The sequence below is a fragment of the Parabacteroides sp. merdae-related_45_40 genome, assembly GCF_001915675.1.
Genome location: NZ_MNQY01000114.1, coordinates 1 through 104,656 on the forward strand (window position 1 = coordinate 1; position 104,656 = coordinate 104,656).

The following is a 104,656-nucleotide window of genomic DNA, read 5'->3' on the forward strand; positions in this document are numbered from 1 at the left end:
CGCCCGCCGCTTCGGGACGCCACGAGTCACAGGCGCCGCCGTTGGGAAAAGTTAGGGCACTGAATATAAAACAAACAAAATACAAATGATGGATTTTCATAAGGGCAGATGGCGATTGGCCTTAGGCCGTCTGGTGAATTTGCGGTATATCAACCGTTGGATCATTTTTAGTGCGGACCTTTTCGTTTCGCTCTCCGTGTCGTTGCTGGGCGTACTAGGAATGTTCTCCATTCTGCATATACGTATAGGAGAGTCTGATGTGCTGAAAGTAGGCCTCTCCTCATTTGTGGGCAGTATCGTTTCGTTCTTGCTGTTCAAAGCATATCATGGGGTTATTCGCCATTCCACGCTGCGTGGCTTGTGGCGGATCGGTGGTGCTGCGATCGGCAAGTCGCTCTTAATGTTCCTGCTGCTTTGGCTGTTGAAAGCCCGTTTCAGCCCTTCTATCTATTGGTTGGGTGGAATCATGGACAGTACGTTGACGATCGTGATGTTGGTCACGTTGCGTGTCTTCGTGATCAATGTCTATAACAGCGTCCTCCTGCAACTCGGCAAGAAACGCAAGCGGGTACTGGTCTTTGGCACGGAGGAGGAGAGCGTGATGATCGCTACCTCGGCGAACCGTCAGGTATTCATGCAGAATTATAGCATCATGGGCTTCCTTTCCTTTGGCAATTCCAAGAAAAGCATCCGGATCGCGGAGTTACCGGTCTACCAGATCGAGAACGTGGAGGATCTGTATCGCTTGATCCCTCGCAACAGCTTGGATGGCGTTCTCTTCCCCAATATAAAGGTTGCCCATCAGGAGCGTGACCGTTTGATCCGTTATTGCGAGCAGGCCTCCTTGAAGACATTGGTAGTCCCGGAGATGGAGGAGCTACGTGGAGGTGAGGCGAAGCGTTCTGTTCGAGAGATCCGTATCGAGGATTTGCTAGGTCGTGAGGAGATCCATATCAATCTGGATGAGATCGGCAATCTGTTGGAAGGGAAGACCGTGCTTGTCACGGGAGCCGCCGGCAGTATCGGTAGCGAGATCTGTCGCCAGCTGGCTCATTTTCCGATTAAGAAGTTGGTTTGCTTCGACTCCGCTGAGACCCCGATGCATAATCTTCGTTTGGAATTGGAAGAGAAATACAAGGAACTGAACTTTGTTCCGGTGATCGGCGATGTTCGCAGCCCGGACCGTGTGGATTATGTGTTCCGCAACTGGCACCCCCAAGTGGTGTTCCATGCGGCGGCCTACAAGCATGTCCCCTTGATGGAAGAGAACCCCTGCGAGGCGATCCGAACAAACGTGTTCGGTACTCGTGTGATGGCAGATGCCGCTGTAAGCTATGGCGTGGAGAAATTTGTGATGATCAGTACGGATAAGGCGGTGAACCCCACGAACATCATGGGATGTAGCAAACGCTTGGCCGAGATCTACGTACAGAGTCTGAGCCTTGCGATTGAGCGAGGAGAGGTGAAAGGCGAGACACGTTTCATTACGACCCGCTTTGGCAATGTTCTAGGTAGCAATGGGTCGGTTATCCCCCGTTTCCGTGAACAAATCGCTCAAGGAGGTCCCGTGACGGTCACCCATCCCGATATCATCCGTTACTTCATGACCATCCCGGAGGCTTGTCGTCTGGTATTAGAGGCCGGTACAATGGGTAAGGGCGGTGAGATCTTTATCTTCGATATGGGTGAGCCGGTGAAGATAGCGGATTTGGCGAAGCGCATGATTGAACTGTCCGGGTTGCAGGTAGACAAGGATATCGAGATCAAGTATACTGGTCTTCGCCCCGGCGAGAAATTGTATGAAGAGCTACTGAACAACAAGGAGAACACGAAAGAGACCCCTCACGAGAAGATTCGAGTAGCGGCGGTTCGTGAGTATATCTATAAGGATGTAGTAGAACATATTAATGTATTAACCGAATTGTCTCTCCGTGTCCAAATCCTTTTGATGGTGAAGGAGATGAAAGCCTTCGTCCCTGAGTTCAAGAGCCAGAACTCCCAGTTTGAGGAGTTGGATTGAATTGATTCGCCATCTCATCCTGTCGATTAATTATCCATATAGGATAACGTTTGCCAAACTCGAGTATCTCGGTTTTGGTAATGCACTTACTGAGCCTGCCCAATATGACAAGCATAAGTATGTCTTCAAGTTTATGCTTGAAATTGCCTTTCCCGGTTCTACGGTATTCAGGTACTGAAGTTACGAACTCTCTTAGATGTTTCATGATGCTGCCACTCGGACAGTCGAAGTGCTTTTTTAGTATTATTACACCTAAAAACTTCTATATCAATTGAATGAATCGTATTTTTTTCGATAGCAAAAATACAGGCGGAAGACAAAACCGACATCACGTCGCTCTTGAAATCCGCCTATAAAAAATCTTTTATATGATTAAAAAGAAACACCGAAGACGGTGCTTCGGCATCCCCGTTTCAGCGGCCTGTATCAGTTGGATATCCCGAACAAGGAGGTTCGGATCGGCTTGATGCGCAGCTTGTTGCCTAACTATGTGCAACGCCCCGCCGAGTTGAATACGTTGGTGGCGGAGAAGATTTATAATGGCGATATGGACGACGCTTTAGTTTTGATGCGCACGGTTCTCTCCACGATCCCCTATTGCGAGAATACGCATTACGAGGGACATTACCAACAATTGCTTTATGTGATTTTTACGTTGATAGGCAATTATGTGGACGTAGAGGTCCGTACCCCCAAAGGCCGTGTGGATATGGTGATGCGCACCCCGACCACCCTCTATGTCGTGGAATTAAAGTTGAATAAAACCGCGGATACAGCCCTTGAGCAAATCCATTTGCGCAATTACCCGGAGCGCTTCGCCCTTTGCGGATTACCCATCGTAAAGGTTGGGATCAATTTCGATACGGAGAAGCGAACGTTGGGGGATTGGGTGATTGAATAAAGAAGGTAAACGCAATATTTTTTACTGAACTCGGTTAAGACACTTTTGAAGTGTCTTAATGAGGAGTATGTCCTAAATTGAATACTTACTACCTGTTACTTTTGGTATAAAACAAACAACTTAACTGTGAATCATCTTTTTGAAAATCAGAAAGATGAAAAGTACTTTAGGGCTAAAAAAAAAATAATCAATATGAATAAAGAAATCAAGATCGCCGTGGCCGGAACCGGTTACGTGGGATTGAGTATCGCTACCTTGCTGGCACAACATCATCCGGTGACAGCGGTGGACGTGATACCGGAGAAGGTGGATCTTATCAACCGTAAGAAATCACCGATTCAAGATGAGTATATCAAGCGATATCTCGCTGAGAAAGATTTGAACCTGCGAGCTACGCTTGATGGCGAGGCGGCTTATCGTGATGCCGATTTCATAGTCATTGCGGCTCCCACCAATTATGATCCGCTGCGGAATTACTTCGATACACATCATATAGAGGATGTGATCGATTTGGTATTGAACGTCAATCCGGATGCCGTGATGGTCATTAAATCAACCATTCCTGTTGGGTATTGCCGTTCGCTTTATGTGAAGTATGCTCTCAAGTTTATGACAGATCCATCTCTTAAGGGACATTATTTCAATCTTCTATTCTCTCCAGAGTTTCTTCGTGAAAGCAAGGCCTTACTTGATAATTTGGAACCTTCGAGAATTATCGTGGGCTATCCTAAAGTACTCCCCTCTGATCAAGATAGAAACTGGGATGAGGAGAATGCGGCAATTGCAGCTATTGGCAATCCAAATGCGGAAGATTACGCCAAGATCTTTGCGAATCTTCTTCAAGAGGGTGCAATCAAGGAGAACGTTCCGACTCTATTCATGGGTATGAAGGAAGCAGAGGCTGTCAAACTCTTTGCCAACACCTATCTCGCTCTTCGAGTTTCTTATTTCAATGAGCTTGATACCTATGCGGAAGTAAAGGGGCTCGATTCACAGGCAATTATTAATGGCATTGGTCTCGATCCACGTATTGGCACTCACTACAATAACCCGTCATTTGGTTATGGTGGTTATTGTCTCCCAAAGGATACCAAGCAACTTCTTGCCAATTATGAAAACGTGCCACAGGCTATGATGTCTGCGATTGTGGAGTCTAATCGTACCCGAAAGGATTATATTGCCGATGCCGTACTTCGCAAGGCTGGCTATTACAATGAAAATGCTGTATGGGATGCCGCTAAAGAGCATGAATGTGTTATCGGTGTGTACCGCTTGACTATGAAGTCTAACTCTGACAACTTCCGCCAGTCTGCAATCCAGGGTATCATGAAGCGTATCAAGGCCAAAGGCGCAGAGGTCATAATCTATGAGCCAACTCTTGAAAATGGTACTTCATTCTTCGGCTCTCTGGTAATCAACAATCTTGAGGAGTTCAAACAGAAGTCAAAGGCCATCATCGCCAACCGCTATGACTCATGCCTCGATGATGTGATTGAGAAGGTTTATACTCGTGACATATTTAAGCGTGATTAACTCATGGTACAGTATAATGTAAATCTTGAGGGCAAGACCGTTCTCGTTACTGGAGCAGCAGGCTTTATCGGATCTAATCTCGTTAAGCGTTTGTTTAAGGATATAAAGAATATCAAGGTAATCGGTATTGACAGCATCACAGACTACTACGATGTCAACATCAAGTACGAGCGTCTCAAAGAAATAGAGGCTCTTAACCGAGATTGGGAGTTTGTTCATGCAAGCATCTCAGATAAGGTTGCTGTCGAGAAGATATTTACTGACAACAAGATAGCTGTTGTCGTAAATCTCGCAGCTCAGGCAGGAGTTCGTTACTCTATCACCAATCCTGATGCCTACATAGAGAGCAATCTTATCGGTTTCTACAACCTTCTTGAAGCTTGCCGTCATCATGAAGTTGAACATTTGGTATATGCATCATCATCATCAGTCTATGGTTCTAATAAGAAGGTTCCATATTCAACAGATGACAAGGTGGATAATCCAGTCAGCCTGTATGCTGCCACCAAGAAGAGTAACGAACTTATGGCACACGCTTATTCGAAGCTTTACAATATCCCATCAACAGGTCTTCGTTTCTTCACTGTATATGGACCTGCAGGCCGTCCTGATATGGCCTACTTCGGATTCACCAACAAGCTTCGTGATGGCAAGACCATCCAGATCTTTAACTATGGAAACTGCAAGCGTGACTTTACCTATGTCGATGATATCGTCGAGGGTGTAGTTCGCATCATGCAGCACGCTCCCGAGAAGCAGAATGGAGAAGATGGACTTCCAATCCCAGCGTACAAAGTATATAATATCGGTAACAATTCACCTGAAAACCTTCTTGACTTCGTCTCTATCCTACAGGAGGAGCTCATCCGTGCCAAGGTGCTACCGCAGAACTACGATTTTGAGGCTCACAAGGAACTTGTCCCAATGCGGCCTGGTGACGTATCTGTAACATATGCAGATACTACACCTCTTGAACAAGATTTTGGATTTAAGCCATCAACTTCTTTGCGTGATGGTCTTAGAGCATTTGCAGAATGGTATTCAACATATTATATATGCGTTGATAAATGACCATTTGTGCATTCCTTAAAGAGTAATTGATATATTATTTTATTTGAATCTGCATTATAGTATGTGGATCTGTGGGTTCAATGATTATTCCGCACAATAAAAATAATTCAGAGTGAAACACGCTTTTTTATTTTCAAATTAATCATATGTTAGATAAATCAAGCAAAATATATGTTGCAGGCCATAGGGGCCTCGTAGGTTCCGCAATTTGGAACAACCTCTTGCGGAGAGGCTACACCAATCTCGTAGGTCGCACTCACAAGGATCTTGATCTCACAGATCAGTATGCTGTAAAAAAGTTTTTCGATGAGGAGCAGCCTGATGCTGTAGTACTAGCAGCTGCCTTTGTAGGTGGCATCATGGCCAACAGTCTTTATCGTGCTGACTTTCTGATGATGAATATGAAGATCCAGTGCAACGTTATTTCCGAGGCATATGCTCATGATGTGAAGAAACTCCTCTTCCTTGGCTCTACCTGTATCTATCCTAAGAATGCGCTTCAGCCCATGAAGGAGGACTGCCTCCTCACTAGTGAATTGGAATACACCAACGAGGAATACGCCATTGCCAAGATTGCTGGTCTCAAGATGTGCGAGTCGTACAATCTCCAGTACGGTACCAACTATATTGCCGTAATGCCTACCAACCTCTATGGTCCTAATGACAATTTTCATCTGGAGAATTCGCACGTTATGCCAGCCATGATGCGTAAGGTTTATCTCGCAAAGCTCATCAACGATGGTAATTGGGAAGCTATTCGCAAAGACCTCAATATTCGTCCTGTAGGAGCAAATATCAAGGAAAATCGTTATGTCATTGATGGCAACAGTTCAGAAGCTGAGATTCTCAAAGTCCTTTCCTTCTATGGTATAGAGCACAACAAGGTGAACCTCTGGGGCACAGGTAAGCCTCTTCGTGAGTTCCTCTGGAGTGAGGATATGGCAGACGCATCAGTTCACGTTCTTCTCAACGTTAACTTCTCCGACATCATTGGTATCGAGAAATACTCATCAGTCCATTACGGCAACAAAGCGGATGGTGTAGTTGATCGCAACCACTCAACTGGTCGTGGTGGCGCAATCCCAAGCCTTGGCGAGATCCGCAACTGTCACATCAATGTGGGTACAGGGAAGGAAATCACCATTTGCGAGCTTTCAGAACTTGTAGTCAAGGCAGTAGGTTTCACCGGAACAGTTGAGTTTGATACCGCTAAACCTGATGGTACTATGCGTAAGCTCATAGATGTCAGCAAGCTTCATTTTCTTGGATGGACACATAAGGTTGATATTGAAGATGGTGTTCAGAAGCTTTTCGAATGGTACGAGGAGAGCATAAGTTGAAAACAATTCAATAACGCAAAAAATACAATTATGTCAAAGAATATTGCACTTATCACAGGTGTTACTGGACAGGACGGTAGCTACCTCTCTGAATTTCTTTTGGCCAAGGGCTATGAGGTCCATGGTATCATCCGCCGCTCATCAGTAGATTTCCGTGAGCGTATCGCGCACCTCGAAGGAACTCCAAATTTCCACCTGCATTATGCTGACCTCACCGACTCTATGTCGCTTGTGAAGCTTGTGGACAAGGTGCAGCCGACAGAGATTTATAACTTGGCTGCTCAGTCTCACGTTCAAGTGTCTTTCGATGCTCCTGAGTTTACTGCAGAGGTAGATGCAACAGGTGTTCTTCGCATACTGGAGGCTGTCCGTACCAATCACCTTGAGAAGAGCTGTAAGATTTATCAGGCATCAACTTCTGAGCTCTATGGTAAGGTAGAGGAGGTTCCCCAGAACGAGAATACCCCATTTCACCCATATTCACCATATGCTGTCGCTAAACTCTATGGCTTCTGGATTGTGAAGGAGTATCGTGAGGCATATGATATGTTCTGTTGCTCAGGCATACTCTTCAACCACGAGTCTGAGCGTAGAGGCGAGACATTCGTAACCCGCAAGATAACTCTCGCTGCTGCACACATTACCCAGGGTAAGCAGGATTGCCTCTACCTTGGCAATCTAGACTCCCTTCGCGACTGGGGGTATGCCAAGGATTATGTTGAGTGTATGTGGCTTATCCTCCAGCACGATAAGCCAGAAGATTTCGTTATTGCTACAGGTGTACAGCATACTGTTCGTGAGTTTGCTACTCTCGCTTTCCATCACGCTGGTATAGAACTTAGTTGGGAAGGTGAAGGCATTAATGAGAAAGGTATTGTAATATCTGGCCCTGAATTTCTTGTAGGCAAGGTCGTTGTAGCCGTATCTGAAGATTTCTATCGTCCTACCGATGTGGTGAATCTCTGGGGCGATCCAACCAAGGCTAAGAATGAACTTGGTTGGAATCCTATGACCACCACCTTCGAGCAACTCGTCGAGCTCATGGTTAAGCATGATATGGCTAAAGTCGCTGCTGATCATGCTGCTGAAGGTGTTCGCAAGATGAACCTTGCTGAGTATCTTGAAAAAGGTATCGTAAAGTAATATTCCAATTTGGAAAGTCGTTGTATAGGTAGTACATTTGTATGTGGTTCATACCACCAACGGCTTCAAATAGCTCCTTAAAAGGAGGGTTGTTCTGTCATAGAAGGCAAGGATATGACGTGTTTGCGTGGAAAATGCATGGTTTCGGTGGAGGTAGATACTAGGCACTTGTGGTGTTAGACAGTAAGATATTTTGCCATAATCATCGAGAAGCCATAGAACTTCATGTTCGAAGACAATAATATCAATCAGAACTTTGCCATTCCTAGATATGATGAAGTTATATCATAAGCGATAGAATTTATTTACAGAAAAAGAAGAATTCCAAAGATTTTTTTCATGCGTAATGAATAAAAGGGAGACTCTTGAAAGTACTCCTCAATATTGGATCTTTATGATATGCATGTTACTGTTTAGTATCGGAACATTTCTTTCAAAGTAAAATTTCATTGTTTCTGTCGGATTTAGGAATTTGTAATACGATGTTCTGAAGGTTGACATATGTAAATGTATGAAAAAAACATTCGTTATTAGTCTTATTTTTATTGTTTGTGGTATATTAGGCTTTGTTTGCCAATTGTTGTATGCCTATTTCTTTGGCTCAGGGAAAGAGATGGATATTTATTTTTCGTTGCTCTCCATTCCTGCGATTATAACAGGTGCGTCTGGTGCTGTTTTTTCATCTTTGTTTTTCCCTATTTTTGCTCGAATAGATTCAGTTGAGTTAGATTCTTATATTTGGACTATAAAAGAGTGTGTATCAAAAATAGCATTGCTTATAGCTGTTGTTGGCTTTGTAATTACATATTTTAATATGGATTACATTGTTGGTCCCATAGAAAAAACATATTATAATCTTTCTTTATTGTTGGCTTTTTTATTGTGGATTAATGCATACATGTCAATCGTTAATGGTTTTCTTTCTTCTGTTCAAAATTATTTCAAAAATTTTTTAATTGTATCTTTATCTCAGTTACTAGTATACATTTTTATCATATTATTTGTGCTTATTCTTCATCAGGTTATAGGAGTAAATTCTATTGCTTTTGGTATGCTATTTTCAGCCTTTATTTCTTATATAGTAAATCGATATTATGGTAATTTATTCAAGAAATCCCAATCGTATACCAAAATGGACTCTTTTGTAGTTGTCCAAAATATTATACTAATAATTATATCTTTTTTTCCATTCCATTCGTTTGCTTCAATTGCATATTTGTGGGCCGGACAACTAGATTATGAAGGTGGCGTTTCGCTTTTAGGTTATTCTCATAGTTTTTGCGGTTTTCTTTCTGTTGCTGCAAGTATGGGGTTGTCAACCGTTTCTTTCCCTGATCTTGCTAGGTCTCTTTCTTCAAAGAATAAGGAAATAGTTAACCAAGGATTTATTAATTTTTGGAAACAAATAGAAGCCGTCGTTGTTTTTTCAACATTTGTTGCTGTTTTTGCATCCGTATTTGCTTGCCCAATAATAAGTGTTCTTTTTTTAAGAGGGGAATTTGATAATGAAGCTGTTATTGGATTATCTTCAGTTCTTCCTATATATCTTGTGAATGGAGTGCTGATTGCAATAATGAATTTGACGAGGAATGTTTTTTATTCATTAAATAAGCAAAAAATATTTGCGGTTTTTAGTGGGTTAGTAACATTTATTTTCTTTTTTTCTTCGATTATATTTTCAACACAAGTAAATTATATCTTTGTTGGATTTGTTGAGACTATATCTATGGGATTGTTTGCTTTGATTTCTCTATTTTATATAAATTCATTAGCAAAAGTGTTTTGGTTTAAAGATATAGTAAAGTTGCTTAGTCAAATTGTTTTATTAATTTTAATTGCAATATTCTTGTATCTCTTTTATAAAAATATTCTCAATTATTATTTGAATAATATAGTTTGTTTACTGATAAGTGGAGTCTTGTATACAGTTTTAGCAGATTTGCTTTTATGCAAGATTTTAGTTAATGAAATGATTTTGTCTGTCAATGAAAAAATTGCACATGTGATAAAAAGTAAACTTTTTTGAAAGTTTTTTGATGATATTTTATTGGTGTTTGGCTATGATTATCTAATTGTAATTGTTAGTGATGAATGGCTTGTGTTGATGATAATGTACAATGTTTTTGCTTAGTTAATTATATATATTGGAATTCGATTAATTGCTAAACTTTTAATCCTATGGATGATATTAATATGGATATAATATTGTTGTGTTTTCAAGTTTTTGTATGGGTATCATGTATATTGAAGTTATGGAATAGGAATAGATTTTATGCCATTTTTTGTATGGTTCTTTATTTGTATTTATTACCGACAGAAATTACTTATAGATTTTTTCCATATCTATATGATGCATACTGGGAAAAGATGTTTGGTGTGAATTGTATTGGTTTGTTAACTTTTCATTGATTACGTTATTTATAGTCCTAAATCATACATCCAAAATTCATAAGGTCTATAATGTTGTATATTATAGGAGGAGAAATTCAAAATCAATAGTTTATTTTTTTGTTCTTGTGTTTAGTTTTTTAAGTTCATATTTATTAGTTACCAATATGGTGAAAATTTCTTACCAATCCTTAGTGGAAAATGGATCGATGGGAAACGAGAATATTTTGATGACTATAATTGACCAAATGTTTAAGTGGTTGCCTGCTTTCGTGATATTCCCAATGGTTGCTATGGAACAGAAAAAATGGTATATGCAAGTTTTTACTGCATATAATATTCTACTTTATACTATCTATAATATTCTATCAGGATCTCGTTCTGATATCCTTGCAGTTGTATTGGGACTTGTACTTTTATGGATATATGGACGTAAGATAAGGATTAAACAAGTTTTTGTTTTGTCTTTTATCGCTATTACGTTTCTATATTTAGCGAGTTTTACTTATTCGTTAAGAGGAGGTGTTAATGAGGGGACATTGGAAGAAATTTTACTTAAACAAGATTATACAGCGCCAGCGTATAATTTGGTTGGTGTTATTGGCAAAAATATTATTGATCCATTAATGGTTATTAATTCTCAGATTATAAAAACATTTCCATTATTGGGAGGTGATTGGTTATATTTTTTGATTGCAGATTCTCTTTTTCCTAGTTCTCAAGTAAGCGCCTCTCAGGGATGGGCTTTTCATCCTTTTGCTGAAGGTTATATCTTTTGTGGCTTTTTAGGGTTTGTATATAATGGATTGGTGATAGGTTTAGGATTGTCAATATGGAATCGTTTTATTTTAACTAATAATGAAAGATTTAATCGATTTATGTTCGCAATTATGGGATGCATTTTTTTCTCATTGGTGAGATCACAGTCTGTGAATTTCTTTAGGTATATGTATTATATGTTTATTCCATCAGCCTACATATATTCTCGATTATCTAATATAAAGATCAATTATCGGGGGTTCTTGCGATAACCCCCTAATAAGCAGAACTAAACATCACGTTTATGATATTTACAAGAAAAGATCTGCAAGAATATTTAAAGCGAGATAATCTAGGGTTTGGTTCCCAGACTTTTTATAAGCGTATGATAAAAAGATTGGGAGGATATGAAAATTATTATATATATGAATTTTTTCGTGTATTGAGGCATTATGAATTTTACCTAAATTTAGAAAAACGTACTCTATTGGAGAGGGTATTTCTGTTGTATTGGAAATATAGATACAATCACAGCAGAATAAAATCAAATATGTTTGTTGCTCCTAATACTTTTGGGCCAGGTGTCATGATTGTACATCTAGGTTTTCTTCGTTGTGATAGTTGGATTCATATTGGAGAAAATTGCACAGTTCTTCCTAATGTTTTATTTGGAAAACGTAATGCTATGAATTTTGGCTCTAAATGTAGTATCAATGTAGGAAACAATGTTTATATTTCTGTCGGAGCAATAATCTTGGGACCTATAACAATTGGCGACAATGTTGTTATTGGGGCTGGATCTGTTGTAAATAAGGATATCCCTAATAATGTAATAGTAGCAGGTGTTCCTGCAAAGCAAATTGGATTTACTTTGTCAACAAATTAAGGTGGAAAAAAGTATGAATAGATTAACTTTTATAGGAAGTATTCAATTAAATAGCCCAAGTACAGGTGGTGGTGTGCAAACAAAGAATCAGCATTTTTTGAGATATATACTCTCTAAAAATGTTGACTGTAGAGTCTTTGATACTTGGAAAAAAAAATCCGTATTGTCGTTAATTATGTCTCTAATATATATTGTAAGAACTAAAAGAAGTGAGCCAATCATTCTGTCAATATCAACTAGAGGTGCTTATTATATAGCAAAAATACTAAATTTAACTCATCTAAAACGGAGAATTTTCTATTGGGTTGCAGGAGGAGATTTGGCAATAGATCTCAAAAACGTATCTCTTAAAAACCGAAGAGTATATGATGTGTTTACTAAAGTAGTAGTTCAATGTAATTATTTGAAACGTGACCTAGAGGAATTATCAATTACTAACTGTGCAATGGTTCCGAATTTTAAACCAGTAATATTTAAACCAACAATTGATAAAGCTATTTTTGAGAAAATACGTTTTGTGTATTTTTCAAGAGTATTAATACAAAAAGGAATCGAAGAAATAATCCAAGCATTTAAGTCTTTAGGTAATAAAAACATTTGTTTAGATATTTACGGAACTTTAGTGCCTCCATATGATGAAGGCTATTTTAAGGATTTTTATTACCTAAATATTAATTATAAAGGCTTTCTTGATGTGAGTGTAGAAGATGGTTATAAACAACTATCCGAGTATGATGTTTTACTATTCCCTACATATTTCAAGGGTGAAGGTTTTCCTGGAACATTGTTAGATGCATTCATAGCTGGTGTGCCAGTTATTGCGTCAGACTTCCATGCTAATGGTGAAGTCCTTGTTGATGGTTATAATGGATTGCTTATTCCCCCTAAGGATGCAGTAGCATTATCTACCGCAATGAATAGACTTATTTCAGATATTGATTTGCGCAAAAAATTAAGGAAAAATGCAATTCTTACAGCAAGGGAATATGATGTAGAAATGATACTAGATGAAGCCTTTGCAAGATTAAAAATTTTTGAAGATTAGTATATGAAAATCGTAAATATCATAGGAGGTCTAGGTAACCAGATGTTTCAGTATGCTTTTGCTGTAGCGTTGAAGGCGAAATATCCCAATGAGGAGGTTTTTATTGATACTCAACATTATAAAAATGCTTTCATTAAGGTTTATCATGGCAATAACTTTTATCATAATGGTTATGAGATAGACAAGGTATTCCCGAATGCGACTTTAGAACCTGCCAGACCGAAGGATTTGATGAAGGTTTCGTTCTATATTCCTAATCAAGTTCTTGCTCGAGCTGTTCGTCGCATATTTCCAAAGCGAAAGACAGAGTTTGTGACAGATCAGCAGCCGTATGTGTTTATACCAGAGGCTTTGTCTGTAATAGATGACTGCTATTTTGATGGTTACTGGATGACTCCACTCTACTTTGATAAATATCGTGATAGGATTCTTAAAGAGTTTACTTTTCGTCCATTCGATACAAAGGAGAATTTGGAATTGGAACCTCTTCTCAAACAAGATAACTCTGTGACTGTACACATTCGTCGTGGTGATTATGTCGGATCTTCCTCTTTTGGAGGTATATGCACACTTGATTATTATCGTAATGCAATACGTGAGGCCTATAACTTGATTACTAGCCCAGAGTTCTTTATTTTCTCAAATGACCAGAAATGGTGTATGGAAAATATGAGGAATGAGTTTGGTGATGCAAAGGTTCATTTTATTGCACACAACCGAGGTGCCGATAGTTATCGCGATATGCAACTCCTGTCCATCGCTAGATGCAACATATTGGCAAACAGTTCATTCTCTTGGTGGGGTGCATACTTGAACCAGCGTAAAAATTGTTTTATTATATGCCCACATAAATGGCATAATACGTTGGAATATTCTGATTTGTATTTGCCTACATGGATTAAAATTTAATATTGTGAAGTATAGAACATTTGAATTTGCAGATCGTATTCATGAATTCTTAGGACCCAGAAAACATGATTTAGAGACTGATATCAGAGAAATATCTCGGCTGCTCGAATCTGAGAATCCAAGCATGATATCAAGAATAGGAAGTGTTGAGTTTCAAGCATTATTTTTAATCCGATATTTTCCTTTGAGTTTTCCATTATTGTCAAGATCAAAGAGAAATATGAGAATGAATGCCGGTTTTTTCCCAGTTTCAATGAGAACACTTAAACAGTTTTATCTTCTTTATAAAGAAGATTGCAAAGATATAGACTTGTTCGTAAGGTGGCGAATCGAAGAACTATTTTTTAGTAATTGGTTTAATCATAAAAAATATGTCCATAAGTCAACTTTGGATTCGTTTTTTTCCCAGCAACATCCTTGGACCTATTCTCTAAAAGGGAAAAAGATTCTTGTAGTGCATCCTTTTTCTGAGACCATCGAGAGTCAGTACAAAAACAAAAAGAAGAAACTATTCAAGAACAGCGAGGTGTTGCCTGAGTTTACTTCATTGCAGACCATTAAGGCTGTGCAGTCAATTGCAGGCAATCCTGTTGGCTTTGACACTTGGTTCGATGCACTTGACTGGATGAAAAGCGAAATTGACAAGAAGGATTTTGATATTGCTCTGCTAGGATGTGGCGCATACGCCCTTCCGCTGGCTGCTCATATCAAACGTATGGGCAAAAAGGCTGTTCACATGGGAGGTGTGCTTCAGTTTCTATTTGGAATAACTTGCAAGCGATATGAAGAGAATGATGAATTTAAGCCTTATATCAATGAGTATTTCGTTTATCCTGATGCCAAAGATAGACCTAAGAATGCTTTTGCGGTAGAGGGTGGTTGTTATTGGTAAAATATTTTGATATATGGCAAATATTCGATTTAGATTAGCTAAGCCAAGTGATGCAAAGCAAATTGCTTATGTTCACTTGCACATCAGAGATAAATATGACCAAGGTTTTTTTGCGCAGGTAAATTATTCTTTCCTTAAGCAATATTATAAGGTAATGCTTAATGATCCAAACGAAGTTATAGTTTGTGCAGAAGATGAGAACGGACTGATAGTAGGTTTTAGCAGCGGTTCACTAGATGTAAGTAAGCAGATGAAATCAATGCGTGATAACAAATTTTCATTTCTGTGGCCATTATTTACCTCTGCAATATCAAACCCGAAATTAATTAAGGCAGCAATTGATAGATTCAAATCAACTAAAGGTGAATCAAATAATCATTATGTCTCTTCTAAAGGTGCCCGAGGTGAATATTGGGGATGGTTGCCAAATAGAAAAGATCCTGAAGCCGCAATTTCTATGAATGACATGTTCATGTCGATTATGAAAACATTGGGAGTGAAAGATTTATTTATTGAAGTAGATACAATTAATAAGCAGATCTTTAAATTTCATAAGATTAATGGAGCTAAGGTTGTTTCTACATTTACACTCCCTGACGGCAGAGAAAGAACAGAGATGGTATATGATTTAACAAAGATAAAATTCAGATTTATATAATAAAATTACGATTAACATTTAAAAATTGCATCAATGAAAGATTTTATTGTGAATTTTGCAGATCAGTTTGACGATCTTGATGCTTCAACAATTAGTGCTGAAACAAACTTCCGAGAATTAGACGGATGGTCATCCATGGTTGCTCTTAGCGTGATGGCAATGGTGGATGATGAGTATGAGGTACAGCTTAGGGCTGACGAAATGCGCAAGACCAACACTATCCAGGAACTCTTTGAACTAATATCTTCAAAGAAGTGAACTGTATGTATAATCCTTTTTCACTTGAGGGTAAAACTATTTTGGTGACAGGAGCCTCCTCTGGTATAGGAAAAGCTACAGCCATTGAGTGTTCTAAGATGGGTGCCAAGGTTGTATTGACTGGTCGTAATGAGACCAAATTACAGCAGACCTATGATTTATTGATGGGAAATGGTCATTTAATGATTGTGGCTGATTTATCATGTGATGTTGATATTTCAACAATTGTTGAGAAATGCCCATCAATTGATGGACTTGTCAATAATGCGGGACTTTCCATCATACTACCGACTCATTTTATCACTCGTGATAAAATGGAGCAGGTAATGTCTGTCAATACTTTGGCACCAATTCTTTTGATGCAGCAATTATTGAAAAAGAAAAAACTAGGAAAGAATGGATCTGTTGTATTTACTTCGTCTATTTCTGGACCTGTTATTGCAGGAGTTGGCAACGTTATGTATTCTACATCTAAGGCTGCCGTGTGTGGTTTTGTTAAGAATGCTGCATTGGATCTTGCAAGTAAAAATATTAGAGTAAATGCGGTATGTCCAGGTATAATAAATACACATATTTGGGATGCAGGAACTATTTCAGAGGAGCAACTTTCTGAAGAAATGAAGAAATACCCTTTAAAGCGATTTGGCAAACCAGAAGAGGTAGCACATGCCATTATCTATTTTCTAAGTGACGCTTCTTCGTTCACTACAGGCACAAATCTTGTGATAGATGGTGGTTTTACCCTTCAATAATCATGAATAATTATGAAAGTAATTCTTAACAATGTTCAGGTTAAGGCCGTGGCTTCATGGTTGCCAAAGAATATTCTAGAAATGGTTTCTCTTGGTGCAGAGTATGGTGATACGGAGGTAGCCAACATAATGAAGGCAACAGGTGTAGAACGTGCTCGCATTGCTGACAAAGACATGTGTTCTTCTGACATGTGCCAGAAGGCAGCTGAAGCGTTAATGGAAAAGGATGGAATCAATAAGGATGAGATTGACGGACTTGTGTTCGTTAGCCAGACGTGTGATTGGATTCTGCCTTCAACGTCTATTGCACTTCAAGACCGTTTAGGTTTGTCAAAGGACACTGTTTGTATTGACATTCATTATGGTTGCTCTGGCTTTATTTATGGTTTATTTCAGGCTGCTTCTTGGATAACTATCGGTGCTTGCAAGAATGTACTCGTATTGGCTGGTGATACGACATCACGCATGATGAATCCTAATGATAAATCACTTCGTATGGTGTTCGGTGATTGCGGTACCGCGAGCCTTGTAACTGTAGGAAATACTTCTATGGGCTTCCATATTCAAAGTGATGGAAGTGGAGCTGATCGTTTGATAGTTCCTGCTGGAGGTTTCCGTTTGCCAGTTTCTGAGGAAACAAGCGTTCTAAAGTGGGATGAGGACAAGAATGGCCGTACTATGAATGACCTTTTCATGGATGGTATGGCCATTTTTAATTTTGCAATAACCGAGGTACATAAAAATGTGAACTCACTAATTGAGTACATGGATTGGGCAAAGGAAGATGTAGGATTCTATGCCCTTCATCAGGCAAATGAATTTATGGTAAACTATGTTCGTAAAAAACTAAAAGTTGCTGTTGAAGTGGCCCCTGCCAACTGCAAGGACTATGGCAATACTGGACCTGCTACCATACCATTTCTGCTGAGTGATGTTTGCAGTCAGAAACAATATGACCTCAAGAAGACCATTATGTGTGGTTTTGGTGTGGGGCTGTCTTGGGGTAGTGTCGCTGCTGACCTTTCTGAAACAAAATTCTATGAACCAATTAATAAATAAAACATTATGCAGACTAAAGTATTAGAAGTTATTAATGATATTCGTGCTTCTAAGAATATGGAAGCTGTTGTAACCCTCAACGAGGGTGATAAGCTCCGTGACGATCTAGGCCTTACTTCATTCGATCTTGCAGAACTTACCGTTCGCATCGAGGATGAGTTCGATATTGACATCTTCGAGGATGGTCTCGTTAATACTGTTGGTGAGATTTATGCAAAACTTAGCTAAATGCAATGGCAGTATTTCTTGTAGATAACGATAAGACTTATACATACGAGGACTTGTTCTGCTCGCTTAATCATGCGATAGAATATTGTCCTTTGCTCAAGACTAGGGATGTATACGTCTATTTCGTTAACCTAATCCGTGCTCTGACTGCAAATAGACCTCTGGTTCTATTGGATTCGGACTTGAATCCTTCGGAGATTGATGGTGTGGACGAGAATGAGGTGAACCAGACAAAAGTTATCGAGCAGAAATCATTTGCTTCGATGGACGATGTGGTGGCTTCGCTTCAGCAGTCTTCATCAGAGATCACCATCTTCACCTCAGGAACTACTGGTCAGCCTAAGAAGGTGGTGCATACCGTTGACACCTTGACTCGTAGCGTTCGTCTTGGCGATAAGTACAAGGGCCAGGTGTGGGCGTATGCCTACAACCCTACTCACATGGCAGGTCTACAGGTGTTCTTTCAAGCATTCGAGAACCAGAATACCCTCATCAACGTGTTCAACAAGCAGAGGGCTGATGTTTACGAGCTGATTGGCAAGTATCAGATTACTCATGTGTCAGCTACTCCTACATTCTATCGTTTGCTCCTCCCTTTCGAGCATGCATACGAGAGCGTGATTCGTGTCACTTTGGGTGGCGAGAAGTCTGAGCAGCATCTGTATGACTCCATTATGAAGATCTTCCCAACGGCAAAGATTAATAACGTGTATGCCTCAACCGAGGCAGGATCGTTGTTCGCAGCCAAGGGCGATTGCTTCCAGATACCAGAGAAGATTCGCGATAAGTTTACAGTTGTTGATGACGAGCTGCTTATCCATAAGTCACTTCTTGGACGTTCCGACAGTTTTAAGTTCGAGGGTAATTACTATCACTCTGGTGATCTCATCGAGTGGGTAGACAAGGAGCAAGGACTGTTCCGCTTCAAGAGTCGCAAGAACGAGCTCATCAATGTGGGAGGCTACAAGGTCAATCCAGGAGAAGTGGAGAATGTCCTTCGAGCAATCGATGGCGTGAAGCAAGTGCTTGTCTATGGTAGGGCAAATTCAGTCCTCGGTAGCGTGCTTTGTGCTGACATCCAATTGGAAGATAGTTCTGAACTCACCAATGTTGATATTAAGAAGGCGCTTACCTCACAGCTGCAGGATTTCAAGATTCCACGCAGAATTAAGTTTGTAGAACAATTCGAATTAACAAGAACCGGTAAACTCAAACGATCATGAGTAAAAATATTATTGTTACAGGTTGCTCTCGTGGCGTAGGTCTCGAAATTTGTCGTGTCCTACTCGAACAAGGCAACAACGTATATGGTATTGCTCGTAGCTATACCGATGAATTCAAGGCTCTGGAAGCAGAGTGCCCTGATCACGTCTTCTTCAAGAGTGTTGACCTTGCTGATTGTGAAAACGTACGCCATAATGTCTTCAAAGACTTTTGTAGCAACAAGGTACAGATTGACGGTTATGTAAATAATGCAGCTGTTGCATACGATGACATTGTGACCAACCTCAATTTGGAGCGACTTCAGGCTATGTACAACGTGAATGTCTTCACTCCAATGATGATGACCAAGAATGTTATTCGCAACATGATTCTTCACAAGGTGAAGGGATCTATTGTACATATCTCTTCTATCTCTGTTCACACAGGCTACAAGGGATTGGCAATGTATGCCTCTTCTAAGGGTGCACTCGAAGCATTCTCAAAGGATACTGCTCGCGAGTGGGGATCCCTCGGCATCCGCTCAAATGTCGTAGTTCCTGGCTTCATGGCAACCGCTATGAGCTCTACTCTTACAGAGGAACAAAGAGGCAAGATTTATGCCCGTACGTCACTCAAGGCAGCTACTAGTATCCGTTCAGTTGCAGAAACTGTTGCTTTCCTTGTAAGCGAGAAGGCAGAGAGTATCACTGGTCAGAATATTCACGTTGATAACGGTACGATATAAGTGATACAAGTTGACAAAATAGTCAATAGTGTATTCAACTCCAATACTTACATTCATTGAGTACATTCATAGTTAGGAGTAAGTGGACGCTTGATAATGAAGCTATAGTCACAATGACAGGTTCTCTTCCAACTGTTGTATATTAGAACTGGATAGCGTTTACTTTGTACAATGATGACCTTAATATTAACCGAAAAGCATCTCTTTTTTTTGAATAATCAAACGTATATATGAAACGGCTATTTGATGTTTTTGCCAGTGGCTGCGGTTTACTGGTATTAAGTCCCATATTCCTCATTATGGCAATCTGGATTAAGTTGGATTCCGAGGGATCTGTGTTCTATCGTCAGGTTCGTGTAGGACGAAATAATAATGATTTCCGTATTTTTAAGTTTCGTTCGATGCGTGTAGGTTCAGATAAGGGCTCTTTGGTAACTATTGGAGGTCGAGACCCTCGAATTACTCGTTCTGGATATTTTATACGAAAATATAAGTTGGACGAGTTCCCTCAATTGATTAATGTGTTTCTTGGTGAGATGAGTCTTGTCGGTCCTCGTCCAGAGGTTCGTCACTATGTAAACTACTGGACAGAGGAACAGATGCATGTTTTGGATGTTCGTCCTGGTATCACCGACCCTGCCTCAATTAAATTCCGCAATGAGAATGAGTTGATGGAAAAAGCAAAAGATCCTGAGGACTATTATATCAACGTGATTATGCAGGAGAAGATAAAGCTGTATTTGGAATATGTGCAGAATGCGTCATTCTGGTATGATATCAAACTTATTTTCCAAACATTTAAAGAGATTATTACTGAGAGATAAATACGAGATTAATTTTTAAAAACAAGTATAATGAGTACTGATTTGAAAAGAAGGAAAATTCCCTTTTCACCCCCAGATATGACGGAGGCTGAAGCCCACGAGGTTCGTGACGTAATCCTTAGTGGTTGGATAACTACTGGCCCTCGTACAAAGAAGTTGGAGAAGATAATTTCGGAATATGTTCATACGGAGAAAACTGTATGTTTGAACTCGGCTACGGCTGCCATGGAGATGGTGCTCCATGTGATGGGCGTTGGTCCTGGTGACGAGGTGATTATGCCTGCATATACCTATACAGCATCTGCTTCGGTGGTTGATCATGTGGGTGCTACCATAAAGATGGTGGATATCCGTCCGGCGGCTTATGCAGAGAATGATGGTAACGATCATCAGGATTTTGAGATGGACTACGAGAAGCTGGCTGCAGCAATCACTGAGCGTACGAAGGTAATTGTACCTGTTGACTTGGCTGGTATATGCGCTAATGTAGAGAAGATTTTTGAAGTGGTGAACCGCCTAGAGATCAAGGCGCTCTATCGTCCTGCTAATGACATTCAGGCTAAGATGGGACGTATCGTGGTTTCTAACGACTGTGCCCACTCATTTGGTGCCTCTCGCCATGGTAAGATGGCTGGTGAGATTGCGGACTTCTCTTCATTCTCTTTCCATGCTGTTAAGAACTTCACTACTGCAGAGGGTGGCGCAATGACATGGAACCTGCCTTTCGGAAACGAGAAGGTGGAACGCCAGCAAGTGTATTGCGGAAGTCCTGTACCTTTCATAGAGGGTGAGACTTGGAATGAATTCATCTATCGTCTATCACAGCTCTTCTCGCTCCATGGTCAGAATAAGGATGCGTTGGCTAAGACAAAGTTGGGTGCCTGGGAGTATGATATCATTGGCCCTTGGTACAAGTGCAACATGACTGACATTATGGCTGCTCTGGGGCTTATCCAGTTCGAGCGTTATCCTGAGATGTTGGCTAAGCGTAAGAAGTACATTGAGCGTTATGACGAAGCTCTGGCTCCATATGGCATTGTAGGCTTGAAGCATTATGGTGCAGATTGGGCTGGTAGTGGTCATCTTTACATCACTCGTCTTCCTGGTAAAACACGTGAGCAATGCAACAGCATCATTGAGCAGATGGCAGAGCGTGGTATCGCAACCAACGTACACTATAAGCCACTCCCGATGATGACCGCATATAAAGCAAAGGGCCTTGATATCAAGGATTATCCTAATGCATACAAATTCTTTGAGAACGAGATTACACTTCCTCTGAACACAAAGATGACTGAGGAAGACGTTGAGTACATTATCGAGAACCTTCTATGTTGCCTTCCTAAATAATTGAAACAGTTTAACGTAGATTTAATTATGTAAGCAGTCAAAAATGGCTATTAATTGAAAGATATATCTTCGCTGCGAACAAAATTTATAGAATTGGGAATAAGATGATTACGACCAGTGGTGATGGTGCGTTGATTTGTCCGGATGAGGAGGCTAAGCGGGAGATCATGTTCTACGCTACGCAGGCTCGGGAGGCTTATCCGTATTACCAGCATGAGCGGATCGGGTATAATTACCGGATGTCGAATATTTGTGCGGGTATCGGGCGTGGTCAGATGACGGTGGCTGATGCTCATGTAGCTCATCATAAGCATACGTGTGATTTATACCGGGAACTGTTGAAGGATGTGAGAGGGATCACCTTGCATGAGAATCCTTCCGGTCGTTTTGATAGTAACTATTGGTTGAATACGATTGTCTTGGATCCTTTATTGAGGGTGAAAGGGCAGGAGAATGCTTATCAAGCAACGGTACAAGGTGCTGTTGGTGGTGCGGGCGGTGTGACTCATGCGGCGGTTAACGCACATACGGATTGCGAGCCGAATGCCAATGTCGAGGCGATGCGTGTGGGACTTGACGCGATGGGTATAGAATCCCGTCCTTTGTGGAAACCGATGCATAAGCAACCTGTTTATAAGGATTGCCCGGCTTATGTGAATGGGGTGAGCGAATCTTTGTTTAAGGTTGGGTTGTGCCTGCCTTCCGGCCCGTATGTGACGGATCGGGATATTGAGTATATCGTTGGAGGTATAAGGGGCTTGATTGAGCGTTGATTTTAACAGCTTTCATGAGCTAAATTCGTTTCAATGCGTAGGCCTAAGTAAAGGCTAATCATAAAGATTTTATTTTTGTTACGAGGAGGGTGTGTCATTTTGATGCACCTTTTTTTGTGTTCTTTAGCTGAACTTTTCCTTCGCCCCAAAGTCTTACTCTATTCGAGAGCGGAGTTTATGACCATGTGTGAGAGAGCTAGGATCGTGTTCCTACGCATTGGGTATTGGGAAAATATTGCAAATCGGCTCAAATATTGCGGTAAAGATACGACTATCGGCTCAATTTGAGCCGATAGTTGAAGGAAAATTAGTACTTTTGAGCCGATTTAGTGAAAGGAATGTTATGACTATCGAAACAGAAATCCTACAGGTATTGCACTATCATCCGCTATCAAATAGAGGAGCGATAGCTTCCATGCTGGTAAATGCACCAAGCGACAGCACCATGAAAAGACTCTTGGCTGATGCTGTCAGCAAAGGTCTTATAGAAGTGTATGGAAAAGGACCTGCTACCAAATACTCGCTTACTCCACAAGCTCAGGTAACGATGCCTTTGGATATTGATACCTATTTCAAGAATGAAATGGATGATCGTACTGTGCAGGAAAATTTCAATTTCGAACTCATAAAACAGATTCTGCCAAAGGTTTCACTTTTCACAGAAGAGGAATGTAAACGTTTGGATAAAGCTCAGTCCACTTTCAGAACCCACCTTGAAGAACTTTCTGAAACAGATTACAAAAAGGAGATGGAAAGACTGGGAGTTGACCTGTCGTGGAAATCTTCACAAATCGAGGGCAATACTTATTCCCTGCTAGAAACGGAGCGCCTGCTGAAAGAAAGACAGGAAGCTACTGGTAAGACAAGGGAAGAAGCTATCATGCTGCTCAATCACAAAGATGCGCTTGATTTTGTTCTCAATGTGCCCGACTATCTTAAGGAAATATCCGTCCACCGCATAGAGGACATCCATTCTTTACTGACCAAGGACTTAGGTGTGGAAAGAAACATACGATGCCGACGTGTGGGTATCACAGGTACGAACTATCGTCCCCTTGATAACGAGTTCCAGATTCGTGAGGCATTGGAAGATTCCTGTAAACTTATCAATGGCAAAGACAATATCTTTGAGAAGTCATTACTTGCACTGGTTCTCCTTTCTTATATTCAGGCATTTTCGGATGGAAACAAACGTACTGCCCGTATCACAAGCAATGCCATACTGATAGCCAATGGCTATTGCCCAATCTCATTCAGAACGGTTGATTCCATAGACTACAAAAAAGCCATGCTGATATTCTATGAACAGAATAACATTGCCGCTTTCAAGAAGATATTCATAGAACAATTTGAATTTGCTGTCAAAACTTATTTTTGATTTCTTTTGTGAAAACTAACGGACTATTGTATTTACGAAACAACTTCTACTACTGAACAATTATAATTATGCCCCCGTCTTTCTTTCCCTTAGGGTGGATGAGAGAGACGGGGGCTTTTTTATGCTTCTAAACATGGAATGATAATTGGTTGGGATTTGGATAATCGCTAACTTGTCGGCGCTGAATCCGTGAAATTCCTTGCAGATTGTAAGCACCTACTAAATCATTCACGTTATGGAAATACATCTTGATAACTATTTGCCGGAATATCCTTCCTTCGTTTCCGGTATTCGCCGTGCTCCCGATCGCGGCTATTCGCTTACGCCCGCTCAAACAGAAACGGCATTGATGAACGCGCTTCGTTACATCCCTGTTGAATTACATGAGAAGCTAGCTCCTGAGTTCATGGAGGAATTATTGACCCGGGGACGGATCTATGGTTATCGCTACCGTCCGCAGGGAGACCTGAAAGCGAAGCCTATCTCTGAATATAAAGGTAAATGTATCGAGGGAAAGGCCTTTCAAGTAATGATCGATAATAACCTCTGCTTTGATATCGCTTTGTACCCTTACGAGTTGGTTACGTATGGCGAGACTGGGCAGGTCTGCCAGAATTGGATGCAATATCGTTTGATTAAGAAGTATTTGGAGGAGCTGACCGAGGAGCAGACCTTGGTGATTGAATCTGGGCATCCTCTGGGATTGTTTCATTCTAAGCCGGATGCCCCACGGGTGATTATCACGAACTCCATGATGGTGGGAATGTTCGATAACCAAAAGGATTGGCATATCGCCGCCCAGATGGGAGTCGCTAATTATGGACAGATGACGGCCGGAGGTTGGATGTATATCGGCCCGCAAGGTATCGTACACGGTACGTTTAATACATTGTTGAATGCTGGACGTAAGAAATTAGGGATTCCACAAGATAAGGATTTGCGAGGCTATCTGTTTGTATCTTCCGGTTTAGGAGGAATGAGTGGCGCTCAACCTAAAGCCGCCGTGATTGCCGGTGCTGCCAGTATAATCGCCGAGGTAGACGCTTCCCGTATCGAGACACGCCGATGCCAAGGATGGGTCCAGTATGTGACGGATGATATGGGGAAAGCTTTCTCCTTAGCCGACGAGGCGATTCGTAAGAAAGAACCGATCTCTATCGCTTTTCATGGCAATATCGTGGATTTATTGGAATATGCCGATAAACAGGGGCTTTCCATCGACCTTTTGAGTGATCAGACCTCGTGTCATGCGGTCTATGAAGGTGGTTATTGCCCGGTAGGCGTGACGTTTGAGGAACGTACGGAATTATTGGCTCATCACCGGGAAGACTTTTGTGCTTTGGTCGATAAAACGTTGAAGCGACATTTCGAGGTGATCAAGCGTCTGGTTGCCCGGGGTACCTATTTCTTTGACTATGGGAACTCCTTCATGAAAGCGATCTATGATGCCGGTATACATGAGATTTCCCGTAACGGTGTGGACGAGAAAGATGGTTTTATATGGCCTTCTTATGTGGAAGATATCATGGGGCCGGAATTATTTGATTATGGGTATGGCCCTTTCCGCTGGGTATGTTTAAGCGGTAAGCCGGAAGATTTGATTCGCACGGATCATGCGGCTATGGCGTGTATCGATCCGACTCGAAGAGGGCAGGATATGGATAATTATAATTGGATACGTGACGCGGAGAAGAACCGTTTGGTGGTGGGTACGCAAGCCCGGATCTTATATCAAGACGCTGAGGGGCGCTTGAAGATCGCCCTTGAGTTTAACCGAATGGTACGTGATGGGGAGGTAGGCCCGATTATGTTGGGACGAGACCATCATGACGTGAGCGGTACGGATTCTCCATTCCGTGAGACCTCTAATATACGGGACGGAAGCAATGTGATGGCTGATATGGCGGTGCAGTGCTTCGCTGGAAATGCCGCCCGGGGTATGAGCTTGGTCGCTCTTCATAATGGTGGAGGAGTTGGTATCGGTAAGGCGATAAACGGAGGTTTCGGTATGGTTCTCGATGGTAGTGAGCGGGTGGACGAGATACTTCGCTCTGCTATGATATGGGACGTGATGGGGGGTGTCGCTCGTCGCTCATGGGCCCGTAACCCGAATGCGATGCGTACGAGCGCTACTTTCAATGAGAACCGTGGCGAACAGTATCATATTACCCTTCCGTATATCCCGGAGAGGGCGTTTATTCATGAAATCGTACAAACATCATTAAATAAAAAGGTATGAGTACTTGGAATAAGATTATGGAATGTGTCCCTAACTTCAGTGAAGGACGGGATCTGGAGAAGATAGATAAGATCGTAGCGCCTTTCCGGGCTAAGACGGGTGTTAAACTGTTGGACTATAGTAATGACGAGGATCATAATCGCTTGGTTGTTACCGTGGTAGGGGAGCCAGTCGCTTTAAAACAAGCCGTATTGGAGGCCATTGGAGTTGCCGTTGAGTTGATCGATTTAAACAAGCATAGCGGTCAACATCCTCGAATGGGGGCCGTAGATGTTGTTCCTTTTATACCGATTCGCGGATGTACGATGGAAGAGGCGATCGCCTTGTCTAAGGAAGTAGGGGAGGAAGTGGGCGCTCATTATGCCGTGCCGGTCTTCTTATATGAGAAATCGGCTTCCGTCCCTTACCGGGAGAATCTGGCTGCGATCCGTAAAGGAGAGTTTGAAGGGATGGCAGAGAAAATCCATCAACCGGAGTGGAAACCTGATTTTGGTCCGGCCGAAAGACATCCGACAGCCGGTACGGTCGCCATAGGAGCCCGCATGCCTTTGGTCGCCTATAATGTGAACTTAGGAACGAATCAATTGCAGATCGCTACGGATATAGCGAAGAAAATCCGTTTCATCGGCGGAGGTTTACGCTATTGTAAAGCGATGGGGGTTGAGTTGAAGGAACGTGGTATCGTACAGGTCTCTATTAATATGACCGATTATACCCGTACGGCCTTGTACCGGGCCTTCGAGTTAGTTCGTATCGAAGCTCGCAGATATGGTGTTCCGGTGGTGGGGAGCGAGATTATCGGCTTGGTTCCTATGGAGGCGTTGATCGATACGGCCTCTTACTATTTGGGATTAGAGGACTTCTCTATGAATCAAGTATTGGAAGCCCGTATTATGGAATAGCGTATGGAGAATAGCAAGATATTAATCAGGAATGCTGCCCAGATCGTCACTTGTCATGGGGATAAGGCACGACGGGGAGCGGAGATGTCTGATTTAGGCGTTATCGAGGATGGAGCCGTAGCGATGTCTGATGGGGTTATTACGCATGTAGGACCTACGGAGGAGGTACTTCGAAACATCCATGCGGAGGATTATTTGGAGATTCGGGCGGAGAACCAAGCGGTGTTACCCGGATTTGTAGATAGCCATACGCATTTTATCTTTGGCGGTTACCGGGAGGAGGAGTTCTCTTGGCGATTGCGGGGAGATAGTTATATGTCGATCATGGAGCGTGGTGGAGGTATCGTGAATACGATGAAAGCTACCCGTGAAAGTGATTTCGATACACTATGGGACAGAGGGGAAGAACGTTTGGATGAGTTATTCTCCATGGGTGTTACCACGGTGGAGGGGAAAAGTGGTTATGGTTTGGATTTGCAAACAGAATTAGTTCAGCTTCGTGTCATGTCGGACCTGAATGAGTCTCATCCGATGGATGTCGTATCGACCTTTTTGGGAGCTCATGCTGTTCCTCCTGAATTTGCCGGTCGTACGGACGATTATGTGGATTATATGATCGAGGAAGTTCTTCCTGCCATACGAGCCGAACATACGGTTACGTTTTGTGATGTGTTTTGTGAGAAAGGCGTTTTCTCGTTAGAACAGAGTGAGCGCTTGCTTCGTGCCGCCCGTCATCATCGTTTTAAATTGAAGATGCATGCGGATGAGATCGTTCCTTTCGGAGGGGCGGAACTGGCGGCCTCCTTGAAGTGTGTAAGTGCTGATCATTTATTACATATATCGGATACAGGCATCAAACGTCTGGCAAGAGCGGGTGTCGTAGCTACCTTACTTCCGCTGACTGCCTTTTCCTTGAATGAGCCGTATGCGCCTGCCCGGAAAATGATAGATGCCGGTTGCGCGGTGGCTTTAGCTTCCGATCTAAATCCGGGAAGTTGTTTCTCCGCCTCGATCCCGATGATGATAGCCTTGGCCTGTATCTATATGAAGATGACCCCTGAAGAAGCGGTAACGGCATTGACCATTAATGGAGCCGCAGCTGTGGGACGTGCCTCCGAGATTGGAAGTATCAGCGTGGGAAAACGTGCGGACGTGATCTTGCTGAAATACCCGTCTTATAAGTTCCTACCTTATCATGTGGGAATGAATCTCGTGGATACCGTAATTAAGGATGGGGAACTTTATATGATGTAAGATAAGAATTGTTGAATCATTTAAATCAAAATACTATGTTAGCAGACTTGACAATTAAAGATTTTTTGGCGGAAACGGCGGGTAGTGCTCCCGTTCCCGGTGGTGGAAGTATATCTGCCTTGAATGGCGCTATAGCGGCAGCTTTGACAGAGATGGTGGCCCATCTGACTGTTGGCAAAAAGAAATATGCGGAAGTGGAAGGACAAATGAAGACGATCGCTACCGAGGCGGCTTTGATCCGTGAGCGTCTTACTGAATATATCGATAAGGACAGCGAGGCTTATGATCGTGTATTCTCCGCTTTTAAGTTACCGAAAGAAACGCCTGACGAACAGGTGATCCGTACGAATGCGATACAGAGCGCTACTAAAGAGGCGGCTATTGTTCCGATGAGGGTGGCGGAGGAGATCGGTTCCGTAATGGAGACGATTATCTATGTGGCTCACAAAGGTAATCAGAATGCCGTCACGGATGCTTGCGTGGCGATGATGGCTGCCCGTACTTGTGTATTGGGGGCTTTATTGAATGTCCGAATTAACTTAACGTCCATCCAAGACGAGGTGTTCGTCGGAATGATGCGGAAGAAAGCGGATGAACTGGAGGCGAACGCTATCCGTGTAGAGCAAAAGTTATTGGATTGGGTGAAGACTAAATTATAGCATATGAGTAATGTTTATTATGTGGGTTCCGAGCCTCTCTCTTTTGAGGGAATCGAACGGATACTTACTCAAAATATGAAGTTGGAGCTTTCACCCGAGGTGAAGGAGCGCATCCAGCGTTGCCGGGATTACTTGGATCATAAGATCGAGCAGCAAGAGGGGCCTTTGTATGGGATTACTACCGGTTTCGGGTCCTTATGTAATAAGAATATCTCTCCGGACGAATTGAGCACCTTGCAAGAGAACTTGGTGAAAAGTCATGCCTGTAGCGTAGGGGATGAGGTAAGTCCGGTGATCGTCCGTTTGATGATGTTATTGAAGGCGCATGCCCTTTCGTTGGGGCATAGTGGCGTACAGGTGATCACCGTACAACGTATTCTGGACTTTTTCAATAATGACGTGCTTCCGATCGTGTATGATCGTGGCTCTTTAGGCGCTTCCGGTGATTTGGCACCTCTGGCGAATTTGTTCCTGCCTCTGATCGGCGTGGGTGATGTTTATTATAAGGGCCGCAAACGGGAAGCGATCAGCGTATTGGACGAGTTCGCTTGGAAGCCTGTGAAGCTGAAAAGCAAGGAGGGGTTAGCTTTATTGAACGGTACGCAATTTATGAGCGCCAATGGCGTATTCGCCTTGATGCGTGCGTTTAGCCTGTCCAAGAAAGCGGATCTGATCGCCGCTTTATCCTTGGAGGCTTTCGATGGGCGTATCGATCCTTTCATGGATTGTATCCAGCAGATGCGTCCGCATCCCGGACAAATCGAGACCGGGGCCGCTTTTCGACGGCTATTGGAGGGAAGTGAGTTAATCGCCCGGAAAAAGGAACATGTTCAGGACCCGTATTCATTCCGTTGTATCCCTCAAGTGCATGGGGCTACGAAAGACGCTATCAATTATGTGGCGAATGTCCTGCTTACCGAAGTAAATTCCGTGACGGATAACCCGACGATCTTCCCGGAGGAGGATAAGATTATTTCCGGCGGTAATTTCCACGGTCAGCCCTTGGCGATTTCTTATGATTTCTTGGCGATTGCCTTGGCTGAGTTAGGAAATATATCGGAACGTCGTGTCGCTCAATTGATCATGGGTTTGCGGGGATTGCCTGAGTTCTTGGTCGCTAATCCCGGCTTGAACTCCGGTTTCATGATCCCTCAATATGCGGCCGCCAGTATGGTAAGCCAGAATAAGATGTATTGCTATGCGGCGAGCAGCGATTCTATCGTGTCTAGTAATGGACAAGAGGATCATGTGAGTATGGGGGCGAATGCGGCGACGAAATTGTTTAAGATCATGGACAACTTGGATCATATCTTGGCGATCGAGCTGATGAATGCGGCACAAGGAATCGAGTTCCGTCGTCCGGCTAGGACCTCCCCTGTGTTGGAGAAGTTCTTGAAGGATTACCGGAAAGAGGTGCCATTTATCGATGAGGATATTATTATGTACACGGAAATACATCGTACGGTGGCGTTTATTCGTAGGAAAGACTTTGTATATTAATTTTAGGAACACGGAGCACACGGAATACACGGATTTGTTTTGCGATATGTAATATTGATCTGTGCGATGCCGTGTATCCTGTGTGCTCCGTGTTCTTTTTGTATATTCGCCAACTATTACGAATGAAACTAAATGAGCGGATTTAATAATTGAGCCCGAACTGCCACAAAGGGATTACATTCATGTATCCTTGTTCGATATTGTCCTTTACAACGAAGCCGTTCTCTATTCCTTGCAGTTGCTTTTGCTTTTTATTTTTCCCTCCAACTTCGAAAGTATAGTCGGCTATTTGAAAATCCGATATAGGGGAGGTGATGACTTCTTGCTCCACACGTGTTTGATTCAAGAAGAATGTTTCTCTGATGTTCCCGATGTTGGATATTTCCTTCCCCAAATTGTACATAAGAGTAGGATTATCCAGATAAACTTTATCTACTTTGCCTAGCCCTCTGATGCCACCGACTCCATCGCGTAGTTGGGAGATTAATCCGGATTCCTCGAGATAAAGAAAGTAATCGGATAAATTGTTGCGACTCACTCCTAGCATAATCGCTATGCTACTCATATTCGGTTTGAATGGTACGCTTTGGGCAATGATGGTGAGCAATTGCTTTAGTTTTCGTGCTGTTGATATGCTCATTTCTGAATACTGCGGTATATCAACTTCCAACGTCGTGTTTATTACTTGTTGTAAGCGTATATGAAATTGGTCTTCTTTCGAGAACGGATAATACCCTTTCTCTAGATAGGATTGGAAATAGGCATAAGGACGGAATTTCTCGGGGAGTTCTATGCGGTGCTCTACGATATCGGCTAGTGTATGGGTCTGGATCTCTATGTTGTGAAACATATTAAGATATTCGCGAAATGAAAGCCCTTGCATAGAATAGACGATAGCCCGTCGGCTCAGGTCTGCCGATCCCTTGTTGATATCAAGGATGGAGGAACCTGTGAAGAATATCTTTAGATCCGCGTGATAGTCATACATCAGTTTTAGCTCGCGGGCCCAGTCCTTGTATTTATGGATTTCGTCTATAAGAAGATGGGTCCCTCCTCGCTTGACGAAGTCATCAGCTAAATCCACTAAGTGGTGGCTGGAAAAGTACAAATCATCAGCGTTGACGAACAAGGTCGTATTTCTGTTCAGTTTTTCTTTGGCATATTGCAACATCAAAGTAGTTTTCCCAACGCCACGCGGACCTACTAAGCCCAATAGCCGGTTGTTCCAATTAATGCGGTCGAACATATATCGATGGAATGAGGTAGGTGTAGTACGTAACATCGCATCGAAACTTGTTTGTAACTTATCCATATATTATAATGTTTTCGCAAATATACTAATTTGCACTGTGAATAGTGCATTTTTCGTAAAGAATTGCACTACTTGCGGTGCAATTTATGTTATCTTTTCTTGATTCTTGGTTGCGATCACCCGTTCTGTCGGGTGAAGAGCGAGAGCCGGAGCTATATAGCCGTGGATACGATGTATGACTATTCCTTTTTTTGTATATTCGCCAACTATTACGAATGAAACAGTTATTTATATGGAACAAAAGCAAATCTCTACCGTGAAAACTCATGTCGTATGGTTGGACGTTGTTCGCCTGATCGCGATGTTTACTGTTGTTTGCTGTCATTGTACAGACCCGTTTAATTTCTATCCCGGAGATTCTCCGATTATTGGGAATATTAAGTTTTGGGGAGCTGCCTATGGGGCTTTTCTTCGTCCTTGTGTACCTCTGTTCGTTATGATTACGGGAGCCTTGTTGCTACCGGTCCGGGAAGAGACTTCTATTTTCTATAAGAAAAGGATATTGCGTGTATTCTGGCCTTTCTTGATTTGGTCTGTTATTTATAATTTATTTCCTTGGTTTACGGGGCTGCTTGGTTTGAGGCCGGAACTTATTCTTGATTTTTTCCCTTATTCGGGAGAAGAGGTGACTCGTCAATCGTTGAGTGTGTCTTTAGGCTATATCGCCCAGATACCGTTCAATTTCTCATTGTTGGATGTACATATGTGGTATATCTATTTACTGATAGGTTTATATCTTTATTTGCCGATCTTCTCCGCTTGGGTCGAGAAAGTTTCGGATAAGGCGAAATTATGGTTTCTGGCAGGTTGGGGAGCGACTTTGTTTATTCCTTATTATCGGGAATTCGTATCTCCTTACATTTGGGGTGGATGCTCATGGAATGAATTCAGTATGCTTTATTATTTCGCCGGGTTTAACGGTTACTTGCTATTGGGGCATTATCTGAGGAATCATGATTGGTCGTTAGGAAAGATCGTTGGGATAGGCATTCCTATGTTTGTCGTAGGCTATGCCATTACTTTCTTCGGTTTCCGCTATACGACCGCTTTGCCTGCTTACACGGAGGAACAGTTAGAGTTATTCTTTTATTATTGTTCTCCCAATGTGGTGATGATGACGATTCCTATCTTCTTACTGGCGAAGAAGGTAAATGTTAAGTCGGATACGATTAAGCGAATGTTGGCGAACTTAACCATATGCGGTTTCGGTATCTATATGGTACATTATTTCTTTACGGGACCCAGTGTGCTGTTGGCGAGAGCCTTGAATATCCCATTGGGTTTACAGATTCCTGCCGCTTCTGTGGTAGCATTCGCTGTATCTTGGTTGATCGTATTGGGTATCAGGAAGATTTGCGGTAAGAAAGCCAAGTATATTGTGGGCTGAATTTATACGTACGTTCGCATAGGCTGATACGTATATAGGCGTAGGCCCATGCGAGCGTACGTGTAGGACGATACGTATATACGTGCGAGACCACACGTATATACGTATAAATCATCTTTATTTCTTGGTTACAATCACTCGCTCTGTCGGAGCCAGATGCTCGTTGCGATAGTCTATTTGCTTGACTACATTCTCGGCCAATTCTTGGAATGCCTTTCCTGTGATCGAGTCCGGGTTCAACGCTACCGGCTTACCTTGATCTCCTCCTTCGCAGATACTTTGTACGATAGGAATCTGTCCCAGTAACGGCACGTTCAGTTCCTCAGCTAGGCGTTTACAACCTTCCTTTCCGAATATATAATATTTGTTTTCCGGTAATTCCGCAGGGGTAAACCAAGCCATATTCTCGATCAATCCTAAAACAGGGACATTAACCTTATCTCCAGTGAACATGCTGATACCCTTACGAGCGTCCGCTAAAGCAACCTCTTGCGGCGTACTTACCACCACGGCTCCGGTTATCGCTAGTGTTTGTACCATTGTCAAATGGATATCACTCGTTCCGGGAGGTAAATCGATTAAGAAATAATCAAGCTCACCCCAGTTGGCGTCGCCGATCAATTGCTTCAATGCGTTGCTAGCCATTGCTCCACGCCATAGGACTGCGTCGTTTTTATTAACGAAAAAGCCGATGGATAACATCTTGACACCATAATTTTCGGCCGGCTTGATCAGTTCCCTGCCCTCTACCTCTTCCATATAAGGGCGAGCCTCTTCTAGGTTGAACATCTTGGGTTGGGACGGCCCGAATATATCGGCATCCAGCAATCCTACCTTATATCCTTGTAAAGCCAATGCGACAGCTAGATTAGCGGCAACGGTACTTTTACCAACTCCTCCTTTACCGGAAGATACAGCGATAATATTTTTTACTTGCGGTAATAATTTATCCGGTTCCGGGCGAGCTAACTGACGGGCTTTTACCGTGATGTTTCCCTTGATATTCACCTCCGGGCTTACATAGGTTAAGATAGCTGTCTCCGCGGCTTTTACTACGGAGCGGATAAACGGATCATTTGGCTTCTCGAATAATAACGAGAAGGTGACATTCATACCATCGATACGAATGTTGTCTTCTACGAGGCCCATGGAAACGATGTCCTTTCCGGTACCCGGGTAACGAACGTTCTTCAACGCCTCAATAATCAGATTCGGATAGATTGTCATATCTGTTGATTTTTTTAAGTCATTCTTTTATTTACCAGAAGCTAAAGCGCTTCGTTTACTGCGATTAAAGCTACGATAAGGATCTAACTCTATTTCTACGTCAGGTTCCACCAATCGTTCCCTTTCTTCACAAACAAACTTGATGTATTTGATGTTTAATCCACGATCCAGCCATTGTTGCTCGTAATAGGTCTTGATGGATAAGATCTCATCCGCCAGATTGGAATGATATAGGTCGTCTGTACTGAACAAGACGGGATAATGGTTCGCTTTTACCATCTCGCACGTATAGGTATACATAAAGTTACTATCCGTTTTTAAATGGATAATACCATCTCCGGAAAGGATTTCCCGATACATTTTCATGAAACGGGTTCCGGTCAGACGCTTATTGACCTTTTTCATTTGAGGGTCAGGAAATGTGATCCAGATCTCGGCTACTTCGCCCGGAGCGAAGAAATAGGAAATCAATTCGATACTGGTACGTAGGAAAGCCACGTTATTCATCCCGGCTTCCAACGATTCTTTCGCTCCGGTCCACATACGTGCTCCCTTGATATCGACACCAATAAAATTCTTATTTGGGAAAAGCTTTCCCAAACCTACGGTATATTCCCCTTTTCCGCATCCCAATTCCAAGACAATAGGGTGATCGTTCTTGAAAAAACGTTCATGCCACTGTCCTTTCATATCAAACCCTTTTTCTTGTAGGGCGGCGAAAGGGTATTGGAATACGTGCGGATAGCCCGCCATATCGTCAAACTTAGCTAATTTATTCTTTCCCATGTCGCGAAGATAATACTTAAAAAAATGCTTTTTACGTTTTTTCTACTGTTTTAGATAGGGGTTTTTATACGTTGGCGAGTCTTTTGAACATATAGGCTGTCAGAAGTTTTATTTGAAAGTGGAGTTGTAACGAATAAAAAAGGATATGTTGAGAGTATTTTTTAGACGCCCGATATTTAAGAATCCGAGGTTTGTCGGATTTGTTTGGTTTGCGACGGCCCTTGTCGCTTGCTTATTGAAATTACCTGTGGGAAGGACTTATAATAACTTTATGATTTATAGGGCTTCCTTTTTCCATGCGTTAGAGTTGAAAGACCTTTATATATATTATCCGAATGAATACCACGACCGGTTTTTATACGGGATCCCTTTTACGGCTATAATAGCGCCTTTCTCCCTCTTCTCTCCTTATATCGGGATGTTGCTATGGTGTCTCGCGAATAGCTTGCTGCTTTATATGGCTATCCGTAAACTCGGATTGGCGGATTGGAAACAGGCGTTTGTCATTTGGGTATGCTTGAATGAGTTATTTACGTGTGTTCTTATGCAGCAATTTAACATAGCCATAGCCGGCATGATTTTATTCTCGTTTATTTTTATTGAGCGGAAACAGGAGTTTTGGGCGGCGCTAATGATTGTCTTGGGTACGATGACTAAGATTTATGGCATTGTCGGTCTTGCTTTCCTGCTATTCTCAAAACGCCGGATCGCCTTTTTGAAAGGACTTATTTTCTGGGGCATAGTCTTGTATGTTCTTCCGATGTTATATACGTCTCCTCAATATGTGGCAAGTCAATACGTGAAATGGTATGAGGTACTTCTCGATAAGAATGTAGAGAATTTATTTACTCCTTATACAAATATCTCTTTGTTGGGGATGGTTCGTAAGATTTCGGGAGTCAATACGTATAGTGATCTCTGGTTGGTTATCCCCGGGCTACTTTTATTTATTGCTCCTTATTTTAGGATAAATCAATATGATAACCGGCGGTTCCGCATGCATTTTCTTTGCTCTACTCTTTTGTTCATAGTTCTTTTTAGCTCCGGAACAGAGAATAGCGGATATTTGGGAGCCATGATAGCCGTCTGCCTTTGGTATATAGGTACGCCTACCCGTAAGACGACTCCTGGCTTGAATACGGTACTATTCGTTTTCTGTTTTATTCTTACATCCCTTTCTCCAACAGATATATTTCCCTGTTATATCCGGAAAACGTATGTTATTCCTTATGCGTTGAAAGCACTACCTTGTGTGTTGATCTGGTTTAAGATCGTATGGGAGCAATTGACATTGGATTTTTCAGAGCCGCTTCATCGGCCGAAGACTCTCCCGGGTAAAGAGGAGGCGATCGACCTTATCTTGCCTTGTTATAACCCACAAGAAGGCTGGGAACGTTTGATGATCGAGAAACATGCGGAATTGGTAAAGATGCTTAAAGGTCGCTCACTTCGTTTTATCGTCGTGAATGACGCTTCGAAGAGAGGATTTACGAAGGATGCGGTGGGACGTCTTCTGGAGGCTCTCCCTGATACGATGATCGTAAGTTATGATACGAATAAGGGAAAAGGAGCCGCTGTTAGGGCTGGCTTGTCTCATTCCACCTCATCCATTACTTTATATACGGATTATGATTTTCCGTATGAGGCGGATTCTATCTGCCGGATGGTAGAATGGTTGGAATCGGGATATGATGTCGTTATCGCCGTGCGGAATCATACTTATTATACCCATTTAAGTACTCGAAGAAAGATTATGAGTTATGCTTCCCGTATATTGAATTTTACGCTTCTAGGATTAACGCATACGGATGCTCAAGGAGGTTTGAAAGGTTTTAACCAGCGGGGAAAATCGTTTTTGGCCTCAACTCAGGTGAATCGCTTTTTATTTGATACGGAGTTTATTTATAAGGCTTCGCAGGAGTCGGATGTACTTATTAAAGACATGCCCGCTGATTTGCGGGATAACGTTCATCTTCCCAATATGCGTCGTGGAGTCCTTGCGGAAGAATTAAAGAACTTATTTTTAATCGCTTGGAGAGGGTAGGAGGATTACAGGGTTGTTAATAACCCTGTTGAAAACCCTGTGAATAACGGAAAAAGAACAAAAGAAAAAAGAGATACCTATTAATAGGTATCTCTCTCTTTTTGCTCTTCCTCTTGGACTTGAACCAAGGACCCTCTGATTAACAGTCAGATGCTCTAACCAACTGAGCTAAGGAAGAATCAGTTTTTAACTTTTTAATCTCTATATGAAAACTCTTTTCGCTCTTCTTCTTGGACTTGAACCAAGGACCCTCTGATTAACAGTCAGATGCTCTAACCAACTGAGCTAAAGAAGAATGTTTTTCAGTCTTTCCCGATGTCTTTTCGCTCTTCCTCTTGGACTTGAACCAAGGACCCTCTGATTAACAGTCAGATGCTCTAACCAACTGAGCTAAGGAAGAATTTTTCGCTCTTTCAAAGGTTATTCCGTAACCCCTTTCTGAAATTGCACTGCAAAAGTACGGGGTATTTTCGAAATATGCAATATCTTTGCGAAAAAAATTACGAAAAAATGAATACAATAGGTTTAGGAAACGCTTTGGTTGACGTTTTATTGAGGCTTGAAAATGATGATGTCCTATCGGAAATCGGGATACAGAAAGGAGCTATGGATATGATTAACAGGGAACAAATGATCGCTATCCGTACAACTTTAGCCGGCTTGCCACGTACGCAAACCCCGGGAGGATCTGTCTGCAACACGATGCGTTCGATGTCTTCTTTAGGGGCGAATTCCGGTTTTATCGGTAAGATCGGGGATGATTCGATCGGCGGATTTTATGAGGATGCGTTGGAAAAAGCGGGTGTCAGTTCCTATTTTATCAAGACGGACGGACTTACAGGTAGCTGTACGGTGATGATTTCTCCGGATGGGGAACGTACGATGGGGACTTTCCTTGGCCCGGCCCCGACAATAACCCCGGATGAGATCACCGAGGAGATGCTAAGTAAATATCAATGTATTTATATAGAAGGTTACTTGCTCGTAAACGAACCGTTGGTTCGTTCTACGATGGAGAAGGCTAAAAAGTTGGGCTTGAAAGTAGCGCTGGATTTGTCGAACTTCAATATCGTGAATGCTTTTAAAGGAATGCTGGAGGATATCATTCCTAAATATGTGGATATTTTGTTCTCTAATGAGAGTGAGGCTGAGGCTTTTACCGGGCAGAAGGCTGCTGAGGCCGTACATACCTTGTCTGAGTTGGTAGAGGTCTCATTGGTCACTTTGGGAAAGGAAGGTGCCTTGATCGGTAGTCATGGTCAATTTTATTCTGTCCCGGCTGAGGGGGGCAAGCCTGTTGATACGACTGGCGCCGGTGATAACTTCGCCGCCGGATTCTTGTACGGTCAATCCATAGGAGCGTCTTTGGTACAATCCGCACGCATCGGATCGATGTTGGCGGGCTATGTGATCGACGTGGTTGGCCCGGAGATTCCGTATGATAAATGGGAACAAATAAAGTTAAAAGTAAAAGGGATATTGGCTTAGGCGGCGTATTATTCCTTACATTTATGCCGTTAATTAACTAAATATTGTATGTACAGATTGGTTCAACGAAGAGGAATTATAGGTTTATTTTGCTTGCTGTTCGTCGCAAGTAGCGTAGTGCCGGGATGGGCGCAAAAAGATAACCGCTTTGAGGTGAGTAAGAACCTAGACATTTTCAATTCTTTATTGAAAGAAGTAGAGATGTTCTACGTGGATTCAGTGGATGTGGATAAAACCGTTCAGCGGGGAATCGAGGCAATGTTGGCTGGTTTAGATCCTTATACGGAATACTATCCTGAGCAAAAAACGGAGGAATTGAGTCTGATGACGACCGGCGAATACGGAGGTATCGGTTCCTTGATCCGTCAGCGTAACAATGAGGGAGGCGTGATGATTGCCGAGCCTACCGAGGGAATGCCGGCCGATTTAGCGGGTCTGAAGCCGGGCGATCTGATCTTGGCGATCGATACGATCGATGTTTCCAAGGCGACAAACTCCCGGGTCAGCGAGTTATTGAAAGGTGTTCCCAATACGAAGATGGTTTTGACGATCCAACGTCCGGGCGAGAAGAAACCCCGGAAGTTCGAGATTACCCGTAAGCAGATCACGACACCTCAAGTTACTTACTACGGGGTTAAGAATGACAGTATCGGTTATATTTATCTAAAGGCATTTACTATCAAAAGTGCTCAAGAGGTGAAAGAGGCATTCTTGGATTTAAAGAAAAATCATAATATTAAGTCTTTGGTACTGGATTTGCGCGGTAACGGCGGCGGCGTGCTGGAAGGTGCCGTACAAATCGTAGGTATGTTCGTACCGAAAGGCAGCGAGGTGCTTTCAACGAAAGGAAAGATCAAGCAATGGGATCGTACGTACCGAACCTCTACGGAGCCTTTGGATACGGTAATGCCGTTGGCTATATTGATCAATGGAGGTACGGCTTCCGCCGCTGAGATCGTATCGGGATCTTTGCAGGATATGGATCGTGCCGTGTTGGTGGGACAACGTTCGTTTGGTAAGGGGTTGGTGCAAGCTCCTCGTGACCTGCCTTATAATGGGAAAGTGAAAATCACGATGAGTAAATACTATATCCCGAGTGGTCGTTGCATCCAGCAAATCGATTATTCGCACCGGAAAGAGGATGGTAGCGTGGCTGCTATTCCGGATAGCTTGACTTCCGTATTCTATACGTCCAAGAAGCGTCCGGTTCGTGATGGGGGTGGCGTACGTCCGGAGTTTGAGGTGAAGGAGCCGAAAGTGCCTACCATGATGTATTATTTGGCGGCGGATACGGTCTTGTTCGACTTCGTTACGGATTGGGTACAAAAGCATAAGACGATCGCTCCCATCGAGGAATTTACGGTTTCCGATGAGGATTTCGAAGCTTTGAAGCAATACGCCAAGTCCAAGAATTTCACCTATGACCGCCAAAGCGAGAAAGTATTGAAGAACTTGAAAGAAGTGGCTGAGTTTGAGGGGTATCTGGAGGAGGATTCTACTGCGTTCAAGGAATTAGAGGCTAAGCTGACTCCGAATCTGGAAAAAGATTTCGATCGTTTCAAGGATGAGGTGAAACGAGTAATGGCCGCCGAGATCGTAAAACGTTATTATTACCAACGAGGAGAGTTGCAAGAAAGCTTGAAAGATGATCTTGTATTGGAGAAAGCGTTGGAGGTATTGGGCGATCCGGATTTATACAGGCGTACATTGAGCGTGCCGGTTGAGTTGGAAGCGGCCACCAAGGGTACCGAATAGGCGGGTTTCTGCCGATGCCCATTCAAAGGGCCTTACAATGCCCATTCAAGCGAGCTTACGATGCCCATTGTCAGCTCCCTTGAATGGGCATCGTGCTTTTCCCTCTTTCGCCAGTCTGTTTGGGGGCTTTGAAGCGGATATGCAATACGACCAATTCCGAGACGGTTCCCACCCGATAAGGAGGTCCTGCTATACCAATGCCGGAAGATACATAGAATTGCGTAGGTCCTTTCTTATAATATCCGTACGGGCATTCATACACAAGTTTCATCAGTAGGGGATAAGGCCATAACTGCCCGTTATGCGTATGTCCGTGCAGTCCCAAATCCACCCCATTCATATTCATCTCGGCGAACGACCAAGGTTGATGATCCAAAACGATAATCGGTTTGCCGGTATCCACCCCTTCCATTAACGAATGAAGCGATTTTCGTTTCTTATGGATGAAATCATCCCTCCCTATCAAATAAAAAGTTGAGTCCGGTTGGACCACCGAGTCTATTAGTAGCGTACCTCCGGTCTTTTGCAACCAACGATATTTCGCGTTCCGGTTTGCCCGGTATTCATGATTCCCGTAAATGATATATACTCCCAACGGAGCTTTTAATTGTTTTAAATCATCCTCGATGTGGGCGTTTTCCGCAAACCGGGATTCATAATCCATGATATCCCCCGCTAATACCACCATATCCGGATGCTGTGCGTTGCTGAGCGCCACATATTTTTGTACCAAGTCCTTCCCGATAACCTCTCCGATATGTAAGTCGCTCATCATGACAATAGTCAGGCTATCCCGATCCCCCGCGGCTTTGGGCAACGTGATATATACGTTCTTAACAATCGGATTCATTACCGTATGGTATGCGTGAATCATTAAACCGGTAACACCGAATACGATAAGAAAAAACAGGGTTACCTTGGTTTGCTGCCAATGCCCTTTCATCCATTTGGGGAACCATGGCTTGATACGTTGGGAGAGCCTGATCAACTCAAGTACCAAGAGAGATAAAGTGATATAAATGGACGCTATATACCAAGTGTTACAGATGTATTGGATCGTGATTATCACGTTATCAGGTAGTTCATTCCTAAAAATAAATCCGAAAAAATAAAGCGATAGTTCGAGTACGAAAAACAAGATAAAAGGAATCCGGCAACTTTTCTTAGGAGGAAGCGCTTGATATCCTCTCCAGAAAATATACGGATTTAGTAATAGCTGCGCTACGATCGATTGAATAAATACTTTCATCTTTACTCTTTGAATGTAATATTGAACACCACCATCTCGCTGTCCGTTCCGATACGGAAAGGCGGTCCCCACAAAGATAAGCCGGATGAGACATAAATCGTACTATTTCCGATTTTTTTAATCCCGTAACTTAATTCGAACAGATGATCCACGATCCAGTTCATCGGCCATACTTGTCCTCGATGTGTATGTCCGCTAAACTGTAAGTCTACGCCAGCCTCTTCCGTTTTCTCTAAATCGTAGGGTTGATGGTCTAGTAAGATAACAGGTTTGCTTTTATCAAGGTTCGCGGTAAGCTGACCTAAAGTTTTCCGTCCTTTGTTATGCCGGTCGTCCCGTCCTACGAGTTGGATCTGATTGGGCAAGATAGCCACGGAATCCCTTAAAAGTACGATGGGCGTCTGCGCTATGAATTTCTCGCTCTCCTCTATGCCACTGATATACTCATGGTTACCCGGTACCATATAAACGCCTAATGGAGCGTATATCTTGGACAGTTCCTCTTCCATATGCTCGTATCGCAGAGGTGCGACACTGTTGTCTATCAAGTCTCCACCGATAAGAACGATGTCCGGGCGTTGGGCGTTTATCATATCCACATATCCGGCAAGCATCGTCTTGTTGGTAGCGTATCCTAAGTGTATGTCGCTAATGGCTACGACCTTCAGCGACTGTCCATCGGTATCGGCCGGTTTGTTGATAACCATGTTGATAACTCGTGTATCAGGATGTTGGTAATTATAGTTTCCATATCCTAATAAGCTGAGTGTTAAGAATAAGGATAAATAGAATGAGTATTTGAAACGTAGGTGGAAAAGTCGTAAGATATCAAATACCAACAGGGCCAATACCATGTATAAAGTGAACACGAGCCATCCTGTTCCTACTTGAGAAACTGTTTGAGCGAAAGAAGCCGGCATATCTAGGTTCCTGAATAGAAAACTACTGAAGAATGACAAAGCTCCTCCCCAAAAAACAATGGATAACAATACTTTAACTCCGGTAGACTGGCTTTTCAAAGCCTGTTTTCCCTTTAGATAAATATAAATATTCCCTGCAAGATACAGGATTGGAAGTATGATAAAGAACGATAACATTTCTATTAATTTTCCGCGAAGATAATGAAAACTCTTTATGCGGCAAATGGTATGATTTGCGAAAGACTTTTTCTGCTCGATTTTCACCGCATTATGTCCTCTAATTGTAGTGACATAGCGTGCTGCGTCTCTACGTGGATGTAAATACAGGGCAAGTAAGGATGCGTTGTATTCCAAGACAAATTCCAGACAATAAGCAAGCTAATGACATAGGTGTGTAATGTATTGAGAATTAGTGTGTTTAAAACATGGCTATCTTTCTTTCAAAACACGTATGTGTTTCCGGGAAAAGTCGTACGTGTTTTTCAAAAAAGTCGTACGTGTTTTTCCCGAATCATGCGCTAGGGAACAAGAGCGTATAAAGAAATCTACAATAAGCCTCCCTTAATTGCGATGAGGGGAATAGGTCTTTTTTTGTAATATATAGCCAATTCCTTTTACGGCATCTATTGAAAGCGTGGTATCCCTTTCCAATAACTTATGTAAACGTGAGATACTATTATTCAAGCTATCATGAGCTTCTTGACCTTCCCAAATTTCTTGGAAAAGCTTTTCTCTGCTTACCGGTTGATTCAATGGTTCGGATAACTGATAGAGTAACTTGAAATCTTTGGGGCTTAATACCTTTAACAACTCTTGTTTATAGAATAATTGATGTGTGGAAAGTTCCAGCTGATAATCTCCAATAGATATGATATATGTCTTGAATACCGCTTAACGTGTTGGCGTAACAAACCTTGTATCCTTTGCTGGGAAACTCATTTATAGGCTCTACCGCTAAAAATGTTTTTTGGATATTTCTGCTGTCTCAAATCGAAGAGTCTATTTATAACAAGACTTTTTTTACGGTGAAAACAACCTTGATCAAGTTATTATTGGGTTACTATAATCCGGTAGAAGGCGATATCCGGGTGGGTGGAGATGATTTGTGATCTTTCAGCCTTTTATGGTGGCGTGACCAATGTGGCGCAGTGATGCAAGACGGTTATCTGTTCTCAGAGTCGATCGCACGCAATATCGCCGTGGATGACGGTGAGATTGATAAATCTCGCTTGTTATTGGCAGCCCGTATCGCTAATATAGAGGGATTTATCGAGCGTTTACCCTCTTTCCTGATTCGCTGGGGGAATACGATTTTGGTGGTGATCTTTGCGTTGCTGGCTTTGATCTTCGCTTGGAGCGTGTGTTTTTAATGTGACTACTGGCATGCCCCATAAGGAGTAGTGGCGTAAGCCTACGGCAGTAGTGGTGTTGGCTTATGGGACTACTGCCGTGAGGCGATGGGGGTACCCCTGTTATTTAGCGTAACCCACGGGATGATTAATCATTGGGATTTGGGAGTCGGATAGCTTCAACACTTTTTTCAAAGCATCTGCCTCCATGCTACCTCGGGGAACTGTTACCAAGCCGCATCCGGAACAGAACAAGGCGATATTCTGAGAGACCAGCCCGGCATCTAACGCTCCAAAACGCTCTCGTAATTGCGGTGTACCTACATTGCCGAATTTGGAAACATCAGAAACCATCAATAGACAAGCGGGAGCTGAGTTCACGGAGGTTTGCTTTCCTCCGATCAGTGGACGGTGGTCACCTTCCGCTATCGGGTTCAGTTGATGGGCTTTCGGATCATACAGATAAGCACCCTCTTCCATCAATACGTAAACATCCACGTCTTGTTTGTTCAAGGCAGAGGCGGCGGTACGTTTCCCGTCCTTGCGATTGATCCCAATGGCGGCCCACATCAAATCGGAAAGATCTTGTTGGCTGAGTTTCTTGTTGGCGAACTCACGCTCGGAGTGACGATTTGCCAGGGCTTCCATCACCGAAGCGCCTCGGGTCTTGTCGGGAGCGTTCAACTTAATGGCTTTTAAACTTTGGGCTTGCAGACTCGTCAAACCCAACATCAAAGTGGCTAATACACAAAAGATAGTTCTCATGACATTGTATTTTAAAGAATTACGAATGCAAAAATAACAATATATTCGTTTTCTCAAAGATTCCTAGAATTATTGTGCAACCTGTTTTACTTGATGTCCGTCTATATATGAAAAAATACTCTTTTTTCAGACTTCTTTAGAAGAAAAAGGAAATATGAACATTATTAATGACTTTATTTGTACGATGAAATCGTAAATAGTGTAATTTGCAGTAAAATGTATTATTTTTATAGTGATAGATGAACGTATGAAAGAGAAATTATTTACCTTATTTTGGGTACTGTTCCTTGCGCTTCCTCTGTATGCGCAGGCTGATAAAACCGGTTCCTATTCAATTAAGGGACAGGTGTTAGATTCGCTGAGTAACGAGTCCGTACCCTATGCGACGTTGAGAATTGCTTTTGCGAAGACCCCCGAGAAACCGGTCAAGCTTTTAGCGTGTGATGTGGATGGTAAGTTTCAGGCACCATTGAGTAGCGCCGGCAAATATATCATCTCTATGCAATCTATAGGAAAAGCTCCTGCCGAGAAAATATTTACGATCTCGGATAAACAGAGGAACTTGGATTTGGGTAAGTTATATATGCAGGAGGATAACCAGCGGCTGGGGGAAGTGACGGTTACGGCGCAGAAACCTTTGGTGAAGGCTGAGATTGATAAACTTACCTATAGCTTGGAAGATGACCCCGAGGCACAGACCAACAATACGTTGGATATGTTGCGCAAAGTGCCGATGGTAACCGTGGATGGAGATGACCAAATCCAATTGAAAGGTTCCACGAACTTCAAGATCTACATGAATGGTAAACCTTCTAACCTGTTGAGTAATAATCCTGCTGAGGTATTAAAGAGTATGCCGGCCAATTCCGTGAAAAACATAGAGGTGATCACAGACCCGGGCGCTAAGTATGACGCCGAGGGTATCGGTGGTATTATTAATATCATTACAACGAAAAATGCTCTACAAGGATATACTGGTACGGTTCGTGTGAACGGTAGTTCGTTGGGGCGTGTAGGCGGTGGTGGTTATGTATCTCTAAAAGCCGGAAAATTAGGACTTACCGCCAACTATAACTATAATCGGGAGCGGGACCCATGGAATGACGCTAACTCCGTACGGGAAGATTTGCAAAATGACGGGGAACACTTCTTGACACAAAATGGACGTAGAAAGAGCCGTGGACCGTTCCAATTCGGTTATTTGGAGGGAAGTTATGAGATCGACTCTTTGAATCTATTGACCGTTGGCGCGAACTTATTCCGTGGCGAGATGAAAAGTTTCTCGGAGTATAACGTGAATATGCAGGATATCAATCATAATCCGGTCTACAGTTATAACCGTAACTCGGAAACGACAGAGACATTTGGTTCTACGGACGTGAACGTGGATTACCAGCACTCTACCCATAAGAAAGATGAGTTGCTGACGGTCTCTTACCGTTTCAGCCATTCTCCGAATGATAGTAAGGATTATACGGAATTAGAGAATGTCGTGAATTACAATCCTTGGCTCGGCTATCCGCAAAATAATATCAATAAGGCTTCTACGAATGAGCACACCGGACAGGTGGATTATACGACTCCTACATGGAAGGACCAGACCTTGGAGGTTGGCGCGAAATACATATTCCGCCAGAGCCGGAGTAATACAGATCGTACCGCTTTCAACGATTCGCTGAATATATGGGAAGATGTTACTTCCAAGGATAGCCATTTCCGTCATACCCAACATATCTATTCCGCTTATCTGGGCTATTCGATGAAGTTTGATAAGTTTGGCGTGAAAGCGGGTGTCCGTGCGGAAGGAACTTCTTTGGATGTGAAATACGAGATGGCTCCCGATATGAATTTTGACACCCATTATTTCGACGTGGTGCCAAACGCTACGATCTCTTATCAACTGAGCATGGCGCAACAGCTTCGCTTGGGATATAATATGCGTATCCAGCGTCCGGGTATCTGGTATTTGAATCCTTATGTAAACAATGCGGATCCGCAGAATATATCCTTCGGTAACCCGAATCTGGACTCTGAGAAAAGTAATAATATTAACTTGAACTATAGTATGTTCGCCCAGAAATTCAGCATTAACGCGAGCGCTACTTATACGTTCGTGAATAATTCGATCGAGCAATATACCTTTATCGATCCGAAGAACCCGGGTATTTTCCAGACTACTTATGGTAATATAGGAAAGAAACAATCTACGGGCTTGTTCGTATACGCAAATTGGAACCCGGTTCCTTTGTTCCGTATTTATATGAATGGAGGTGTGGATTATACGGATTTGAAGAGCGATATGAATGATATGGCGAACAGTGGTTTCAGCGGACGTATATTCGCCGGTACGCAGTTTAATTTCCCGATGGATTTTCGCTTGAACTTGCATGGAGGATATTTCTCTCCTTGGATTCAGTTGCAGGGTAAACGTTCTCCATTCTATTTTACGGGAATCTCCGTAAATAAGGATTTCTTGAAGAAAAAGCTCTCGGTTCAGTTGTCTTTCCAGAACCCGTTCTGGAAACGAATGAAGATGGAAAACACTTCTTCAGACGATACGTTCTTCCGCCGTGAGACCAATTACCGAACGATGCGCATGTTACAAGTTAGCGTATCCTATCGTTTCGGTACCTTGAAAGATGCTATCAAGAAAGTAAAACGCGGTATCAATAACGATGATGTGAAGAGCGGCGGCTCTGGCGGCGGCGAGCAGCAGATGTAAGTACAGGATTGAACACGGAACACACGGAACACACAGCGATACACTGAGGTCTATAGTATCAGTCCGTGTGTTTCGTGTATTCCGTGTTCAATATAATAATTAAACTTTTTCTTTTGCCGTCTTCTATATACTTTCTATCTTTACGATCCGAAAAACAGTTGGAGAATGAAGAATAGACTATTTGTTAACAATAATACCATTATACTATTCCTTTTTATTATAGGTAGTTTCCTATTCATAGAGTTGAATTTTCGGTATTGGTATCGTTTTCTGGAGCAGTATATGATGTTTCAGACTACCGGTAGTTATTTCCAAGACCGATTGGCCGAACCGGGTGGATTGAATGAATATGTGACTGAGTTCTTATCGCTTGCGTTTATCCATCCTTATGGGGCTTCGGTAGTGATCGCTTTATTATTAGGACTGATCTCCGGCTGTTTTTTCCTTTACTTAAAAGCTTGTGGGGTGCGTGCCTCTATGTTGGCGGCTATTCTTCCCTCTTTTTTAATTTGGATCTATCCGCAGGAGTCAATCGCCTTGTTGACGATGCTCGCTTTCGTGCAGGTTCTTGCGTATTTGTATACTTCAATCAAGATTGATTGGCTTCGTTATCTCTTTGGCTTCTTGTTTTTGGGGGGCTCTTATTTTTTTGCGGCACCCGCTAATTTATTGTTGGCCTTATTGATCGCGGTTTATGAGTGTTGTGCTAAAGAGGATAAGGCTCGTTTTGGAGTAGCCATTATCGCTATCGCTTGGGGAGGTTTGCTACCGTTGATCGCCATGCGTACGGTTTATATTCTTCCGATGCGGGAAGCTTTTTTCAGCAAACATCTATGCCATCCCGAATATCCGATACCTAATTCTTTAGGATATATCATGCTTGCGTATCCTTTGATCGCTTTCATTCTTTATTATGTAAGGAGCCGGGTTTTCATCCGTAAGGAATCTTGGAAACGAATCGTTTCTTACGTTTTTCTTTTGATAGCGATGGTCGCCGGGATTCTCTATAAGAAAGATCCGATGGAGCAGGCCTATCGGTATGATTACTATGCACGGCTGGGAGAATGGCAGAAGATTGTCTCGCACGCTCGTGCGCATTCTGTGCGGGATATGGATGCCTTGATTTATCTGAATTTGGCTTTGTCGAAAACCGGACGTTTTACTTCCGATTTGATGCGTTTCCCCCAGATCGGTGAGGGTGGTTTTATTCCGCACGATCCGAAAAGCCGGATGGGATTGATCGAGGCGAGTGAGGTGGCTTGGCAAGTCGGGCAAGTGAACGCCGCCCAACGTTTCGCCTTTGTGGGGGTATTAAGTTCACAACGTTGCGTGCAACCTCGTTTGATGAAGCGTTTGGTGGAGACTTATCTGGTAACCGGCGAATATCGTGCGGCGGAGAAATATATCAAGATACTGGAATCGAACCCGCATTACCGGGATTGGGCAACCGCTCAACGTCCATTATTGGACTCCGTGGCTTGTGCGTCAGAAGATTGGATAGCGGCAAAACGGGCGATGCTTCCGATTACCGATAATCCTTTGGACCTGACCTTGATCTTTCCGAACGCATTGGCTTTTTTGATCGACGATCATGCCGATAACCGTCCGGCTTTCGAATATGGGATGGGATATCTTTTGGTTTATAAGGATTTGATGACTTTTATGCATTATATGGAATTGATGAAAGAACGGGGTGAGGCATTCCCGGTGCTTTATCAAGAAGCTATTTGCTTGTTCTTCGCGGCCGTACAGAAAGATCCGGAGGCGTTCCGGAGCTTCCCGATCAGTCAGGAGGTGCAGAATCGCTTCCTGCAATTCATGAAAGTGGCACGCTCTATGCCGCCGGCAGCCTTGAAGCAACAGTTTGGTGATACCTATTATTATTACGCTCAATTTATCCCGACTCCTAAACGACAATAATACATGGATAATACAAAGAAAAGAAAGATCGTCCGAAATTTTGTGATCGGATATCTAATAATACAAGTTCTCACTATAGTCGTATATTTAGGCTTTTGGTCCTTGCATCCGGAAGGCATTACGAATGTCACGAACGAACGTATGTCCCCGCCTCCTATTTTTCCGGATTATAAAGGGACGACTATACCTTATAATATAGCTCCGTTGAATTTCCGGATAAATGTACCAGCGGATGAATGCTATGCGAAAATAGAAGGTAGTGAGTCGGAAGTGTTTGAATATCATGGGACAAATACGATCCGTTTTAAGATGAAGGATTGGATTCGCTTGACACGTGCGAACCGTGGAAAAGCCTTTTTTGTTACGATCGCCACGAAGATAGGTGATGAGTGGACTAAATGGGCACCATTCTCTGTCTATATCAGTGATCAAGCGATCGACTCTCATTTAGTATACCGTTTGATAGAGCCGGGATACGAGAAATGGCATATTGTGGGTATTTATCAGCGGAATTTGGAGTCGTTTGACGAACAGCCGATTATCCGTAACGATATGACCGGCTATAATTGTATGAACTGCCATTCGTTCTGTATGGGAGATCCGGGGCAGATGATGTTCCATATGCGTGCGGCGAATGGGGGAACTTATATTGTCCAAGACAAGAAAATCAGTAAATTGAATACGAAAACGAATGGGACGATCAGTAATATGACGTATCCTTTCTGGCATCCTTCCGGGCGCTATATCACCACATCGGTAAATGATATCAAACAGTTTTTCCATTCCGTGAAAGAGAAAAAGATGGAAGTGTTCGACTTGGAGTCCGATGTGGTGGTGTATGACGTGAAAAACAAAGAAATCCTTTCGAAAGCCTCATTGATCACAAAAGATGCATTCGAGACTTTCCCCGCGTTCTCTCCGGATGGTAAATGGCTTTATTTCTGTACGGCCCCGGCCCAGAAGATGCCGGAGAATTATGATAAGGTACGTTATAATCTCTGCCGTGTCGCGTTCGATCCGGATCGTGGCGAGATCAGCTTCCCGATCGATACGTTGGTACATGCGGATAGCTTGAGCTATACATTTCCCCGTATCTCTCCCGATGGGCGTTTCCTGATGTACACGGAAACCGCTTATGGGCAGTTCCCTATTTGGCACCCGGATGCGGAGATCCGGATGATGGATTTGGAGAATCGGACAGCGATGGATATGTCCGCGTTGAATAGCCCGGATACGGATAGCTATCATTCTTGGAGTAGTAATAGTGATTGGGTCGTATTTAGTAGCCGCCGGGATAACGGTTTATATACTTTACCTTATATTTGTTATATAGGGAAAGACGGTAAGCCTTCGAAACCGTTCTTATTGCCTCAAGAAGATCCGGATAAGTATGACTATCAGTTGTATTCCTACAATATTCCGGAATTGACGAAAGGCGCCGTAGAGGTCAGCCCCTATGAGATCCAGCAAGTAGCCGAGAAAAATAAACCGGAGCAGGTTCGGTTTAAATGACCGGATCTATTTATATTCGCGTATAAATAAGAGATAAGATGACAAAAGATATTATAGCCGAATCTGTACAAAATGATTTACGGTATTTGCAATTGTTGGCACGGAGTTTCCCGACGATCGCGGATGCCAGTACGGAGATCATTAATCTGGAAGCGATCTTGAACCTACCGAAGGGTACGGAGCACTTCTTGAGTGATTTACATGGCGAGGATCAAGCCTTTAGCCATGTGCTGAGAAACGCTTCCGGTGCCGTAAAGCGCAAGGTGAACGAGATTTTCAGTAATACGCTCCGGGAATCCGAGAAGAAGGAGCTTTGTTCCTTGATTTATTATCCAGAGGATAAGCTGGAACTGATCAAGAGTCAAGAGCAAGATCTGGAAGATTGGTACCAAGTGACCTTGAATCAATTGGTACGTGTTTGCCGGAACGTGTCCTCCAAATACACCCGTTCGAAAGTACGTAAGGCTTTACCCAAGGAGTTCTCCTATATTATTCAGGAGTTATTGCACGAGTCTTCCGTAGAGCCGAATAAATCCGCTTATGTGGATCAGATTATTTGTACGATCATCTCCACGGGACGTGCGGACGATTTCATTATCGCTATGTGTAACTTGATCCAACGGTTGACAATCGACCTGTTACATATCATCGGCGATATTTACGATCGGGGTCCGGGCGCTCATCTGATCATGGATATCCTTTGCGATTACCATAATTTCGATGTTCAATGGGGTAATCATGATATCTTATGGATGGGAGCCGCTTCCGGTAATTTGGTAAGTATCGCCAACGTGATTCGTATGTGTTTACGCTTTGGTAATATGGCTACCTTAGAAGATGGATATGGCATCAATCTTTTGCCGTTGGCCACTTTCGCGATGGAGGCGTACGGGGATGATCCTTGTGCGTTATTCATGCCGAAAACAAAGTTCGCCGATAATGCAATGGATGAGAAGACCACCCGTTTGATCGCCCAGATGCACAAGGCGATCACCATCATCCAGTTCAAGCTGGAGGGTGAGATCATCCGCCGTCGTCCGGAGTTTGAGATGGATGACCGGATGTTGTTGCACCATATCGATCTGAAGCGGGGAGTGGTTCATATCGATGGAAAGGATTATACGCTTAAAGATACTAACTGGCCTACTTTAGACCCGAAAGATCCGTATCGTCTTTCTATTGAGGAGGAGGATTTGATCCGAAAGATCTTGCATTCTTTTGAGAGCAGCGAGAAGATGAAAAAGCATATGCGTTGTTTCTTCCGGCATGGGGGAATGTATCAGGTTTGTAATTCCAATTTACTGTTTCATGCCTCTATCCCGATGAATCCGGATGGGACGTTTAAGTCAGTACGTATCTTGGGGCAGGATTATAAGGGCCGTGCTTTGTTGGACCGTGTAGACCAACTGATCCGTACGGCTTATTTCAAGACCGGGGAGCAGGAAGAAGTGGAATATGCGCATGATTATATCTGGTATCTTTGGGGCGGCAAGGACTCTCCGTTATTCGATAAAAGCAAGATGGCTACTTTCGAGCGTGCCTTTATCGAAGAGGCCGAGACTCATAAGGAGGAAAAAGGCGCTTATTATACGTTACGAGAGCAAGAGGAAATTTGTGATAGGATATTGGATGAGTTTGGGGTGACCGGTATGCATCGGCATATCATCAACGGACATGTCCCTGTCCGTTCCAATCAAGGTGAGAATCCCATCAAGGCGAATGGCAAGATGTTAGTAATCGATGGCGGTTTCTCCCGTCCGTATCATTTGGAAACCGGTATCGCGGGCTATACATTAGTATATCACTCCCGTGGTTTCCAGCTTGTGCAACACGAACCCTTCGAATCCCGGGCGAAAGCGATCGAGGAAGGCTTGGATATCAAATCCACTACGATCGTGGTAGAATTAAGCTCCCATCGCCAGATGGTGAAAGATACGGATAAGGGTGCGGATCTTCAAAGCCAGATCAAGGACTTGGAGAAACTGCTTTATGCGTATCGGAATGGGTTGATAAAGGAGAAGGAGAGGATGGAAAGATAGATTCCTTACGATTTTTCTTGCTAAATATAAGATGAAAGAGGCCTGAGCTTATCAGACCTCTTTTCTTTTTAGGAATTTAGACATAGTTTGACGTGTTGTTTCAGTTTAACGATAGTCCATCTAGAACTATTGCCTAGAACGACATTTTTCCTATTTTGTTGATTCATGATAAGTTCGCTATTGTTCTTGTAGAAAATAAGGATATGGTATCATTGAAGTATGCTTGGTTGCATCTGAGTATCACATGTTGAACACCTAAACAAATCAATTGATTTAATGAAACATGCAGAATTGCGGTAATGTTTTTTATATAAACATGGCTTATTTTAAAAAAATAAGTTATATTTGCCTCGAAAATTCTCAATTGTGTTTGTGAATTCAATGATTGTTAACCTAAAAATTAAGTAATTATGCAACGAAAGAAAACTTTTGATTCTTTCAGACGCTGTAAGGTAGCGATACTTTCAGTGTTGATGTCTCTTTGCATGACAGCGGCCTTTGCCCAATCTGGCGCTGTTAAAGGAAAAGTTCTAGATGAACTTGGTGAACCCATCATCGGTGCGAACATCGTGGAAAAGGGTACTACCAATGGTACGATTACCGATATTGACGGTAATTACACGCTTACGCTTAACGACTTGAAAAAAGCCGTTCTTCAATTTTCATTTATTGGTTATAACACTTTAGAGGAAGGGGTTAAAGGACGTAAGACTGTTGAAGTTAAATTGGCTCCTTCTGTGGTAAACTTAGGCGAGGTTGTCGCTATCGGTTACGGTACGCAGACTCGTAAGGAAATTACAGGATCTGTAGCAAATGTTTCGGAGGAGAATTTTAATAAAGGTATTACTCGTGATGCGTCCGATTTGTTGCAAGGTAAGGTAGCCGGTTTGACGATTACATCTGGCTCGGGCGACGTGACCCGTAGCTCCCAAATCCGTTTACGTGGTACATCAACCTTGCAGAATGACCAAGGCCCAATGATCGTGATCGATGGTGTTCCGGGTGGTGATATGTCCACTGTATCTCCTACGGATATCGAGTCTATCTCCGTATTGAAGGATGCCTCTTCTGCGGCAATCTACGGTTCTCGTGCGGCCGGTGGTGTTATTTTGATTACGACTAAGAGAGGCTCCGGATCTAAAACACAGATCAACTATGATGGTTATGTGACCATGGATATGGTAGCTAACAAACCTGATATGTTAAATGCTTCTGAATGGAAAGCGCTAAATAAAGAGCTAGGTAAGGATATAAGTGTATTCGATGGCTATAATAATGACACTGATTGGTTTGATGAAGTTCTTCGTACAGGAGTTTCGCAAAATCATTCTATTTCAATGTCCGGTGGAGGTTCAAAGAATAATTATCGTGCGTCTTATACTTATTTGGATCGTACTGGTATTGTTCGTGATAACTGGATGAAACGCCATAGTTTCCGTTTCCAGTTCCAACAACGCGCTATTAATGACCGTTTGCGTATTGGTTTAACCGGTGCTGCAACATTGACAGACATGCAAATGCCGTTCCAAACAAACTTTATTTACGCATATAATATGTCTCCAGTTTTGGCTCCGTTTAATGAAGATGGTTCTTACTTTATTCGTAATGATGGTTATGATCAAGGTAACCCTGTACAGAACCAGGATCAGAACTATAAAAAGAATAGTAATGTGTATTTTTATGGTCAGGGAGATCTTCAGTTTGATATTATTGATGGATTGAATGTTAAGGCTAATTTATATAAAAGTCGTTTCTCTAATGATTATAGTGAATGGCAGGATCCTGCTAACCGTATTGGTGTTGATGCTGGTAATGGTTTGGCTATTCGGCGTTCAAGAGCATGGAACCGCGAATTAATGGAGTGGACTTTGAATTATAATAAAGCTTTTGGTTCGGAAGAACAACATAAAATTGATGCGATTATAGGTTATTCATGGGAGGATAATCAGTACTCTAGTCATGAGGCAAAGGTCTTAGACTTCGCTGTTAGTTCAATGGGTGCTAATAATTTGCAAACAGGCAATAAATTGGATGTAGGTAATGTAAAGTCTGATAAAAATGATTATAAATTGATCTCTATGTTTGCTCGTGCCCATTATAGTTATAAAGAGCGTTATATGATTACAGCGACAGTTCGCCGAGATGGCTCCTCTAAGTTTGGAGCTAATAACAAATGGGGTACATTCCCTTCAGTTTCCGCAGCTTGGGGTATTTCAGAGGAAGCTTTTATGCAAGATGTTAATTGGCTTACGGATTTGAAATTACGTGCAGGTTATGGTATAACAGGAAATCAAGATGGCTTACAACCTTATAAATCAATTGAGCTTTACGAGGCAAAAGGTACATACTATAGTGATGGCTCTCAATTGACCGCATTTAGGGTTTCACAGAACGCTAATCCTGACTTGAAATGGGAGTCTACTGCGATGTTTAATGTTGGTATCGATTTTCAATTATTTAATGGACGTCTTGGTGGTACGATAGAATACTATGACAAGAAAACTTCTGATATGTTGTATCGTTATAAAGTACCTACTCCAACGTACGTATATAGTACAATTCAAGCGAATGTGGGTGACATGAGCAATAAGGGTATTGAAGTTATGTTGAATTTGGATGTTATTCGTAATAAGACTTTCAATTGGAATACTTCTATTAATCTATCTCATAACAAGAACAAGATCACGAAGCTGTCTAATGACTTGTATTCAACAAGCCGTATTTATACAGGAGATCCTTGGATCAGAGGTGCTTCGGGTGTGACTTCGCATGTAATTGAAGAAGGTCGCCCGGTAGGTCAGTTCTTTATGCTGAAATGTGATGGTATTGATGAGAATGGTAAGTATATCATCGAAGATATCAATGGTGATGGACAGATAACGGATGATGACCGTACATATGTAGGTGACGCTCAACCTGATTTGACATTCGGATGGAATAACTCGTTCTCATGGAAAAATTGGGATGCTAGTTTCTTTATACGTGGAACAATCGGTAATAAGGTTTTGGATAATCCACGTGCAGCCTATGCGAATAATACTTATTTGAGCGGTGCAAATGCGATGAATGATGAACTTACTTATAAATTGCGTGAGAACTCTCGTGTATGTTCTTATTATGTAGAAAATGGCTCATTCGCTCGTTTGGATAATATGTCTATCGGATACACATTTAATACTAAAAAGATTGACTGGTTAGACAAAGCACGTATTTATGTTGCCGCCCAGAATTTATTCGTGATTACAGGTTACAAAGGATTGGATCCTGAGGTAGAACTGTTCCGTGGTCAGGCAAGTGATGATGATGCTGGCTTGTCTCCGGGTATTGAACCTCGTGATTACATGCCGAAATCTCGCTCATTTACATTTGGTGTTAACTTAACATTCTAATAAAAATAAGGAAAATATATTATGAAACGAAAAACTATATTATCATTTCTTACTGGTGCGGCTTTACTATGTTCTATGCCGTCCTGTATGAATTTGGACGAGGAAGTATACGATAAACTACCTGCTGAAAATTTTGGCAATACAACTACTGAAATTAACGCCTTGGTTGGTACGGTTTATAATACGTTAAAAAAATATTCCGGAGACTATATGATCCTCGCAGAAAATTCTGGTTCGTCAACAGTGAACGTAACTCGTAATGGAGGTGACTGGTATGATGGGGGACAGTACCGTGAAGTTTATATGCATACATGGACTGCGAATACTAGTTGTGTAAAAAGTTGTTGGAGTATAGGTTCGGAATGTATTGGTACGTGTAATGCGACAATCGAGGTTTTGAAAAATTCAACTTTATTGAGTGATGCGGAGAAAACATCTAAAGTTGCGGAAATTCGTGGGGTCCGGGCTTTCTGGATTTATTCAATGATGGATTTCTTTGGAAATATTCCATTGGTTGTTGATTATAATGATAAGGAATTACCAACTTGCAAATCTCGTCAAGAGGTATTTGATTGGCTGATAACAGAGTTGAATGCTTTAGCTACAGAAGCTCCTGATTACGATACAAAAAAATATGGAACTTTTACTAAAGGGACAGCTTATACGATTTTAGCTAAGATGTACCAAAATGCGGAGGCTTGGGGTGTTAATATCTCCGAGAATGCTAACAGTAAAGTTATAGAATACTGCGATAAGGTAATGGCAATGCCATACATATTGGAGCCTAATTGGAAAACAAACTTTGATCCCAATAATAATACTTCTAAAGAAGCTATCTTTGCGGCGTCTTATTCAAGTACAGATACAGAGGATCAAAATGTTCTTTATAGACGTACGTTGCATTATAAGCAAGGTTTGGCTCTAGGAGCTAGTATTAGTGTTTGGAATGGCATTTGTGCTCAGCCAGACTATGTTAAATTATTCAATGAGGATGATCCTCGTTATGAAGGTACTTATTTAATCGGCCAACAGTATGATATCTCAACCGGGGAAAAAATTATTACAGACGAGAATCGCCCGCTGGATTATACTGTAGATATTAGTATTATTCCGGGTTCTGAATTGGATGGAACTAAGTGGGGAGCTGTTTATCAAGACCAAGGAGCTCGTTGTCAAAAATGGACGTATGAGAAATCTTTATCTACGGCAATGGAGAACGATTTCCATCTATTTCGTTTAGCGGATATTTATTTAATGAAAGCAGAAGCTTTGCTTCGTAGTGGAGGTAGTGTTGCTGAAGCGACAAATTTAGTCAATGCTATTCGTGAACGTGCTTATGGAAATAACACCCATAATTATTCAACCATAACGTTGAAGGAGGTCCAATTGGAGCGCCGTTTAGAGTTGGCTTGGGAAGGTTTTTCTCGTCAGGATGATATTCGTTTTGGCTGTTTTACTAAAGGAATGTGGACTGAATCCAATTGTGAAAGAAAAACAGATGATTATTTAAAAATATTCCCTGTTTCTCAAGACGCATGGCAAACCAATCCAAACTTGGTTCAGAATCCGGGTTATGCAAGTTTCTAAACAGGAATCTTAGATGAGGCGTAAGCTTCATCTAAGATCATTAAAATTAAATATTATGAAAAAGGTAATTTATTTTGCGTTAGCTTCCTTCGCTTGTACGTTAGTTGCGTTTGCAGTAAAACCAGTTGATCCTGTTGTTAATATAGTAGATGAGGCTCGTGTGATTTACAATGTGGAAGGTTGGTATGAGGCGTCTACCGGATCTTCTACTTTCTCAATTGGAAGTAATTTGCATATTCCTGCAGGAACAACGGCGATTTCTGTTTATATTACTTCTCCAGTACTTACCTCCTATACATTTACATCAACTATTAAGGACTTGATTATAGGTTCTTCAAATAATCATGTAACCTTGAATTGCGCAGGTACAGGATTTAGTAGTATAATTGGAACGAGTATTGATGTAAGTGGCTATTGTCCGGCAACAGGGCAGAATGAGACTTTTCATATAGCCTTTTTGCCCTCTTTTTGATATTAGTAAATTAGATGCATAAATAAGAGGTTGTCTCATAAAAGTGAACCCGATAGATTGGGGGTTAAATTAAACATTCTATATTTTTAATGGGCTCGGTATTCTATCGGGCTCATTTTTATACTAGTTGATATATTTCTTCAAGTTCTTGTGTCCGTGTTGCGATTTGTTATGCTCTTTTAAAGAAGCTAGCTTTATTTTGACTGACTATACCTACATTTTCTGGTTCTTCTTTAATTTAGTAGAAGAGCTAGTTGAGTCGTAAAATGTGTTTGTGAAATATGTCTGGTATACAGTTGATTAAGTCACTCGTAAAAGGCTTTCCAAGTGATTAGTTATTCACTTCCCAAGCCGTAAGCTAACGGCTAGGTATAGCCGTTAGTTATTCACTCGACAAGCCGTTAGTTATTCACTTCAATAGCCAAAAATAGTGTGCTTCTCAACGACCAAAGCATCTCCTTTTGAGAGAATGGAACTGTAAGCAAAATATTGAAATGAATGACTTGATCGAGTTTTATCGAACCAAAACAACAGACAGACGCATTCGTTTGTGAACTAAACTTGAATAAATACATTTGCAAACATTGTGGTTGCTCTTTTTTCTAAATATTAGTGCTTATTGCAAGGAATAGACTAACTTTGCCTACAACAAGTATAAAAGTTATCCAGTATATGAGTCAAGTGAAAGGAATTCCTTACGGAATATCAGATTTCAATCGAATAAGGAATGGTAATTTCTATTTCGTGGATAAAACGATGTACCTTCCGCTTATCGAGAAGATGCCTAGCTATCTTTTCCTGATCCGTCCGAGACGGTTCGGCAAGAGCGTATTCCTTAGCATGATGCGTACGTATTATGATATATTGCGTCAGGATGATTTTGATGCATATTTTGGAGATCTCTGGATTGGTACGCATCCAACCGGTGAAAGGAATAAGTATCAGGTACTTTATTTCGATTTCTCTAAAGCGGGCTGTTCGATGCCGGGAGCGGACTTGATGACAAGTTTCAATGATTATTGCAGCTTAATCATTAATCAGTTCGCGCATGTGTACGCTGCTTTTTATGACGCGGATTTTAAGGAGACCGTCAAAAATATTGAAAGTGCCAAGTCTAAATTGGCTTACATAGAAATAAAAGCGAAGGAAAAGGGATATCCATTGTATCTCATTATAGATGAGTACGACAACTTTACCAATGTGATTTTGAGTGAGCATGGGCAGCAAATGTTTCATGACTTGACTCACGCCAGTGGTTTCTACCGGGAGTATTTCAAGCAATTCAAGGGAATGTTTGACCGTATATTCATGATGGGGGTAAGCCCTGTGACGTTGGATGATTTGTCGAGTGGATATAATATAGATTGGAATATCTCGGTAGATCCTCGTTTTAATGCTATGATGGGCTTTGACGAAACAGAAGTTCGTGAGATGTTTCATTATTATCAGCAAAACGATATGCTCAATGGGGACGTTGAGGCAATGATTGCGGAGATGAAGCCTTGGTATGACAATTACTGTTTCGCAAGAAAGAGCTTGGATGACGATCGGGTTTTCAATTGTGATATGACTTTATATTATTTACGTTGGCAAGTTGATTTTCATCGTGCCCCAGAAGAAATGGTCGATAAGAATATCCGAACGGACTATAGTAAGCTGAAGATGCTGGCACGTATTGATCGCGACTCCGTACAAGAGGGAGATCGTATGAGTACCATCGAAAAGATTGCTGCGGAGGGAGATATCTTCGTGGATTTGCATACTTCTTTCCCCGCTGAGCGAATAACGGATATAGATAATTTCCGTAGTCTACTTTATTATTATGGTTTGCTTACGATGTGTGGTACACGGGGAGATTTGATTAAAATGAGTATACCGAATAATTGTGTACGAGAGCAATATTTCGGTTTTCTTCGTGACTATTACCAAAAATATAGTTCTATTGATTTGCATTATTTGAATGTGATGTTGACCGACATGGCTTACGATGGCCGTTGGAAGCCTTTCTTTGAGAGCGTAGCTCAGGCGTATCGTGAAAATTCAGCCGTGCGTGACGCGATGGAAGGCGAGCGGAACCTGCAAGGTTTTCTGAAAGCCTATCTTGCTCTTGCCTCCTATTATTTGGTGGAGCCGGAACTGGAAATGAACTATGGGTATTGTGACTTTTTCCTTTTACCCGATAAGAAGCGCTATCCGGACGTGAAGCATAGCTATATCTTGGAATTGAAATATGCGACTCGTACGGCAACTGATGCCGAACTGGAGGTTCAAGCGTTGGAGGGACGAAACCAATTACTGCAGTATAGCGAAGATAAGATAGTACGCTGTTTGTCGGAAGGAACAACTCTGCATCGTTTGTTGTTGCAATTCCGTGGGTGGGACTTAGTACGTTGCGAGGAAGTATAACATAACTCCGCTTTTTTGTATACCTTCGCGCCATGAACAAACAAGCACTGCTTTTTTATCCGTTGTTGGGGGTGGTTCTTTTGGTGCTCTTTGTGGGAGGGCTGGCGTATGGGGCCGTACCGATTCCTTTGGATCACGTGATGGATATTTTACTGGGGAAGGGATCTGATAAGATCGCATGGCAGAATATCGTGTTGCAATCTCGTTTACCACAGGCGATAACCGCACTGTTGGCGGGGGCTTCACTGGCTACGAGTGGGCTGTTGTTGCAAACCTTATTCCGGAATCCGTTGGCCGGACCCTCTATATTAGGTATCAGTGATGGGGCTAATCTGGGAGTGGCCGCTATCATGTTGTATTTTGGAGGTACGCTGGGGCAGTTTACGGATTGGCCGATCAGCGGATATATGGCGGTGATTCTTGCTGCGTTCGTAGGGGCTTGCGTGATCTTGGGATTGATTATCTATTTCTCTGCGAAGGTGAAGAACAATGTCATGCTCTTGATTATCGGTATAATGATCGGCTATCTGGCCTCGTCGGTTATCTCTATACTGAACTATTATTCCTCGACAGATAGGGTACATGCTTTCGTGATGTGGGGACTGGGCAATTTCTCGGGGGTATCCTTGGAACAATTGCCTTTCTTCGGGACTTGCGCATTGATCGGGTTGCTGTTGGCTGTCTTGCTGATAAAGCCTCTGAATGCCTTGTTGCTGGGAGAGATGTATGCCGCTAATCTGGGCATACGGATCAAGCGGGCACGAATAGCCATCCTTTTATGTACGGGGATATTGACCGCTACGACTACCGCTTTCTGCGGACCGATCTCTTTTATCGGATTAGCGGTTCCGCATATCTCACGGCTGATGCTTGGTTCTTCCAATCATAAGATATTGGTGCCGATAACGATGTTGACGGGCTCCTGTATCGCCTTGCTTTGTAATTTATTGATGGTCGTACCGGGAAGCAACACGATTTTACCCTTGAATGCGGTGACACCTATGCTGGGTGCGCCGGTTATTATCTATGTAATCGTAAACCGGAAGAATATTCAATATTTTAATTAGTGGTTATGGAAAGGATTCCAGTTATAAGGACAAGAAATCTGAGTATTGGATATGTTTTGAAAGGTGGACACCTAAAGTTGGTGCATGATGCCCTCGACTTGAATTTATATCCGGGCGAGGTGACTTGCCTTCTCGGGTTGAATGGTGCGGGAAAGTCTACCTTATTGCGTACGCTGTGCGGCTTCCAGCCCTCTCTGGGGGGCGAGATCGAATTGAAAGGAAAGCCGTTGGCCTCTTACTCGCAAGGTGATTTTTCCCGGATGGTAGGTGTTGTTCTCACGGAGAAGACAAATGCCGGTGGAATAACAGTTTACGAGTTGGTCTCTTTAGGAAGACATCCCTATACCGGCTTTTTCGGACAATTAAGGCAGGAAGATCGTAGGATTATCGAGGAATCGCTTGCTGCCGCCGGTATCGCTCATAAGGCTTATAATTATGTGTCGGAACTTAGTGATGGCGAGCGTCAGAAAGCCATGATCGCCAAAGCGCTGGCACAGCAATGCCCCATCATATTGTTGGATGAGCCGACGGCCTTTTTAGATGTGACAAGTCGGATAGAGACTATGGTCTTGTTACATACTTTAGCGGTAGAGCAACAAAAAGCGATTCTGCTATCGACGCATGATCTTGATTTGGCGATCCAGCTGGGAGACTGTCTATGGTTACAGGAGAAAAGTCGCCCAATGGCATGTGGAACGCCGGAGGACTTGATTATGGGAGGAGCTTTCGAGACTTTCTTTAGCAAGGAAGGAATCGTGTTTGATCCGAATACCGGGAAATTGAATACGGCAGCTCCAACAAAGCTTATTGGGGTTGAGGGGGATTTTATGACTTCTTATTGGGTTGGGAATGCCTTGATCCGGAATGGCTTTAAGCCCTCGTCGGTTAGCGAGGATTATATAAGTGTTTATTGTAATGCTCCGGATAGCCTGCGTATTCAGTTCCCTGCGGAAGAGGGCACGAGAATCGTAGGAAGTGTGGCAGAGATGATCTCAATCATAATTCATAAATCATAAGTTATATATGTCAAATGAGATTACATGGCGGCTGGAAAATGAGAATATAGGCCGTTTGTTGGTACATTACGCGATTCCCGCCGTTATCGGGACCATGGTTAATGCTCTTTATAATATCGTAGATCGTATATTTATCGGACAAGGAGTGGGTGCGCTAGCTATCTCCGGATTGACTTTGACTTTCCCGATACTACTCTTTATGCAGGCATTTGGAATGTTGATCGGTGCGGGAGCCGCTACAAGGGTCTCCATTCATCTAGGCCGTAAGGCGAATGATCTGGCAGATAACGTATTAGGAAACGCTTTCACTTTGACATTCATTATCGGAGCCTTGACGATTATCCCCAGTATGATTTTCTTGGATGATTTGTTAACGTGGTTCGGAGGAAGCGAGCAGACGATACCTTATGCGAAAGACTATTTATATATCGCTATCCCGGGTAATTTGCTGGCTACATTAAGCTTTAGCTTTAATGCCGTGATGCGTGCTTCCGGATATCCGAAAAAGGCGATGTTCACGATGATGATCGGTGCCGTATTGAACGTGATCCTAGACCCGATCTTTATCTTCTGGCTGGATATGGGGATACAGGGTGCCGCTATCGCTACGGTGATCTCCATGGCCGCCGGTGCCGCTTTCGTGATGAGTCATTTTATCAGCAAGGATAGTATCGTACGTTTCCATACGAAATATTTCCGGTTGAAAGGTTCCATTATTTGGAATATATTTACGATCGGCATGTCTCCATTTTCCATGCAGCTGGCGGGCAGTGTGGTTGTGGTGATCATGAACCATGCGTTGAAAGAGAATGGAGGCGATTTGGCGATTGGTGCCAGCGGTATTATTTCCAGTATCGCCATGCTGCTGGTTATGTTGATTATCGGTATCGCCCAAGGGATGCAACCGATTGTCGGGTTTAATCATGGCGCTGGGCATCATGACCGGGTATTGGCTACCTTGCGGTTGTCTATTATAGTATCGACCTTGATTACAGGGGTAGGATGTATCGTCAGTTTATTATTCCCGAGACTGATCGTTAGCGTATTCTCGACGGATGCCGAATTGGTGTCGATTACGGATAATGGATTACGTCTGACGATGCTGGTCTTTTTCGTTGTCGGTTCCCAGATTACGATCAGCCAGTTTTTTCAAAGTATCGGTGTCGCATGGAAAGCGATGTTTCTGAGTCTAAGCCGGCAGGTTTTATTCCTGATACCGGCTATCCTGCTATTTCCTCCGATCTGGGGATTGGATGGCGTTTGGCTAGCGCAACCTTTCTCCGATTTCATCGCGGCGGTAACCGCATGGGGCTTTTTATGGTATCATGTTAAAAACGTGAAAAATAAGGGTTAAAGATGAACTTATGTCGATGTTAATTGTATTTTTATTGTATGTATAAAAGTACTTTTATAGACAAACCTTTAAAAATGAGTTAATATGAAGAAGATTGTATTATTGCTCGCCGTTTTATTATTTGGTGCAGGGTCGATGATGGCACAGCAGGACAAGTCAGCAGAGAAAGCTGCGAAGCAGGCCGAGAAAGAAGCAAAGAAAGCAGAGAAGGCAGCGAAGAAAGCTGCGGAGGAAGCCGAGGCTAACGCATTGTTTGAACAAGCGGTGCAAGCTTTGAAGAATAAGGATTTCGTATTGGAAGCGGATCGTATAGAGTTTAAGCGCGGTAGTTTTGTTTATGTTACTCCGAACACGAACTTCGTTTCGGTGAAGGGTGAGAAGGCTACCATTCAGTTAGCGTTTAATACTCCGGCGGCCGGTCCTAACGGAATAGGAGGTATAACGGTTGATGGAACAACTTCCGGTGTACAGATGAAGACTGACAAAAAAGGAAACGTTATGTACGAGATGAATGTGCAGGGTGTAGCGGTATCCGCTAGGGTTACGTTCCGTATGGCGAAAGGTACGAATAAATGTACTGCCACGGTATCGCCTAACTTTAATAGCAACCGTATATCCTTTACGGGAAATCTCTATCCTTCAAGCGAGTCGAATGTGTTCAAGGGACGTTCTATTTAATGTAGATAAATGTTCATTATAAATAAGAGCGGGCTTTCATCAAGAAGGCTCGCTTTTATTTTCGGTAAACTTTCCGTAAGTTCGCGAAATAAAAACTTAACATCTTATAATCATGCAACTATCCATAGATCAAAAAGACATCGATAAATTTCTGATGATAGGCGATAAAGTATTGATTAAGCCTAAGAATCCACAGAGCCAGACTAAGACCGGATTGTATCTGCCTCCCTCGGTTCAACAAGGGGAGAAGATACAAGCGGGTTATATCATAAAGACGGGGCCCGGATATCCGTTGCCTTCTCAATCTGAGGAGCATGAGGTCTGGGAGAAAAGGAAAGGGGAGGAGGTGCAATACTTGCCGCTTCAAGCCCGTGAAGGTGATTTGGCTGTCTATTTGCAAAATGCCGCTTACGAGATCAATTTTAATGACGAGAAGTTCTTGATTGTTCCTCATTCCGCTATTTTGATGTTAGTGCGTGATGAAGGTTTGTTTGAATAAAGCCTTTTGTTAAGGAAAATAGGGCTATATTCACTTTTTTATCTTATTTTTGCCAGCAAAACAAGACAAACTATCAACAGTAGCGATTATAATGAATAAGATTGTAAGTAAAGAACATTTCTCAGCCAACGTGGTGAAGCTGGAAGTCGAGGCTCCTTTGATCGCCCGCTCCCGCAAGGCCGGTCACTTCGTGATCGTGAAGGTTGGCGAAAAAGGCGAACGTATACCTCTTACCATTGCCGGGGCGGATACCGAGAAAGGTACCATCACCTTGGTGATCCAAGCGGTAGGCGGCTCATCCCGTAAGATCTGTGAATTGAACGAGGGTGACTATATCACGGATGTGGTGGGTCCGTTAGGGCAGGCTACCCATATCGAGAAGGTTGGAACGGTTGTTTGTGCCGGTGGTGGCGTAGGTGTCGCTCCGTTGTTGCCGATCGTGGAGGCTTTCCATAAGGCAGGAAATCGTGTGATCGTCGTATTGGCGGCCCGTACCAAGGACTTGGTGATCCTTGAGGAGCAGATGCGCCAAAACTCGGATGAGGTAATTATCATGACCGATGACGGATCGTATGGTATGAAAGGCTTGGTGACGAATGGCGTGGAGAGCGTGATCAACCGGGAGAGGGTGGATTTATGCGTTACGATCGGTCCGGCTATTATGATGAAATTCGTTTCCGCTCTTACAAAGAAATACGAGATTCCTACCGTAGCTTCCTTGAATACGATCATGGTGGACGGAACGGGTATGTGTGGTGCTTGCCGTATTACGGTAGGCGGGAAGACCAAGTTCGTTTGTGTGGACGGACCGGAGTTCGATGCTCATCAAGTGGATTTTGATGAGATGATCATGCGCCTCGGCGCTTATAAGGATATAGAGAAGAAATAACGAAACCACGTAATTGAATCATGACAACAGAAGAATTAATCGCTGCTCGTCGTGCCGAACCTTGGCGGGAGGCACTTCGCAAAAGCAAGAAAAATAAAGAACGTGCGGATATCCCCCGTGTGAAGATGAACGAGTTGGACCCGGAATACCGGAGTCGTACCCGTTTGGAGGAAGTTAACTTAGGCTTGACAAAAGAACAGGCCATGCAAGAGGCCGAGCGCTGTCTGGATTGTCCGAATCCTACTTGTATGCAGGGATGTCCGGTAAATATCAATATACCTACTTTTATCAAGAATATCGAGCGTGGGGAATTCTTGGAGGCAGCTAAGACTTTGAAGGAGACAAGTGCCCTGCCCGCTGTTTGCGGTCGTGTATGTCCGCAGGAGAAACAATGTGAGAGCAAGTGTATCCATTTGAAAATGGGTAAGGAAGCGGTTGCCATTGGCTACTTGGAACGTTTCGCCGCTGATTACGAACGTGAGAGCGGTAATATCTCGGTTCCGGAGATTGCGGAGAAGAACGGTATCAAGATTGCCGTGGTAGGTTCCGGTCCTGCCGGATTGTCTTTTGCCGGAGATATGGCGAAGCGTGGATATGATGTGACTGTGTTCGAGGCATTGCATGAGATCGGTGGTGTATTGAAATATGGTATCCCGGAGTTCCGCCTACCGAATAAGATCGTGGACGTGGAGATTGATGGCCTTCGTAAGATGGGCGTACAGTTTGAGAAAGATTGTATCGTGGGTAAGACGATCAGTTATGATGATTTGCATGCGGATGGCTTTAAGGGCGTGTTCGTGGCAAGTGGCGCCGGTCTGCCTAACTTTATGAACATTCCGGGTGAGAACTTTGTGGGCGTGATGTCATCCAACGAGTATTTGACCCGTGTAAACTTAATGGATGCGGCGAATCCGGAAAGTGATACGCCGGTGCTACAAGGGAAGAAGGTGGCCGTGATCGGAGGTGGCAATACCGCTATGGACTCTGTCCGTACTGCTCGCCGTCTGGGCGCTGAGCGTGCTATGATTGTCTACCGTCGTAGCGAGGAGGAGATGCCCGCTCGTTTGGAAGAGGTGAAACATGCGAAGGAAGAAGGTGTGGAGTTCTTGACGCTTCATAATCCGATTGAATATATAGGAGATGAAAGAGGTCGTGTTAAGCAGATGCGCTTGCAGAAGATGGAGCTAGGTGAGGCGGATGCCTCTGGTCGCCGTCGTCCGGTACCTATCGAGGGAGCTATCGAAACAATCGATGTGGATGAGGTGATCGTTAGCGTCGGTGTATCTCCGAATCCATTAATACCCCGTGCCTTTGGAGGCTTGGAGGTGAGCAAGAAGGGTACGATCGTAGTGGAGGAAGACAGTATGCGCTCCGCTTTAGGCGATGTGTATGCCGGTGGTGACATCGTTCGTGGTGGAGCTACCGTGATTCTGGCGATGGGAGACGGTCGTAAGGCCGCCGCCGCTATGGATGCGGACTTAAGAGGATAAGTATAATATCTATTAGTTCTATAAGGAAAGACGGGTTGTTTGGACGATCCGTCTTTTTTCTTTTATCGTGATACGGAGATTTATGTTTATTATCTATAAGACTAATTCTTGAAATAATCTCTCAAATGTCTGTTCTAGATCGTTGGAAAAACCGGGATGTGGACGCGAGGTTTGGATAGAGGCACTTCTTATGGCGGTAAGCCAACGAAAGCGCTCCGGAATATCTAGGCTGGCTATAGGACCTCCATCCTTTGCGCCGGAACATATCTTATCGAAAACGTGGAGATTCGTACACAAAGATTCTTTATCTATATCTGATGTGAACAGACGAAGTTTCTCCTCGTCTACATGATAGCGAGCCTTGATGAATTTAGGCCGTTTACAGAACATGATAAGGCCTACATTGATAAACTCCTCCCGTTCGATTTTCGGCACGATACGGATTACGGCATATTCATATAAGTGTTTGTCTTGCATGTCGAGCTTCATTTATAAACGTGTCAGAATGGGCGATTCGGTCAATTAAAAACCGGATATATACATCACGTATCTCTTGAGGCGTACCGGGACTATCGTTCCAATGCAACCAATCGTCGGGTACTAGACCTACGATCTCACGAATTTTCTCTTCAGTTAAGATACGTTTGAAATCTTTGTTTACTTCCTCCAGCAGCGTCGCTTGTGGCAATAATACATGATCCTTGATATGGATGAAAGGGCCGATCGCATGTTTTTGCCAATTTACCCATGAGAAATGGAAAAATAAGGAAGCTCCATGATCGATGAGCCAAAGTTCTTTATTCCATATCAACATATTCGTATTCCGGACCGTGCGGTCTATATTTGTCAAAAGAGCATCGAGCCATACGACTTGTGAGGCGAGTTTAGGATCTACACGATTGACTACCGGATCGAAAGTCAAGGCTCCGGATAAAAAATGTAATCCCAGATTGAGCCCTTGACTTGCTTGTAGTAAGTCTTGTATCTCCTCGTCACCTTCCGACCGCCCGAAAGCCTCGTCAAGATTCAGGAAGACCAATTCCGGTACATGGAAACCCAAGCAACGAGCGATCTCACCTCCGATCACCTCGGCTATCAAGGCTTTTGTCCCATGTCCGGCTCCCCGGAACTTAACGACATATTTAAACTCATCGTCTGCCTCCGCTAAAGCAGGCAATGATCCGCCTTCCCGCAGAGGCATGATATATCGGGTAACATTCGCTGTACGTAATTCCATAACCCTCACTTTAATTGAAGATAAAGATACGATTATATTTTAGAAATAAAAAGCCCCGCTATTCTTTCGAACAGCGAGGCCTTTTGGAAGCGAGCGGAAGACGGGACTCGAACCCGCGACCCTAACCTTGGCAAGGTTATGCTCTACCAACTGAGCTACTTCCGCAATTAAATTAGATCGTACTCGAAGCGGGACTTGAACCCGCACAGCCGCAATGGCCAAAGGATTTTAAGTCCTTCGTGTCTACCGATTCCACCATTCGAGCATCCACCTCTTCTCTAAGAGTTGAGCGGAAGACGGGACTCGAACCCGCGACCCTAACCTTGGCAAGGTTATGCTCTACCAACTGAGCTACTTCCGCATTGTTTGTTTCTCTTTTGCGAGTGCAAAGGTAGTACAAATATTTATACTACCAAACATTTTCGGTGAAAAATTTAATTATGGATGTAAATTTTATTACCGTTTGTATCGACGACATATTGTTTGAGGGCTTGTTTCTCCTCAGCGCAAGGTCCTTCCACCGGATTGCCGATACCGTTTAAAAGTTCAAATTTACTACCGCATTTCGGACAAATGGCGTATACGGCAGATTCGTCCACATCTACGATGACATTAGCGGATGCCTCATGAGGACAAGCGGCATCGAACGCAAAGAATGCCCCGGTTCCGTTACTGGACAATCCATGATAAACCAATACGCCTCCAAACCCTGTTTGCTCGCCAGCTTGGTCTACATCTTTAGAGGTGTAGATCTTATAAGCCTGTATTGCATTCAACGCTTTATCTTGATAAGTCAGATCTAGTTCCAGATAGACCGCACGATAGGGAATGCGAGTCTCTATCGTATCTGCGCAAGATAATAGCGTAAACAAGATCAAAAGTGGAAATATCCGTCTTATCTTATCCATGGATCAATTTCTTTTCAGCCTCGTTCATCCGTTCGAAAGAGAAAGAACCTATCACGCTACGCATCATGGTGGCGATTGGTTCGTTACATAGATTACCGATACTGCCTTCGTGTGTATGGTTAACGCTCTTCGAAGGAACGAATTTACCGGCCTCGATATCCAAACCTACTTGCTTATAAGCGTCACGGAAAGGCATTCCGGCCAAGACACGGCGGTTCACTTCTTCCACGCTAAACAATAGAGAATATTTATCATCGTCCAATATATGCTCGTTTACTTTCACCTCGCGCATCATATGAGTTACCATGCGTAAGCAATCCTTCAGCTCGTCGAAAGCCGGTAGGAAGACTTCCTTGATGATCTGGAGATCCCGGAAGTAACCGGAAGGAAGATTATTGCTGATCAAGATGATTTGCTGAGGCAAGCCTTGAAGCTTATTGCATTTGGCACGTGTCAACTCAAATACATCCGGATTCTTCTTATGCGGCATGATACTGGAGCCGGTCGTGAACTGATCCGGCAGTTTGATGAAGCCAAAGTTCTGGCTATTGAACATACAAGCGTCGAACGCTAACTTGGAGAGCGTAGCGGCGATACCCGCCATAGCGAAAGCTACGGTGCGTTCCATCTTGCCACGTCCCATCTGGGCGTATACCACATTGTAGTCCAGCGAGTCGAAACCTAATAAATCCGTAGTCATCTGGCGGTTTAGCGGGAAGGATGAACCATATCCGGCGGCGGAACCCAGCGGGTTACGGTTGCAAATACGGTATGCGGCTTGCATAAGTTGCAAATCATCTACCAAGCTCTCCGCATAAGCGCCGAACCAAAGTCCGAACGAAGAGGGCATAGCTACCTGTAGATGCGTATATCCGGGAAGCAGTACATCCTTGTACCGGTTACTCTGGGAGATCAAAACGTCGAACAAGCCGGAAACCAACTCAACCAATTCTTGTATTTGCGAACGGGTGAAAAGTTTCAGATCCAATAGAACCTGATCATTGCGGGAACGCCCGCTATGGATCTTCTTGCCCATATCGCCCAAACGGCGTGTAAGCATGAGTTCCACCTGCGAGTGCACATCCTCGATGCCTTCCTCGATGATGAATTCTCCACGATCCGCTACGGCGTATATATTCCGTAATTCTGCTAATAAGACGTTTAGTTCCTCTTTGGTCAACAAACCGATACTTTCCAGCATCGTGATATGCGCCATAGAGCCTAATACGTCATATTTAGCGAGGTAAAGATCCAGCTCACGGTCCTTACCTACCGTGAAGATATCTACTTCATGATCTACCTGTACATTTTTTTCCCAAAGTTTCTGAGCCATAATGAAAAAGGAATTAATAAGGCAAGGAGGCGATAACGGTCGAGATTTTATCGACAGCCTCTTGCAAAGGTTTCGATACCATTGGTTTCAAGAACGGATTCAGATCGGCACGAACCGTGATTTTTAACCGTGTGTCGTCCTCGGCCACCTGTTTCAATTGTATCCACAAGAAAAGGGGAACAGGAGAGTTGGTCGTCGTGAACTTGATTAATTTATTCGGCTCTCTTTCTACGATCTGGAAGGTAATCTTACCAACGGGATCGACAGCGAAACTACAGGTATCGCTGTCGAACTCAAAATTTTTTATTTTATCTTGCGGGATGCGATCCTTGATACGTTCCAAGTTGGAAAGATCGGACAACATCGTGAAGATACGTTCATCATTGTGTGGGATCTGTTTGACCTCACTCACAAATTCTTCAGTCATTGAGTGTTTTTTTGTTTATTACTTATTTCGGGTCCCAGTTAGCCGGATCTTTACGCCATTCCTGAAGAACCGCGATCTCAGACTCATCGATGTAATGCGTACGGACAGCTTCTTCCAAGACTGCGTCGTAGTTACTCAATGTAGTCAATGTCACTTTAGCGTCCTTGAAAGCGGCTTCCGCTACAGGGAATCCATAGGTAAAGATAGCTACCATACCTGCGACATCGCAACCAAAGTTACGTACGGCTTGTACGGCTTTCAAGCTACTACCTCCGGTAGATACCAAATCCTCGATGATCACTACTTTAGAACCCGGTTTCAATTCTCCCTCGATAAGGTTTTCCAATCCATGATCCTTTGGCGTAGAGCGGATGTATACGAATGGCAATCCTAATAAATCGGCTACTAAAGCACCTTGAGCGATCGCGCCTGTAGCAACACCGGCAATGGCATCTACGTTCTCGAATTTTTCACTAATCACACGAGCCAACTCCAATTTAATGAAGCTACGAACGACCGGATAAGAAAGAGTCTTTCGGTTGTCATTGTAGATCGGAGATTTCCAGCCGGATGCCCAAGTAAACGGATTGGCCGGTTGCAACTTTACGGCTTTAATCTTTAATAATTTTTCTGCTACTAAACTTTCCAGTGTTTTCATACAATCCTATATTTATATCAGTTTGCAAAAATAGATAAACTGAATGACATTACCTTGAATATCGTACGTTAATTTTTTATTAATATTTATGCGACAGATAGGGCTAAAATGCTGATGCGTATGCCCGGAATCCCTGATAAAGCCTTTGCGCAAGCGGAAATCGTGGCTCCGGTTGTGATCACGTCGTCTATGAGCAGGATATGTTTGTTTTTTAAGCTTTCCGGATGAATGACATTAAAAATAGAACATACATTTAACCAACGGTCGTAAATGGCCTTACGAGTTTGGGTGCTTGTGTGGGTGGTGCGGGCCAGACTTTGCGTATCGATGGGGATATCCCATATGGAACGGATGCCGGAGGCGATCCATTCGGACTGGTTGTAACCTCTTTGCCGTTTTTTGCGGGGATGCAGGGGAACGGGGATAAGGAGGTCTACGGTACATATCGGGCTGTGATCCGCTTGGAGCTCTCTCGCTATCTGCCGTCCGAGTAGATAGCCCAGCTCTTTATTATCATGGTATTTGAGCGAGTGGATCAGGCATTGTACTTTTCCACCTTTCTCGTATCGTAGATAAGCGGTGGCGTATTCGATCCGGTCCTTTCCGATAAAAAGTTGCTCGACGGGGTTGTTCACCTGTTGATGATATCCCGTGTGCGGCAGATCACATAGGCATTTCAGGCAAATTTGTTCTTCTCCCTCGACGAGTGGTCGTTTACATATTTTACATAAGTTTGGGAAAAACAGGTTGAGCAGATTATTCCATGTCGTCGGCATAATCCTCGCAGTCTATTTCTTTGAATAATTGACTTAGGCAATCCAACGTGATCCGGCTTTCGAAACCTCGTCCGGCGGCGAAACGGAGTAACTTGTTGAATAGGTCCCGCTCGTCTTTTCCTTTGGTCGATTTCTTTTTGCTTTTTAGTAAATCGAGTAAGATGGAGCGGTATTCTCCCTCGTCGATGGCGGCGAGCGATTCTTCCCGGATCGGGGAGGGGATGTTTTTCTTATAAAGCTCGTAGCCTATTTTTACCCGTCCCCATTTATTGAATCGTAGCTTATCGTTCACGAAGAAACGGGTGTAACGGGATTCGTCGATAAACCGCTCTTTCAGCAAGCGGGCGATGATACGCTCGGAGGCGTCGGGGGGAAGTCCGGCGGCATCGATCTTTTTCTGTACGTCTTGTATGCAGCGTTCGGCGGCGGAGCAATAGGCGGCTGCCCGGTGCAACATCTCGGGTTCGGTTATCTCTTTCATATTTTCGCTTTTACGATACGGTCTTTCCCGTATAGATCTTGTATTAATTCGACTTCGGTGTAATTCTCTTGACGTAGCATCGCTACGGTCTCTTTTCCGCAAAGGGCATTGATCTCGAAGTAAAGATGCCCGCCTTCCACCAAATGCCTTTGTCCGAAGCGGGCGATGGCCCGGTAGAAGAGAAGCGGATCGTCGTCGGGAACGAACAAGGCTAGATGAGGCTCGTTCTCCAGAACGTTCGCTTCCATGGTCGCTTTCTCTCTATACATTATATAAGGGGGATTACTGACGATGCAGTTTAAGTTTCCTATAAGAGACGCTTCGGTTTCCTCCGTATGGGATTTTAGTTTCACGTACGTGAAAATTTTGTTTCTCGTACATGAAAATCTAGTTTCACGTACGTGAAAATTTTGTTTCTCTTGCATGAAACTGGAATAACCTTCGGAAAGGATATCCAATTCATGGAAGGATACGGAAACTTGATTCATACGGGCGTTCTCCTCGGCCATGGCGAGCGCTTCGGGTGATATATCCACCGCCGCTACCTCTGCCTTCGGAAGATGTTTCGCCAAGGAAATAGCGATACAGCCGCTTCCCGTACCAATATCTAATATACGAGGGGCTTGGCCTTGGTAGTCCGTGATGATCCGCTCGACCAACTCGGCGGTTTCCGGGCGGGGAATCAATACGTCCGGCGTCACCTTAAACTCCATCCCGTAAAAATCCGCTATGCCTAATAAGTATTGTATGGGCTTGTATAAACGCAGTCCTTCTACAATCTCCTTGATTTTAAATTTCTCCGTATCAGATAATTCTTTACCTTTGCCTAACAGGAGTTGATGGGTAGAAAGACCGCAAACACGTTCCATGATGAGCCGGACGAGCGCTTGGGCTTCGCCGGGAGGATAAATATCTTTGAGGGAATTTCGGATGTAGGCGATGGTCTCAGTCATATCTTACTCTTGTTTTATCGCGAAAGTAGTGTAAAAACCGTTTATATGCAAAGATTATGGTAGAGGTTGAAGAGAAATACATGGCTCGTTGCATCGAGTTGGCCAAAGGAGGGAGGGGAAATGTCAGTCCGAATCCGATGGTTGGTGCGGTGGTTGTGCATAAGGGCCGTATTATCGGTGAGGGATTTCACAGGAAATGTGGGGAGGCGCATGCCGAGGTGAATGCTATCGCTTCCGTGAAAGACGAGTCTTTGTTGAAAGACAGTACGATTTATGTGAGTCTGGAGCCTTGCTCTCATTATGGGAAGACGCCTCCTTGCGCCGAGTTGATTATCCGGAAAGGGATTCCACGGGTGGTGGTCGGTTGCTTGGATCCTTTTCCCGAGGTGTCGGGGCGAGGCGTGCGGATGTTGCGTGAGGCCGGTGTCGAGGTGGTCACAGGCGTGATGGAGGAAGAAGCCCGTGCGTTGAACAAGGCGTTTATGACGCTACAAATGAAAGGCCGTCCTTATATTATCTTGAAATGGGCGCAGAGCGAGGATGGGTTTATCGATCGTTTGCGTATGGACGTGTCGGAGCCGGTCACGGTTTTGTCTTCTCCGGAGACTTCCCGCTTGGTGCATAAACTTCGCTCGGAGGTGGCGGCTATCATGGTCGGTACACGGACCGCTTTATTGGATAATCCTTCATTGAACGTGCGCCATTGGTCCGGTAATTCTCCGGTTAGGGTCGTATTGGATCGCCGGCTCGTTATTCCCGATTCTTATCGGTTGCTGAATGGTTCCTCACGTACATTAATATTTACGGAGAAGGACGTAGAAAACCGAGAGAACGTGGAGTATATCCGGATAGATTTCGAGGGTCCGGTGATCCGGCAAGTGCTAGATCATCTTGCTGTCCGGAAGTTGGATTCCTTATTGGTGGAAGGTGGGGCCCAGTTGATTAATTCTTTCGTGGAAGCGGATGTATGGGACGAGGCGAGGGTGGAAACAGCTCCGGTTCGCCTGTATCAAGGGGTGCATGCGCCGATGCTTGGAAAGGAGGCTGTTAGCGGCATCTCCGGACGTTCTGTTATGAGCATTAAAAATCATAACTATGAAATTTTAAATCATAACGATGAGTTCGAAAAATCATAACTATGAATTTTAAGGCTCATATAATCAACTAAAATATTATAAATATTAGCAGGTATTAGGGTGAAAGCAAAAAATGTTTCTACTTTTGTGCCTTTATATGCGACAAACTTATGTTTTTGATGAAAAATAAATTAGTACTATTTATAACAGGTTGTTTTGCATTAGTGTTGTCTTCTTGTTTGAAATCAGAAGATGTCACTGATATAGAATTGGTTAAGAACTGCCAAATATCCTCTTTTAAGCTAAGTAGTGATTCTATCTCGGGGTTGGATACCGTGAAGTTTACGATCGACCAACTGACGGGGCGGATTTTTAACATTGACTCTCTGCCTTTTGGCACGAAGATCGAGAAAGTTGTTTGTACGATTACGGCAGCCAGTAGCTATGCGCTTAGCGGTATAGAGGTAAGCCCGTATGCTTATCCGGACTCTACTTATTACTTAAACAATTTATCAGACTCCATTAATTTCTCCGCTCCGGTAAAGTTCGTGGTTCATGCGTATGACCAAGTCACGACAAAAGTCTATATGGCGCAGGTGAATATCCATCAAGTGGTTCCGGACTCTATGGTTTGGAGTATGTACGCGAATCCTATGATTGGCATTACCGTGAAGGATCAGAAGGTGGTAACCTACGATTATAATGGATCGGAGAATTACTTTATGTATGTGAAACCCGCCGAGTCCGGTAAACCTTACCAATTATATTACGCTCCGGTAAGCGCGCCTAAGGGCTGGCAGTCATTATCCTTGACCGGTCTGCCTTCCGATGGGCTTTTGATCTCCCAGATTACCGAGTATAACAATGCTTTATATGTGCCGGCTACAAATGGCACTTTATATAGATCCGAGGATGGCTTGACTTGGAGGGCTGTAGAGAACGCCCCTTCCGTGAAATACGTTTTGGGTAGCGTGAAGCAGGGCACGAAACAGCCTTCCGCCTTAGCTACGATCGTGGATCAGGAAGGAAAGCTAGCGTTCTATGCGATGAACGAATCCATGGAGTGGATCGCCGGAGATGCGGTGCCTAGCGGATTCCCTGTTACCGGATTTAGCAATCTCCAATATGCCGCAATGTATCATGAGTACTTGATGACCGCCAGCGGACGTACCGTGGACAACCAAGTGGTTAATACGACTTGGGCGACCATGGATGGTATCTCTTGGGCGTTGATGGCTTCTGGTGACGCAAACTTCACGAAGCGTGAGGGAGCGATGATCACGAATTATGACGATAAGTTTTTCTTGATCGGAGGTATCGACGCTTCGAACAAGGCATTGAAAGATATGTATCAATCGATAGATTATGGTATTTCTTGGTCGTTGATCGACTCGATGGTGGTGTTACCGACCGACTATGCGGCGAGAGGCTTTTCCTCAATTATTGTGGATAAAGAGAATTTCGTGAACATTTTCGGAGGAAAAACCAGCACTGGTTCCAATGACTTGAACCAACTTTGGAGAGGCCGTATCAATCGTTTGATCCCGAAGGAATAGAAAAGTTCGATAGGAGATGTATAATTTTATGAGGCTTTTAGCGTTAGAAAAAGAAGTGTGGTATATATAACAGCAAGGCTTATGACTTCAACTTTTTTTCAGCGGCTTCTCATAATCATCCTATTAGCGGGTACGGTCCCTACGCTTTGGGCGCAGGAATATAAGTACGAGATCGGTGGTATGGCTGGTGGTGCCTTTTATATGGGTGACGCCAACAAGAATACGATATTTAAAGGAATGAATCCGGCGGTGGGAGCCGTGTTCCGGTATAACATCAACTTTCGTTGGGCCTTGAAAGCCAACTTGATGTGGGGACAGGTTTCCGGTAAGACCGAAGGTATGGAGAACGTTTTTCCGAATAATGCCCAAACCTCTTTCAACCGTAGTATCATGGAGTTGGGGGGACAGGCGGAGTTCAATTTTTTCCCGTATAGCGATAAGTTCGACTATGCGGGGGCGAAGCGTTTCTCTCCTTATGTCTTGGTGGGCATTGGGCTGACGGTGGCTCCGGGTGGTGGGAAGACTTTCGCCAGCCCGAATATTCCTTTAGGCGTGGGCATGAAATATAAGATCAAGAACCGCCTTAATTTAGGGTGCGAGTTCTCGTTTCGTAAGTTATTTGGCGATGGCCTAGAGGGAAAGGACATGTTGGACGATCCGTATGGTGTTAAGGGTAGCGCTCTTAAGAATAAAGATTGGTACTCTTTCTTGTTGTTGTCTGTTACATGGGATTTCGGCCCGAGGTGTCGTACTTGTAACAATGCGAAAAATATAAGTGAATATTAGTAAGATAAAAAATGTCGTTGATTGAGAAAATAGACAAGAATCGCTTGCCACGGCACGTGGCAATTATTATGGACGGGAACGGACGTTGGGCCAAGGCGAAGGGGAAAGACCGTAGCTTCGGGCATCAGGAAGGCGTTGTTTCGGTCCGTAAGATTATGGATGCGGTCACTCAACTCGGATTGAAATATCTGACGTTGTACACTTTCTCTACCGAGAACTGGAATCGTCCGGAAGAAGAGGTCCAAGCGCTGATGAGCTTGCTGGTCTCTGCCATTCACCGGGAGACTCCGGACATGATGAAGAAAAACGTTCGCCTTACCGCCATAGGCGATCTTTCCCGTTTGCGTGAGGATGCTTATAATACATTGCAAGAATGTATCGATACGACTTCGGCGAATACGGGAACCACACTTGTTCTGGCGCTTAGTTATTCTTCCCGGTGGGAGATCACCAGAGCGGCTAGGCAACTCGCCCAAGAGGTCTTGGAACAGAAAATAAACCCCAATGATATAACCGAGGCTATGGTCTCGGACCACTTGACGACCAAAAATATCCCCGATCCCGATCTTTTGATACGGACCGGAGGAGAGAAACGCATCAGTAACTTCTTGCTATGGCAGTTGTCATATGCTGAATTCTTCTTTACGGATGTGTTTTGGCCGGATTTCAGAGAAGAAGAGTTGTATGAGGCTATATTGTATTACCAGCAACGTGAGCGTCGTTTCGGTAAGACAAGTGAGCAATTAATCTTATAAACAATAGCTGTTATATGTACAAAAGAATAGTGCTGTTTTTTATTTGCTTGGGTTTCGCTTGCGGTGCGTTTGCCCAAGAAATAGACACTACCCAAGTTGAGGCGCCGGCAGAAGTGCCGGTCATTTCGTACTCGTTAGCTCCGAAGAAATACAAGATTGCGGATATAAAGATTACGGGTATCAAGAATTATGATGATTTTGTGTTGATCGGCTTCTCGGGCTTGTCGGTAGGCGATGAGATTACCGTACCGGGAGAGGAGATCACTACAGCAGTGAAGCGTTTTTGGAAACATGGCTTGTTTTCGGATGTGAAGATTTTGGCAACGAAGATCGAGGGCGACCAGATTTGGCTGGAGATCCAGCTGAAGCAGCGTCCGCGTATCTCGCAAGTCAATTACCACGGGATCAAGAAAGGCGAGCGTGAGGACTTGGAGGCGAAGCTGGGTTTGAAGAAAGGTTTTCAGGTGACACCGAACGTCATGGACCGTGCCAAGATCGTGATCCAGAAGTTCTTCGATGGCAAAGGCTTTAAGAACGTGGATGTCGAGATCGAGCAAAAGGACGATCCCGCGAATGAAGGCGAGGTGATCGTGGATATCAATATCGATAAGAATGAAAAGACCAAGATCCATCGTATCTATTTTGAGGGTAACGAAAAACTGACTGCCCGGGAGTTGAAGAAGGCGATGAAGAAGACGAACGAGAAGTTTAGCTTGCCGAACGACTGGAAAACCAGTATCATGGAGATGTTCAGCACGAAGAAGTTCACGACTGAGGAATATGAGAACGATAAGAAAAATATAATCGCTAAATATAACGAGCATGGTTATCGCGACGCCGTATTGTTGTTTGATAGCGTAGCGAACTTTAACGAGAAGAAGGTAGATATCTTCTTGAAAGTGGATGAAGGTGAGAAATACTATTTGAAAGATATTCGCTTCGTGGGTAATACGCAATATTCTACGGACTATTTGATGGCCGTGTTGGGTATGAAGCCAGGCGAGGTGTATAATCAAAAGAAATTGAACGAACGTTTGAGTACGGATGATGATGCCGTTTCGAATGTCTATTTTAATAACGGTTATTTGTTCTTCAACGCCGATCCGGTAGAGGTGGATGTAGCGAATGACTCTATCTCGTTAGAGATCCGTATCCAAGAGGGTCCGCAGGCGACGATCAACCGTATTATCATTAATGGTAATGACCGTTTGTATGAGGATATCGTTCGCCGTGAGTTGCGTACCAAGCCGGGTATGTTGTTCAGCCGTGACGACTTGATGCGTTCCGTTCGTGAGTTGGCCCAGATGGGACACTTCGACCCGGAAAACATGAATCCGGTGCCGCTGCCTGATCCTGAGAATGGAACCGTGGATATTGAGTATAACTTGGTTTCCAAGGCGAATGACCAGATCGAGTTCTCCGCTGGTTGGGGACAGACGGGTGTGATCGGTAAGTTAAGTTTGAAGTTTACGAACTTCTCTATGAAGAACTTCTTGAACCCGAAAACCTATAAGGGCATCATCCCGCAAGGTGAGGGACAGACATTGACCTTGAGCGGCCAGACGAACGGGCGTTACTATCAGGCTTACAGCATCTCCTTCATGGATCCTTGGTTCGGCGGTAAACGACCGAATACATTGTCTGTCAGCGCTTATTTCTCAAAGCAAACCGATATCAGTAGCAATTACTTGACCAATTCCGGTTATGGTTATGGCTATCCGGGCTATGGCTATGGTTATCCCGGTTATTATGGGGGCGGTTATGGCTATGGTAGCAACTATTACGGCAACTATGGTTACAATAATAGTTATGAGTATGCTTACGACCCGGATAAGTCTATCATGATGTTCGGTTTAGCGGCTGGTTATGGTAAACGCTTGAATTGGCCGGATGACTACTTCCAGTTCATGGCGACGTTGAACTATCAGCTGTATATGATGCATGATTGGGATTATTTCTTGGTTAATAACGGAAATTGCCATAATATCAACTTGGAGTTGATGTTGCAACGTAATTCTATCGATAACCCGTTGTATACTCGTAAGGGTTCACAATTCATGTTGTCTGTAGCTGCTACGCCTCCTTACTCTTTATTCGATGGTAAGGATTATGCGTCGATGTCAAGCTCAGACCCGGATAAGTATAAATTCATCGAGTATCATAAATGGAAGTTCAAAGCGAAGATCTTCTCTCCGTTGGCTCCGTTGACCGTGAAACGTACGCCGGTATTGATGACCCGTGTTGAGTATGGTTTCTTAGGTACTTATAATAAAAATAAGAAGTCTCCGTTCGAGACCTTCTATATGGGTGGTGACGGTATGAGTGGTTACTCCAGTACCTATGCTCAGGAAACGATCGGTTTGAGAGGTTATGAGAATGGTAGTATCGCCGGTAATGGTGGTTACAACTCTTATGGATACGCTTATTCTCGTTTGGCTATGGAGTTGAGATATCCGTTCTTGCTGGAGCCTTCCTCTACGATCTACGGATTGGTATTTGTGGAGGCTGGTAACGCTTGGACTGATTTGAAGAATTTTAATCCGTTTAACTTGAAACGTTCCGCTGGTGTCGGTGTCCGTATATTCTTGCCGATGATCGGTTTGATGGGACTCGACTGGGCTTATGGTTTCGACGAGCCGAATTATGGATCTAATGGTAAACGTAGCGGTAGTAACCTGCACTTTATCATCGGACAGGAATTCTAAAATATAGATCGGGTATAGCTTCGTATGTAGAGACGGGGCGTGTTCCGTATGTGGAGACGGGGCACGCCCCGTCTCTACATTTAAATAAATACTTTTAACGAATATTGGTAGGCTGTAAGTAAACCCTCTGTTATATTTGCAGTCATAAAGTAGAACTATAAATAAAGAGAGTATGAAAAAGATTATCACATTGAGCTGTCTGATGTTGCTTTGTTCTTTTGTCGGCATGGCACAGAAGTTCGCTTTAATCGACATGGAATATATATTGAAGAATATTCCGGCTTACGAAATGACCAATGAGCAGTTGAGCCAAGTTTCCAAGAAATGGCAAAATGAGGTGGAAGCGATTCAGCAAGAAGCTCAGAATATGTATAAGAATTATCAGAGCGATCTGGTATTCCTCTCCGCCGAGATGAAAACGAAACGTGAGGAAGAGATCGTGAAGAAAGAGCAAGAGGCGCAAGATCTGAAACGTAAATATTTCGGTCCTGAGGGTGAGTTATATAAGAAACGCGAGAGTTTGATGAAACCGATTCAAGACGAGGTGTATAATGCGGTGAAAGAAATCTCGGAAGACAAGGGATATCAAATTGTTTGGGATCGAGCTTCTGCCATGAGCATTATTTTCGCTTCGCCAAAGATCGATATCAGTAATGAAGTGCTGATTAAGTTAGGATATTCAAAATAAATGCTTACATTTGTGCGCTTTATGCATGAAAAGTGTGAAAGCTTGATTAATAACAAAGTAATTATATAGTAAAAATGAAGAAACTTATTGTTTTATTGTTGATGATTCTCCCGTTGGGAGCTATCGCTCAGGAAGTTAAAATTGCGTTTGTAAAAACTCAAGAGGTGTTTATGGCTATGCCGGAGGTATCTGGTATGGAAAAACAAATGGCAGACTTGAATGAGAAATATAGAGTTGAATTGAAGCAAATGCAAGATGAATACCAAAAGAAATATTCAGACTTCGTAGCGCAGCAAGATTCATTGACAGAAAATATCAAGTTGAGAAGAATGCAAGAGATTCAAGATATCCAAGAACGTATGGATAACTTCGTTCAGGTAGCTCAGCAAGACGTACAAAAGAAACAACAAGAATTGTTGCAACCGATCCAACAGAAGTTGCACGAGGCTATCCAGAAGGTAGGCGAGGAGAAGGGATATACGTATATCATCGATCCGGCAGCTTTGCTTTATACGGGTACTAACGCGGTAGACGCAACTCCGTTTGTTCGTACGAAACTCGGTTTGTAATTAGCGAGAAAATTTATTCTATAGAATAAAAGAGGGGGTGTTTTCCGAAAGGATTGCACCCTTTGTACTTTATAAAAGAAGGTTTCTGATATGTTTCCACAAACTCCCGGTCCGATCGGTCTTTTTGATTCAGGTTATGGCGGACTTACGATTTTCGATAAGATTCATCAGTTGATGCCCGGTTATGATTACGTTTATCTGGGCGATAACGCACGTTCTCCTTATGGAACCCGTTCGTTCGAGGTTGTTTATCAATTTACCCGTCAGGCGGTATCGCGCTTGTTTGAGTCGGGTTGCCAATTGGTGATCTTGGCTTGTAATACGGCATCGGCGAAAGCGCTTCGTACGATCCAACAAAAAGACTTGCCTACATGGGATCCCAATCGTCGTGTATTGGGAGTCATCCGTCCTACAGTTGAGTTAGTGGATACAATCAGCCGTACCAAACATATCGGTATCGTAGGTACGAGCGGTACGATTACGTCCAATTCTTATACGATCGAGATCGGCAGGATGTATCCACATATCCAAGTGACAGGCGAGGCTTGCCCCATGTGGGTTCCTTTGGTGGAGAATAATGAGTTTAATTCCCCGGGAGCGGATTATTTCGTGAAAAAGCATATCGACCATCTATTATCCGTAGATCCGCAAATCGATACGCTTATCTTGGGATGTACTCACTATCCCCTTTTGATGGATAAGATCCGTGCTTTTCTTCCTTCCGGCATCACTCTATTCTCGCAAGGCGAGCATGTAGCGGAGAGTTTGCGAGATTATTTAGGGCGTCACCCGGAAATGGATCGTAAACTCACGAAGGGAGGAAGTTGCCGTTTTCTTACCACGGAGTCGGCAGAGAAGTTTTCTGAGGCGGCCTCTATCTTCATGAATACTCCGGTCTCGGTTTCCCAGATCGAGCTATAACGCCCCTAGGCCCTATGAGGGAGATGTATATGAACGCTATTTATACTTCCCTCCTTCCTTATGAATACTTGAAAGATATCGGATGAATTCATTTGAATATCTAGTATAATTCTACAGATCACGCCGTGGTCTGTAGAGTTCACGGCGTGGTTTGTATAGTTCACGTTGTGGTCTGTACAGACCATGACGTGAATTAGAAAATAAAACAAGGAGCGAGAACGTATAGGTATAGAAAGAAATAGGTATAATACCTTATCCTATCTTAAATTCTTGCCGGACGTCTGCCTTCTACGGAAAAGTTAGATGCTTTCTTATTGGATGCTCTTTCCGAAAGGAGCCAAGGCTAAAGCTGCCATCTTAAAATGTTGCATGCCGAAAGGGATGCCGATGATCGTGATACATAGCAAAAGGCCGAATCCCAGATGCGTAAGGCAAATCCAAAAGCCTCCGACGAATATCCAGATAATGTTCATGATAAGTGACAAGCATCCTCCGGAATTCCCCTCGTCTACGACACGGCTGCCAAAAGGCCATAAAGCCAGTATCGCTAATTTTAAGGTCTGGAGGCCAAAAGGTATACCAATGATCGTTATCATTAGTATTAGGCTGGATATCAGATATTCTACACTTGTTATAATCCCTCCGAAGAGTAACCATATTATATTCCCCAAGAATTTCATACGCTAGTTATTTAAATGGTTGATACTATCTTTCTCATATATAACAGATGCTTTACTAACTGTGGCTACATGAAAGCTATCTATTTCCGCCAAGATTTGCCGCTTAACGAAAGCGAAACTATCCCTATAGGCCGGTTTCACCGGTTCAGAAGGGGGAGCTTCCATTTTTAGCGGATCGATAGGTTGCCCGTTCTTATGGACACGGAAGTCTAGGTGCGGCCCGGTAGAGAGTCCGGTGGAGCCTACATAAGCGATCTCTTGGCCTTGTTGCACATGGCTGCCTACTTGGATTCCTTTGGCGAAGCGGCTTAAGTGCATATAAGTCGTGGTGTATACGGAGTTATGTTTCACTTTCAGGAAATTGCCCCCGCCGTTTTGATATCCCTTGGCGATAACCGTACCAGCTCCGATGCTGCGTACCGGTGTACCGGTCGGTGCCGCGTAATCAACCCCATGATGCGCCCGGTATCGTTTGAGGATCGGGTGGAAACGGGCGTTCGTAAAACGGGATGTGATCCGGAAAAAGTCTAATGGGGCTTTCAAGAACGCTTTGCGAAGGCTGTTCCCTTCCTCATCAAAGTATTCGAAGATACTGTCTTGGGTGAAAGGAATCGCTACAAACTCTTTGCCTTGATGCGTAAAGATCGCCCCCTCGATAGAGGCGATGCTCAAGGCGGTGGTATCGTCGATGTAAGCCTCATTGTATAGAACCTTGAATGAGTCTCCATCTTTGATATCGAAGAAATCGATTTGCCAAGCGTACACGTCCGATATCTTGATCGCCAGATACGGATCACCTCCATTGGCCTTGATCACGTTCCATAGGGAAGAGTTTAAGACTCCTTCCGTATATTTTTTCTTGAGGGTGATCGGCTTATTAAATTCATAGGCGTTGATCGTATCTCCGGTCAAGTCGATTACGGCATAATCGGTCAGCGACTTGGCGAAGGCGATATATCGGATCGTCTCTAAGGAATCTACCGTGGAAAATGTGTAATAATGCATGCCGGCTCGCAGTTTCGTCGGATCGAGGACATGGGTGGATGCCCTGCTGATACTGTCTGCTTTCAAGGCCGTGAAGCCCAGCCCGGAGAAGATGGAGGCGGGATTATCCCCGTTTTTCATCAAATACTCTTTTACGTCCAAGGAATCGATACAGATGCCGTATTGATACAGATGTTGTGAGCTATCCACCCACTGCGTATCCATGTCCGCGTCTTCCGTGGGCTGTTGGGGCTGTTTGCAGGAGAAACAACTCATCAACATGACTAATACGATACATATAGGTAGTTTCTTGTCCATTTGTCTTCGTTTGTTCATCAAAAATTATTCAACCGGATACAAACTTACGGAAAATAATAGAAATAGCGAAACCTATTTAGCGTAAAGCTTTGTACCTTCGCGGACTCGTAAAAAGGTGTTTAGGTAGAAAGCAGATCAATGGACATGTATAGACTATTCCGTGCCCCGAGAGGGCTGAGAGGTAAATTATTTAAATTAACAGGGCCTATCTTTCTGGAAACCTTGCTGATGTTGACTTTAGGCGTGGTGGATACGCTTATGTTGAGCCATCATTCCGATAATGCGGTGGCAGCGGTAGGTGTGGTTAATCAATTGCTGAACATGGTATTCCTGCTGTTCAATATTACCACGACCGGAACTTCCGTCATGTGCGCCCTTTATTTCGGGGCGAAAGATAATAAGAGTTTTATTCAGGTGTTAGGAACCTCCTTGTTGTTTAACGCCGGCGTAGGTTGCTTGATCAGCTTGATGCTTTTCTTGTTCGGTAGGGAGATGTTGGTCCTGATGGATATCCGTCCGGATCTGATGCCGGACGCTGAGACTTATATGCACATTGTCGGAGGGTTCGGCTTCTTCCAAGCGGTTAGTTTTACGATATCGGCGGTGCTCCGTGCGGCGAACAAGCCGAATTACGCGATGCAGGTGACCTTGCTGATCAATGTATTGAATGTGTTTGGAAATTATGCGTTGATATTTGGCCATTTCGGTTTCCCTGCCCTCGGTGTACAAGGAGCGGCTATCTCTACCTCTGTTTGCCGGGGAGTGGCGATGACACTTTTGTTTATCATGCTGTTCAAGCGGTTGGTGCCTCGTATCCCTTTGGCTTATTTCCGTCCGTTCCCGTTTCAGAAGTTGAAAGATGTGTTGAAGATCGGCTTACCTTCGGCAGCGGAACAAATCTCGTATGATGCCTCGCAGGTGACGATTGTCTACTTTATCAATATGCTGGGTAATGAGTACTTGACAGCTCGTGTTTATGTGATGAATATCGTGATAATCGGCTATATCTTTTCTTTGTCGATCGCGCAAGCTACTTCTATTTGTACCGGCAATTTGGTGGGCGCGAGGAAGAAGCAAGCCGCTTATTTATTGAGTTGGTATGCTTGGAGGAGGTCGTTGCTGATTACGTTAGTCGCTAGTACCGGGGTTTATCTGCTGGGACGTCCTTTATTGGGGATATTTACTGAGAATCAAGCAATCATAACGATCGCGATGGGAGCCTTGCTGGTAGATGTACTCTTGGAGCAAGGGCGGGCCACGGTACTGCTGTTCTTATTCTGCTTGCGTTCGGTAGGCGACGTCGTGGTCCCGGTAATTATCGAGTTATTCTGTATGTGGTTCTTTGCCGTGTTCTGCGGGTATATGTTCGGTATCGTGTTCGGATTAGGCTTAGCGGGGATGTGGTTCGCTTTTGCTTTGGACGAGTGTTCCAGGGGAGCGGTACTCTGTTTGCGATGGCGAACGCAGAAGTGGAAAAAGAGGATGTTAATCAAGAATCCTGTTAATATAAGCTAAAACAGGGTGTTCTTGGGAACATTTCGCCTTCTATTTGCGTCTTACTAATTACAATAGATATTTTATAAAAGATTATGATGAAGATGAAAAAGGTATTGTTTTATGCGTTTTTGCTTCCCGCTTTCGTTGGGATGATGTTTTCTTGTTCAGACGTCAAGACAGATGTGAAGAAGTTGGAAGGTAAATGGAATGTGGTAGAAGTGAAAGGTGAGAAAGTCTTGGAAGAAGGCCTGCCGCAGATGGACTTCAATATGGCTGAGAAGAAATTACATGGAAATACAGGCTGTAATTTATTCAATACGACGATCACGTTAGATCCGGAAGATGTATCTTCTATTACGATCGCTCCGGGCGCTACAACTATGATGGCTTGTCCGAATATGGATTTGGAGACGAGCGTGCTTCAATCGATGGATCAGGTTCGTTCCGTGAAGGGCGGAAAAGATGAGAATGAGATGTTGCTGGTAGACCAAGATGGTAATGTATTATTAGTATTGGAGAGAAATTAATGCGAAAAGGTCTTTTTTATATTTGCCTGCTTTTGGTAGGCGTCGGTTTGTTCGCCGGCTGTAAATCCAAGAAAGCGGTGGTAGCTTCTTTCTCGGATCTGGATGGTGAATGGGGTGTCGTGGAGATGAACGGTAAGACGTTGAATCCCGAGGAGACTCATCAGGTTTTGGTGTTCGACGTGGCTCGTCAAGGGCTTTCGGGAAATGCCGGTTGCAATCGGTTGATGGGGAAGATCGAATATAATGATGCTTATAGAAATATCATTAAGTTCCCACAGGTAGCGACTACCCGAATGGCTTGCCCGGATATGAGCGGCGAACGTGAGTTGCTGGAAGCGCTTAATAAGGTGGTGCGCTTTGAGGCACAGGGTGAGGCGGCTCCTGTTTCGGAAATCGCTTTGTTCGGGACCAATAATGATAAGTTGTTGGTGATCAAAAAGCAAAAATAAAATCACCCAGTTGTAGAGACGGGGCACGCCCCGTCTCTACAACTGGGTATTAATATTTGAAACTATAACGGAATCCTGCCTTAAACCAAATACCCGGTTGGGGGATATTTCCCAGATCATAATAAGTGGAATTGAGCAGATTATTTAACTCCGCATATAGATTTAACCGCTGATATTCCCAATTTACTTTCATATCTACTAAGCAATAAGGAGCGTAAGGTTCCTCATAAGCCGGCTTAAGATTCTCGTATTTAGTATAACTACCTGCCCGGTCTTGCCAACGGACATACCAAGTGGCCGAAAAACCTTTCCAGATAGAATGGCTTAATTGAGCCGTGAACTTGTGCTTCAGATAATCTAACGCATAATTCGATATATACCCCTCACTATCCTTGTCTTGATGGATAAACGCATATCCCAGTTCTATTTTCCGGATAAAGAACCGTTCGTTGCCCAGTTCCCTCGGTAATAAACTCAGGTTAGTCTCGAAACCAAGGTTATCGACTTTTGTCAGATTTTGGCTTTCCCAGATATCTTCCGGTTTCTCTTTCACCCAATCGATCATGTTCTTGCCTTTTCGGTAAAAGCCGGCTATATGAGCCCGGAGGAAGTAAGTGTTGTATTTCAGTCCGACCTCGAATGCTTCGCTTTCCTCCGGTTTTAGGTCCGGATTTCCTTTATTCGTCTTACCCTCATAATAAAGATCGGTGAAAGTCGGCATACGCAATGCCCGGTTCCAGCTCCCATACAGACGGACATTGTCCCCGATACGGAAACTGGCATCTATTCCGGGATAGAAATGAATCCCTTCGTTTAAGGCCGAATTATAGTTTGCCAAGACCCCGACTGACAACGTGAAGCGGCGTAATAATACGTTATGCTCAAGAAAGTAGCTGATGTTACTTCGGTTATCGCTTTTTAGATATTGCCCCTCTTTCTCGAAAGGAACATTTTGCGGTTCCTTCATCGGCTTGCCTAATACATTACTCTTTACTCCCTCGTTTCGGAATTCCACGCCCATACTGGTTCTTCCTAGTTTCCACTGTGTCGTGGCGTTGAGGTTGGCTCCGAATACTTCCGTCTCATGGTAATTATGCCCGGTATACCAATCGGCAGGATCGCTACGGAACAACTCGTACCGGTCGAAATGTCGGGTCCAGTATACCTTGGGGGTGAACTTGATTTTGCCATGTGTTTCTCCTCCGGCGGAGAGGAAGAAGCGGCGAGTCTTGTCGTATTGGTTGGGGTAGGAAGCGGAGTAGAAGCTATTCGCTCCATAACCTTTGTCGTTGTATCCAGCTTGGAATTGGAAATCGGTCTCCTCGCTTTTAAGTTCCGATTGCCAAAAAAGATTTAATTGTTTGAAGTCTGTATTGTCTATATACCCTCCGGACGAGGCATACCCTGCGGAAAGGCGCTGTCCGAAATGAGTGGTCGCATGATTGATGGCAGCTTCCAGTTTCCAGAGCTTATGCATTCCAGCGTAATTGTCGGTCGAGATCCTGTTCTCTTTTCCTGTTTTCGTGATGATATTGATCGCTCCGGCGAAAGCGCTGGCCCCGAATATACGGGAAGAAGGGCCGGATACCACCTCGATGCGCTCTATGTCCGAGAGATTCACCGGGAGGTCAAAACTATAATGGCCGGTTTGTGGGTTGGAGAGGTTGACCCCGTTTAAGAGAACCGCTATTTGGTCGAACGTCCCTCCCCGGATGGAGATATCGGCTTGGGTGCCTCCTTCTCCTCGTTGCCGGACGTCTATTCCCGCGGCATATTCTAAAAGATCTTGGATACTGGTGACAGGCGCCGCCGCGATCTCACGGGCGGGAATGACTGTCACGATCTTGGTCGCTTGGTTCCGTGCGATAGGCGCACGGGAGGCGGTAACTTCTACCTCTTCCAGCTCTACGGAAGCTTCCTCGCCGGTCCGGTTAGGCTCGATTACCTTTTGGGCTTGCGCCGTGTCGGGCAGGGCAAATAGTAACGTGCTTGCTGTTACGACTCCAATGTTAATGACTTTGTGCATACTCCGGAACGCGGCGTAACGTTTCCGGTCGAATCGGCGGAAACGTACGGCGACTTGGGTATGCGATTCCCAATAATTCATTCGTTCTTATTTTTTATTTTGAGTAGGATAGTCCGGATAAAGTAAATACTTTTTACGCATGGCCTTGTATTGATCCAGCTCGGGTTTCCAACTTTCCCGGATCTCTTTCTCGGATAAGCCCCTTACGATCTGGTAGCGGAGCTGCTTCGTGCCTGCCAATAAATCGAACCAGTTCGGACGGGAGAAGAAAAAGGCTTGATCCTTTCCCGCTTTATTGTAGAAGTCGAGGAAGAATCGCAAGGTTAATCCTCCTTCGAACGGATATTCCCGCAGATCGATGCCGTAACATACTTTATCCTTTTGCAAGGGATTGGTATCGAATCCGGGCAAGGAGGTCGGGGTAAAAGTGAAATCCCCGTATTTAGGATCCGGGAAACCTAGTACTTGAAACGGATAATAGGTTCCTCTTCCCACGCTAACGTTCGTAGCCTCAAAAAAGCAAAGCGACGGATACAGGCGGATAGACTGGTCATTCGGGAGGTTCGGAGAGGGCTTGACCGGCAACCAATAGGGATCTCCGTGTTTCCAATTCTCCATCTTTACGATCTTTAACCGGCAGGTATCGGGCGTACTTTTCAGCCAGCCTTCCTTATTGATCATCCATGCCAATTCTCCTACGGTCAAGCCGTGCAAGATCGGGAGCGGATCGACACCGACGAAAGACTCGAATCCTTTCTGGCGGATCGGCCCGTCTACGAAGTCATTCGGGTTCGGGCGATCCAACACGATAAACTCTTTGTTGTTTTCGGCGCAGGCTTCCATCACGTAATGCATCGTGCTGATATAGGTATAGAAACGGGCACCTACATCTTGTATATCGAAAACAATTACGTCGAGGTCGCCCAGTTGCTCGGCGGACGGTTTCTTGTTTTTCCCATAAATAGAGATGATGGGGATGCCTGTTTTCAAGTCTCGGCTATCTTTTATCTCCTCTCCGGCATCACCGGTTCCCCGGAATCCATGTTCCGGAGCGAACACCTTCTTAACGTCTATGCCTTCCGCTACTAGCGCATCTAATAAATGAATCTGCCGCTTTTCCAAAATGGAAGTCTGGTTGACCACTAATCCTACCCGCTTACCCTTCAGTAAACGAGTGACGACATCCATCCGCTCGGCACCTAGCTTTAACGGGGCGTTTTGTGAATAGACCGTTGGCGTCAGGCTAAAAAGTATGACTAGAAATATAAAGATCTGTTTCATTACATATATAATAACTGTATACTAACCGCAAAAGTACGAAATGTTTTTCACAGAAAGTTTATACTTTTGAGGCGAATAACAGACAATACTAAGAATATGAATGTAAAAACACTTTTTTATGCGGTAGCCTTCTTGAGTTTGTCGTGGGCGTCTTTCACCTATGCGCAAGATGTCCTGCCGGAATATACGCAAGCACGCCGTTTCGCCCCGTCGAATGCGGAACAGTTACTTTTCTCTTATACCCTTACCCCCAATTATTTTAATAATAGTGACAAATTCTGGTACGAGTATAAGACGAGTGAGGGGACAAACTGGTATCTGGTGGACCCCGATTCGAGAAATAAACGATTATTATTCGATCGGGATGAGTTGGCGGCACAGATAAGCGAGATCGTGAGAGAGCCTTTTACCGGACAACAACTTCCTATCGAAGATTTACGCTTAAAGGAAGATGATCGCACGTTTACTTTCTCGATAAAGGGTACGAACGGGAACTATTTTTTCTCGTATGATTATCCGTCCTCCCGGTTGACTCGGATTACGAAAAACGAGATTCCTGCTAAAATCCGTTGGGCGAATATATCGCCGGATAAAAAGCGGGTCGTCTTCGCGAAAGATCTGAATCTGTATGTCATGAGTTATGAGGATTATGAGAAAGCCGTGAAGAATCCGGAGGATAAGACGATATCCGAGATCGCCTTGACTACGGATGGCGAAAAAGATTTTGGCTTTGGTATGCCCCGGACCTTCTTGAATACCGATACTTTATGTGACCATAAGCGGAAATATGTAATGGGGAACTGGTCTCCCGATGGTCGTTATTTCGTCGCGACTTTGTCGGATCAACGTGAGGTGCAAGATTTATGGGTGATTAACTCGATCGCCAAACCTCGTCCTACACTTGAGACCTATAAATATCAGATGCCGGGAGAGGCGGGTTCTCCAATCGTTCATTTATATCTCTTTGATTTGGAAAATGCCGGAAAGCGGAAAGAAATCCGGGTGGATTGTTTTAAAGATCAAATAATTAATCTAGCCTCCAAACCGGATAAGGAGCGTACGGGACTCACTCGGAACTCGATCTGGTTGGGAGATAACCAGACCTTCTATTTGACCCGTGTCAGCCGGGATATGAAACGGGTGGATATCTGTTCGTATACGATCGGGGAGGATTCGGTAAAAGCGATCATTGAGGAACGTCTAAATACCTCTATGGAAACCCGCCCGCTAGCGATGACCGATAATGGTAAGGAATTGATCCATTGGAGCGAACGGGATGGTTGGGCGCATCTGTATCTATATGACGCGCAAGGAAATTTGAAAAACCGTATCACCAAAGGACCTTGGCATGTGGACGCCATCGTAGACGTGGACAGTAAGAATCGAGTCGTTTACTTCAAGGCGAATGCCCGGGAAAAGGGAGATACGACTCCTTATTACGAGCATTTGTATCGGGTGAATCTGGATGGTTCGGGCTTAAAGCTGATTACTCCGGGCGATTATTTCCACCTGGTCTCTATGGATAAATCCATGCGATATATCGTGGATAACTATTCTCGTGTCAATACGATCCCGGCTACGGCATTGTATGATAACCAAGGTAACCGATTGATGACCTTGGAGGAGAGTGACTTCTCCCAATTATTCATGGCAGGTTATAAATTCCCTGAGCCTTTTTCGGTAAAGGCGGCCGACGGGGTGACCGATTTGTATGGTGTCATGTATAAGCCTTTTGATTTTGATTCCACGAAAGTATATCCGGTCATTAACTATGTATACCCCGGACCGCAACAGGAGGGAACTTTCTTTCGCTACATCCCGATGAATCCTCGTACGGATCGTTTGGCGCAAGCCGGATTTGTCGTGGTGTGCATGGGACATAGGGGAGGGCATCCCAGTCGCTCCAAGTGGTATCATAATTATGGATATGGAAATTTGCGTGATTATCCGATGGCGGATCATAAAGTAGCTATTGAGCAGTTGTGCGCTCGATATAAATTCATGGATATCAACCGGGTCGGCATACACGGACACTCCGGTGGCGGTTTCATGTCTACAGCGGCTATGCTGCTTTATCCGGATTTCTTTAAGGTAGCGGTATCTTGTGCCGGCAATCATGACAATAACATTTATAACCGGTGGTGGGGAGAGAAACATCATGGGGTAAAGGAGATCACGGATGATATGGGAAATATCTCGTTCGATATTCGCATCCCGACCAATCAGGAATTGGCGAGGAATTTGAAAGGCCATCTGTTATTGATCCATGGCGATATCGATAATAATGTGCATCCGGCGAATACCATTGTTGTCGTGGACGAGTTGATCAAGGCTGGCAAACGCTTTGATATGTTGATCGTACCGGGAAAACGTCATCATTTTGATGACTATAATGAGTATTATTACTGGCGGATGGTCGATTACTTCTCTGAGTATTTGAGAGGCGAACGGGAAACAGGTGCGGATATAAAAGATTTGAAACTGGGCAATTGGTTTCAGGGGTATCAGTGATGAGAAGTAGTATATGTGAGAGAGATTGTTTATTTTTGTCTCGCAAAAAAATAAATAGGATGAAACCTCTTGATATAATAAAGAAATATTATCCGGAAAGTTCGGATGCCTACCGGATTTTGGTGACTCATAGCCGCAGCGTGGCGGATAAGGCATTAGCATTGGCCCGTTTGCATCCGGAGATGAATCTGGATCTGACTTTTATTGAGGAAGCGGCGATGTTGCATGACATAGGGATCTTTTTGTGTAACGCACCGGATATCGATTGCCATGGGGAGGCCGATTATATCTGCCATGGCTATCTGGGAGCCGATTTAATGCGGAAAGAGGGGTATCCTCGCCACGCCTTAGTTTGCGAGAGGCATACGGGAACGGGGCTTTCGCTTGCCATGATCGAGGAACGGAACCTGCCTGTTCCACATCGGGATATGCGTCCCGTGTCATTGGAAGAACAATTGATCTGTTTCGCTGATAAATTCTTTAGCAAGACTAAATTGACGAAAGAGAAACCGGCTGATAAGATAAAACAGAGCTTATCCAAGTATGGAAATGAGACAGTTGAGCAGTTTGAACACTGGTGTAAACTCTTTTTAGGGGAATAAAAGCATAAGGGCTCGTTTATTTATTATACATTTGCACGCTGTAACACACTGCAAAGAACGAAGTAATGTTTTTGATATATAGAGTCCTAATCATTCTATTCGTTTTCCTCTTGGGAGGCTTGGGCGTGCAGGCGCAGGAGATTGTCGCTCCTGCCGATAGCTTGGCGCAGACTGATTCTCTCTTGGTGGCTCCTACGGATAGTACAACGTTAGCGGGAGATTCGATTCCAGAAAAGCAGACCGGGCTAGATGCTCCGGTCAGTTATCAAGCGACCGATTCTATCGTGATGACGGCTGGCAACTGGGCATATCTTTACGGGGAAGGCGATGTCAAATACCAGAATATCGAGCTGCAGTCCGAATTGATTGAGATGAATATGGATAGTAGCATCGTGTTCGCTAAGTTTGGACTCGACTCTATCGGGCAGGAGTTTGGCTATCCGTTGTTTAAGGAGGGCGATCAGCAGTATGAGTCGAAGACGATGCGGTATAATTTTGGTACCAAGAAAGGATATATCACGGACGTGATTACCCAGCAGGGCGAAGGGTATGTTACCGCCGGGCGAACGAAAAAGATGGAAGGGGATATCTTGAACATGGTGGGTGGTAAGTATACGACCTGCGACGAGCATGAGCATCCTCACTTTTACATCCAGATGACGAAAGCGAAGGTGCGCCCGAAAAAGAATATCGTAACGGGTCCGGTCTATCTGGTCTTGGAGGACGTGCCGTTGTATCCGATCGGGTTACCTTTCTGTTTCTTCCCGTTCTCGAGTACATATTCATCCGGTATTATTATGCCGACTTTCGGAGACGAGTCTACCAGAGGTTTCTTCTTGCGTGACGGTGGATATTATTTCGCCTTGAGCGATTATATGGACTTGGCTTTGTTGGGAGAGATTTATACCAAGGGATCTTGGGGATTGTCGGCCAAGTCGGCTTACCGCAAACGTTATAAATTCTCGGGCAGTTTTAATGCTTCTTATTTGGTGACGAAATTGGGAGATAAGGGCTTGCCAGACTATAATTTATCCAAGGACTTCAAGGTTAACTGGACGCATACGCAAGACCCTAAGGCGAATCCTTATCTGTCTTTCTCGGCGAGCGTAAACTTCTCGACCTCTTCGTATGACCGTAATAATCAGAACAGTTTATACCCGAATGCGAATGGATATGCCGATGTGAACCAGAATACGAAGAGTTCATCCATCAACGTAACGAAACGTTTCCCGAATAACCCGTTCACGATCTCCGGTACGATGAGTATAAACCAGACGACCCGTGATTCTTCTATCGCCGTGACCTTGCCTAGCATGACGGTTACGATGAGTCGTATCTTCCCTTTCAAGCGGAAACATCCGGTCGGGAAGGAGCGTTGGTACGAGAAGATCTCCATGAGTTATTCCGGTACGTTTAGTAATAGTATAACGACAAAAGAAAACTTATTATTCAAATCGAATTTGATCAAAGATTGGCAGAATGCTATGCAGCACTCGATTCCGGTAAGCGCTACATTCTCCGTGCTCAAGTACTTGAATATTTCTCCCTCTTTCAATTATAAGGAACGTTGGTACACCAGCAAGATCGAACAGGAATATGATACGCAGAAACAGGCTTTGGTAGCCCGCGACACTACGTATGGTTTTTATCGTATTTACGATTTTAACGCTTCTATCTCTGCGTCTACTACCTTGTATGGTTTTTATAAACCGTTGCCATTCTTGGGTAATAAGGTTGAGATGATCCGTCACCGCTTCGAGCCGTCTATTACGGTAAGCGCCCAGCCGGACTTCGCTTCTTCTCGTTTTGGTTTTTATGAGACTTATGTATATCAAGACGCGAATGGTGAGGATCGTGAATATACGTATTCTCCGTTCGCTCATAATATGTATGGCGTTCCGGGAACGGGAAAACAAGGAAATATCAGTTTTGACGTAAATAACAATATCGAGATGAAGGTGCGTTCGGATAAGGACTCTACTGGATTCAAGAAAATTAGTCTGATCGATAAGCTGTCGTTAGGCATGAGTTATAATATGGCGGCGGATTCATTTAAGTGGAGTGACTTGAGTGTCGGTTTACGTTTGAAATTATCCAAGAGTTATACGTTGAACTTGAATGGTCAGTTCGATACCTATACGTACGATGAGAATGGGCATCGTGTCGATATTCCCCGTTGGAAAGCAGGCAAGGGTATTGGCCGTTTGAGAGGGACTAGCACCAGTTTTTCTTATACATTTAATAATGATACGTTCAAGAAGTTGTTTGGAGGAGGTGATAGCTCATCGGATAAATCCGGGAATCAATCGGCTTCCACGGATCCGAATGCAGATCCGGATGGATTGAACCCGGATGGAGAAGGAGAGGGCGAGAATAAGGAAAGTGGTGGCCGTCTGTTGGGCAAAAAGAAAGAGACCGGTGAGACAGATGCCGATGGCTATTTAATTTCCAAGATTCCTTGGAGCCTCTCGTTTAGTTATGGTTTGAGCTTGCGGTATGGTGATTTTAATCGTTCTAAACTGGAGTATGATTACGCCTTGACTCACTCTTTGAGCTTTAACGGAAATATCCAGCCGACAAAGAACTGGCGTTTTAACTTTAACGCTACTTATGATTTTGACGCTAAGAAGATTTCTTATATGACTTGTAACGTAACTCGTAACTTGCACTGTTGGCAAATGACGGCTAGTTTCGTTCCGGTCGGTCCTTATAAATCCTATACATTCAGTATCGCTGTAAGCTCTGCTTTATTGAAAGATTTGAAGTATGATAAGAGAAGTAATTATAGGGATGGACAGCAGTGGTATTAATAATTGAAAATTGAGAATTGAGAATTGAAAATTAAAGTTACACAATCCAATAATTCTCAATTCTCAATTTTTAATTCTCGCCCCATTTGATGGGGGTTTGCCCAGTTGCGATTAAATAATCATTGGCTTTGCTGAAATGCTTGTTTCCGAAGAATCCCCGGTAAGCGGAAAGTGGGGACGGATGAGCTGATTTAAGAACCAGATTACGGGATGAATCGATGAAAGCACCTTTCCTTTGTGCGTAGGAACCCCATAATATGTAAACGATATGGCTTCTTTCAGCCGCCAGACGATGAATAACAGCATCAGTAAAGGTCTCCCAACCTCTATTTTGATGGGAACCGGCTTGATGCGCTCGTACTGTGAGAGTGGCATTTAGCAATAATACGCCTTGATCTGCCCAACGAATCAAATTGCCAGTTGTTGGAACCGGATGCCCTAGATCATCTTGTATTTCTTTGAATATATTGATGAGGGAAGGGGGGAAAGGTACCCCATCCTGCACGGAGAAACAAAGTCCGTGCGCCTGTCCCGGCTCGTGATAAGGATCTTGGCCGAGGATAACGACCTTCACTTTATCGAACGGGCAGTGCTCAAAAGCGTTGAACATATAAGGACCGGGAGGATAAACAGTACCTTGGCGGTATTCTTGTTTAACGAAATCGGTCAATTGCTTGAAATAATCTTTTTCAAACTCGTCGGCTAACCGTTTTTTCCAGCTTTCTTCAATCTTTACATCCATAATATAATAGTTGGCTGTTAACTAAATAAGCATCATTCCAGCCGCACGTGCTTCCTTGCGCATCTCCTCCGGCCAGATACTTGCCTGTATCTCTCCGATATGGGCCTTACGAAGATAGAACATACACAACCGGCTTTGTCCGATACCACCGCCGATACTTTGCGGAAGTTCACCGCTCAAGAGGCGTTTGTGGAAATATAGTTCCTTTTTCTCCCCGGCTTTGCAAATATCCAACTGGCGTAGCAAGGCTTCCTTATTGACGCGGATACCCATAGAGGATAGTTCCATAGAACGGTTTAGTACATCATCCCAAACCAATAAATCCCCGTTCAATCCGGTTTGTCCGTTCTCGGCGATCGTAGACCAATCATCGTAGTCCGGAGCACGTCCGTCATGCTTCTCCCCATTGCTTAGCGAGCATCCGATACCGATAATGAATACGGCCCCGTATTCCTTGGTGATAGCGTCTTCCCGCTCTTTCGGTGTAAAGGTAGGATATTTTTGTAACAAATCCTCGGAATGGATGAAATGAATCTGTTGGGGGAGCGTCGGGCGGATTTGAGGAAACATCTCGTAAACTAAATATTCGGTACGGACCATAGCGGCATATATGCGACGGACGATTTCCTTGAGGAAATCGATATTACGTTCGCTTTCGCTCATTACACGTTCCCAGTCCCATTGGTCCACGTATAAAGAGTGTAAATTACCTAGCTCCTCGTCTGAGCGGATGGCGTTCATGTCGGTGTAAATACCGTAACCTTCTTCAATGTGATAATCGGCGAGTGTCAGTCGTTTCCATTTGGCGAGTGAGTGTACGATCTCTGCTTTAGAGTCGTTTAAATCCTTGATAGGAAAAGTGACGGCTCGCTCGGTCCCGTTAAGATCATCATTGATACCCATGCCCTTAAGTACGAATAAAGGTGCGGTTACGCGCCTTAGGCGTAGCTCGGATGAGAGGTTTTGCTGGAAAAAGTCCTTGATCTTCTTGATTCCCATTTCAGTCTGGGATAAGTTAAGTAAGGCTTTATACCCTGCGGGTTTAATAAGATAGCTCATATACTTGTTGTACTTTGTGTTTGTGAAATATGTGCGGCAAAGATAATGATTAATGGCAAAATAACAAGAATGTGATCGCTTTTATTTGCAAAATGGCAGAATAAGCAGAATACTTATATGCAAAATATCAAAAATAAAATATTTCTTTCCTGTATTTGCTAAACTAAGATATTATATGTACTTTTGCGCAGTCTTTGGCTCGGTAGCTTAGTTGAATAGAGCGTCAGATTCCGGTTCTGAAGGTCGTGGGTTTGAGTCCCACCCGGGTCACAAAAAATCCTTGGTAATCAATTGATTACTGAGGATTTTTTCTTTTTATGACTCTTTGATAAGGCTCCAATTCTGTGCAGATTCTACTAATATAGCTTAGTTGTTGACCTATTGTTGACCCCTAAATTGTAGAATTAAAATGTTGACAATCAAGGCAGAAGTCCAAAGGGACAAACAGAGAAATGACGGAAGTTACAATGTGAAGATTCGTTTTACTTATGAGAGAAAGGTTAGAAGGCTGTCTTCAAGTCTGTTCGTAACAGCTAAAGATCTTACTAAGTCCTTATCCTTTAAAGATGGTACTCCCATCAAAAGGGAGATTGATGATCTGGTTCGTTATTATCAGGACAAGTGTGCTCACTTTCAAATAGAATCGAAGTGTTACACTTTAGATGAAATTATTAATTGTTTAGACGAGGAACGTGAGAGGAATAGGAGTGTAGATTTTATTCAGTTTGCTAGAGAGTGGATTGCAAATACAGAAGTTAAAGGAGTAAAGAACTACAAAAGTGCTGTGAATACCCTAATTCGTTATGTCAATAAAGAACATCTGAATGTGAATGATATTACTGTAACCTTCTTAAATGGATTCATTAAATTTTTAAATAAAGAGAGGGAGGCTAGAATCGAGGTATTACGTTGTTCTGGTAAACGAATACCTTCTAACAGATCAGCTTCTCTTTATATAAGTAGTGTTAGGCATTTGTTTAATGAGGCTAAGAGGTTTTATAATGATTATGACAGGAATATCATCCTCATACCTAATTCTCCTTTTGAAAATTTTAAAGTACCAAAGCAAGAAGTTACACGTAAGAGAGCTATTACCCCTGTTTTATTAAAGAAGATATGGGAATTGCCCTATAGGTACACGGTTAAAGGTAATGAGGCGATTTGCCGTTATAATTTAGCGAAAGATTGTTTTATGCTTTCATTTTGTTTAATAGGAATGAATTCCGTGGACTTATTTAATGCTGCTACAAGGATTGAAGATACAATAGTTTACAATAGAACGAAGACAAAGGCACGTAGAGATGATGATGCTAAGATGATGGTTGATATTCCTATAATTATTAGATCTATAGTAAATAAATATAGTGATTGTACTGGCAAACGACTATTCAATTTTTATTTAAACTATGCGGATGAATCAACTTTTAATAAAGCCATCAATTGTGGGTTGAAGGAATTGGGGAAGGAATTAGGTGTTGAAGATTTGGAATTTTATGCGGCCCGTCACTCTTGGGCTACTATAGCCCTGAATAAGGTAGGCATAGATAAATATACTGTGCATGCAGCGTTGAATCATCTTGATGAAAGCATGAAGGTTACAGATATCTACATCGAGCGTGACTTCGTAAATGAAAATAAAGCTAATTTGAAAGTGATAGAATATGTTTTGGGTTGATGGATAAGGTAAATCCCCACTTGCAGTAATGTAGGTGGGGATAACTTGTCTATCTTTGTTGTCCTAACGTTTATATTAATGGAATTAACAGAAGATAAATTAGAATACATTGCTTTCGTTGCAAGAAGAATATTGTTGATGGCAGATTGATTTACACCAGACATAAGACCGGTAAGTTAATCAAAGCTCCCTTGCAACCGCAGGCCGTGGATCTGATCGAGAAATACAGTATCAAAGACAATACTTACCTGTTCCCTATTCTATCTAATTTTCACAAGACTGAATTGCAAAGAGCGAACAGGGTACATAAGGTAATCTCCAAGGTGAACGAACGCTTGAAAGAGATTGGCAAGGCATTGGATATTCCAATTGACCTTACGACCTATGTCGCACGCCACAGTTAAGCAACCGTAATGAAAAGGGCTGGTGTGCCTACCTCAATCATTCGTGAGTTGATGGGGCATAGTTCAGAAAGCGTAACTCAAATCTATCTGGATAGCTTCGACAATGAACAGATGGACGAGGCGATGAGGAATTAGCTCTAAATTATCATGGATTAGCTTGCTTATCTCGAAATTCTTCATACATTTGCCCCAATCTTACAAACGAGGTAAGGGAAAAGGATTAAGAACAAGGAATAATCTCCTGTTCATCACATGGCCTACGTGACAGTGCAGTATCAAAAACGATACCAAGAAAGATGGCCTTCTACAAGAAGCCTAACAGCAATAATTCTACCATAGGTAGCGGCTTCTGCAACTAAGTTACCGGGATATACTTCCCGCACTTACGTTAGACATATTACTCTTGCATCTTTATACATGGATGTAATGTGTCTATTTGTAACTATAACTTAGTCGCAGGAGCTTTTTTTGTCTTCAATCCAATTGTTAAACATTCAAACTTCGATTAAATGAACAAGAAGTTTCTGTTTTCCCGGACAATTGGCATGAGCTACCTATCGGGACTTACCAGCAAGGTAAGAGTAATCCGGCTCGCAGAGTTAATAACAATATATGCGTCTGCATCCCCAATTCCGGGAGAGGTACGAAATCCGTACCGACCATATATAAGCGATTTTACTCAAGTTTCTTACCCATTAATCCCGTCTTGCCATGAGTGAACAGAATGGATTTAAAGGGTTGGAGGTTGTCGAACTGAACATTTCCAAAGGCGAATACCTGTCAGAAGCCTTAAAAAGACAAGGCTACCCCATGCTGCCGAGCAATGCCATTATTAATAAGGTAATGACAGGTACGGGAGCTACTTACATGGAATTGAACGCGAAGTTAAGTCCAAGAAACTCTATCGTGATTGAGCCGTTCAAATCTTCGGTGGAGAACAAGGTACTGACCTTTAATGAAGCTCAAGGGGTGTTCAAAGAAGTGACCGTCAAGAAACTGATCGCTTACCTCAAGAACCCCAACATCAAGTACAAAAAGATCATAACCACCCCCGAAGGGTTTCAGAGCAAAGTCTTGAAGGTGGCAAAGGACTTGGGCTTGAATATTTATAAGGAGTTCTTCTGCCTGTTCGATGAATCCGAGCACTTGACAGAAGATACAGGCTATCGTAGAAGCATATCCGCCCCAATGAAGGAGTTCTTCAAATTCGAGGGAAAGGCTGTCGTGTCTGCCACTCCGTTAAAGCCGAGCAAGTACACCTTAACACTGTTCTTGCGTCACCAATTCAAGTGGGTAGAAATTAAGCCCGACTATGACTATCGGGAGGATATGACTTTGATAACAACCCGTAGCTTTTACAGTCGGGTGAAGCAGGAAGTAAAAAGGCTGTTGGATAACGGTTCTCCCCATGTGTGCATCTTCTATAAGACAACAGAGGGAATCTGTAGCATCGTGGAATCATTGCTGCATGACGGAATAATAAAAGAGGACGACTACAAGGTCTTCTGCTCAAAGGACAGTGCCGACAAGCTAAAGAGCCGCTTCTTGGAACATAGTACGGATAAGCTGGAACTTCCTCTAAGAAGGGTGAATCTGTTTACATCGAGGTTCTTCCCGTCAATAGACATCAATCTGAAAGAACTTTGCGATGTGCTGATACTGTCGAACTACGATCATGTGAAGCACACCCTAATCAATCCGTTCACCGAAGCCATCCAGTGTCAAGGCAGATTTAGGCATGTGTTCCCCAACGGGAAGAGATATAACTCTCTTACGGTTATAGCTTCAATTCCTAACGAGCTTGAAGTTAAACCCGAAGAAGAAATATATAAAGACATCGAGGCGAGAATCAAATGTTACCGAGCCATTCAGCAGGAAGGGATAAAAGCTGATGATCCCACATATTATGATAAGGAATTAAAACGGCTACGGCTGAATGAGGTCTTAAATTCCGAGCGGAACAGATTTGACAGGTTCTCCATAGAGCAACTATTACTTGACGAGCAGGTGAAAGGATATTATCTCTCACCCAATGCACTTAGACAGGCATACGAAGATACAGGATATTTCAATGTGGACTTCCAACCCGAAGATGAAGCGGTCGGTGAAGATGACATTTACAGAATTAAAGCCGCTAAAGCGAAGGATAAATACCAGCTTATTGTATCCACATTAGAAGCGACAAAAGACAATGCCGAGGCGATACGGTTCGTCCGGGCACAATGCGTGGAGGAAGAATGGCTTATCAACGCCTTCTTCAAGTTAGGGAAGGAGGTTATCGAACAACAACAGTACGGTAAGACTGCGATCAAGAAACTATTGAAACAGACCGAGGAGGAAGAAGCCCTACAACGAAGATTCAGCCCGGAGTTTCTTCATGATATGATCAGAGAGTTCGAGTCAGAAACAGGTAACGATTTATATATTCCCGTAAAGAATGTGCTTGACAGGATTGGATACCTGTTGGACTGTTACGGAATAACCTACTCCCGATATGGAGACGGCAAGAAAGATGCAATGTGCAAGTTGTCCGAAGCTCTCATCAAGGAATATTTCGATCCGAGGCGTAGTAACCGGGAGGGTGAGGCCAAGGTCAAGTTTGTTCGGTTTAAAGAGGAGTTGTTTAAACGGAAGGACTGTGAGGAACATATAATACCTAATGTTCTCCCCGGTTGATCCCACCCCTCATTTACTCCCCCCATGCTTGCCAGAAGGAAAATCAAAATTCAGACAGGCATGGGGGTACACCATCAATCACAAATAAAATTATACTCACCAACCAACTCCCCAATCTCCAACTGAGCGAATCTGTAAAAGGTAACACTAAATAGCCCTATATGTAAAATATCCTAATGATATAACACTTATAGTCATTTAGCAAGTAGTAATGAAGTCCTAAATTGTAAACTGAGCGATCCGTTTCATTTAGGACTTCATTCACATACTTGCCAATCAATCAATAATCACTTAATTCAATTACATTATGAGTACATTACAGATCATGCCGTTTGAGGCAAGAGAGAGAAGGTTTCAGGGTTTACAATCAGCAGCGGAGGAAGCTACTTTGCTAGTGCCCAAGCACAAGAATGTCCTACACTTCATTGAGAGTAACACGCAGGAAGCAACCATCAATCACCTAAAGAACGATTGCATTGTTCCAGTCTTCAGCAAGGATAACGAGCTTACTGTTTCACACGCTGCATTCATTGAGACAGTAGGTGAAGCAGTCCAGAATTTCTTTAGCGGTGAACGGATTGAACAACCAGACATT

General features: G+C 43.4%; 84 protein-coding genes, 7 tRNA genes and 4 pseudogenes. 67 read left to right on the forward strand and 28 right to left on the reverse strand.

Annotated elements, in window-relative coordinates; genetic code table 11:
- The first annotated feature begins 85 nt into the window (after positions 1–85).
- The 28 genes and pseudogenes from BHV83_RS13835 to hutH all read left to right on the forward strand — a co-directional run bounded on the left by BHV83_RS13835 (position 86) and on the right by hutH (position 30,669).
- The gene (locus BHV83_RS13835; protein ID WP_122382464.1) at positions 86–2,020 is read left to right on the forward strand and encodes a polysaccharide biosynthesis protein; all 1,935 of its coding nucleotides are present in this window, start codon (positions 86–88) and stop codon (positions 2,018–2,020) included.
- A gap of 418 nt (positions 2,021–2,438) precedes the next feature.
- A pseudogene (locus BHV83_RS13840) lies at positions 2,439–2,921 on the forward strand (PD-(D/E)XK nuclease domain-containing protein); the annotation flags it as partial.
- 192 nt (positions 2,922–3,113) lie between these two features.
- Positions 3,114–4,454: a UDP binding domain-containing protein gene (locus tag BHV83_RS13845; RefSeq protein WP_005867682.1), complete on the forward strand. Its 1,341-nt coding sequence runs from the start codon at positions 3,114–3,116 to the stop codon at positions 4,452–4,454.
- A gap of 3 nt (positions 4,455–4,457) precedes the next feature.
- A complete protein-coding gene (locus BHV83_RS13850; protein ID WP_005867683.1) occupies positions 4,458–5,525 on the forward strand; it encodes an NAD-dependent epimerase/dehydratase family protein in 1,068 nt (355 codons plus the stop codon).
- Between the two features lie 146 nt (positions 5,526–5,671).
- Positions 5,672–6,865: a GDP-L-fucose synthase family protein gene (locus BHV83_RS13855; protein ID WP_005867684.1), complete on the forward strand. Its 1,194-nt coding sequence runs from the start codon at positions 5,672–5,674 to the stop codon at positions 6,863–6,865.
- A gap of 30 nt (positions 6,866–6,895) precedes the next feature.
- The gene (gene gmd, locus BHV83_RS13860; RefSeq protein WP_005867685.1) at positions 6,896–8,008 is read left to right on the forward strand and encodes a GDP-mannose 4,6-dehydratase; all 1,113 of its coding nucleotides are present in this window, start codon (positions 6,896–6,898) and stop codon (positions 8,006–8,008) included.
- A gap of 511 nt (positions 8,009–8,519) precedes the next feature.
- Positions 8,520–10,034 carry a lipid II flippase MurJ gene (locus BHV83_RS13865; protein WP_122369004.1) on the forward strand — a complete coding sequence of 505 codons (1,515 nt, stop codon included), beginning with the start codon at positions 8,520–8,522 and terminating at the stop codon, positions 10,032–10,034.
- 529 nt (positions 10,035–10,563) lie between these two features.
- Entirely contained in the window at positions 10,564–11,427 is an 864-nt protein-coding gene (locus tag BHV83_RS13870; protein ID WP_233554131.1) for a hypothetical protein, read from the forward strand.
- A 32-nt stretch (positions 11,428–11,459) separates the two neighbouring features.
- The gene (locus BHV83_RS13875; RefSeq protein ID WP_122369006.1) at positions 11,460–12,041 is read left to right on the forward strand and encodes an LbetaH domain-containing protein; all 582 of its coding nucleotides are present in this window, start codon (positions 11,460–11,462) and stop codon (positions 12,039–12,041) included.
- 13 nt (positions 12,042–12,054) lie between these two features.
- Positions 12,055–13,086, forward strand: a complete 1,032-nt coding sequence (locus tag BHV83_RS13880; protein ID WP_122369007.1) for a glycosyltransferase — start codon at positions 12,055–12,057, stop codon at positions 13,084–13,086.
- A 3-nt stretch (positions 13,087–13,089) separates the two neighbouring features.
- Positions 13,090–13,995: an alpha-1,2-fucosyltransferase gene (locus tag BHV83_RS13885; protein ID WP_005867692.1), complete on the forward strand. Its 906-nt coding sequence runs from the start codon at positions 13,090–13,092 to the stop codon at positions 13,993–13,995.
- Between the two features lie 4 nt (positions 13,996–13,999).
- Positions 14,000–14,887, forward strand: coding sequence for a hypothetical protein (locus tag BHV83_RS13890; RefSeq protein ID WP_233554130.1), 888 nt, complete (start codon positions 14,000–14,002; stop codon positions 14,885–14,887).
- A 13-nt stretch (positions 14,888–14,900) separates the two neighbouring features.
- Positions 14,901–15,545, forward strand: a complete 645-nt coding sequence (locus BHV83_RS13895) for a hypothetical protein (protein WP_122382463.1) — start codon at positions 14,901–14,903, stop codon at positions 15,543–15,545.
- A 33-nt stretch (positions 15,546–15,578) separates the two neighbouring features.
- Positions 15,579–15,803: an acyl carrier protein gene (locus tag BHV83_RS13900; protein WP_005867792.1), complete on the forward strand. Its 225-nt coding sequence runs from the start codon at positions 15,579–15,581 to the stop codon at positions 15,801–15,803.
- Between the two features lie 5 nt (positions 15,804–15,808).
- Positions 15,809–16,555 carry an SDR family NAD(P)-dependent oxidoreductase gene (locus BHV83_RS13905; RefSeq protein ID WP_122382462.1) on the forward strand — a complete coding sequence of 249 codons (747 nt, stop codon included), beginning with the start codon at positions 15,809–15,811 and terminating at the stop codon, positions 16,553–16,555.
- A 12-nt stretch (positions 16,556–16,567) separates the two neighbouring features.
- The gene (locus tag BHV83_RS13910; protein WP_122382461.1) at positions 16,568–17,614 is read left to right on the forward strand and encodes a 3-oxoacyl-ACP synthase III family protein; all 1,047 of its coding nucleotides are present in this window, start codon (positions 16,568–16,570) and stop codon (positions 17,612–17,614) included.
- 6 nt (positions 17,615–17,620) lie between these two features.
- Positions 17,621–17,842 carry an acyl carrier protein gene (locus BHV83_RS13915; RefSeq protein WP_005867797.1) on the forward strand — a complete coding sequence of 74 codons (222 nt, stop codon included), beginning with the start codon at positions 17,621–17,623 and terminating at the stop codon, positions 17,840–17,842.
- Positions 17,843–17,847: 5 nt separating this feature from the next.
- On the forward strand, positions 17,848–19,065 hold the full coding sequence (locus BHV83_RS13920; protein ID WP_005867799.1) for an ANL family adenylate-forming protein: 1,218 nt from the start codon (positions 17,848–17,850) through the stop codon (positions 19,063–19,065).
- Entirely contained in the window at positions 19,062–19,790 is a 729-nt protein-coding gene (locus tag BHV83_RS13925; RefSeq protein ID WP_005867801.1) for an SDR family NAD(P)-dependent oxidoreductase, read from the forward strand. Before BHV83_RS13920 ends, BHV83_RS13925 begins: the two co-directional genes overlap by 4 nt.
- 230 nt (positions 19,791–20,020) lie before the next feature.
- Positions 20,021–20,614, forward strand: a complete 594-nt coding sequence (locus tag BHV83_RS13930; protein WP_005867802.1) for a sugar transferase — start codon at positions 20,021–20,023, stop codon at positions 20,612–20,614.
- A 30-nt stretch (positions 20,615–20,644) separates the two neighbouring features.
- Positions 20,645–21,964, forward strand: a complete 1,320-nt coding sequence (locus tag BHV83_RS13935; RefSeq protein WP_286757641.1) for a DegT/DnrJ/EryC1/StrS family aminotransferase — start codon at positions 20,645–20,647, stop codon at positions 21,962–21,964.
- A 95-nt stretch (positions 21,965–22,059) separates the two neighbouring features.
- Positions 22,060–22,737, forward strand: a pseudogene (locus BHV83_RS13940) (DegT/DnrJ/EryC1/StrS family aminotransferase); the annotation flags it as partial.
- Positions 22,738–23,080: 343 nt separating this feature from the next.
- A complete protein-coding gene (locus BHV83_RS13945) occupies positions 23,081–24,115 on the forward strand; it encodes a Fic family protein (RefSeq protein WP_005867808.1) in 1,035 nt (344 codons plus the stop codon).
- A gap of 235 nt (positions 24,116–24,350) precedes the next feature.
- The gene (hutU, locus tag BHV83_RS13950; protein WP_005867810.1) at positions 24,351–26,354 is read left to right on the forward strand and encodes a urocanate hydratase; all 2,004 of its coding nucleotides are present in this window, start codon (positions 24,351–24,353) and stop codon (positions 26,352–26,354) included.
- A complete protein-coding gene (gene ftcD, locus BHV83_RS13955; protein ID WP_005867812.1) occupies positions 26,351–27,256 on the forward strand; it encodes a glutamate formimidoyltransferase in 906 nt (301 codons plus the stop codon). The genes hutU and ftcD overlap by 4 nt, the downstream gene beginning before the upstream one ends.
- A gap of 3 nt (positions 27,257–27,259) precedes the next feature.
- Entirely contained in the window at positions 27,260–28,510 is a 1,251-nt protein-coding gene (hutI, locus tag BHV83_RS13960; protein WP_005859151.1) for an imidazolonepropionase, read from the forward strand.
- A gap of 35 nt (positions 28,511–28,545) precedes the next feature.
- The gene (locus BHV83_RS13965) at positions 28,546–29,169 is read left to right on the forward strand and encodes a cyclodeaminase/cyclohydrolase family protein (RefSeq protein ID WP_122382459.1); all 624 of its coding nucleotides are present in this window, start codon (positions 28,546–28,548) and stop codon (positions 29,167–29,169) included.
- 3 nt (positions 29,170–29,172) lie between these two features.
- Entirely contained in the window at positions 29,173–30,669 is a 1,497-nt protein-coding gene (gene hutH / locus BHV83_RS13970; protein ID WP_005859147.1) for a histidine ammonia-lyase, read from the forward strand.
- Between the two features lie 142 nt (positions 30,670–30,811).
- On the opposite strand, the gene BHV83_RS13975 is transcribed toward hutH, so the two are convergent.
- The gene (locus BHV83_RS13975) at positions 30,812–31,981 is read right to left on the reverse strand and encodes an ATP-binding protein (protein WP_005867817.1); all 1,170 of its coding nucleotides are present in this window, start codon (positions 31,979–31,981) and stop codon (positions 30,812–30,814) included.
- Between the two features lie 232 nt (positions 31,982–32,213).
- Between BHV83_RS13975 and BHV83_RS13980 the strand changes: the two genes are divergently transcribed.
- The gene (locus tag BHV83_RS13980) at positions 32,214–33,368 is read left to right on the forward strand and encodes an acyltransferase (protein WP_286757642.1); all 1,155 of its coding nucleotides are present in this window, start codon (positions 32,214–32,216) and stop codon (positions 33,366–33,368) included.
- Between the two features lie 117 nt (positions 33,369–33,485).
- Here BHV83_RS13980 and BHV83_RS13985 read toward each other — a convergent pair whose 3' ends face one another.
- Both BHV83_RS13985 and trmB read right to left on the reverse strand, forming a co-directional pair.
- Entirely contained in the window at positions 33,486–34,595 is a 1,110-nt protein-coding gene (locus BHV83_RS13985; RefSeq protein ID WP_005859141.1) for an Mrp/NBP35 family ATP-binding protein, read from the reverse strand.
- 27 nt (positions 34,596–34,622) lie between these two features.
- Positions 34,623–35,381, reverse strand: a complete 759-nt coding sequence (trmB, locus tag BHV83_RS13990; RefSeq protein WP_005867819.1) for a tRNA (guanosine(46)-N7)-methyltransferase TrmB — start codon at positions 35,379–35,381, stop codon at positions 34,623–34,625.
- Positions 35,382–35,526: 145 nt separating this feature from the next.
- Here trmB and BHV83_RS13995 point away from each other — a divergent pair, with 145 nt between their 5' ends.
- Complete coding sequence (locus tag BHV83_RS13995) at positions 35,527–37,425, forward strand: glycosyltransferase 87 family protein (RefSeq protein ID WP_286757644.1); 1,899 nt, start codon at positions 35,527–35,529, stop codon at positions 37,423–37,425.
- Between the two features lie 104 nt (positions 37,426–37,529).
- On the opposite strand, the gene BHV83_RS14000 is transcribed toward BHV83_RS13995, so the two are convergent.
- The 3 genes from BHV83_RS14000 to BHV83_RS14010 form a co-directional block, all read right to left on the reverse strand.
- Positions 37,530–37,603, reverse strand: a tRNA-Asn gene (locus tag BHV83_RS14000).
- Between the two features lie 43 nt (positions 37,604–37,646).
- Positions 37,647–37,720: transfer RNA gene (locus tag BHV83_RS14005), tRNA-Asn, on the reverse strand.
- Positions 37,721–37,751: 31 nt separating this feature from the next.
- Positions 37,752–37,825: transfer RNA gene (locus BHV83_RS14010), tRNA-Asn, on the reverse strand.
- Between the two features lie 110 nt (positions 37,826–37,935).
- On the opposite strand from BHV83_RS14010, the gene BHV83_RS14015 reads away from it, so the two are divergent.
- Together BHV83_RS14015 and BHV83_RS14020 are read left to right on the forward strand one after the other, a co-directional pair.
- Positions 37,936–38,913 (forward strand): adenosine kinase, encoded by a 978-nt coding sequence (locus tag BHV83_RS14015; protein WP_005867821.1) that lies wholly within the window; start codon positions 37,936–37,938, stop codon positions 38,911–38,913.
- A gap of 48 nt (positions 38,914–38,961) precedes the next feature.
- Positions 38,962–40,668, forward strand: a complete 1,707-nt coding sequence (locus BHV83_RS14020) for a S41 family peptidase (RefSeq protein WP_005867822.1) — start codon at positions 38,962–38,964, stop codon at positions 40,666–40,668.
- Positions 40,669–40,738: 70 nt separating this feature from the next.
- Here BHV83_RS14020 and BHV83_RS14025 read toward each other — a convergent pair whose 3' ends face one another.
- The 3 genes from BHV83_RS14025 to BHV83_RS14035 all read right to left on the reverse strand — a co-directional run bounded on the left by BHV83_RS14025 (position 40,739) and on the right by BHV83_RS14035 (position 43,647).
- Positions 40,739–41,917 (reverse strand): metallophosphoesterase, encoded by a 1,179-nt coding sequence (locus BHV83_RS14025; protein WP_005867824.1) that lies wholly within the window; start codon positions 41,915–41,917, stop codon positions 40,739–40,741.
- A 2-nt stretch (positions 41,918–41,919) separates the two neighbouring features.
- Positions 41,920–43,014, reverse strand: a complete 1,095-nt coding sequence (locus tag BHV83_RS14030; protein WP_005867826.1) for a metallophosphoesterase — start codon at positions 43,012–43,014, stop codon at positions 41,920–41,922.
- A gap of 384 nt (positions 43,015–43,398) precedes the next feature.
- Positions 43,399–43,647 (reverse strand): winged helix-turn-helix domain-containing protein, encoded by a 249-nt coding sequence (locus BHV83_RS14035; protein WP_353743783.1) that lies wholly within the window; start codon positions 43,645–43,647, stop codon positions 43,399–43,401.
- A gap of 218 nt (positions 43,648–43,865) precedes the next feature.
- Here BHV83_RS14035 and BHV83_RS14040 point away from each other — a divergent pair.
- A pseudogene (locus BHV83_RS14040) lies at positions 43,866–44,120 on the forward strand (ATP-binding cassette domain-containing protein); the annotation flags it as partial.
- Between the two features lie 189 nt (positions 44,121–44,309).
- Here the strand turns inward: BHV83_RS14040 and BHV83_RS14045 are convergent.
- The gene (locus tag BHV83_RS14045) at positions 44,310–44,951 is read right to left on the reverse strand and encodes a SagB/ThcOx family dehydrogenase (protein WP_270645568.1); all 642 of its coding nucleotides are present in this window, start codon (positions 44,949–44,951) and stop codon (positions 44,310–44,312) included.
- A 247-nt stretch (positions 44,952–45,198) separates the two neighbouring features.
- Here BHV83_RS14045 and BHV83_RS14050 point away from each other — a divergent pair, with 247 nt between their 5' ends.
- The 15 genes from BHV83_RS14050 (at position 45,199) to gltA (ending at position 67,991) form a co-directional block, all read left to right on the forward strand.
- Positions 45,199–47,673: an outer membrane beta-barrel family protein gene (locus BHV83_RS14050; RefSeq protein ID WP_005867832.1), complete on the forward strand. Its 2,475-nt coding sequence runs from the start codon at positions 45,199–45,201 to the stop codon at positions 47,671–47,673.
- Between the two features lie 165 nt (positions 47,674–47,838).
- Positions 47,839–49,593: a DUF6057 family protein gene (locus BHV83_RS14055; RefSeq protein ID WP_044544879.1), complete on the forward strand. Its 1,755-nt coding sequence runs from the start codon at positions 47,839–47,841 to the stop codon at positions 49,591–49,593.
- Positions 49,594–49,596: 3 nt separating this feature from the next.
- Entirely contained in the window at positions 49,597–51,105 is a 1,509-nt protein-coding gene (locus tag BHV83_RS14060) for a TolB family protein (RefSeq protein ID WP_034531564.1), read from the forward strand.
- Between the two features lie 38 nt (positions 51,106–51,143).
- Positions 51,144–53,144, forward strand: a complete 2,001-nt coding sequence (locus BHV83_RS14065) for a fructose-1,6-bisphosphatase (protein ID WP_008772677.1) — start codon at positions 51,144–51,146, stop codon at positions 53,142–53,144.
- A gap of 410 nt (positions 53,145–53,554) precedes the next feature.
- A complete protein-coding gene (locus BHV83_RS14070; RefSeq protein WP_057326569.1) occupies positions 53,555–56,533 on the forward strand; it encodes a SusC/RagA family TonB-linked outer membrane protein in 2,979 nt (992 codons plus the stop codon).
- A gap of 21 nt (positions 56,534–56,554) precedes the next feature.
- Complete coding sequence (locus tag BHV83_RS14075; RefSeq protein ID WP_057326570.1) at positions 56,555–58,120, forward strand: RagB/SusD family nutrient uptake outer membrane protein; 1,566 nt, start codon at positions 56,555–56,557, stop codon at positions 58,118–58,120.
- A gap of 55 nt (positions 58,121–58,175) precedes the next feature.
- Positions 58,176–58,592: a hypothetical protein gene (locus BHV83_RS14080; RefSeq protein ID WP_147342801.1), complete on the forward strand. Its 417-nt coding sequence runs from the start codon at positions 58,176–58,178 to the stop codon at positions 58,590–58,592.
- 672 nt (positions 58,593–59,264) lie between these two features.
- The gene (locus BHV83_RS14085; RefSeq protein WP_057326572.1) at positions 59,265–60,998 is read left to right on the forward strand and encodes a PD-(D/E)XK nuclease domain-containing ATP-binding protein; all 1,734 of its coding nucleotides are present in this window, start codon (positions 59,265–59,267) and stop codon (positions 60,996–60,998) included.
- 32 nt (positions 60,999–61,030) lie between these two features.
- Complete coding sequence (locus BHV83_RS14090) at positions 61,031–62,065, forward strand: iron chelate uptake ABC transporter family permease subunit (protein WP_122144020.1); 1,035 nt, start codon at positions 61,031–61,033, stop codon at positions 62,063–62,065.
- Positions 62,066–62,070: 5 nt separating this feature from the next.
- On the forward strand, positions 62,071–63,081 hold the full coding sequence (locus tag BHV83_RS14095) for an ABC transporter ATP-binding protein (RefSeq protein WP_005867848.1): 1,011 nt from the start codon (positions 62,071–62,073) through the stop codon (positions 63,079–63,081).
- Between the two features lie 7 nt (positions 63,082–63,088).
- Positions 63,089–64,435 (forward strand): MATE family efflux transporter, encoded by a 1,347-nt coding sequence (locus BHV83_RS14100; protein WP_005867849.1) that lies wholly within the window; start codon positions 63,089–63,091, stop codon positions 64,433–64,435.
- Positions 64,436–64,519: 84 nt separating this feature from the next.
- Complete coding sequence (locus BHV83_RS14105) at positions 64,520–65,113, forward strand: DUF4251 domain-containing protein (protein WP_005859017.1); 594 nt, start codon at positions 64,520–64,522, stop codon at positions 65,111–65,113.
- Positions 65,114–65,225: 112 nt separating this feature from the next.
- Positions 65,226–65,612, forward strand: coding sequence for a co-chaperone GroES (locus BHV83_RS14110; protein ID WP_286757646.1), 387 nt, complete (start codon positions 65,226–65,228; stop codon positions 65,610–65,612).
- A gap of 91 nt (positions 65,613–65,703) precedes the next feature.
- Positions 65,704–66,501, forward strand: coding sequence for a sulfide/dihydroorotate dehydrogenase-like FAD/NAD-binding protein (locus BHV83_RS14115; RefSeq protein WP_005867880.1), 798 nt, complete (start codon positions 65,704–65,706; stop codon positions 66,499–66,501).
- A 20-nt stretch (positions 66,502–66,521) separates the two neighbouring features.
- On the forward strand, positions 66,522–67,991 hold the full coding sequence (gene gltA / locus BHV83_RS14120) for an NADPH-dependent glutamate synthase (protein WP_005867881.1): 1,470 nt from the start codon (positions 66,522–66,524) through the stop codon (positions 67,989–67,991).
- Positions 67,992–68,084: 93 nt separating this feature from the next.
- Here gltA and BHV83_RS14125 read toward each other — a convergent pair whose 3' ends face one another.
- From BHV83_RS14125 to BHV83_RS14180, 12 genes are all read right to left on the reverse strand, one after another.
- Complete coding sequence (locus BHV83_RS14125; protein WP_005859003.1) at positions 68,085–68,468, reverse strand: DUF3037 domain-containing protein; 384 nt, start codon at positions 68,466–68,468, stop codon at positions 68,085–68,087.
- Positions 68,446–69,228, reverse strand: a complete 783-nt coding sequence (locus tag BHV83_RS14130; RefSeq protein WP_057326578.1) for a HipA family kinase — start codon at positions 69,226–69,228, stop codon at positions 68,446–68,448. The genes BHV83_RS14125 and BHV83_RS14130 overlap by 23 nt, the downstream gene beginning before the upstream one ends.
- Positions 69,229–69,320: 92 nt before the next feature.
- Positions 69,321–69,393, reverse strand: a tRNA-Gly gene (locus BHV83_RS14135).
- Positions 69,394–69,408: 15 nt separating this feature from the next.
- A tRNA-Leu gene (locus BHV83_RS14140) sits at positions 69,409–69,493 on the reverse strand.
- 23 nt (positions 69,494–69,516) lie between these two features.
- A tRNA-Gly gene (locus BHV83_RS14145) sits at positions 69,517–69,589 on the reverse strand.
- 73 nt (positions 69,590–69,662) lie between these two features.
- Positions 69,663–70,136, reverse strand: a complete 474-nt coding sequence (locus BHV83_RS14150; RefSeq protein WP_005867883.1) for a Rieske (2Fe-2S) protein — start codon at positions 70,134–70,136, stop codon at positions 69,663–69,665.
- Positions 70,129–71,469, reverse strand: a complete 1,341-nt coding sequence (gene argH, locus BHV83_RS14155; RefSeq protein ID WP_009016977.1) for an argininosuccinate lyase — start codon at positions 71,467–71,469, stop codon at positions 70,129–70,131. The genes BHV83_RS14150 and argH overlap by 8 nt, the downstream gene beginning before the upstream one ends.
- 13 nt (positions 71,470–71,482) lie before the next feature.
- Complete coding sequence (locus tag BHV83_RS14160; protein ID WP_005858994.1) at positions 71,483–71,896, reverse strand: SRPBCC family protein; 414 nt, start codon at positions 71,894–71,896, stop codon at positions 71,483–71,485.
- 22 nt (positions 71,897–71,918) lie between these two features.
- Positions 71,919–72,554 (reverse strand): orotate phosphoribosyltransferase, encoded by a 636-nt coding sequence (gene pyrE / locus BHV83_RS14165; protein ID WP_005858992.1) that lies wholly within the window; start codon positions 72,552–72,554, stop codon positions 71,919–71,921.
- Between the two features lie 86 nt (positions 72,555–72,640).
- Positions 72,641–73,330 carry a ComF family protein gene (locus BHV83_RS14170; RefSeq protein ID WP_009016978.1) on the reverse strand — a complete coding sequence of 230 codons (690 nt, stop codon included), beginning with the start codon at positions 73,328–73,330 and terminating at the stop codon, positions 72,641–72,643.
- Positions 73,311–73,811: a regulatory protein RecX gene (locus BHV83_RS14175; RefSeq protein ID WP_009016979.1), complete on the reverse strand. Its 501-nt coding sequence runs from the start codon at positions 73,809–73,811 to the stop codon at positions 73,311–73,313. The genes BHV83_RS14170 and BHV83_RS14175 overlap by 20 nt, the downstream gene beginning before the upstream one ends.
- Complete coding sequence (locus BHV83_RS14180) at positions 73,808–74,764, reverse strand: N5-glutamine methyltransferase family protein (RefSeq protein WP_009016980.1); 957 nt, start codon at positions 74,762–74,764, stop codon at positions 73,808–73,810. Before BHV83_RS14180 ends, BHV83_RS14175 begins: the two co-directional genes overlap by 4 nt.
- A gap of 56 nt (positions 74,765–74,820) precedes the next feature.
- On the opposite strand from BHV83_RS14180, the gene ribD reads away from it, so the two are divergent.
- The 8 genes from ribD (at position 74,821) to murI (ending at position 83,820) form a co-directional block, all read left to right on the forward strand.
- Positions 74,821–75,900, forward strand: a complete 1,080-nt coding sequence (ribD, locus tag BHV83_RS14185) for a bifunctional diaminohydroxyphosphoribosylaminopyrimidine deaminase/5-amino-6-(5-phosphoribosylamino)uracil reductase RibD (RefSeq protein ID WP_286757647.1) — start codon at positions 74,821–74,823, stop codon at positions 75,898–75,900.
- Between the two features lie 119 nt (positions 75,901–76,019).
- Entirely contained in the window at positions 76,020–77,396 is a 1,377-nt protein-coding gene (gene bamI / locus BHV83_RS14190; RefSeq protein WP_034531826.1) for a BamI family beta-barrel-assembly machinery protein, read from the forward strand.
- Positions 77,397–77,477: 81 nt separating this feature from the next.
- Positions 77,478–78,182 (forward strand): type IX secretion system protein PorG, encoded by a 705-nt coding sequence (gene porG, locus BHV83_RS14195; RefSeq protein ID WP_008772658.1) that lies wholly within the window; start codon positions 77,478–77,480, stop codon positions 78,180–78,182.
- 11 nt (positions 78,183–78,193) lie between these two features.
- Positions 78,194–78,937, forward strand: coding sequence for an undecaprenyl pyrophosphate synthase (uppS, locus tag BHV83_RS14200; RefSeq protein ID WP_005858978.1), 744 nt, complete (start codon positions 78,194–78,196; stop codon positions 78,935–78,937).
- Positions 78,938–78,951: 14 nt separating this feature from the next.
- A complete protein-coding gene (gene bamA / locus BHV83_RS14205; RefSeq protein ID WP_122144016.1) occupies positions 78,952–81,642 on the forward strand; it encodes an outer membrane protein assembly factor BamA in 2,691 nt (896 codons plus the stop codon).
- A gap of 172 nt (positions 81,643–81,814) precedes the next feature.
- Positions 81,815–82,330 (forward strand): OmpH/Skp family outer membrane protein, encoded by a 516-nt coding sequence (locus tag BHV83_RS14210; RefSeq protein ID WP_122144015.1) that lies wholly within the window; start codon positions 81,815–81,817, stop codon positions 82,328–82,330.
- Between the two features lie 74 nt (positions 82,331–82,404).
- Positions 82,405–82,899: an OmpH/Skp family outer membrane protein gene (locus BHV83_RS14215; RefSeq protein ID WP_005858972.1), complete on the forward strand. Its 495-nt coding sequence runs from the start codon at positions 82,405–82,407 to the stop codon at positions 82,897–82,899.
- Positions 82,900–82,989: 90 nt separating this feature from the next.
- Entirely contained in the window at positions 82,990–83,820 is an 831-nt protein-coding gene (murI, locus tag BHV83_RS14220) for a glutamate racemase (protein ID WP_005867900.1), read from the forward strand.
- A gap of 311 nt (positions 83,821–84,131) precedes the next feature.
- Here murI and BHV83_RS14225 read toward each other — a convergent pair whose 3' ends face one another.
- Together BHV83_RS14225 and BHV83_RS14230 are read right to left on the reverse strand one after the other, a co-directional pair.
- Entirely contained in the window at positions 84,132–84,500 is a 369-nt protein-coding gene (locus BHV83_RS14225; RefSeq protein WP_005867901.1) for a YccF domain-containing protein, read from the reverse strand.
- 3 nt (positions 84,501–84,503) lie between these two features.
- A complete protein-coding gene (locus BHV83_RS14230) occupies positions 84,504–85,802 on the reverse strand; it encodes a M23 family metallopeptidase (protein WP_008772654.1) in 1,299 nt (432 codons plus the stop codon).
- Between the two features lie 144 nt (positions 85,803–85,946).
- On the opposite strand from BHV83_RS14230, the gene BHV83_RS14235 reads away from it, so the two are divergent.
- The 3 genes from BHV83_RS14235 to BHV83_RS14245 all read left to right on the forward strand — a co-directional run bounded on the left by BHV83_RS14235 (position 85,947) and on the right by BHV83_RS14245 (position 88,275).
- Positions 85,947–87,317 carry an MATE family efflux transporter gene (locus BHV83_RS14235; protein ID WP_044545557.1) on the forward strand — a complete coding sequence of 457 codons (1,371 nt, stop codon included), beginning with the start codon at positions 85,947–85,949 and terminating at the stop codon, positions 87,315–87,317.
- Positions 87,318–87,400: 83 nt separating this feature from the next.
- On the forward strand, positions 87,401–87,826 hold the full coding sequence (locus BHV83_RS14240; RefSeq protein ID WP_041525709.1) for an META domain-containing protein: 426 nt from the start codon (positions 87,401–87,403) through the stop codon (positions 87,824–87,826).
- Positions 87,826–88,275, forward strand: coding sequence for an META domain-containing protein (locus BHV83_RS14245; protein WP_057326579.1), 450 nt, complete (start codon positions 87,826–87,828; stop codon positions 88,273–88,275). The genes BHV83_RS14240 and BHV83_RS14245 overlap by 1 nt, the downstream gene beginning before the upstream one ends.
- A gap of 49 nt (positions 88,276–88,324) precedes the next feature.
- Here the strand turns inward: BHV83_RS14245 and BHV83_RS14250 are convergent, their stop codons facing one another.
- A complete protein-coding gene (locus BHV83_RS14250; protein ID WP_286757648.1) occupies positions 88,325–90,382 on the reverse strand; it encodes a TonB-dependent receptor plug domain-containing protein in 2,058 nt (685 codons plus the stop codon).
- A gap of 6 nt (positions 90,383–90,388) precedes the next feature.
- Positions 90,389–91,582: an exo-beta-N-acetylmuramidase NamZ family protein gene (locus tag BHV83_RS14255; RefSeq protein ID WP_122380642.1), complete on the reverse strand. Its 1,194-nt coding sequence runs from the start codon at positions 91,580–91,582 to the stop codon at positions 90,389–90,391.
- Positions 91,583–91,678: 96 nt separating this feature from the next.
- Here BHV83_RS14255 and BHV83_RS14260 point away from each other — a divergent pair, with 96 nt between their 5' ends.
- The 3 genes from BHV83_RS14260 to BHV83_RS14270 all read left to right on the forward strand — a co-directional run bounded on the left by BHV83_RS14260 (position 91,679) and on the right by BHV83_RS14270 (position 97,505).
- A complete protein-coding gene (locus BHV83_RS14260) occupies positions 91,679–94,093 on the forward strand; it encodes a S9 family peptidase (RefSeq protein ID WP_270214888.1) in 2,415 nt (804 codons plus the stop codon).
- A 59-nt stretch (positions 94,094–94,152) separates the two neighbouring features.
- The gene (locus BHV83_RS14265; RefSeq protein WP_005867908.1) at positions 94,153–94,695 is read left to right on the forward strand and encodes an HDIG domain-containing metalloprotein; all 543 of its coding nucleotides are present in this window, start codon (positions 94,153–94,155) and stop codon (positions 94,693–94,695) included.
- A 65-nt stretch (positions 94,696–94,760) separates the two neighbouring features.
- On the forward strand, positions 94,761–97,505 hold the full coding sequence (locus tag BHV83_RS14270; RefSeq protein ID WP_005867909.1) for a putative LPS assembly protein LptD: 2,745 nt from the start codon (positions 94,761–94,763) through the stop codon (positions 97,503–97,505).
- A 70-nt stretch (positions 97,506–97,575) separates the two neighbouring features.
- On the opposite strand, the gene BHV83_RS14275 is transcribed toward BHV83_RS14270, so the two are convergent.
- Positions 97,576–98,247 (reverse strand): uracil-DNA glycosylase, encoded by a 672-nt coding sequence (locus BHV83_RS14275; protein ID WP_005867913.1) that lies wholly within the window; start codon positions 98,245–98,247, stop codon positions 97,576–97,578.
- A gap of 21 nt (positions 98,248–98,268) precedes the next feature.
- On the reverse strand, positions 98,269–99,306 hold the full coding sequence (gene asnA, locus BHV83_RS14280; protein WP_022193225.1) for an aspartate--ammonia ligase: 1,038 nt from the start codon (positions 99,304–99,306) through the stop codon (positions 98,269–98,271).
- A 196-nt stretch (positions 99,307–99,502) separates the two neighbouring features.
- Between asnA and BHV83_RS14285 the strand changes: the two genes are divergently transcribed.
- The 5 genes and pseudogenes from BHV83_RS14285 to BHV83_RS14305 form a co-directional block, all read left to right on the forward strand.
- Positions 99,503–99,576 (forward strand) — tRNA-Arg (locus tag BHV83_RS14285).
- Between the two features lie 139 nt (positions 99,577–99,715).
- On the forward strand, positions 99,716–100,981 hold the full coding sequence (locus BHV83_RS14290) for a site-specific integrase (RefSeq protein ID WP_057326583.1): 1,266 nt from the start codon (positions 99,716–99,718) through the stop codon (positions 100,979–100,981).
- Positions 100,982–101,109: 128 nt separating this feature from the next.
- Positions 101,110–101,520, forward strand: a pseudogene (locus tag BHV83_RS14295) (tyrosine-type recombinase/integrase); the annotation flags it as partial.
- 576 nt (positions 101,521–102,096) lie between these two features.
- Complete coding sequence (locus BHV83_RS14300) at positions 102,097–104,061, forward strand: hypothetical protein (RefSeq protein WP_057326584.1); 1,965 nt, start codon at positions 102,097–102,099, stop codon at positions 104,059–104,061.
- A gap of 307 nt (positions 104,062–104,368) precedes the next feature.
- On the forward strand, positions 104,369–104,656 hold a 288-nt coding region (locus BHV83_RS14305; RefSeq protein WP_502687966.1), incomplete at its 3' end, for a DUF3871 family protein.

Bases quoted from the DNA above. Each gene is read 5' to 3' on its own strand.
- BHV83_RS13835 (WP_122382464.1), top strand. From the start codon at position 86: ATGATGGATTTTCATAAGGGCAGATGGCGATTGGCCTTAGGCCGTCTG.
- BHV83_RS13845 (WP_005867682.1), top strand. From the start codon at position 3,114: ATGAATAAAGAAATCAAGATCGCCGTGGCCGGAACCGGTTACGTGGGA.
- BHV83_RS13850 (WP_005867683.1), top strand. From the start codon at position 4,458: ATGGTACAGTATAATGTAAATCTTGAGGGCAAGACCGTTCTCGTTACT.
- BHV83_RS13855 (WP_005867684.1), top strand. From the start codon at position 5,672: ATGTTAGATAAATCAAGCAAAATATATGTTGCAGGCCATAGGGGCCTC.
- gmd (WP_005867685.1), top strand. From the start codon at position 6,896: ATGTCAAAGAATATTGCACTTATCACAGGTGTTACTGGACAGGACGGT.
- BHV83_RS13865 (WP_122369004.1), top strand. From the start codon at position 8,520: ATGAAAAAAACATTCGTTATTAGTCTTATTTTTATTGTTTGTGGTATA.
- BHV83_RS13870 (WP_233554131.1), top strand. From the start codon at position 10,564: ATGGTGAAAATTTCTTACCAATCCTTAGTGGAAAATGGATCGATGGGA.
- BHV83_RS13875 (WP_122369006.1), top strand. From the start codon at position 11,460: ATGATATTTACAAGAAAAGATCTGCAAGAATATTTAAAGCGAGATAAT.
- BHV83_RS13880 (WP_122369007.1), top strand. From the start codon at position 12,055: ATGAATAGATTAACTTTTATAGGAAGTATTCAATTAAATAGCCCAAGT.
- BHV83_RS13885 (WP_005867692.1), top strand. From the start codon at position 13,090: ATGAAAATCGTAAATATCATAGGAGGTCTAGGTAACCAGATGTTTCAG.
- BHV83_RS13895 (WP_122382463.1), top strand. From the start codon at position 14,901: ATGGCAAATATTCGATTTAGATTAGCTAAGCCAAGTGATGCAAAGCAA.
- BHV83_RS13900 (WP_005867792.1), top strand. From the start codon at position 15,579: ATGAAAGATTTTATTGTGAATTTTGCAGATCAGTTTGACGATCTTGAT.
- BHV83_RS13905 (WP_122382462.1), top strand. From the start codon at position 15,809: ATGTATAATCCTTTTTCACTTGAGGGTAAAACTATTTTGGTGACAGGA.
- BHV83_RS13910 (WP_122382461.1), top strand. From the start codon at position 16,568: ATGAAAGTAATTCTTAACAATGTTCAGGTTAAGGCCGTGGCTTCATGG.
- BHV83_RS13915 (WP_005867797.1), top strand. From the start codon at position 17,621: ATGCAGACTAAAGTATTAGAAGTTATTAATGATATTCGTGCTTCTAAG.
- BHV83_RS13920 (WP_005867799.1), top strand. From the start codon at position 17,848: ATGGCAGTATTTCTTGTAGATAACGATAAGACTTATACATACGAGGAC.
- BHV83_RS13925 (WP_005867801.1), top strand. From the start codon at position 19,062: ATGAGTAAAAATATTATTGTTACAGGTTGCTCTCGTGGCGTAGGTCTC.
- BHV83_RS13930 (WP_005867802.1), top strand. From the start codon at position 20,021: ATGAAACGGCTATTTGATGTTTTTGCCAGTGGCTGCGGTTTACTGGTA.
- BHV83_RS13935 (WP_286757641.1), top strand. From the start codon at position 20,645: ATGAGTACTGATTTGAAAAGAAGGAAAATTCCCTTTTCACCCCCAGAT.
- BHV83_RS13945 (WP_005867808.1), top strand. From the start codon at position 23,081: ATGACTATCGAAACAGAAATCCTACAGGTATTGCACTATCATCCGCTA.
- hutU (WP_005867810.1), top strand. From the start codon at position 24,351: ATGGAAATACATCTTGATAACTATTTGCCGGAATATCCTTCCTTCGTT.
- ftcD (WP_005867812.1), top strand. From the start codon at position 26,351: ATGAGTACTTGGAATAAGATTATGGAATGTGTCCCTAACTTCAGTGAA.
- hutI (WP_005859151.1), top strand. From the start codon at position 27,260: ATGGAGAATAGCAAGATATTAATCAGGAATGCTGCCCAGATCGTCACT.
- BHV83_RS13965 (WP_122382459.1), top strand. From the start codon at position 28,546: ATGTTAGCAGACTTGACAATTAAAGATTTTTTGGCGGAAACGGCGGGT.
- hutH (WP_005859147.1), top strand. From the start codon at position 29,173: ATGAGTAATGTTTATTATGTGGGTTCCGAGCCTCTCTCTTTTGAGGGA.
- BHV83_RS13975 (WP_005867817.1), bottom strand. From the start codon at position 31,981: ATGGATAAGTTACAAACAAGTTTCGATGCGATGTTACGTACTACACCT.
- BHV83_RS13980 (WP_286757642.1), top strand. From the start codon at position 32,214: ATGGAACAAAAGCAAATCTCTACCGTGAAAACTCATGTCGTATGGTTG.
- BHV83_RS13985 (WP_005859141.1), bottom strand. From the start codon at position 34,595: ATGACAATCTATCCGAATCTGATTATTGAGGCGTTGAAGAACGTTCGT.
- trmB (WP_005867819.1), bottom strand. From the start codon at position 35,381: ATGGGAAAGAATAAATTAGCTAAGTTTGACGATATGGCGGGCTATCCG.
- BHV83_RS13995 (WP_286757644.1), top strand. From the start codon at position 35,527: ATGTTGAGAGTATTTTTTAGACGCCCGATATTTAAGAATCCGAGGTTT.
- BHV83_RS14015 (WP_005867821.1), top strand. From the start codon at position 37,936: ATGAATACAATAGGTTTAGGAAACGCTTTGGTTGACGTTTTATTGAGG.
- BHV83_RS14020 (WP_005867822.1), top strand. From the start codon at position 38,962: ATGTACAGATTGGTTCAACGAAGAGGAATTATAGGTTTATTTTGCTTG.
- BHV83_RS14025 (WP_005867824.1), bottom strand. From the start codon at position 41,917: ATGAAAGTATTTATTCAATCGATCGTAGCGCAGCTATTACTAAATCCG.
- BHV83_RS14030 (WP_005867826.1), bottom strand. From the start codon at position 43,014: ATGTTATCGTTCTTTATCATACTTCCAATCCTGTATCTTGCAGGGAAT.
- BHV83_RS14045 (WP_270645568.1), bottom strand. From the start codon at position 44,951: ATGAGAACTATCTTTTGTGTATTAGCCACTTTGATGTTGGGTTTGACG.
- BHV83_RS14050 (WP_005867832.1), top strand. From the start codon at position 45,199: ATGAAAGAGAAATTATTTACCTTATTTTGGGTACTGTTCCTTGCGCTT.
- BHV83_RS14055 (WP_044544879.1), top strand. From the start codon at position 47,839: ATGAAGAATAGACTATTTGTTAACAATAATACCATTATACTATTCCTT.
- BHV83_RS14060 (WP_034531564.1), top strand. From the start codon at position 49,597: ATGGATAATACAAAGAAAAGAAAGATCGTCCGAAATTTTGTGATCGGA.
- BHV83_RS14065 (WP_008772677.1), top strand. From the start codon at position 51,144: ATGACAAAAGATATTATAGCCGAATCTGTACAAAATGATTTACGGTAT.
- BHV83_RS14070 (WP_057326569.1), top strand. From the start codon at position 53,555: ATGCAACGAAAGAAAACTTTTGATTCTTTCAGACGCTGTAAGGTAGCG.
- BHV83_RS14075 (WP_057326570.1), top strand. From the start codon at position 56,555: ATGAAACGAAAAACTATATTATCATTTCTTACTGGTGCGGCTTTACTA.
- BHV83_RS14080 (WP_147342801.1), top strand. From the start codon at position 58,176: ATGAAAAAGGTAATTTATTTTGCGTTAGCTTCCTTCGCTTGTACGTTA.
- BHV83_RS14085 (WP_057326572.1), top strand. From the start codon at position 59,265: ATGAGTCAAGTGAAAGGAATTCCTTACGGAATATCAGATTTCAATCGA.
- BHV83_RS14090 (WP_122144020.1), top strand. From the start codon at position 61,031: ATGAACAAACAAGCACTGCTTTTTTATCCGTTGTTGGGGGTGGTTCTT.
- BHV83_RS14095 (WP_005867848.1), top strand. From the start codon at position 62,071: ATGGAAAGGATTCCAGTTATAAGGACAAGAAATCTGAGTATTGGATAT.
- BHV83_RS14100 (WP_005867849.1), top strand. From the start codon at position 63,089: ATGTCAAATGAGATTACATGGCGGCTGGAAAATGAGAATATAGGCCGT.
- BHV83_RS14105 (WP_005859017.1), top strand. From the start codon at position 64,520: ATGAAGAAGATTGTATTATTGCTCGCCGTTTTATTATTTGGTGCAGGG.
- BHV83_RS14110 (WP_286757646.1), top strand. From the start codon at position 65,226: ATGCAACTATCCATAGATCAAAAAGACATCGATAAATTTCTGATGATA.
- BHV83_RS14115 (WP_005867880.1), top strand. From the start codon at position 65,704: ATGAATAAGATTGTAAGTAAAGAACATTTCTCAGCCAACGTGGTGAAG.
- gltA (WP_005867881.1), top strand. From the start codon at position 66,522: ATGACAACAGAAGAATTAATCGCTGCTCGTCGTGCCGAACCTTGGCGG.
- BHV83_RS14125 (WP_005859003.1), bottom strand. From the start codon at position 68,468: ATGCAAGACAAACACTTATATGAATATGCCGTAATCCGTATCGTGCCG.
- BHV83_RS14130 (WP_057326578.1), bottom strand. From the start codon at position 69,228: ATGGAATTACGTACAGCGAATGTTACCCGATATATCATGCCTCTGCGG.
- BHV83_RS14150 (WP_005867883.1), bottom strand. From the start codon at position 70,136: ATGGATAAGATAAGACGGATATTTCCACTTTTGATCTTGTTTACGCTA.
- argH (WP_009016977.1), bottom strand. From the start codon at position 71,469: ATGGCTCAGAAACTTTGGGAAAAAAATGTACAGGTAGATCATGAAGTA.
- BHV83_RS14160 (WP_005858994.1), bottom strand. From the start codon at position 71,896: ATGACTGAAGAATTTGTGAGTGAGGTCAAACAGATCCCACACAATGAT.
- pyrE (WP_005858992.1), bottom strand. From the start codon at position 72,554: ATGAAAACACTGGAAAGTTTAGTAGCAGAAAAATTATTAAAGATTAAA.
- BHV83_RS14170 (WP_009016978.1), bottom strand. From the start codon at position 73,330: ATGCCGACGACATGGAATAATCTGCTCAACCTGTTTTTCCCAAACTTA.
- BHV83_RS14175 (WP_009016979.1), bottom strand. From the start codon at position 73,811: ATGAAAGAGATAACCGAACCCGAGATGTTGCACCGGGCAGCCGCCTAT.
- BHV83_RS14180 (WP_009016980.1), bottom strand. From the start codon at position 74,764: ATGACTGAGACCATCGCCTACATCCGAAATTCCCTCAAAGATATTTAT.
- ribD (WP_286757647.1), top strand. From the start codon at position 74,821: ATGGTAGAGGTTGAAGAGAAATACATGGCTCGTTGCATCGAGTTGGCC.
- bamI (WP_034531826.1), top strand. From the start codon at position 76,020: ATGAAAAATAAATTAGTACTATTTATAACAGGTTGTTTTGCATTAGTG.
- porG (WP_008772658.1), top strand. From the start codon at position 77,478: ATGACTTCAACTTTTTTTCAGCGGCTTCTCATAATCATCCTATTAGCG.
- uppS (WP_005858978.1), top strand. From the start codon at position 78,194: ATGTCGTTGATTGAGAAAATAGACAAGAATCGCTTGCCACGGCACGTG.
- bamA (WP_122144016.1), top strand. From the start codon at position 78,952: ATGTACAAAAGAATAGTGCTGTTTTTTATTTGCTTGGGTTTCGCTTGC.
- BHV83_RS14210 (WP_122144015.1), top strand. From the start codon at position 81,815: ATGAAAAAGATTATCACATTGAGCTGTCTGATGTTGCTTTGTTCTTTT.
- BHV83_RS14215 (WP_005858972.1), top strand. From the start codon at position 82,405: ATGAAGAAACTTATTGTTTTATTGTTGATGATTCTCCCGTTGGGAGCT.
- murI (WP_005867900.1), top strand. From the start codon at position 82,990: ATGTTTCCACAAACTCCCGGTCCGATCGGTCTTTTTGATTCAGGTTAT.
- BHV83_RS14225 (WP_005867901.1), bottom strand. From the start codon at position 84,500: ATGAAATTCTTGGGGAATATAATATGGTTACTCTTCGGAGGGATTATA.
- BHV83_RS14230 (WP_008772654.1), bottom strand. From the start codon at position 85,802: ATGGACAAGAAACTACCTATATGTATCGTATTAGTCATGTTGATGAGT.
- BHV83_RS14235 (WP_044545557.1), top strand. From the start codon at position 85,947: ATGTATAGACTATTCCGTGCCCCGAGAGGGCTGAGAGGTAAATTATTT.
- BHV83_RS14240 (WP_041525709.1), top strand. From the start codon at position 87,401: ATGAAAAAGGTATTGTTTTATGCGTTTTTGCTTCCCGCTTTCGTTGGG.
- BHV83_RS14245 (WP_057326579.1), top strand. From the start codon at position 87,826: ATGCGAAAAGGTCTTTTTTATATTTGCCTGCTTTTGGTAGGCGTCGGT.
- BHV83_RS14250 (WP_286757648.1), bottom strand. From the start codon at position 90,382: ATGAATTATTGGGAATCGCATACCCAAGTCGCCGTACGTTTCCGCCGA.
- BHV83_RS14255 (WP_122380642.1), bottom strand. From the start codon at position 91,582: ATGAAACAGATCTTTATATTTCTAGTCATACTTTTTAGCCTGACGCCA.
- BHV83_RS14260 (WP_270214888.1), top strand. From the start codon at position 91,679: ATGAATGTAAAAACACTTTTTTATGCGGTAGCCTTCTTGAGTTTGTCG.
- BHV83_RS14265 (WP_005867908.1), top strand. From the start codon at position 94,153: ATGAAACCTCTTGATATAATAAAGAAATATTATCCGGAAAGTTCGGAT.
- BHV83_RS14270 (WP_005867909.1), top strand. From the start codon at position 94,761: ATGTTTTTGATATATAGAGTCCTAATCATTCTATTCGTTTTCCTCTTG.
- BHV83_RS14275 (WP_005867913.1), bottom strand. From the start codon at position 98,247: ATGGATGTAAAGATTGAAGAAAGCTGGAAAAAACGGTTAGCCGACGAG.
- asnA (WP_022193225.1), bottom strand. From the start codon at position 99,306: ATGAGCTATCTTATTAAACCCGCAGGGTATAAAGCCTTACTTAACTTA.
- BHV83_RS14290 (WP_057326583.1), top strand. From the start codon at position 99,716: ATGTTGACAATCAAGGCAGAAGTCCAAAGGGACAAACAGAGAAATGAC.
- BHV83_RS14300 (WP_057326584.1), top strand. From the start codon at position 102,097: ATGAGTGAACAGAATGGATTTAAAGGGTTGGAGGTTGTCGAACTGAAC.